At 66.4% G+C, this 113,684-nt stretch carries 113 protein-coding genes, 1 tRNA gene, 1 rRNA gene and 2 pseudogenes (1 of these 117 running past the window's edge); 39 read left to right on the top strand and 78 right to left on the bottom strand.

The window, feature by feature from the left end:
- On the top strand, nt 1–881 hold the 3' portion of the coding sequence (locus AU188_RS09890; RefSeq protein ID WP_059163553.1) for an acyl-CoA dehydrogenase family protein. 259 nt of this gene lie to the left of the window's left edge; the window shows 881 of its 1,140 coding nt (coding positions 260–1,140); the start codon falls outside the window, past its left edge; the stop codon is at nt 879–881.
- Nucleotides 882–895: 14 nt separating this feature from the next.
- Nucleotides 896–1,684 carry an acyl-CoA dehydrogenase family protein gene (locus tag AU188_RS09885; protein ID WP_059163811.1) on the top strand — a complete coding sequence of 263 codons (789 nt, stop codon included), beginning with the start codon at nt 896–898 and terminating at the stop codon, nt 1,682–1,684.
- Nucleotides 1,685–1,771: 87 nt separating this feature from the next.
- Here AU188_RS09885 and AU188_RS09880 read toward each other — a convergent pair whose 3' ends face one another.
- Complete coding sequence (locus AU188_RS09880) at nt 1,772–2,554, bottom strand: enoyl-CoA hydratase (RefSeq protein WP_059163552.1); 783 nt, start codon at nt 2,552–2,554, stop codon at nt 1,772–1,774.
- Nucleotides 2,555–2,566: 12 nt separating this feature from the next.
- Nucleotides 2,567–3,742: an acyl-CoA dehydrogenase family protein gene (locus tag AU188_RS09875; protein ID WP_059163551.1), complete on the bottom strand. Its 1,176-nt coding sequence runs from the start codon at nt 3,740–3,742 to the stop codon at nt 2,567–2,569.
- 122 nt (nt 3,743–3,864) lie between these two features.
- Here AU188_RS09875 and AU188_RS09870 point away from each other — a divergent pair, with 122 nt between their 5' ends.
- The 5 genes from AU188_RS09870 to AU188_RS09850 all read left to right on the top strand — a co-directional run bounded on the left by AU188_RS09870 (nt 3,865) and on the right by AU188_RS09850 (nt 9,489).
- Nucleotides 3,865–4,581, top strand: coding sequence for a TetR/AcrR family transcriptional regulator (locus AU188_RS09870; protein WP_059163550.1), 717 nt, complete (start codon nt 3,865–3,867; stop codon nt 4,579–4,581).
- A gap of 311 nt (nt 4,582–4,892) precedes the next feature.
- Nucleotides 4,893–6,020 carry a cytochrome P450 gene (locus tag AU188_RS09865; protein WP_156426640.1) on the top strand — a complete coding sequence of 376 codons (1,128 nt, stop codon included), beginning with the start codon at nt 4,893–4,895 and terminating at the stop codon, nt 6,018–6,020.
- Nucleotides 6,021–6,064: 44 nt separating this feature from the next.
- Nucleotides 6,065–6,901 carry a mycofactocin-coupled SDR family oxidoreductase gene (locus AU188_RS09860; RefSeq protein ID WP_059101992.1) on the top strand — a complete coding sequence of 279 codons (837 nt, stop codon included), beginning with the start codon at nt 6,065–6,067 and terminating at the stop codon, nt 6,899–6,901.
- A 7-nt stretch (nt 6,902–6,908) separates the two neighbouring features.
- Nucleotides 6,909–7,979, top strand: coding sequence for a phosphotransferase (locus AU188_RS09855; RefSeq protein WP_059163548.1), 1,071 nt, complete (start codon nt 6,909–6,911; stop codon nt 7,977–7,979).
- Nucleotides 7,980–8,052: 73 nt separating this feature from the next.
- Nucleotides 8,053–9,489, top strand: coding sequence for a WS/DGAT/MGAT family O-acyltransferase (locus tag AU188_RS09850; RefSeq protein WP_059163810.1), 1,437 nt, complete (start codon nt 8,053–8,055; stop codon nt 9,487–9,489).
- Here AU188_RS09850 and fadD12 read toward each other — a convergent pair.
- Both fadD12 and AU188_RS09840 read right to left on the bottom strand, forming a co-directional pair.
- Entirely contained in the window at nt 9,486–11,093 is a 1,608-nt protein-coding gene (gene fadD12 / locus AU188_RS09845) for an acyl-CoA ligase FadD12 (RefSeq protein ID WP_059163547.1), read from the bottom strand. The genes AU188_RS09850 and fadD12 overlap by 4 nt on opposite strands.
- 4 nt (nt 11,094–11,097) lie before the next feature.
- Complete coding sequence (locus AU188_RS09840; protein WP_059163546.1) at nt 11,098–11,904, bottom strand: lysophospholipid acyltransferase family protein; 807 nt, start codon at nt 11,902–11,904, stop codon at nt 11,098–11,100.
- A 92-nt stretch (nt 11,905–11,996) separates the two neighbouring features.
- Here AU188_RS09840 and AU188_RS09835 point away from each other — a divergent pair, with 92 nt between their 5' ends.
- Together AU188_RS09835 and AU188_RS09830 are read left to right on the top strand one after the other, a co-directional pair.
- Entirely contained in the window at nt 11,997–13,082 is a 1,086-nt protein-coding gene (locus AU188_RS09835) for an NAD-dependent epimerase/dehydratase family protein (RefSeq protein ID WP_059163545.1), read from the top strand.
- 18 nt (nt 13,083–13,100) lie between these two features.
- Complete coding sequence (locus AU188_RS09830) at nt 13,101–13,943, top strand: SDR family NAD(P)-dependent oxidoreductase (RefSeq protein ID WP_059163544.1); 843 nt, start codon at nt 13,101–13,103, stop codon at nt 13,941–13,943.
- A 10-nt stretch (nt 13,944–13,953) separates the two neighbouring features.
- Here AU188_RS09830 and AU188_RS09825 read toward each other — a convergent pair whose 3' ends face one another.
- From AU188_RS09825 to AU188_RS09735, 19 genes are all read right to left on the bottom strand, one after another.
- Nucleotides 13,954–14,763: an SDR family NAD(P)-dependent oxidoreductase gene (locus AU188_RS09825; RefSeq protein WP_059163543.1), complete on the bottom strand. Its 810-nt coding sequence runs from the start codon at nt 14,761–14,763 to the stop codon at nt 13,954–13,956.
- 122 nt (nt 14,764–14,885) lie between these two features.
- Complete coding sequence (locus AU188_RS09820; RefSeq protein WP_059163542.1) at nt 14,886–17,300, bottom strand: CaiB/BaiF CoA-transferase family protein; 2,415 nt, start codon at nt 17,298–17,300, stop codon at nt 14,886–14,888.
- A complete protein-coding gene (locus AU188_RS09815) occupies nt 17,300–18,241 on the bottom strand; it encodes an enoyl-CoA hydratase/isomerase family protein (protein WP_059163541.1) in 942 nt (313 codons plus the stop codon). The genes AU188_RS09820 and AU188_RS09815 overlap by 1 nt, the downstream gene beginning before the upstream one ends.
- A gap of 100 nt (nt 18,242–18,341) precedes the next feature.
- Entirely contained in the window at nt 18,342–19,484 is a 1,143-nt protein-coding gene (locus AU188_RS09810) for a M24 family metallopeptidase (RefSeq protein ID WP_059163540.1), read from the bottom strand.
- Entirely contained in the window at nt 19,484–20,659 is a 1,176-nt protein-coding gene (locus AU188_RS09805; RefSeq protein ID WP_502687604.1) for a M24 family metallopeptidase, read from the bottom strand. The genes AU188_RS09810 and AU188_RS09805 overlap by 1 nt, the downstream gene beginning before the upstream one ends.
- 68 nt (nt 20,660–20,727) lie before the next feature.
- Nucleotides 20,728–21,924, bottom strand: coding sequence for an amidohydrolase family protein (locus tag AU188_RS09800; RefSeq protein ID WP_059163539.1), 1,197 nt, complete (start codon nt 21,922–21,924; stop codon nt 20,728–20,730).
- Between the two features lie 38 nt (nt 21,925–21,962).
- The gene (locus AU188_RS09795; RefSeq protein WP_059163538.1) at nt 21,963–23,201 is read right to left on the bottom strand and encodes a cytochrome P450; all 1,239 of its coding nucleotides are present in this window, start codon (nt 23,199–23,201) and stop codon (nt 21,963–21,965) included.
- A gap of 11 nt (nt 23,202–23,212) precedes the next feature.
- Nucleotides 23,213–23,407 (bottom strand): ferredoxin, encoded by a 195-nt coding sequence (locus AU188_RS09790; RefSeq protein WP_059163537.1) that lies wholly within the window; start codon nt 23,405–23,407, stop codon nt 23,213–23,215.
- A 1-nt stretch (nt 23,408) separates the two neighbouring features.
- Nucleotides 23,409–24,119: a TetR/AcrR family transcriptional regulator gene (locus tag AU188_RS09785; RefSeq protein WP_082686565.1), complete on the bottom strand. Its 711-nt coding sequence runs from the start codon at nt 24,117–24,119 to the stop codon at nt 23,409–23,411.
- Nucleotides 24,116–24,925: an SDR family NAD(P)-dependent oxidoreductase gene (locus tag AU188_RS09780; protein ID WP_059163536.1), complete on the bottom strand. Its 810-nt coding sequence runs from the start codon at nt 24,923–24,925 to the stop codon at nt 24,116–24,118. Before AU188_RS09780 ends, AU188_RS09785 begins: the two co-directional genes overlap by 4 nt.
- Nucleotides 24,922–25,776, bottom strand: coding sequence for an alpha/beta fold hydrolase (locus tag AU188_RS09775; protein WP_059163535.1), 855 nt, complete (start codon nt 25,774–25,776; stop codon nt 24,922–24,924). The genes AU188_RS09780 and AU188_RS09775 overlap by 4 nt, the downstream gene beginning before the upstream one ends.
- Nucleotides 25,773–26,363 (bottom strand): NADPH-dependent FMN reductase, encoded by a 591-nt coding sequence (locus tag AU188_RS09770; RefSeq protein ID WP_059163534.1) that lies wholly within the window; start codon nt 26,361–26,363, stop codon nt 25,773–25,775. Before AU188_RS09770 ends, AU188_RS09775 begins: the two co-directional genes overlap by 4 nt.
- A 10-nt stretch (nt 26,364–26,373) precedes the next feature.
- Entirely contained in the window at nt 26,374–27,360 is a 987-nt protein-coding gene (locus AU188_RS09765) for a cyclase family protein (RefSeq protein WP_156426639.1), read from the bottom strand.
- A gap of 27 nt (nt 27,361–27,387) precedes the next feature.
- Nucleotides 27,388–28,206: a coniferyl-alcohol dehydrogenase gene (locus tag AU188_RS09760; protein ID WP_059163532.1), complete on the bottom strand. Its 819-nt coding sequence runs from the start codon at nt 28,204–28,206 to the stop codon at nt 27,388–27,390.
- 42 nt (nt 28,207–28,248) lie between these two features.
- Nucleotides 28,249–29,589 (bottom strand): LLM class flavin-dependent oxidoreductase, encoded by a 1,341-nt coding sequence (locus AU188_RS09755; RefSeq protein WP_059163531.1) that lies wholly within the window; start codon nt 29,587–29,589, stop codon nt 28,249–28,251.
- Nucleotides 29,586–31,355, bottom strand: coding sequence for an FAD-binding protein (locus AU188_RS09750; RefSeq protein WP_059163530.1), 1,770 nt, complete (start codon nt 31,353–31,355; stop codon nt 29,586–29,588). The genes AU188_RS09755 and AU188_RS09750 overlap by 4 nt, the downstream gene beginning before the upstream one ends.
- Nucleotides 31,348–32,292 carry a 3-carboxyethylcatechol 2,3-dioxygenase gene (locus AU188_RS09745; protein WP_082686590.1) on the bottom strand — a complete coding sequence of 315 codons (945 nt, stop codon included), beginning with the start codon at nt 32,290–32,292 and terminating at the stop codon, nt 31,348–31,350. Before AU188_RS09745 ends, AU188_RS09750 begins: the two co-directional genes overlap by 8 nt.
- Complete coding sequence (locus tag AU188_RS09740) at nt 32,216–33,895, bottom strand: bifunctional 3-(3-hydroxy-phenyl)propionate/3-hydroxycinnamic acid hydroxylase (protein ID WP_059163529.1); 1,680 nt, start codon at nt 33,893–33,895, stop codon at nt 32,216–32,218. Before AU188_RS09740 ends, AU188_RS09745 begins: the two co-directional genes overlap by 77 nt.
- Nucleotides 33,895–34,764 (bottom strand): alpha/beta fold hydrolase, encoded by an 870-nt coding sequence (locus tag AU188_RS09735; RefSeq protein ID WP_502687601.1) that lies wholly within the window; start codon nt 34,762–34,764, stop codon nt 33,895–33,897. The genes AU188_RS09740 and AU188_RS09735 overlap by 1 nt, the downstream gene beginning before the upstream one ends.
- Nucleotides 34,765–34,906: 142 nt before the next feature.
- On the opposite strand from AU188_RS09735, the gene AU188_RS09730 reads away from it, so the two are divergent.
- Nucleotides 34,907–35,632, top strand: coding sequence for an IclR family transcriptional regulator (locus tag AU188_RS09730; protein WP_059163527.1), 726 nt, complete (start codon nt 34,907–34,909; stop codon nt 35,630–35,632).
- Nucleotides 35,633–35,660: 28 nt separating this feature from the next.
- Nucleotides 35,661–37,265, top strand: a complete 1,605-nt coding sequence (locus tag AU188_RS09725) for an FAD-dependent oxidoreductase (RefSeq protein WP_059163806.1) — start codon at nt 35,661–35,663, stop codon at nt 37,263–37,265.
- 41 nt (nt 37,266–37,306) lie between these two features.
- Here the strand turns inward: AU188_RS09725 and AU188_RS09720 are convergent, their stop codons facing one another.
- Genes AU188_RS09720 through AU188_RS09705 form a run of 4 tightly spaced genes read right to left on the bottom strand, consistent with a single transcriptional unit; the run spans nt 37,307 to nt 39,741 of the window.
- The gene (locus tag AU188_RS09720) at nt 37,307–37,603 is read right to left on the bottom strand and encodes a cytochrome C oxidase subunit IV family protein (protein WP_059163526.1); all 297 of its coding nucleotides are present in this window, start codon (nt 37,601–37,603) and stop codon (nt 37,307–37,309) included.
- 4 nt (nt 37,604–37,607) lie between these two features.
- Nucleotides 37,608–38,204, bottom strand: coding sequence for a cytochrome c oxidase subunit 3 (locus AU188_RS09715; RefSeq protein ID WP_059163525.1), 597 nt, complete (start codon nt 38,202–38,204; stop codon nt 37,608–37,610).
- Nucleotides 38,201–39,040, bottom strand: coding sequence for a hypothetical protein (locus AU188_RS09710; protein WP_059163524.1), 840 nt, complete (start codon nt 39,038–39,040; stop codon nt 38,201–38,203). Before AU188_RS09710 ends, AU188_RS09715 begins: the two co-directional genes overlap by 4 nt.
- Nucleotides 39,037–39,741 carry a hypothetical protein gene (locus AU188_RS09705; RefSeq protein WP_059163523.1) on the bottom strand — a complete coding sequence of 235 codons (705 nt, stop codon included), beginning with the start codon at nt 39,739–39,741 and terminating at the stop codon, nt 39,037–39,039. Before AU188_RS09705 ends, AU188_RS09710 begins: the two co-directional genes overlap by 4 nt.
- Nucleotides 39,742–39,838: 97 nt before the next feature.
- Between AU188_RS09705 and AU188_RS09700 the strand changes: the two genes are divergently transcribed.
- A complete protein-coding gene (locus tag AU188_RS09700) occupies nt 39,839–40,420 on the top strand; it encodes a TetR/AcrR family transcriptional regulator (RefSeq protein WP_059163522.1) in 582 nt (193 codons plus the stop codon).
- A 29-nt stretch (nt 40,421–40,449) separates the two neighbouring features.
- On the opposite strand, the gene AU188_RS09695 is transcribed toward AU188_RS09700, so the two are convergent.
- Nucleotides 40,450–41,337 (bottom strand): ArgK/MeaB family GTPase, encoded by an 888-nt coding sequence (locus AU188_RS09695; protein ID WP_059163521.1) that lies wholly within the window; start codon nt 41,335–41,337, stop codon nt 40,450–40,452.
- A gap of 48 nt (nt 41,338–41,385) precedes the next feature.
- Nucleotides 41,386–42,531 (bottom strand): thiolase family protein, encoded by a 1,146-nt coding sequence (locus AU188_RS09690; RefSeq protein WP_059163520.1) that lies wholly within the window; start codon nt 42,529–42,531, stop codon nt 41,386–41,388.
- Nucleotides 42,532–42,607: 76 nt separating this feature from the next.
- Between AU188_RS09690 and AU188_RS09685 the strand changes: the two genes are divergently transcribed.
- Nucleotides 42,608–43,372, top strand: coding sequence for an SDR family NAD(P)-dependent oxidoreductase (locus AU188_RS09685; protein WP_059163519.1), 765 nt, complete (start codon nt 42,608–42,610; stop codon nt 43,370–43,372).
- The gene (locus AU188_RS09680) at nt 43,369–44,121 is read left to right on the top strand and encodes an SDR family NAD(P)-dependent oxidoreductase (protein WP_059163518.1); all 753 of its coding nucleotides are present in this window, start codon (nt 43,369–43,371) and stop codon (nt 44,119–44,121) included. Before AU188_RS09685 ends, AU188_RS09680 begins: the two co-directional genes overlap by 4 nt.
- 82 nt (nt 44,122–44,203) lie before the next feature.
- Here the strand turns inward: AU188_RS09680 and AU188_RS09675 are convergent, their stop codons facing one another.
- Genes AU188_RS09675 through AU188_RS09660 form a run of 4 tightly spaced genes read right to left on the bottom strand, consistent with a single transcriptional unit; the run spans nt 44,204 to nt 48,242 of the window.
- Nucleotides 44,204–44,971 (bottom strand): enoyl-CoA hydratase/isomerase family protein, encoded by a 768-nt coding sequence (locus AU188_RS09675; protein ID WP_059163517.1) that lies wholly within the window; start codon nt 44,969–44,971, stop codon nt 44,204–44,206.
- 1 nt (nt 44,972) lies between these two features.
- A complete protein-coding gene (locus AU188_RS09670; RefSeq protein ID WP_059163516.1) occupies nt 44,973–46,061 on the bottom strand; it encodes an acyl-CoA dehydrogenase family protein in 1,089 nt (362 codons plus the stop codon).
- Nucleotides 46,048–46,860, bottom strand: coding sequence for an acyl-CoA dehydrogenase family protein (locus AU188_RS09665; RefSeq protein WP_059163515.1), 813 nt, complete (start codon nt 46,858–46,860; stop codon nt 46,048–46,050). The genes AU188_RS09670 and AU188_RS09665 overlap by 14 nt, the downstream gene beginning before the upstream one ends.
- Nucleotides 46,845–48,242, bottom strand: a complete 1,398-nt coding sequence (locus AU188_RS09660) for a class I adenylate-forming enzyme family protein (RefSeq protein WP_059163514.1) — start codon at nt 48,240–48,242, stop codon at nt 46,845–46,847. Before AU188_RS09660 ends, AU188_RS09665 begins: the two co-directional genes overlap by 16 nt.
- A gap of 111 nt (nt 48,243–48,353) precedes the next feature.
- Between AU188_RS09660 and AU188_RS09655 the strand changes: the two genes are divergently transcribed.
- The gene (locus AU188_RS09655; protein ID WP_059163513.1) at nt 48,354–48,668 is read left to right on the top strand and encodes a 2Fe-2S iron-sulfur cluster-binding protein; all 315 of its coding nucleotides are present in this window, start codon (nt 48,354–48,356) and stop codon (nt 48,666–48,668) included.
- Nucleotides 48,669–48,757: 89 nt separating this feature from the next.
- Here the strand turns inward: AU188_RS09655 and AU188_RS09650 are convergent, their stop codons facing one another.
- Genes AU188_RS09650 through AU188_RS09635 form a run of 4 tightly spaced genes read right to left on the bottom strand, consistent with a single transcriptional unit; the run spans nt 48,758 to nt 52,801 of the window.
- Nucleotides 48,758–49,819, bottom strand: a complete 1,062-nt coding sequence (locus AU188_RS09650) for a CaiB/BaiF CoA transferase family protein (protein WP_059163512.1) — start codon at nt 49,817–49,819, stop codon at nt 48,758–48,760.
- Nucleotides 49,816–50,772 (bottom strand): LLM class F420-dependent oxidoreductase, encoded by a 957-nt coding sequence (locus AU188_RS09645; RefSeq protein WP_059163511.1) that lies wholly within the window; start codon nt 50,770–50,772, stop codon nt 49,816–49,818. Before AU188_RS09645 ends, AU188_RS09650 begins: the two co-directional genes overlap by 4 nt.
- A gap of 29 nt (nt 50,773–50,801) precedes the next feature.
- Nucleotides 50,802–51,224: a cobalamin B12-binding domain-containing protein gene (locus tag AU188_RS09640; RefSeq protein ID WP_059163510.1), complete on the bottom strand. Its 423-nt coding sequence runs from the start codon at nt 51,222–51,224 to the stop codon at nt 50,802–50,804.
- Nucleotides 51,224–52,801 carry a methylmalonyl-CoA mutase family protein gene (locus tag AU188_RS09635; protein WP_059163509.1) on the bottom strand — a complete coding sequence of 526 codons (1,578 nt, stop codon included), beginning with the start codon at nt 52,799–52,801 and terminating at the stop codon, nt 51,224–51,226. Before AU188_RS09635 ends, AU188_RS09640 begins: the two co-directional genes overlap by 1 nt.
- A 212-nt stretch (nt 52,802–53,013) precedes the next feature.
- On the opposite strand from AU188_RS09635, the gene AU188_RS09630 reads away from it, so the two are divergent.
- The 5 genes and pseudogenes from AU188_RS09630 to AU188_RS25735 all read left to right on the top strand — a co-directional run.
- Complete coding sequence (locus AU188_RS09630) at nt 53,014–53,838, top strand: SDR family oxidoreductase (RefSeq protein WP_059163508.1); 825 nt, start codon at nt 53,014–53,016, stop codon at nt 53,836–53,838.
- A complete protein-coding gene (locus AU188_RS09625; protein ID WP_059163507.1) occupies nt 53,835–55,337 on the top strand; it encodes a class I adenylate-forming enzyme family protein in 1,503 nt (500 codons plus the stop codon). Before AU188_RS09630 ends, AU188_RS09625 begins: the two co-directional genes overlap by 4 nt.
- Before the next feature lie 13 nt (nt 55,338–55,350).
- Nucleotides 55,351–55,653 carry a hypothetical protein gene (locus AU188_RS09620; RefSeq protein WP_059163506.1) on the top strand — a complete coding sequence of 101 codons (303 nt, stop codon included), beginning with the start codon at nt 55,351–55,353 and terminating at the stop codon, nt 55,651–55,653.
- 13 nt (nt 55,654–55,666) lie between these two features.
- Nucleotides 55,667–57,112: an adenylate/guanylate cyclase domain-containing protein gene (locus AU188_RS09615; RefSeq protein WP_059163505.1), complete on the top strand. Its 1,446-nt coding sequence runs from the start codon at nt 55,667–55,669 to the stop codon at nt 57,110–57,112.
- Nucleotides 57,113–57,353: 241 nt separating this feature from the next.
- A pseudogene (locus AU188_RS25735) lies at nt 57,354–57,814 on the top strand (MFS transporter); the annotation flags it as partial.
- Here the strand turns inward: AU188_RS25735 and AU188_RS09610 are convergent.
- From AU188_RS09610 to AU188_RS09550, 14 genes and pseudogenes are all read right to left on the bottom strand, one after another.
- Nucleotides 57,731–58,306: an isomerase gene (locus AU188_RS09610; protein WP_059163504.1), complete on the bottom strand. Its 576-nt coding sequence runs from the start codon at nt 58,304–58,306 to the stop codon at nt 57,731–57,733. The pseudogene AU188_RS25735 and the gene AU188_RS09610 overlap by 84 nt on opposite strands.
- On the bottom strand, nt 58,306–59,532 hold the full coding sequence (locus AU188_RS09605; RefSeq protein WP_059163805.1) for a cytochrome P450: 1,227 nt from the start codon (nt 59,530–59,532) through the stop codon (nt 58,306–58,308). The genes AU188_RS09610 and AU188_RS09605 overlap by 1 nt, the downstream gene beginning before the upstream one ends.
- Nucleotides 59,529–60,719, bottom strand: a complete 1,191-nt coding sequence (locus AU188_RS09600; protein ID WP_059163503.1) for a cytochrome P450 — start codon at nt 60,717–60,719, stop codon at nt 59,529–59,531. The genes AU188_RS09605 and AU188_RS09600 overlap by 4 nt, the downstream gene beginning before the upstream one ends.
- Nucleotides 60,719–61,135 (bottom strand): VOC family protein, encoded by a 417-nt coding sequence (locus AU188_RS09595; protein WP_059163502.1) that lies wholly within the window; start codon nt 61,133–61,135, stop codon nt 60,719–60,721. Before AU188_RS09595 ends, AU188_RS09600 begins: the two co-directional genes overlap by 1 nt.
- A pseudogene (locus tag AU188_RS09590) lies at nt 61,132–62,180 on the bottom strand (NAD(P)H-dependent amine dehydrogenase family protein). Before AU188_RS09590 ends, AU188_RS09595 begins: the two are co-directional and overlap by 4 nt.
- Before the next feature lie 13 nt (nt 62,181–62,193).
- Nucleotides 62,194–63,243 (bottom strand): NAD(P)H-dependent amine dehydrogenase family protein, encoded by a 1,050-nt coding sequence (locus AU188_RS09585; RefSeq protein WP_059163501.1) that lies wholly within the window; start codon nt 63,241–63,243, stop codon nt 62,194–62,196.
- Complete coding sequence (locus AU188_RS09580) at nt 63,240–64,457, bottom strand: cytochrome P450 (protein ID WP_059163500.1); 1,218 nt, start codon at nt 64,455–64,457, stop codon at nt 63,240–63,242. Before AU188_RS09580 ends, AU188_RS09585 begins: the two co-directional genes overlap by 4 nt.
- Nucleotides 64,454–64,894 carry a hypothetical protein gene (locus AU188_RS09575; RefSeq protein ID WP_059163499.1) on the bottom strand — a complete coding sequence of 147 codons (441 nt, stop codon included), beginning with the start codon at nt 64,892–64,894 and terminating at the stop codon, nt 64,454–64,456. The genes AU188_RS09580 and AU188_RS09575 overlap by 4 nt, the downstream gene beginning before the upstream one ends.
- A 21-nt stretch (nt 64,895–64,915) precedes the next feature.
- Nucleotides 64,916–65,638: a hypothetical protein gene (locus AU188_RS09570; RefSeq protein WP_059163498.1), complete on the bottom strand. Its 723-nt coding sequence runs from the start codon at nt 65,636–65,638 to the stop codon at nt 64,916–64,918.
- Nucleotides 65,635–65,763, bottom strand: a complete 129-nt coding sequence (locus AU188_RS25730; RefSeq protein WP_286137371.1) for a hypothetical protein — start codon at nt 65,761–65,763, stop codon at nt 65,635–65,637. The genes AU188_RS09570 and AU188_RS25730 overlap by 4 nt, the downstream gene beginning before the upstream one ends.
- 17 nt (nt 65,764–65,780) lie before the next feature.
- On the bottom strand, nt 65,781–66,572 hold the full coding sequence (locus AU188_RS09565; RefSeq protein WP_059163497.1) for a CbbQ/NirQ/NorQ/GpvN family protein: 792 nt from the start codon (nt 66,570–66,572) through the stop codon (nt 65,781–65,783).
- Entirely contained in the window at nt 66,569–68,098 is a 1,530-nt protein-coding gene (locus AU188_RS09560) for a nitric oxide reductase activation protein NorD (RefSeq protein ID WP_059163496.1), read from the bottom strand. The genes AU188_RS09565 and AU188_RS09560 overlap by 4 nt, the downstream gene beginning before the upstream one ends.
- Before the next feature lie 181 nt (nt 68,099–68,279).
- Entirely contained in the window at nt 68,280–68,927 is a 648-nt protein-coding gene (locus tag AU188_RS09555) for a hypothetical protein (RefSeq protein ID WP_156426638.1), read from the bottom strand.
- Nucleotides 68,928–69,035: 108 nt separating this feature from the next.
- Nucleotides 69,036–69,635: a TetR family transcriptional regulator gene (locus AU188_RS09550; RefSeq protein WP_059163494.1), complete on the bottom strand. Its 600-nt coding sequence runs from the start codon at nt 69,633–69,635 to the stop codon at nt 69,036–69,038.
- A gap of 73 nt (nt 69,636–69,708) precedes the next feature.
- Here AU188_RS09550 and AU188_RS09545 point away from each other — a divergent pair, with 73 nt between their 5' ends.
- From AU188_RS09545 to AU188_RS09535, 3 genes are all read left to right on the top strand, one after another.
- Nucleotides 69,709–70,497 (top strand): SDR family NAD(P)-dependent oxidoreductase, encoded by a 789-nt coding sequence (locus AU188_RS09545; RefSeq protein WP_059163804.1) that lies wholly within the window; start codon nt 69,709–69,711, stop codon nt 70,495–70,497.
- A gap of 17 nt (nt 70,498–70,514) precedes the next feature.
- Nucleotides 70,515–71,588: an NAD(P)H-dependent amine dehydrogenase family protein gene (locus AU188_RS09540; RefSeq protein WP_059163493.1), complete on the top strand. Its 1,074-nt coding sequence runs from the start codon at nt 70,515–70,517 to the stop codon at nt 71,586–71,588.
- Nucleotides 71,589–71,677: 89 nt separating this feature from the next.
- Nucleotides 71,678–73,879, top strand: a complete 2,202-nt coding sequence (locus AU188_RS09535; protein WP_286137370.1) for a molybdopterin-containing oxidoreductase family protein — start codon at nt 71,678–71,680, stop codon at nt 73,877–73,879.
- 27 nt (nt 73,880–73,906) lie between these two features.
- Here the strand turns inward: AU188_RS09535 and AU188_RS09530 are convergent, their stop codons facing one another.
- Nucleotides 73,907–75,169: an amidohydrolase family protein gene (locus tag AU188_RS09530; RefSeq protein WP_059163492.1), complete on the bottom strand. Its 1,263-nt coding sequence runs from the start codon at nt 75,167–75,169 to the stop codon at nt 73,907–73,909.
- Nucleotides 75,170–75,193: 24 nt separating this feature from the next.
- Between AU188_RS09530 and AU188_RS09525 the strand changes: the two genes are divergently transcribed.
- On the top strand, nt 75,194–76,045 hold the full coding sequence (locus AU188_RS09525; protein ID WP_059163491.1) for an AraC family transcriptional regulator: 852 nt from the start codon (nt 75,194–75,196) through the stop codon (nt 76,043–76,045).
- Between the two features lie 13 nt (nt 76,046–76,058).
- Here AU188_RS09525 and AU188_RS09520 read toward each other — a convergent pair whose 3' ends face one another.
- Nucleotides 76,059–76,688 (bottom strand): TetR/AcrR family transcriptional regulator, encoded by a 630-nt coding sequence (locus AU188_RS09520; RefSeq protein WP_059163490.1) that lies wholly within the window; start codon nt 76,686–76,688, stop codon nt 76,059–76,061.
- Nucleotides 76,689–76,819: 131 nt separating this feature from the next.
- Here AU188_RS09520 and AU188_RS09515 point away from each other — a divergent pair, with 131 nt between their 5' ends.
- The 3 genes from AU188_RS09515 to AU188_RS09505 all read left to right on the top strand — a co-directional run bounded on the left by AU188_RS09515 (nt 76,820) and on the right by AU188_RS09505 (nt 78,000).
- A complete protein-coding gene (locus tag AU188_RS09515; RefSeq protein WP_082684043.1) occupies nt 76,820–77,155 on the top strand; it encodes a WhiB family transcriptional regulator in 336 nt (111 codons plus the stop codon).
- 86 nt (nt 77,156–77,241) lie between these two features.
- Nucleotides 77,242–77,460, top strand: coding sequence for a hypothetical protein (locus tag AU188_RS09510; protein ID WP_059102053.1), 219 nt, complete (start codon nt 77,242–77,244; stop codon nt 77,458–77,460).
- Between the two features lie 45 nt (nt 77,461–77,505).
- Nucleotides 77,506–78,000 carry an SRPBCC family protein gene (locus tag AU188_RS09505; protein WP_059163489.1) on the top strand — a complete coding sequence of 165 codons (495 nt, stop codon included), beginning with the start codon at nt 77,506–77,508 and terminating at the stop codon, nt 77,998–78,000.
- Between the two features lie 73 nt (nt 78,001–78,073).
- On the opposite strand, the gene AU188_RS09500 is transcribed toward AU188_RS09505, so the two are convergent.
- Nucleotides 78,074–78,155: transfer RNA gene (locus AU188_RS09500), tRNA-Leu, on the bottom strand.
- Nucleotides 78,156–78,191: 36 nt separating this feature from the next.
- On the opposite strand from AU188_RS09500, the gene AU188_RS09495 reads away from it, so the two are divergent.
- Together AU188_RS09495 and AU188_RS09490 are read left to right on the top strand one after the other, a co-directional pair.
- Entirely contained in the window at nt 78,192–78,572 is a 381-nt protein-coding gene (locus AU188_RS09495; protein WP_082686564.1) for a hypothetical protein, read from the top strand.
- Nucleotides 78,569–78,901 (top strand): DUF3817 domain-containing protein, encoded by a 333-nt coding sequence (locus AU188_RS09490; protein ID WP_059102055.1) that lies wholly within the window; start codon nt 78,569–78,571, stop codon nt 78,899–78,901. The genes AU188_RS09495 and AU188_RS09490 overlap by 4 nt, the downstream gene beginning before the upstream one ends.
- Here the strand turns inward: AU188_RS09490 and AU188_RS09485 are convergent.
- From AU188_RS09485 to clpS, 12 genes are all read right to left on the bottom strand, one after another.
- Complete coding sequence (locus tag AU188_RS09485; RefSeq protein ID WP_286137369.1) at nt 78,879–80,339, bottom strand: MFS transporter; 1,461 nt, start codon at nt 80,337–80,339, stop codon at nt 78,879–78,881. The genes AU188_RS09490 and AU188_RS09485 overlap by 23 nt on opposite strands.
- Nucleotides 80,340–80,381: 42 nt before the next feature.
- Nucleotides 80,382–80,990: an RdgB/HAM1 family non-canonical purine NTP pyrophosphatase gene (gene rdgB / locus AU188_RS09480; RefSeq protein WP_059163486.1), complete on the bottom strand. Its 609-nt coding sequence runs from the start codon at nt 80,988–80,990 to the stop codon at nt 80,382–80,384.
- Nucleotides 80,987–81,769, bottom strand: a complete 783-nt coding sequence (rph, locus tag AU188_RS09475) for a ribonuclease PH (protein WP_059163485.1) — start codon at nt 81,767–81,769, stop codon at nt 80,987–80,989. Before rph ends, rdgB begins: the two co-directional genes overlap by 4 nt.
- Before the next feature lie 45 nt (nt 81,770–81,814).
- Nucleotides 81,815–82,591, bottom strand: coding sequence for a cyclic nucleotide-degrading phosphodiesterase (locus AU188_RS09470; protein WP_059102059.1), 777 nt, complete (start codon nt 82,589–82,591; stop codon nt 81,815–81,817).
- Nucleotides 82,592–82,659: 68 nt separating this feature from the next.
- The gene (gene murI / locus AU188_RS09465; RefSeq protein WP_059163484.1) at nt 82,660–83,493 is read right to left on the bottom strand and encodes a glutamate racemase; all 834 of its coding nucleotides are present in this window, start codon (nt 83,491–83,493) and stop codon (nt 82,660–82,662) included.
- Complete coding sequence (locus AU188_RS09460) at nt 83,490–84,176, bottom strand: rhomboid family intramembrane serine protease (RefSeq protein WP_059102060.1); 687 nt, start codon at nt 84,174–84,176, stop codon at nt 83,490–83,492. The genes murI and AU188_RS09460 overlap by 4 nt, the downstream gene beginning before the upstream one ends.
- A complete protein-coding gene (locus AU188_RS09455; protein WP_059163483.1) occupies nt 84,167–85,129 on the bottom strand; it encodes a cysteine synthase in 963 nt (320 codons plus the stop codon). The genes AU188_RS09460 and AU188_RS09455 overlap by 10 nt, the downstream gene beginning before the upstream one ends.
- Nucleotides 85,129–85,413, bottom strand: coding sequence for a MoaD/ThiS family protein (locus AU188_RS09450; RefSeq protein ID WP_059163482.1), 285 nt, complete (start codon nt 85,411–85,413; stop codon nt 85,129–85,131). The genes AU188_RS09455 and AU188_RS09450 overlap by 1 nt, the downstream gene beginning before the upstream one ends.
- Entirely contained in the window at nt 85,410–85,868 is a 459-nt protein-coding gene (locus tag AU188_RS09445) for a M67 family metallopeptidase (RefSeq protein ID WP_286137404.1), read from the bottom strand. Before AU188_RS09445 ends, AU188_RS09450 begins: the two co-directional genes overlap by 4 nt.
- 44 nt (nt 85,869–85,912) lie before the next feature.
- Nucleotides 85,913–86,932 carry a P1 family peptidase gene (locus tag AU188_RS09440; protein ID WP_059163480.1) on the bottom strand — a complete coding sequence of 340 codons (1,020 nt, stop codon included), beginning with the start codon at nt 86,930–86,932 and terminating at the stop codon, nt 85,913–85,915.
- Nucleotides 86,929–87,513 (bottom strand): oxidative stress transcriptional regulator AosR, encoded by a 585-nt coding sequence (gene aosR, locus AU188_RS09435; RefSeq protein ID WP_059163479.1) that lies wholly within the window; start codon nt 87,511–87,513, stop codon nt 86,929–86,931. The genes AU188_RS09440 and aosR overlap by 4 nt, the downstream gene beginning before the upstream one ends.
- Nucleotides 87,514–87,520: 7 nt before the next feature.
- On the bottom strand, nt 87,521–87,835 hold the full coding sequence (gene clpS / locus AU188_RS09430) for an ATP-dependent Clp protease adapter ClpS (protein WP_059102066.1): 315 nt from the start codon (nt 87,833–87,835) through the stop codon (nt 87,521–87,523).
- Between the two features lie 102 nt (nt 87,836–87,937).
- Here clpS and AU188_RS09425 point away from each other — a divergent pair, with 102 nt between their 5' ends.
- The 3 genes from AU188_RS09425 (at nt 87,938) to AU188_RS09415 (ending at nt 92,704) form a co-directional block, all read left to right on the top strand.
- Nucleotides 87,938–89,194 (top strand): nicotinate phosphoribosyltransferase, encoded by a 1,257-nt coding sequence (locus tag AU188_RS09425; RefSeq protein ID WP_286137403.1) that lies wholly within the window; start codon nt 87,938–87,940, stop codon nt 89,192–89,194.
- 18 nt (nt 89,195–89,212) lie between these two features.
- Complete coding sequence (locus tag AU188_RS09420; RefSeq protein ID WP_059163477.1) at nt 89,213–91,195, top strand: ATP-dependent DNA helicase; 1,983 nt, start codon at nt 89,213–89,215, stop codon at nt 91,193–91,195.
- 69 nt (nt 91,196–91,264) lie between these two features.
- Nucleotides 91,265–92,704: a neutral zinc metallopeptidase gene (locus tag AU188_RS09415; protein WP_059163476.1), complete on the top strand. Its 1,440-nt coding sequence runs from the start codon at nt 91,265–91,267 to the stop codon at nt 92,702–92,704.
- A 1-nt stretch (nt 92,705) separates the two neighbouring features.
- Here the strand turns inward: AU188_RS09415 and AU188_RS09410 are convergent, their stop codons facing one another.
- The 3 genes from AU188_RS09410 to AU188_RS09400 form a co-directional block, all read right to left on the bottom strand.
- Nucleotides 92,706–93,431 carry an MspA family porin gene (locus AU188_RS09410; RefSeq protein ID WP_286137368.1) on the bottom strand — a complete coding sequence of 242 codons (726 nt, stop codon included), beginning with the start codon at nt 93,429–93,431 and terminating at the stop codon, nt 92,706–92,708.
- Between the two features lie 117 nt (nt 93,432–93,548).
- Entirely contained in the window at nt 93,549–94,412 is an 864-nt protein-coding gene (locus AU188_RS09405; RefSeq protein WP_059163474.1) for a Vgb family protein, read from the bottom strand.
- On the bottom strand, nt 94,409–97,033 hold the full coding sequence (locus AU188_RS09400) for a glycosyltransferase family 1 protein (protein WP_059163473.1): 2,625 nt from the start codon (nt 97,031–97,033) through the stop codon (nt 94,409–94,411). Before AU188_RS09400 ends, AU188_RS09405 begins: the two co-directional genes overlap by 4 nt.
- Before the next feature lie 195 nt (nt 97,034–97,228).
- Between AU188_RS09400 and AU188_RS09395 the strand changes: the two genes are divergently transcribed.
- Together AU188_RS09395 and glgB are read left to right on the top strand one after the other, a co-directional pair.
- Nucleotides 97,229–99,316, top strand: coding sequence for an alpha-1,4-glucan--maltose-1-phosphate maltosyltransferase (locus AU188_RS09395; protein WP_059163472.1), 2,088 nt, complete (start codon nt 97,229–97,231; stop codon nt 99,314–99,316).
- Nucleotides 99,317–99,320: 4 nt separating this feature from the next.
- A complete protein-coding gene (gene glgB / locus AU188_RS09390) occupies nt 99,321–101,543 on the top strand; it encodes a 1,4-alpha-glucan branching protein GlgB (RefSeq protein WP_059163471.1) in 2,223 nt (740 codons plus the stop codon).
- Between the two features lie 76 nt (nt 101,544–101,619).
- Here the strand turns inward: glgB and AU188_RS09385 are convergent, their stop codons facing one another.
- From AU188_RS09385 to AU188_RS09375, 3 genes are read right to left on the bottom strand one after another with little or no spacing between them, the layout of a single operon-like run.
- Complete coding sequence (locus AU188_RS09385; RefSeq protein ID WP_172799449.1) at nt 101,620–102,513, bottom strand: tetratricopeptide repeat protein; 894 nt, start codon at nt 102,511–102,513, stop codon at nt 101,620–101,622.
- Nucleotides 102,514–102,526: 13 nt separating this feature from the next.
- The gene (locus AU188_RS09380; RefSeq protein WP_059163469.1) at nt 102,527–102,910 is read right to left on the bottom strand and encodes a DUF3817 domain-containing protein; all 384 of its coding nucleotides are present in this window, start codon (nt 102,908–102,910) and stop codon (nt 102,527–102,529) included.
- A gap of 44 nt (nt 102,911–102,954) precedes the next feature.
- A complete protein-coding gene (locus AU188_RS09375; protein WP_059163468.1) occupies nt 102,955–104,136 on the bottom strand; it encodes an acetyl-CoA C-acetyltransferase in 1,182 nt (393 codons plus the stop codon).
- An 83-nt stretch (nt 104,137–104,219) separates the two neighbouring features.
- On the opposite strand from AU188_RS09375, the gene mce reads away from it, so the two are divergent.
- Entirely contained in the window at nt 104,220–104,699 is a 480-nt protein-coding gene (gene mce, locus AU188_RS09370; RefSeq protein WP_059163467.1) for a methylmalonyl-CoA epimerase, read from the top strand.
- On the opposite strand, the gene AU188_RS09365 is transcribed toward mce, so the two are convergent.
- Nucleotides 104,696–104,980, bottom strand: a complete 285-nt coding sequence (locus tag AU188_RS09365) for an Rv1322 family protein (RefSeq protein WP_059163466.1) — start codon at nt 104,978–104,980, stop codon at nt 104,696–104,698. The two genes, mce and AU188_RS09365, sit on opposite strands and share 4 nt — an antisense overlap.
- Nucleotides 104,980–105,651 carry an endonuclease NucS gene (gene nucS, locus AU188_RS09360; RefSeq protein ID WP_059163465.1) on the bottom strand — a complete coding sequence of 224 codons (672 nt, stop codon included), beginning with the start codon at nt 105,649–105,651 and terminating at the stop codon, nt 104,980–104,982. Before nucS ends, AU188_RS09365 begins: the two co-directional genes overlap by 1 nt.
- Nucleotides 105,652–105,696: 45 nt before the next feature.
- Between nucS and AU188_RS09355 the strand changes: the two genes are divergently transcribed.
- On the top strand, nt 105,697–107,301 hold the full coding sequence (locus AU188_RS09355; RefSeq protein ID WP_059163464.1) for an adenylate/guanylate cyclase domain-containing protein: 1,605 nt from the start codon (nt 105,697–105,699) through the stop codon (nt 107,299–107,301).
- Here the strand turns inward: AU188_RS09355 and glsA are convergent.
- The gene (gene glsA, locus AU188_RS09350; RefSeq protein WP_059163463.1) at nt 107,290–108,576 is read right to left on the bottom strand and encodes a glutaminase A; all 1,287 of its coding nucleotides are present in this window, start codon (nt 108,574–108,576) and stop codon (nt 107,290–107,292) included. The two genes, AU188_RS09355 and glsA, sit on opposite strands and share 12 nt — an antisense overlap.
- Before the next feature lie 9 nt (nt 108,577–108,585).
- The gene (locus AU188_RS09345) at nt 108,586–110,022 is read right to left on the bottom strand and encodes a carotenoid oxygenase family protein (protein ID WP_059163462.1); all 1,437 of its coding nucleotides are present in this window, start codon (nt 110,020–110,022) and stop codon (nt 108,586–108,588) included.
- A 55-nt stretch (nt 110,023–110,077) separates the two neighbouring features.
- Between AU188_RS09345 and AU188_RS09340 the strand changes: the two genes are divergently transcribed.
- Entirely contained in the window at nt 110,078–110,746 is a 669-nt protein-coding gene (locus tag AU188_RS09340; RefSeq protein ID WP_502687600.1) for a TetR/AcrR family transcriptional regulator, read from the top strand.
- A 23-nt stretch (nt 110,747–110,769) separates the two neighbouring features.
- Here the strand turns inward: AU188_RS09340 and AU188_RS09335 are convergent, their stop codons facing one another.
- On the bottom strand, nt 110,770–111,255 hold the full coding sequence (locus AU188_RS09335; protein WP_059163460.1) for a hypothetical protein: 486 nt from the start codon (nt 111,253–111,255) through the stop codon (nt 110,770–110,772).
- Nucleotides 111,256–111,493: 238 nt separating this feature from the next.
- On the opposite strand from AU188_RS09335, the gene AU188_RS09330 reads away from it, so the two are divergent.
- A complete protein-coding gene (locus AU188_RS09330; protein ID WP_059163459.1) occupies nt 111,494–112,978 on the top strand; it encodes a DNA-3-methyladenine glycosylase 2 family protein in 1,485 nt (494 codons plus the stop codon).
- A complete protein-coding gene (locus AU188_RS09325) occupies nt 112,978–113,481 on the top strand; it encodes a methylated-DNA--[protein]-cysteine S-methyltransferase (protein WP_059163458.1) in 504 nt (167 codons plus the stop codon). The genes AU188_RS09330 and AU188_RS09325 overlap by 1 nt, the downstream gene beginning before the upstream one ends.
- Nucleotides 113,482–113,546: 65 nt before the next feature.
- On the opposite strand, the gene rrf is transcribed toward AU188_RS09325, so the two are convergent.
- A 5S ribosomal RNA gene (rrf, locus tag AU188_RS09320) occupies nt 113,547–113,661 on the bottom strand.
- Nucleotides 113,662–113,684: the final 23 nt, after the last annotated feature.

Raw genomic sequence — 113,684 nt, 5'->3', positions numbered from 1 at the left:
TTGACCATCCCGGGCCGCACTCGATGCTCGACGTGCTGACACCCACGATGATCGACTACGCCCGGCCCGAACTGGCCGCCGAGATGGTGCCGCGGCTGCTGTCGGGTCAGGAATCCTGGTGCCAGGGCTTCTCCGAACCCGGCGCGGGCAGTGATCTGGCCTCGCTGACGACTCGCGCTGTGCAGCAGGGTGACACCTGGGTCGTCAACGGGCAGAAGGTGTGGACGAGCTTCGCGCAGTACGCGACGCGCTGCATCCTGCTCACCCGTACCGGCGATGCGGATACCCCGAACCACGAGGCCATCACGGCGTTCTTCGTCGACCTGGACTCACCGGGGGTTTCGGTGCGTCCGCTGCGGACCATGCACGACGTCGACGAGTTCTGCGAGGTCTACTTCGACGACGTCGTCGTGCCCGCAGACCGCATGCTCGGCCGGCCCGGCGACGGCTGGAAGCTGGCCATGGACCTGCTGCCGTATGAGCGCTCGACCTGTTTCTGGCAGCGCATCGCCTATCTGTACTCGCGGTTCGATGCGCTCATCGACGAAGTCAAAGGGCTTGGCACGGCGTCGGACTCGGATCTGGGCGAGGCATATTTGGCGCTGCACACGCTGCGTTGCCGATCGCGCGCGACGCAGTACCGGCTGGCGGACGGTGACAAACTGGGCGCCGACACCTCGATCGACAAGGTGCTGTTGGCAACCGCCGAGCAACGGCTCTACGACACCGCCCGCGATCTGTTGCCGGGCAGGATCGAACTCGACGACGACGCATGGCGGACAGAGTATTTGTACTCGCGGGCCGCGAGCATCTACGGCGGAACCGCCGAAGTGCAGCGCAACATCATCGCCCGTCGCCTGCTCGATCTCGGTAAGGAGTGACCGTGGAGACCGGTATGGACGCCGAATCGCTGGCGATGCTCGAGGACACGCTGCGCAAGACGATGCTGTCGGCCTCCGGCGCAGAGCTCGACGCCGCGCTGGCCGAGCTCGGCTGGGCCGAGATGCTGTCGGACATGCCCGATCAGGCGATCCCGCTGGTGTTTCGGCTGCTTGGTGAAACCGGTTCGCACGCTTCGGTTCTCAACGATGTGCTGCTGGAGACAATCGGCGGCATGCCGGGCGGTACACCGCCGATGCCGTACGCCGGGGGCCGTTGGGTGGTGTGGGAACGCACGTCGAACGACGAACCCACACTGGGTGATCTGCCGCTGCGCCGGGTGCCCGACGGTGAGCTGATGCGGATGGGCGAGGCGCGACGGGCCGTCGGCTGGTGGCTGGTCGGCTCGGCCCGAGGGATGCTGGCCCTGGCCCGCCAGCACGCACTGGACCGGGTGCAGTTCGGCAAGCCCATTGCGTCCTTTCAAGCGGTCCGGCACCGGCTGGCCGAGACGCTGGTGGCGATCGAAGGCGCCGAGGTGACACTCGGTCTGCCCGGAACGGAAAGCGCTGACCTGACCGCGATGCTGGCCAAGGCGGCCGCGGGCAAGGCGGCGCTGACCGCGGCCAAGCACTGCCAGCAGGTGCTCGGCGGAATCGGCTTCACCGCCGAGCACGATTTGCATCGCCACATCAAGCGAGCTCTCGTGCTCGACGGATTGCTCGGCAGCTCACGGGAACTCACCCGAAAGGCCGGTGCCGGACTGCGGGCCCGCGGCTCGGCGCCCAGGCTTGCGCACCTGTAGCTCCCCTTCTGCGCGAGCGACCGTGTCTGTACGCCGACACGCCGGTCACCGCGTACATTTGGCGGTCGCTCGCGCCGATGAACCCACCTACTGGATGTTGGCTTTCATCTCGTCGAGGTTCACCAGCACCGGCCAACCGCCCACGCTCAGGGCATTGCCGTGGCCGGTCTGGTGGATGTCGAACACCGACTGGATGGCCGCGTAGAAACCCTGCACGTCCAACGTCTGGTTCACCGCGCGCTTGGCCTGCCGCAGCGCAAACGGGTTCATCTTCGCGATCTGCTCGGCCAGCGCCCTGGCTTCCGAGTCCAGCTGATCGCGCGGCACCACCTTGTTCACCATGCCGGTGCCGGCCACCTCGTCGGCCGTCATCGCCCGCCCGGTGAACAGGATCTCCTTGGCCTTGCGCGGACCGAGTTCCCAAGTGTGGCCGTGATATTCGACACCGCCGATACCCATGAGCACCACCGGGTCGGAGAACTGGGCGTCGTCGGCGGCGATGATCAGGTCGCACGGCCAGCACAACAGCAACCCGCCGGAGATGCAGCGGCCCTGGACCGCGGCGATCGACGGCTTGGGCACGTTGCGCCAGCGCAACGTGTACTCCAGGTAGCGCTTGGCCTCGTGCTGGATGATGAAATCCAGCGTGATCTTGTCCGGTACGGGCCCGCCGCCCCGCAGGTCGTGGCCTGCCGAGAAGTGTTTCCCGTTGGCCCGCAGCACGATCACCGAGACCTCGTTGTCCTCGGCCGCGCGGGTCCACGCGGCGTCGAGTTCGTCGAGCAGTTCCGGGTTCTGCGCATTGGCGGCCTCGGGCCGGTTCAACGTGATGGTCGCGATCCGGTCGGCGACCTCGTAGTCGATGTACATGTTGCAGTCCTTCTAGTTTCGCGGCAGGCCCAGCAGCCGCTGGGCGATGATGTTGCGTTGGATCTCCGACGTGCCGCCGGCGATCGTGCCGCCGAACGTCCGCACATAGCGTTCGAACCAGCCGCACCGGTACAGGTCGAGGTGATGAGCGCTGTACGGGCCGGAGAAGTTCGGCGCGGAAAGCGCTTCAACGCCCGCGGCGGCGAGCGCGTACTCCGTCGCCGCTTGCGACGCCTCTGAGCCGAGGAGTTTGAGCACCGATAGAGCGGGCACGTCTTCATCGCCGCGTGCAGCGCGGGCCAGAGCGACCGAGCCGAGCAGCCGCAACGCCTGGTTGTCCATCACCAGCCCGGCGTACCGGTCACGATCGAGCGTGGAGGACGGCCGGAAATCTTCGACGAGTTCCTGCAGGCGGTCGGCATAGCTGAGCCACAACATGTTTCGCTCATGACCCAGCGAACCGTTGGCTACCCGCCAGCCCTCGTTCAGCGGCCCGACCAGGTTCTCGACAGGCACCCGCACGTCGTTGAAGAAGACCTCATTGAAGTCCAGGTCGTCGACGTCGCACAGCGATGCGAACGGCCGCCGCACCACTCCGGTCAGGTTGGTCGGGATCAGCAGCACGCTGATGCCCTTGTGTTTGGCGGCTTTCGGATCGGTGCGGACAAAAGTCAGCAACACATCGGCGTCGTGTGCGCCCGACGTCCACACCTTCTGCCCGTTGACGACGAAGTGGTCACCGTCAAGGACGGCGCTGGTGCGCAGCGACGCAAGGTCGGAGCCCGCACCCGGTTCGCTCATCCCCAGCGACGCGGTGATCTCGGCGCGCAGGATCGGGACCGCCCAACGCTGTTGCTGCTCGGGGGTGCCGAACGAGATCAGCGACGCGGAGATGATGCCGACACCCTGCGGGTTGTACGTCAGATACACGCGGCGGCGGGCCAGTTCCTGTTGGTGGACGTACTGCTGCAGGATCGTGGCGTTGCGGCCGCCGAATTCCGGCGGATATCCCGGCAGCAGCCAGCCGTTGTCGAACATCAGCCGCTGCCAGTCCCGAGCCCAGGCCGGCACATCACTGCTGGACCGCGACCGCTCGACGGCAGCGGCGTCGGAGGGAAGATGCTCGTCGAGGAACGCGTTGAACTCGGCGCGGAACGCCTCGACATCAGCATCGAAGGTCAGCTGCACGAGACTCCCGCTGGATCAAATTTTTGGTAAGCCTACTGTTATCTCCAAAATGAGAATACTATTCTCATCGTGAGAAAGTTACAATCTCTGACACGTTGGCCGCGAGGGGGTCGAGGACCGCAATGGCAAGGCGTTCTCCGGTACAGTCAGTTCATGTTCTCCCCACTCGACCTGCGTCTGAGTCGCCGGTGACGAGCCCAAGCGAAGAGCCGGCCTGGAAGCAACGCGCGGTCGAGCGGTCGATCAAAACCGCCAAGCTCCGGGCCGCGCAGCGGGTGCAGCGCTTCCTGGATGCCGCCCAGGCGATCATCATCGAGAAGGGCAGCACGGACTTCACGGTGCAGGAGGTCGTCGACCGCTCGCGGCAGTCGCTGCGCAGTTTCTATCTGCAGTTCGACGGCAAGCACGAGCTGTTGCTGGCCCTCTTCGAGGACGCCCTGAGCCGGTCTGCCGACCAGATCCGCGCGGCCACCACCACCGAAGATGAGCCGATCGAGCGGCTCAAGGTCGCGGTGCAGTTGCTGTTCGAGTCGTCGCGGCCCGACCCCACCGCGAAGCGGCCGCTGTTCACCGACTTCGCACCCCGGCTTCTGCTGTCGCATCCGACCGAGGTGAAGGTCGCCCATGCGCCGCTGCTGGCACTGCTCACCGAATTGATGGAAGAGGCCGGCGAGGCCGGTCAACTCCGCGAGGGCATCAATCCCAAGCGGATGGCGGCGATGACCATGCAGACGGTGATGTTCGTGGCCCAGTCGAACGGCGCCGAAGACGGCACCACCAAGCCCATCACAGCCGACGAAGTGTGGGACTTCTGCTCCAACGGTTTCGCGGCCCGCTAGCCGAGAACTGCGTTCTCGCGTCTTGAGCGAGAATCGTGTTCTCTCCCGCGAAGCGCGTCGACGAGTTGGCGACCGCGGCCGCTTGAGAACCACGTTCTTCGTAATAAAGAGCGCAATTAGGCGAAGATGAATCCCTTGTTGACACCCTCGTGTGGCGAATGCCAGAGTTGTGAGACAAATACCTGCCCGATGTCTTACGCCACCCTGGTCCACCGAGAGGCGACCCCGTGACGATCAGTGCCCAGAATCCGACCGTCGACGCCGTGTACTTCGACCCGTACGACGTAGAACTGAACGCCGATCCCTACCCGATGTTCCGGCGGCTACGCGACGAGCAGCCGCTGTACTACAACGAGCAGCACGACTTCTACGCGGTCAGCCGCTTCGCGGACGTCAACAGGGCCCTGGTGGACTGGGAGACCTTCAGCTCTGCTCGCGGCGCCATCGTCGAGCTGATCAAAGCCAACCTCGAGATGCCGCGGGGCACAGTGATTTTCGAGGACCCGCCGATTCACGACATCCACCGCAAGCTGCTGGCCCGGATGTTCACCCCGCGCAAGGTCAACGCGCTCGAGCCAGTGATACGCGAGTACTGCGCACAGAGCCTGGACCCGTTGATCGGCGCCCAGCGATTCGACTTCGTCGCCGACCTGGGCGCGCAGATGCCGATGAAGGTGATCAGCGCACTGTTGGGCATCCCCGAAGACGACCAGGAGATGATCCGCGATCACGCCAACGCGCAATTACGCACGGAGGCAGGCCAACCCATGAAGGCCGGCACCGACTTCGCGGTCGGTGACCTGTTCGAGGCCTACATCGACTGGCGCGTCGAGCATCCCTCCGACGACATCATGACCGAGTTGCTCAATGCCGAGTTCGTCGACGAGACAGGCACCACCCGACGGCTGACCCGTCAGGAGTTGCTGACCTATCTCAATGTGGTTGCCGGCGCCGGCAACGAAACCACGACGCGACTGATCGGCTGGGCGGGCAAGGTGCTGGCCGAACACCCCGATCAGCGCCGCGACCTGGTCGAGAACCCGGCCCTGATCCCCCAGGCGATCGAGGAGATCTTGCGTTACGAGCCGCCCGCGCCGCATGTGGCCCGCTACGTCGCCCGCGACGTCGAATTCTACGGCCGGACGGTGCCGGAAGGCAGCGTGATGATGATGCTGATCGGCGCCGCAGTGCGCGATCACCGCCAGTTCCCGCCGGACGGCGACGTGTTCGACATCCACCGGGAACCCCGTCAGCACTTGGCATTCAGCGTGGGCACGCACTACTGCCTCGGCTCGGCCCTCGCCCGGCTCGAGGGACGCGTCGCCCTCGAGGAGATCCTCAAGCGCTTTCCCGAATGGGACGTCGACATGGCCAACGCGTCGCTGTCCCCGACCTCGACTGTCCGCGGCTGGGAGTCAATGCCGGCTCTCCTTCCGTGACCTTCTATGAATTTCTCTCCAGCAACTACGAATTGAGGTAACCAATGACTGGACGTGTCGAAGGCAAGGTCGCTTTCATCACCGGCGCCGCCCGTGGCCAGGGCCGCGCGCATGCCGTCCGCCTGGCGCAGGAGGGCGCCGACATCATCGCCGTCGACATCTGCAAGCAGATCGACAGCGTGCGGATCCCGCTGTCCACTCCGGAGGATCTGGCCGAAACCGCCGACCTGGTCAAGGGTTTGAACCGCCGCATCTACACCGCCGAGGTCGACGTCCGCGATTTCGACGCGCTCAAGGCCGCGGTCGACGCCGGTGTGGAGCAGATGGGCCGGCTCGACATCATCGTCGCCAACGCCGGCATCGGCAACGGCGGCGAGACGCTGGACAAGACCAGCGAGGGTGACTGGACCGACATGATCGACGTCAACCTGGCCGGCGTGTGGAAGACGGTCAAGGCCGGTGTTCCGCACATACTCGCGGGCGGCCGCGGCGGCTCGATCATCCTGACCAGTTCGGTCGGCGGCTTGAAGGCCTACCCGCACACCGGCCACTATGTCGCCGCCAAACATGGTGTGGTGGGCCTGATGCGGACGTTCGCCGTCGAGTTGGGCGCCCAGAACATCCGCGTCAACTCGGTGCACCCGACGAACGTCAACACCCCGCTGTTCATGAACGAACCGACGATGAAGCTGTTCCGGCCCGATCTGGAGAACCCGGGTCCGGACGACATGAAGGTCGTCGGCCAGCTGATGCATACGCTGCCGATCGGTTGGGTCGAGCCGGAGGACATCGCCAACGCCGTGCTGTTCCTCGCCTCCGACGAGAGCCGCTACATCACCGGTGTGACCCTGCCCGTCGACGGCGGCAGTTGCCTGAAGTAGCTCACGGATGACCGCAGCGGAGCTGTCCCTGCCGCGTAATTGGGACGAAATCACCCCCGGTTGGATGACTGTGGCACTCGCCGAGCACTTTCCGGGCGCCACCGTCGAACGTGTCACCGTCGCGTTGCGTGACGACGGCACCAACCGGCGGGCGCGGCTGGCGTTGACGTACTCGGCGGGTTCGGGGCCTGCGACGGTGTTCGCCAAGGCCGTCGACCCCGACCACGCCGAGCTCGTCGCGCTCACCAGCGGCCTCTTCCACGAACCGCGACTGTTCAGCTCGGGTGTGGCGCTGCCGCTCGACCATCCCACCGTCTACGCGGCGCTCATCGACGAGCCGAACTCGAATTTCCTGATGATCATGGAGGATGTCGTCGCCCGGGGTGCCGATCCGCGCGACTCGACCCGGCCGATGTCGGTCGAGCAGGTCACCAACGGAGTCCGCGGGCTGGCGCGGATGCACAGCCAGTTCTGGGGTGAGCGGCTGACCGCCAACCCCGCGCTGGAGTGGCTCGAGCCGTTCGTCGCGTTCGAAGGGCTCGAGTACGCCCCGTTGCACATCGCCCATGAGCGACTCGGGAATTCGGTATCCTCGGAGATTCTCGGATTGAGCGGCACCGAGCTGTTCGTCGACGTCTGGGCCCGCTACATCGGCACCCTGACGACCGCGCCTCAGACGCTGCTGCACGGTGATCCGCACATCGGCAACACCTACGTCCTACCCGGCGACGAGGTCGGGTTCCTGGACTGGCAGATGGCTCGGCGCGGCAACTGGTCGTTGGATCTCGGCTATTTCATGCAGGGCGCGTTGACGATCGAGGACCGCAGGCGGTGCGAGCGCGATCTGCTCGACGAGTACCGCACGGCGCTCGCCCTGCCCGCGGCCGAACTTCCGTCGGCCGAGGAGATTTGGCTACGCTACCGCGCGTCCGTCGCGCACGGGTTGGCCATCTGGTTGGCAACCCTGTCGGGTGGCGACGCGTGGCAGGACGCAGCCGTGTGCCTCGCGTTGGCGCAACGGTATTCGGCGGCTTTTCTCGACCTCGACACGCGAGCGGCACTGGCGGCGATCACTTAGCCGAAATCCCCCGATCTTGACGGTCCGGTGGTTCGATAGAGCCTTCGGGGCCAACGGTCCGCAGGGGGTGGGCGTGAAGCGACTCAACGGCATGGACGCCATGCTGCTCTACAGCGAGACACCCAACCTGCACACGCACACGTTGAAGGTGGCGATCGTCAACGCCGCGGACTTCGACGGCGAGTTCACGTTCGATCTGTTCCGGCGCACCATCGCCCGGAGGCTGCACTTGCTCGACCCGTTGCGCTACCGGCTCGTCGATATCCCGTGGAAGCTGCATCATCCGATGTGGCTCGAGGACTGCCCGGTCGACCTCGACTATCACCTGCGCCGCGTCGAGGTGCCGAGCCCGGGCGGCCGCCGCGAGCTCGACGAGGTGATCGGCCGGATCGCCAGCACGCCGCTCGACCGCACCCGCCCGCTGTGGGAGTTCCACTTCGCCGAGGGGATGGCTGACGACCGTTTCGCGCTCATCGGCAAGGTGCACCACACGCTGGCCGACGGGGTCGCGTCGGCGAATCTGCTTGCGCGGCTGATGGATCTGGCCGATGGGACGCAGGACGAGCGCGAAGGCTATGCGACATGCGATCCGCCGACAAAGGCGCAGTTGCTGCGGGAGGCCGGCCGCGACAACGCTCGCCATGTCGCGGCATTACCGCGCCTTCTCGTCGACGCGGGGCGGGGCGTCAGTCGCTTGCGGCGGCGGTTCCGGGGCCAGAGCGAGTCTCCCGATCTGGCCAAGATGTTCAAGACGCCGCCGACGTTCGTCAACCATGTGGTGTCGCCTGTCCGCACTTTCGCCACCGCCTCCGTGTCCCTCGCCGACGTAAAGGAGACGGCCAAACACCTCGGCGTGACGTTCAACGATCTTCTGCTGGCGATGGCGGCCGGTGGCTTGCGAGAACTGCTGCTGCGCTACGACGGGCGGGCCGACCGGCCGATCATGGCGTCGGTGCCGGTGTCCACCGACCGGTCGCCCGACCGGATCACCGGCAACGAAATCGGCGGGCTGTCGGTGTCGTTGCCCGTACACGTCGACGACCCGTTGGAACGCGTCCGCTTGACGTCCTTCGCGACCTCGCGGGCCAAAGAGGTCTACGAACTACTCGGCCCGACACTGCAGGCGCGGATGATGGACTACCTGCCGCCGCCGCTCGCGCCGGCGCTGTTCCGCTGGCAGGCCCGACGCGCATCGCACAATCCGCTGATGAACGTCGCGGTCTCCAGCGTCCCCGGGCCGCGAAGGCACGGTCATGTCGGGGGCGCGAAGGTGAGCGAAATCTATTCGGTCGGTGTGCTGTCGCCGGGCAGTGCGTTCAACATGACGGTGTGGAGCTACGTCGATCAGGTCGACATCTCGGTGCTCTCCGATGACCAGACCTTCGACGACGTCCATGAAGCCACCGACGCGATGATCCACGGGCTGGCCGAAATACGTGATGCCGCAGGGCTTCCGGCGCTGTCGACGGTCGATACGGCGATGGCGCCGGCCACCGCCACCACGACCTAGGTAACCAGATCGCGGAGATCGTTGCGCAGCACCTTGCCGGTGCTGCCCCGCGGTAGCTCGTCGAGGAGCGTGATCTGCCGCGGCACTTTGTAATTCGCCAGGTTCTCCCGCACGTGCTGCTTGAGGTCGTCCGGATTGGCGCTCGCACCCTCGCCGAGCACGACGAATGCCGCGAGGCGCTGGCCGTACTGCTCGTCGTCGACGCCCAGCACCACCGCCTCCTCGACGTCGGGATGCGCGGCCAGCGTCTTCTCGACCTCGATCGGATAGACGTTCTCGCCACCGGAGACGATCATCTCGTCGTCGCGCCCGACCACGAACAACCGGCCGGCGTCATCGAGGTAGCCCACGTCTCCGGATGCCATGAAGCCCTCGTGGAAGTCTTTGGTCTTGCCCGAGGTGTAACCGTCGAACAACGTGCCGCTGCGCACGAAGATCTGCCCGGTCTGCCCGGTGGGAAGCTCGGTGAACTCCGCGTCGAGGATGCGAATCTCGGTGCCGTCGGCGGGTGTTCCGGCCGTGTCGGGCGCGGCGCGCAGGTCGCTCGGCGTCGCGGTGGCGATCATTCCCGCTTCGGTCGCGTTGTAGTTGTTGTAGATGACGTCGCCGAACCGGTCCATGAACTTGATCACCACGTCGGGGCGCATCCGCGAACCCGATGCGGTGGCGAACCGAAGTGACTTGCCGCTGTAGCGGTTCAGCACTTCTTCGGGCAGATCCATGATCCGGTCGAACATCACCGGCACGACGACGAGGCCGGTCGCCCGGTACCGGTCGACCAGGTCCAGCGTCGCCTCCGGGTCGAACTTGCGGCGGGTGACGATGGTGCAGGCCAGCAGCGCGGCGAACAGCAGTTGAGAAAAGCCCCACGCGTGGAACATCGGCGCGACGATGACGGTCGCCTCCTCAGCGCGCCACGGTGTGCGGTCGAGCACCGCCTTGAGGTCGCCTGCGCCGCCGCTGCCTTCGCCGCGCTTGGCGCCCTTCGGCGTTCCGGTGGTGCCCGAGGTCAGCAGGATGATGTCGCTCTTGCGTTCGGCGGGAGCCGGTCGCTTGCCGAGATTGGCGTCGATGAGCCCGTCGAGCGTCCGCCCGTCGGTGGGCCCGTCGGTCCAGGCCAGGATCCGGACGGCAGCGGGCTTGTCGGCCATCGCCCGCTCGACGATCGCGGCGAACTCCTCGTCGTAGATGACGACGTCGGCGCCTTCGCGATCGACCACCTCGGCCAGCGCGGGACCCGCGAACGAGGTGTTGAGCAGCAGCACGTCGGCGCCCACCCGGTTCGACGCCACGAGCGACTCGATGAAGCCGCGGTGGTTGCGGCACATCACCGCAACGGTTTTCGGCGCACCGCCGGGCAGGTTCTGCAGCCCGGTGGCCACGGCGTCGCAGCGGTCGTCGATCTGCTTCCAGGTCAGCGTGCCGCGTTCGTCGACGAGGCCGGGGCGGTCCGGACACCGTTGTGCGGCCGCTGCGAAGCCGACCGTCGCGGTCATTCCGACCCGGCGCATTGCCGCACCCATTCGCAGGTATTTGTCGGGCCGCAGCGGCGCGATCAGGCCGGCCCGCCACAGCGTCCGAATGAGTCCCAGGTGGTCTGCCATGCGTTCAGCCAAGCACAGGAAAGCGGCGTTGGCGGGCAAGCTCGTCGAGCGCCTCCTGCATCACCGCGCGCACGTGAAGGTCGACCATCTCGACGTCCGGGTCTTCGCCGAACTCGGCTACGACGTCGATGGGTTCAAGGACACGCGTGACGATCTTGGCGGGCAGCGGCAGATTCGGCGGGAAGATCGCCGACAGACCGAACGGGAACCCGACCGACAGTGGCAAGATCTCCATCCGCGCCTTGGTGAGACCGAGACGGCGGGCTATCGAATCGCCACGGGCCAGGAACAATTGGGTTTCCTGACCGCCGATCGACACCATCGGCACGATCGGCACGCCACTCTCCACCGCGGTCCTGACGTAACCCGTTCGGCCGTTGAAGTCGATCACGTTCTCGGTGAACGTGGGCCGGTACGAATCGTAATCGCCACCTGGGAAGACCAGCACGATCGCGCCGTCGCGCAATGCTTTGGCGGCGTTCTCGCGGGTCGCCTCGATGACCCCGGCGCGGCGCAGCCAGTCGCCGATGTTGGCGATGAACACGCCGTAGTGGGCGAGCGTGTAGACCGGCCGGTCGAAGCCGAACTTCCTGTAGAACTCCGGCGTGAAGATCAACACATCGGGGGTGAACATCCCGCCGGAATGGTTGGACACCAGCAGGGCCCCGCCAGTCGACGGCAAGCGGTCGAGGTCGCGCACCTCCGCGCGGAAGTACCGCTTGATCAGGGGGCCGACTGTGTTGACGACACCCCGGGTGAACCCGGGATCCCACTTTGCGACCTCTGACTTGCCCACCCCGTTGCTACTCATCGCACACCTGTCATACCCGCGACGCCCCCGCTGTCCACCGGTTTTGCTACTCTCACAAAAAGAGAATGCCATATCCGCAGCTAGGAGTGTTAATGGCGGGAAGGGTACTGGTGACCGGCGGCTTCGGTCTGGTGGGTTCGGCGACCGTGCGCAGGTTGGCCGAACTCGGCCGCTCCGTGGTCGTGGCCGACCTGGACACTCCCGCCAACCGTAAAGCGCAGTCGACGCTACCCCGCGGCACCTCGGTTCGGTGGACCGACCTGACCGACGAGGATCAGGTGCAGCGCCTGATTGCCGACGTCGCCCCGGAGGTGGTCATTCACCTCGCCGCGGTGATCCCGCCGCCCATCTACAAGAACCCGAAACTCGCGCGACGCGTCAACGTCGACGCCACCGCGACGCTGGTGCGCATCGCCGAACAACAACCGACGCCACCACGCTTCATCCAGGCCTCGAGCAACGCGGTCTTCGGTGCGCGCAACCCGCACACCGCGCAGGCACCGCTGCGGGCCGACGACCCGATGCGCCCGTGCGACCTGTACAGCGGAACCAAGGCGGAGGCCGAAGCGATCGTCCGGTCCTCCACGCTGCCGTGGGTGGTGTTGCGACTCGGTGGTGTGCTGAGCACCGATCCGAAAGCGATGGCGTTGAGTTCGGACGCCTTGTATTTCGAGAGCCTCCTGCCCACCGACGGTCGGTTGCACAGCGTCGACGTCCGCGATGTCGCGTGGGCGTTCGCCGCTGCCACCACCGCCGATGTCCTCGGGGAGATCCTGCTGATCGCCGGCGACGACTCGCACCGGATCCGGCAGAGCGAAGTGGGCGTGGCGCTCGCGGCGGCGCGCGGTCTCACCGGTGTGCTTCCGCCCGGCAGGCCCGGCGACCCCAACCGCGACGACGCCTGGTTCGTCACCGACTGGATGGACACCACCCGCGCGCAGGAGGCCCTGCAGTTCCAGCACTATTCGTGGCCGGACATGCAGGCCGAGGCCGCGGCCAATGCGGGCTGGACCCGGCATCTGATGCGGTTGCTCACCCCGCTCGCACCGCTGCTGCGCGAAATCCTCAAACGTCGCGGCGCGTACTGGAAGGCGCCCGGACAGTACGCCGACCCCTGGGGAGCGATCCGCAACCGGTTGGGGGAGCCCGCGTGGGATCAACCCCGCGAGCTGTCCTGACCGCATAGGGTTCGCCGGGTGGACACTTTTAGCGGGCGCGCGGCGGTCATCACCGGCGGAGCGAGCGGCATCGGGTTCGCCACCGCAACCGAATTCGCCCGGCGCGGCGCCCGGATCATGCTCAGCGACATCGACTCGGCGGCGCTCGACCGTGCCGTCGCGGACCTACGCGCCGACGGCGTCGACGCGCGCGGCGTGGTGTGCGACGTACGAAAGCTCGACGACGTCAACCGGTTGGCCGATGAGGCCTTCGGCGTGTTCGGCGACGTGCATCTGTTGTTCAACAACGCCGGCATCGCCTACGCCGGACCCATCGCCGACACCAGCCACGATGACTGGCGCTTCGTCATCGACGTCGACCTGTGGGGCCCGATCCACGGCGTCGAGGCCTTTCTGCCGCGGCTGATCGCGCAGGACGCCGACAGCCACATCGCGTTCACGTCGTCGTTCGCCGGACTCATTCCGAACGTCGGTCTGGGGCCGTACTGCGTGGCCAAATACGGTGTCGTGGCGCTCGCCGAGACGTTGTCCCGCGAGATGCGCGGCAACGGCATCGGCGTGACGGTGCTGTGCCCGATGATCGTCGACACCAACCTGCTCGCCAACACCGAACGCGTCCGCAGCCAGGACTACGGCCCGCCCACCCCGTCGGACGCCGAGACCGTGCAGCAGTTGGCGTCGGACCCCAGCGACGACTCGGTGCTCGACGTCGACGAGGTGGCCCGGCTGACCGCCGACGCGATCCAGGCCAACCGGCTGTATGTGCTGCCGCACAGCGCGGCCCGCGGCTCGATACGGCGCCGGTTCGAGCGCATCGACCGCACCTTCGACGACCAGGCCGCCGACGGCTGGGCTCACTGAGCCGGTGGTTTCACTGTGCGGGACCGAGTGTCGGCCTGCCGGTCCGCGGATGGTGGTACCAGCCGCCCGCCGCCTGCGTGCCGCCGTCGACGTGGATCGTCTGCCCGGTGATGTAGCTGGCCATATCTGACGCGAGAAAGACTGCGGTGGAAGCGATTTCGTCGACGTGTCCCGGCCGGCCCATCGGGATGCCCGGAGCGGCATCGGGCCGAAGCGTGCCGCCCGAGATCTGCATCAGTCCCTCGGTCAGCGTGAGGTCGGGGGCGATCGCGTTGACGCGGATGCGGTGCGGCGCGAGTTCGAACGCCGCGGTCTGGGTGTAGTTGATCACGCCTGCCTTGGCGGCGGCGTAGGCGGCGTAACCCGGTGCGGCCCTGACACCTTCGATCGACGTCACGCTGATCACGCTGCCGGGCTGCCCACGGTCGACCAGGCGCCGCGCCACCCGCTGGGTGCACAGCAGCACATGACGCAGGTTGGCTTTGTACAGCGCATCCCAGCCGTTCTCCGTGGTGTCGAGCAGCGGGGAGAAGAACACGCCGCCGGCGTTGTTGACCAGGATGGACACCTCGCCGAGTTCGGAGACGGTGCGCTCGAGCGCAGCGTCGACCTGGCCGCTGTCCCGGACGTCGGTGACGATGCCCAGTGCGCCAAGGCTTTCGGCGGCCGCCGCGCAGGTCTCGGCGTCGCGCTCCCATATCGCCACCGACGCGCCGAACGCCGCCAACCCTGCGGCGACTCCCCTGCCGATGCCCGCGCCACCGCCCGTGACCACCGCAACGCGTCCAGTCAACATGATGTCTGAGGGGTTGATGGCCATCGGTCGAGGTTAGCGATTCGCTACGCGGCTAGCGCCGAGATTGCAGTGAGGGTCGTTCGCCGAGGGACAGCCGTGGCTGCAATCTCGGCCGTAGCACGACGTCACGGTCATCCATGCGGCCGTCACCCGGTCTTGGTGGTGCGGATCGTGAGCCCCTCCGGCGCGTTTCCGATGACCCCCTGTTGCTCGAGGTCGGTGATCTCATCATCGGAGAGCCCGAGCCCGGCCAGCACCTCGCGGTTGTGCTGTCCGAGCAGCGGTGCCGGGCCCCGGTGGAAGCCCTGCCGTACCGAGGAGATGCGCATGGGCAGCGTGCTGTGCCGGGCCGTGGGGTTGACGGGGTGGTCGACGTGCTCGTAGAAGCCGCGGTGCACCACCTGCGGTAGTTCGCCGACGCGGTGCGGTTGCATCACCTTGGCCACCGGTACTCCGGCCTCCCACAGTGTTTCGATGATCTGGTCACCGGTTCGGCTGGCGCACCACTGGCTCAAGTGGTCGTCGATCGCGTCGTGGCGCCGGCGACGGCCATCGACGGTGGCGAGTTCGTCGGTCGCCCAGGCCGGGTGGTCGAGCGCGGCGACCAGGGCGGCCCATTGTTCGTCGGTGGCCACCGCGATCGCCACCCAGTCGTCGGGTCGGCCGAACTCGTCGAGTTCGCCGGTGCGATACAGGTTCTGCGGCGCCGCGGTGGGTCCCCGGTTTCCCTGCCGCTGCAGCAGGTTGCCGTATGCCGAGTACTCGACGACCTGCTCGGCCGCGACGTTGAGTGCGGCGTCGACCATGGCCGCTTCGATCCGCACACCCTCGCCCGTTCGCCGCCGGTGCGCCAGCGCGAGCAGCAAGGCGTTGAGGCCGTGCACGCCGGCGTTCGGGTCGCCGACGGAATACGGTTCGACGGGATTCTGGTCGGGATGTCCGGTCAGCCAGGTCATTCCGGAGCAGTCCTCGATGACGTAGGCGAACGCGGGTTTGTCGCGCCACGGACCGTCGAGCCCGAAGCCCGGCATCCGCATCATGATCGCGTCGCGACGCAAGCGGTGCACGGCATCGAAGTCGAGGCCGATCCGGTCGAGCACCCGAGGTGTGTAGTTCTCGACGATGACGTCACAGGTCTTGACCAATTCGCGCAGCAGTTCCACGCCGCGGTCCGAGCGGATGTCGAGCGTGACGCTCTTCTTGTTGGTGTTCAAACCCGAAAAGATCGGCGAGCGCTCCCACCATTGCTCCTCGGTGGTCGGCACGCCGGCGATCAGCCGGGTGCCGTCGGGCCGCGCGGTGGACTCGACATGGATCACTTCGGCCCCCAGCAGCGCCAGCGCGTGTGTGCACGACGGCCCGGCCCAGAAGCTCGTCAAGTCGAGCACGCGCAGGCCGTCGAATCTAAATTGCGCCGGACTAGAATTCCGGGTTGTCTCACCGCAGGATTCACGACCCGGAACTCTGTTTCGGCGGTACTCCTCGGTGTGTTCGCCGAGACGCGGGGCCGGCCGCGGCGGGCGCAGCAGCGACGGGCTGGTGCGGTACGGCGCACCCGGCTGTGTGAAGCCGTCGCGCGGGTTGGTGACGAATGTGCCGCGGTCGACGAAGTGGTCGAACGAGGTGACGTTGGCGCCGTTTCCGACCGGTGCGTTCGGGATCCGGAACGCACTGGACAGGTCGATGATGTCCTCGACGCGGTTGTCGCGCACCCACTCGTAGATCTGCTCGGCGTGGATATTGGCCTGTTCGGTGATGGACAGGTCGGCCTGTTCGTCGATCCATTCGTCATGGCCGACCATGGCGCACAGGTCGAACCACTGTTGCGCGGTGCCGCAGCCCAACGCGACCAGGCCGTCGGCCGCCGACGCCACACCGGGGATCGTCAGGCGGCGACGGTCGCGGAACGGTCGCCCGAGCGCGTCATGAAAGGACACCGAATAGTAGGTCAGGCTGAGGATTTCGGCTTCCAGCATGGAGACGTCGACCAACCCGGCGGCGGTCGCCATGGTGCCCGCAGCCGCGAAGGCGCCGGTGAGCCACTCCCCGACCTGCCCCGCCACGAAAAGCGGCGCGCGGTCCTGCACCCCGCGGCCCAGCCCGATCACCCCGCCCGACCACGCCTGCACCGTGAACTCGGTGGCGGGCTTGTCGGCCCACGGCCCCTCGAGGCCGAAAGGGGTGATCGCGGTGACGGTCAGATCGCTGTACGCGTCTGCGATGGCGGCCGGCGCGAATTCGTCGAGCTCCGCGACCGTCGGTCCACGCGACCACACCACCGCGTCCGCACACCGCAGCAACCCACGAAGCAGCTCCACGTCGTCGGTGCTCTGAGGGTCGACGACGACGCTGCGCTTGGAGCAGGACAGGAAGCTGAACAGCGCGCCGTCGCTGCCGGGTTCGATCCGCGCACCCGAAGCCGACCAGGTCCGCAGCGGATCACCGGCCGGCGGCTCGACTTTGATCACCGTGGCGCCACCGTCCGCGAGCAGCTTCGTGCAGTAGCCGCCCGCGATCCCGCTCGACAGGTCGACGACGGTGTACTCGTCCAGCGCCGCCACTAATCCGCCTTCCTACGGTTCGACTTGCTCAACCGGAACTCGGGCGGGAACTTGTCGTCGTTGTCGTTGACGGCATCGGCGAGGCCGGCGTCGATCGCATCCCCCAGCATGAAGTCGTCGCCGTCGGGTCGCGCGAAGCCGCCCATCGACTCGAACATCGCCGACAACAGGCTGCCCAGATATTCGCCTTGGAACTGCTTGACCACCTCGAAGAACATCTTCTGCTGAAACACGCTGTCCACCGGCCGGTTTCGGGCGCAGGCGTGCGCGTACTTGGCCACCTCGGCCTCGAGCTGATCTCGCGGCACCACCTTGTTGAGGAAGTTGCAGCCGAACATCTCGTCGGCGGTGAACGGTCGACCGGTGAACACCATCTCCTGAAACGGCCGCAGCCCCATCGTCATCACCCACGTCCACATCCGCGGGCCCCACCCGAAGTATCGGAACGACGGATGACCGAACAGCGCGTCGTCGCTGGAGATCACCAGGTCCGCGTCGGCGCACTGGTAGAAGTGCCAGCCGTAGCAGTAGCCCTTCGCCTCGACAATGCTGATCTTCTTGAGCTCTTGCAGCGCCCGGTTGCCGGCGGCGACGTTGGCGTACCACTGGCCCATGGTCGCGCCGTGCCGGAACGACTCTTTCGGCGGATACGTGACATCCGGATCGTCGACACGCAACTCGGCCAACCGGGCCTCGTCGTCACCCGCCATGAAGTCCGGCAGATCGGCACCGCTGCCGAAGTCCTCTCCAACACCGCGAATCACGACGACCTTGACGTCGTCGTCGACCGTGGCGCCGCGCAACAGGTCGGCGTATCGCAGCCGAGCCGCCGACGTGGGTGCGTTCAAGTACTCCGGCCGGTTGAACGTGATCGTCGCGATCTTGGTCGACGGGTCCTTCGCGTAGAGAACGATGTCCTCAGGAGCGGGCGGGCCTGTCACAGTGGTCCTTTCACCGCGAGCGACCACAAAATGTCGCCGATTGACGGCGTGTCGTGTGCAGACACGGACGCTCGCGGGGAGAAGGAGAAGCAGTCATTGGTCAACCGATTCCGACGCCCGCACCACTCCAGAACGCGCTGGAGGTCAACACCTCGCCCCCGTCGGCGGTGATGTGCACGGCCTCGCGACCGAAGACCGCGCCGACACCCTGCTGCCAGACGTAGCCGGTGACCGCGAGCACCATGCCGGGCTCGAGCACCTCCTCGGCCGCCGTCGCCCGCAAGGCTGGGGTGACGACCGGTGAATCGAGACCGAGACCGAGGCCGTGGGCGACGGGCATGGCGGGCAGCGGCTCGCCAGCCGCCTCATACGCAGCGAGCAGGTCGCTGGCCGGATATCCCGGACGGCAGGCCGCTAGCAGCCTGTCCCACAACCTGTTCCACCGGTCGTAGAGTTCCGGCACCGCTGATCCGTCGACGTCACCGACCGGCCAGGTGCGACCGACCTCGCCGACATAACCGTCGGCCAATGCGCCCGCCGAGAATGCGACCAGGTCGCCGTTCTCGATGCGGCCGTCGCCGCGGGCGCGCCGCCACGGATGCTCCTTGCTGGTCGCCCACGCACCGTCCTGGGTGGCGGGCGTGGTGACGCCGCCGGCCGCCATCGCTTCCATCAGCGCCCCGGTCAACGCCTGCTCGGTGACACCGGGTGACAACTCCGCTCGGGCCGCCTCGAGCGCCGCCTCGGCCACTGCCAGCGCGCCGCGCAGCACCGCGATCTCCTCGGCCGTTTTGATCCGGCGGGCAGCCCGCAGCGCGGGTTCGGCGTCGACCAGTTCGGCGTTCGGGAATGCCATCGGCAGAAGTTGGGCGAATGTCGGTGTCAGCGAGTCGGTTCCGACTCGTTTGACGGTGGCAGCGCCGGGCAGCGCCTTGAGCACCTCGACAAGTGTCATGGGGTTCCACGCCAACCCGTAGAGGTGGTCGTGCGGGATCTCGTCGGGGATGCCCTCGTCCCAAGTGCTGTTGAGGTAAATCTCTCCGGTCGACCGCACGACCTCGCAGATCGGCCCGAAGGGACGGGTGCCCGCGACCCAGAGCTGCGGCGCACCGGTCACGTATCGGACGTTGGCCTGGCGGCCCAACACCAGAATGTCGATGTCGCGGTCCGCCATCTCGGCCAGCGCGCGTTCGCGGCGGCCCCTTCGCAGATCGGCTGCATCGGGGAGGATTTGGAGTGCCATCAGATCCCTCCGTAGGGTGCGTAGGGATAGTCCGTGATCGATTGGTAGCCGTCGTCGGTGATCACCACGATCTCCTCGCTTCGATAACCACCGGTACCGTCCTCCCACACCACCGGTTCCAGCACCAGCAGCATCCCGGTCGGAAACACGAAGTTGTCGTCGAACTCCTCGCCGAGATCGGTTCCGATCATCGGCATTTCAGCCGCATTGGTGCCGATTCCGTGGCCGAGGTAGAAGTGGGGCAGCCACGGCTTGTCGCCTCCGTTGGCGGCAATGGCCGCGCGAGCCAGGTCACCGGACGTCGCACCGGCTTTGGTGACCGCCAGCACCGCGGACAGGATCTCCCGCCACTTCTCGAACTGCGCCTGCTGGCGGTCCGACGGCTCCTCCCCGACCAGCCAGGTGCGGCCGAAGTCCGAGCAATAACCCGTGTAGGTGATGCTGACGTCGGTCCACAACACGTCCCCGCGTTCGAGTTCGCGTTCGGTGGTCAGCAGCGGCAGCGCGAGGTCACCGGTGGTGGTCCAGACAGACCCGCTGGTCTTGGTCGTCGGCATCACCTGCCAGATGGCCTCGAGCATGTTAGCCGTCGCCCCGAGTTCGAACGCCCGACGGACGAACGCCGCCGAAAGGTCGACCTGGCGAACCCCGGGCGCGAGCGCCTTCTGCACATCCACCATGGCTTCTTCGGTGATGCGGCAGGCGTTGCGGACGCACGAGACCTGGTCGGGCGTCTTGACCAACTTGGCGGGTCCCACGACTTGTGCGGCGTCCGACGGTGGACCGGAGGGGAACAGCCTGCTCGACGCGCGGCGCATCGCACCGGTCAACTCGTCGACCGCGACGGTGCCGCCGACGGGCACGAGGTCGGCCAGCACCTTCGCGAATTGAGCGACGCCCTCGTCGAATTCGAGGTACAGCGGGCCGTGCACGTGATCGGCCGGCACCTCGCACTGTGAGGCCGATCCCTCGCGCAGCGGCATGAACAGATGCGGGTGCGGGTCGTCGGCGAGCACGATCGCCACCGGCCGTTCGACGTGGGACAGCCCGGCGTCGAGCAGCGGCCAGCTGACACCCGTCGCGTATACGACGTTGCCGTTGCCGATGAGAACGAGTGCGTCGACGCCCTTTTCGGTCATCGAGTCGCGCAGCCGGGCCCCGCATTCGCGGTACATCCGGGCGCGGTCCGGCAGTTCGGGTATGTCGAAGGATGTGCTGAGCGACGCCGCCGCAGACACCACGGTCACGAGATCCCCAGGAAGTTCTTGATGTTGGTGCTGACGATCTTGGTGGCGTCTTCGGGTCCGACCGCGTCGACGACGGTTTTCAGCGATTTCTCCGAGTACCCGAACGTGGATTCGTTGTGCGGGTAGTCCGATGACCACATGACGTTGTCCACGCCGATCTTGTCGATTAGCTCCAACCCGAGCGGATCGACCATGAACGACGCGCTCATGTGGTTGTCCCAGTAGTGCCGGACGGGGTGTTCGAGTTGGTGGTTGAACATGTGCCGGTAGGAGGCGAACATATGCTCGGCGTCCTGAAGTGCCGTCGGCACCCAGGCGATACCGCCCTCGAACCACCCGATCTTGAGCTTCGGATGACGGTCGAGGATGCCGGAGAACACGTACTTGGCGAACTGTTCGCGGAACGAGTCGACGTTGACCATCATGCCGACCACCACGCTGTTGTGTTGGCACGGCGTCTTGGGCGGCGTCTCCCCGATGTGGTGGCTGACCGGCACACCGGCCTCCTCGATTTCGTCCCACACCGCGTCCATGTCGGTGCTGCCGTAGTCGTAGATGTTGCCCTCGTCGTCTTTGCCCGGGTTCAACGGCAGCAGGAACGTCCGCAGGCCCAGCGATTTCAGCTCCTCGAGCGTGCTGCGGGTGCCCTTGGGGTCCCACCAGTTGATCAGTCCGACGCCGAAGAAGTGGCCCTTGCTGCGCTCCTGCAGATCGGCGATGTGCTCGTTGTAGATCCGGAACACGCGCTCGCGCAAGGCCTTATCGGGGTAGTGGAACAGCGCAAGCACGGCGTTGGGAAAGGCCAACTCCTTGTCGATGCCGTCCTCTTTGAGCTCCCGGACACGGGCCTCGATGTTGTTGGACGCGGCGCCGGCCAGGTCGTCGTACTGCATCAGCACCCGGCCGAAATCGCCGCCGGTCCAGGCCTTGCCCTTCATGCCGACCATGTAGGCGCCGTCCTCGTACCAGATACGCGGCGCGGCGCCCTTGAGCTCCTCGGGGAAGCGTTCGTAGAAGATGTCGTCGGCGACCGAGATGTGGTTGTCGGCAGAGAAGATCTCGGTGCCCTCAGGAAATCCGGTTACGCCTTCCTCTATCGCGTGGCCCTTTCGGTGCTTGGGGGCACCGAACCCCTCGGGAGGATAAAGAGTGGTGCTCAGGGGGCGGGCGGGAGTCGTTGAATGTGCTGACATCGTTGACACTCCAATCGGGCTGTGAAAAAAGGGCCTGGCTACCAGGTCACCGGAAGCTCGTAGACGCCGTAGGCGAGGCGGTCGTGTTTGAACGGCACCTCGTCGATCGGGACGGCCAGGCGCAGTGTCGGGATGCGCCGCAGCAGGGTGCGGAACACGATCTGCAACTCGGCGCGGGCGAGCTGCTGCCCGACGCACTGATGCCTGCCGTAGCCGAAGCCCAGCTGCTGGCCGGCGTCGCGGCCGAGGTCGAGCTTTTCGGGTTCGGGGTAGGCGCCGGCATCCCAGTTCGCCGGGGCCAGGTCGAGGATGATGCCCTCACCCGCTCGGATGGTCTCGCCCGCGATCTCGATGTCCTCGACGGCCACGCGGCGCTGGCCGTTCTGGATGATCGACAGGTAGCGCATCAGCTCCTCGACGGCGTTGGCGATGAATTTCGGGTCGTCCGAATCCCGCAGCAGCGCAGCCTGGTCGGGGTTCTCCAGCAACGCCAGCACCCCGATGCCGATCATGTTCGCCGTGGTCTCGTGGCCCGCGATCAGCAGCCCGGTACCCAGCTGCGCGGCTTCCTTGACGCTGATCTCGCCGGCGTTGACGCGCTCGGCGAGGTCGGACACCGCGTCTTCGGACGGATTCTCCATCTTTGCCTTGACCAGATCGCTCAGGTATTTCGCCAGGCTCATCGCGCCCTTCTGGCCGTCCTCGGCGGAGGCGTAGCGGGCCAGGCCGACGTTGGCATGGTGCTGGAAGAACTCGTGGTCTTCGTAAGGCACGCCGAGCATCTCGCTGATCACCCGCGTGGGCACCGGCAGCGCCAGTCCGGTGACGATGTCGGCGGGTTGCGGGCCGGCGAGGATGTTGTCGATGCACTCGTCGGTCACCTGCTGGATGGCCGGTCGCAGACCCTCCACCCGTTTGAAGGTGAACGGCTTGGACAGCATCCGGCGGAACCGCGTGTGCTCCTCGGCATCGGAGGTGAACACCGAGCGCGGCCGCTTGTGCACGGTGGACAGCATGTGTTCATTCCAGTGCGGGAACCCTTCGCGGCGGTCGTCGACGCTCACCCGCGGATCGGCGAACAGTTCGCGCGCCACCGCGTGACCGGTGATCAGCCAGGGGGTGCTGCCGTCCCAGATCCGCACCCGCGACAGCGGTTTGGCCTCGCCCATCTTGAGCATCTGGGGCGGCGGCGCGAACGGGCAGCGGGCGTCGCGCTCCATCGGGTACTCGGGGATGTCCGCGGACACGTCTGGGGTTCCGGTCAAGGTGTCGGACATGGGTGTCTTTCTCACTCCTCGATGTGGATGGCGAGTGCGGGGCAGGCCGCGGCCGCCTTGCGGACGTTCTCGGCCTGGATGCCCGAGGGGCTGTCGTCGAGCAGGACCACGACGCCGTCGTCGTCGCGTTGGTCGAAGGTGTCGCTCGCGTTGAGCACGCATTGCCCGGAGGACACGCATTTGTCTTGGTCGACAGCGACTTTCATCTCAGGGCTGCTCCGTGATCGGCGCCCGCCACAACCCGACGATCGCGTCGATGAGCCCCGATGCCACCGAACTCCACGTGGATCTGGGCATGTCGGCGCCCTCGGCGAAGGCGCGTTCGAAGTCGGCGCAGGTGTGCATCATCAGGTTGCGCACCATGATGTTGCGCTCGACGACAACCGGCATGGGCAGGTCGGGCAGGCAGCGGGTGATGCCGTCGACGACCTGCAGCAGTGACGGTGAGGCCAGCGCGTCCTTGACGACGATCTTCTGGTAGGCGGGGTCGGCCAGCGCCTGCGCGGCGAACCGCGCGTACCACGTCGGGTTCCCGAGCTGATCCAGGTGTTCGGTGAGCGAGCAGACCATGCACGCAATCCAGTCGCGCAGTTCGGTCGAGTCCCCGATCCCGGCGACCATGCGGGTGAGCAACCGCTCGATCGAGACGCGGTGCTTCTGCTCGATCGCCCGCACCAGGTCCGACTTGGTGCCGAAGTGGTATCCCACCGCGGCGTTGTTGCCTTGGCCGGCGGCCTCGCTGACCTGGCGGTTCGATACCGCGTACACACCGTGTTCGGCGAACAGCCGCTCGGCGGCGGCCAGGATGGCTTCGCGGGTGATGCTGGCTCGCTCGGTGCGCACACTTCTGGCGGTGGTCACGGTCACAGTCAACCGCCGCCAGCCGGTTAAGTCAAGCGACTGATTTAAAGCGGTCATGGTTTTGGCTTGCGCACGATCACCTTGCCCGCGCTGGTACCGCCGTCGATCGGCAGCACCGTTCCGGTGACATACCGCGATCGGTCGGCGGCGAAGTAGAGGGCGGCCTCTGCGACGTCGTCGACGGTCCCTTCCCGCTTCAACGGCCGATCGTTGCGCATCTGCGCGCGGATCTTCTCCTCGAACTCCGCCAGTCGCTGAAGGTCCTCTCCCACCGCCGATTTGCGCACGATCGCGGTCCGGATGTTGCCGGGCGCGAGCGCGTTGACGCGAATCTCGTAGTGCGCCAGGTCGATCGCCGCCGACTTGGTGAACTGGATGACGGCCGCCTTGGATGCGCGGTACGTCATCACCCCACCACCGGCCTGGATGCCGCCGATTGATGTCAGGTTGATGATCGACCCGCCACCGTGTCGGGACATGTGCCGGGCGGCGTCACGGGTACCCGCCATCACCGCGAGCACGTTGATCGCCATCACTTGATGGAAGTCCGCGAGATCGTCGTCGAGGAACTTCGGGAACATCTTGCCCGACACGCCGGCGTTGTTGACCATCACATGCAGACCATCGAACTCCTCGACGGCCGTCGTGACCAATCGGGTGACCTGATCGACCTCTGCCACATCGGTTTCGATGAACCGGATCTGGTCCCCGAGATCCGCGACGAGTTGTGCACCTCCGTCGCGGTCGATGTCGCCGACGACCACCTTGGCGCCCTCGGCACAGAATCGTCGCACCAGGCCCTCGCCCAGTCCGGAGGCACCGCCGGTGACGACCGCAACCTTGCCTTCCAGTTCGCCGGTCATGTCGCCACCCCTTCGTGTATCTCGGCGAAGAAGCCGAGCAGCAGTTCGTTGACCGCGTCGGGTTGCTCGATCTGCGGACAGTGACCCGCGTTCTCGATCACCGCCGAACGGCCACCTGATATCTGGGCCGCTATCTCGGCCGCCCAGCCTTCCGGGAGCAGCTTGTCGCCGCCGCCCTCGACGACAAGCGTCGGCACGTCTATGCGCTCGTAGGCCCGCTCGCTCGACGGCAACGGCGGCGCGTCCAGGCCGGGACGCCGAAACCGCGCCGCGGCCAACGCTTCCCACGCGCCGGGCGCGATGCTGGCGTCGTAGCGCCTCCGCACGTATGCCTCGTCGGCAGGATAGGACGCGTCGTAGAAGAGCGCCTCGACGATCCGGCGCATCCCGGCGAGTGTCGCGTCGTAGTCGTAGAGGGCGGCCGAATGCTCGTTGCGCTGGATCTCACCGCCGCCGCAGATGGTCACCAGGCTGCGCGCCGGCAGCACCGGCGATTCAGAGGTGGCATCGACGAACAGGTTCACCGCACCCATCGAATTGCCCACAAAGTGCGCGGTTTCGACACCGACGACGTCACAGAACCGCGCGATGTGCCGGATCCGCATGCCCCGGCCGTCATTGAAGTCGACGACCTTCGCCGAGTCCCCGAAGCCGAGCATGTCGAGGGCCAGCACGCGGTAGCGCTCGGCCAGCGCGGCGATGTTGCGCTCCCAGCCGATTTCGGCGCCCGCCCCGAACTCACCGCCGTGCAGCAGCACCACCGGATCGCCTTGTCCCGCTTCGAGATAGCCCGTGACGAGCCCGTCGACCAGGACGGACTTGCGTTCCGCAGAACCGCCGGAAGTACTCATGCGGGCTCCCGGGCGGCGCTGGCGAAAGAGAGTAATTGGGTGGCGAGCAGGTCCAGCTGGTTACGGGTGGCGTCGTGCACCAACCGCCCGTCCACGTCCCAGATCCGGTCGGCGGAGTTGATCGCCACCCCGAGCGGGGTCGGCCATGCACGCAGCGCGTGACCGATCGAGCGCAACTGCCCGAGCGTGCCGACCGCCGCTTGCCAGCCGTAGGCACAACTGATGCACCCCCACGGCGTGTTGTCCAGGTATACGCGGGGGTCCTCGCGAAGGTCCTCGATGTAGTCGAGCGCGTTCTTGACCAACCCGGAGATCGCCCCGTGGTAGCCGGGCGAACCGACGACGACGGCATCGGCGTCACGCAGCGCACCGACCAATTCGAGGGCCTTTGGCGTGCGCTCGAGTTCGTGCGGGGCGTACATCGGCAGGTTGAGGTCTTCACCGGAGAACAGCCGCGTCCGCCCGCCCTGCTGTTCGACCGACGCCAAGCAGCAGCGCAACGCTCGCTCGGTCGACGAGTTGGCCCGCAGGGTGCCGCCGAGTCCGACGACGAACGGCAAGCTCCCGGTCGCGGTGTGTGCACTCATGTTTCACCTACTACTTGATCGCGATCGGACTGACGGGAGCGCCCACCGCGCCAACGACTTTCAGCGGCGGCGCGATCAGCTGGAACTCGTAGACGCCGTCGGCGGTGCAGTCGGCGGCCAGGCCGGTGAGGTCCCAGTACTCACCGAACATCAGGCCCATGTCACGCAGGCAGACCATGTGCATCGGCAGGAACGTGCCCTCGACTCCGTTGGCGGGGTCGGGATCCTCGACCATCAAGTTGTCGGCGGCGAGCGCCGCGACATCGTGGTCGTGCAACCAGGAGGCGCATGTCCAGTGCAGCCCGGAACCGGGTTCTGCGCCGTCGCCGGTGGACAGGAACCTGGTCCACCATCCGGTGTGTACGACGACGATGTCGCCGGGGGTGATCGTGACCCCTTGCGCCTTGGCGATGTCATCGAGTTCGCCTGGTGTGACCGGGTTTCCGGGCTCCAGGAATACCTCGGCTCCGCGATGCTTCACCACGTCGAGCAGAACCCCGCGGGAGGTGATTCCCTTGACGCCGACCTTGTCGATCCCGCAGTGGAAGGCGCCGAAGCTGGTCACGGAGTCCGCGGGAAAGCCGTTGTAGAGCTTGTCCTCGTAGTAGACGTGTGAAAGCGCGTCCCATTGCGTGGCCGCCTGCAACGGCATCACGATCATGTCGTCGTTGAAGCGGAACGGGTTGTCCACAAAGAACTCGCCGACCTGATGCGCCACCGAGTTCCGCAGCCACTGCGGACCGTACCGCGCCAGCGTGTTCGCGTCCCCGCCGTCGACCGTCATCACGTGGGTGGGGTTGGGCCGGAACTGAAACGCTCCCTGCGGACCGTTCGACCCGAAGTCTCCGCCCAGCGGAATCACCGTGCCCTTCTTGACCAGCGACGCCGCCTCGGCCACCTTCTCGGGCGTGATGAGGTTGAGGGTGCCGAGCTCGTCGTCCTCCCCCCAGCGGCCCCAGTTACGCACGTCGTCGGCGACGCGGCGGAAGTCGCTCATCGAAGAAGTCTCAGCCATTCTCGCCTCTCATCGTCGCTGCACCGATCCCGCGAGGTCCGTCTCCCCCATCGTGCCGCCGTCCACCCAGATCACCTGTCCGGTGAGGTAACTGGCTGCCCTGCTGTTCAAGAAGGTCAGGACACTGGCCTGTTCCTCGGGTACTGCGGCGCGGCCCAGCGGAGTGCGGAAGGAGTCGAGGAACCCCTGGCCGTACGCATTGCGCAACTGGTCGAGGATGGGTGTGTCGGTCACCCCCGGGGCGGTGCAGTTGATCCGGATCCCCTTGGCGCCCAACGCGGCGACGTGGGCCATGCCGTAGAGGATGATCGCCTCCTTGGACAACCGGTAACCGCCGCCGTCGGCCAGTGCCTCGGGATTGCGTTTACACCATTCGATTCCCGCGTCGACCGAATCCGTGTCGACCAGGCCGACGGTGACCGGCGCGTTCTCCCGGTAGGCCGAGGCAGCCAGCGATGACACGTTCGCGATCGCCGAACCGGGCGGCATTTTCGGTATCAGCGCCTCGGTGAACCGCCGGGTGCCGAGGAAGTTGACCGCCACGACGCGCAGCGGATCTTTGATTCCCGACGACACCCCGGCGACGTTGAACAGCGCATCGACCCGGTCCCCGATCTCCTCGACCGCCCGGTCGACCGACGCCGCATCCGACAGGTCCAGTCCGATGAACTCGCCGACGGCCTCGGCGGGCGGTTTGATGTCGAGTCCGATCACCTCGGCGCCGAGATCGGCGACCTGCCGGGCGACGTGGGCACCGATACCCGACGCGCATCCGGTGACGACGACGCGGCGCCCGTCATAGCGCCACAGTTCGTCAGTACGGCTCATGTCGCGTCGATGGTGTCTATTTGCTGCCCCTCGCGTCGCCGTTCACGGCGTGCTCCTCACGTCCGCGTCCGGGTTGCGGCTGGTCCAGCCTTCTCCTGACTTGAGTTTCGCTGCAGCCGCCTCGATGCCGGCGTTCATCTCGTCCATCGCCAGGGAGACTTCGTTGGCCGTGTAGTTCTGGCGGCCGGTGGGCAGGCCGCCGAATGCGTAGCTCTCGTCGAAGAGGGGCGCTTGCGATGCCGGCCGGCGCGCCTCCACCTTCTCAATGATCGGCTCGAGACGCTTGGCCTTCTCCGCCCGGGCCTTCTCGTCGCGCTCGATGAACTCGGGCAGCACCTCTTTGCCCACCAGCTCGATGGATTCCATCGTCTCGTCGTGGCGGCGGGGCGTCAGCAGCAGGATCAGCTCGTCGACGCCGCTTTCCTCATAGCCGCGCAGGAAGTTTCGCACGGTCTCGGGACTGCCGATCGGCCCGCGGTCGGGTCCGTAGACGATGCTCGGGTCCTTCTCGATCTCCTCGAGGTGGCGCTTCCATACTCCGGTCCGGCCCGGGGTGTGCATGCCGGTCATGTAGTAGTGCATGATGCCGAACGCGAAGAAGCCGCCGCCCTTGCCGAGCCGTTCGATGGCCTGTTCGTCGGTGGGCGCCACCATCATCGACAGGTCCCCGCCGATCGCCAGGATGTTCGGGTTCATCTGGGGCGTGACGGGGGCGCCGTTCTCCTCGAACTCCTTGTAGTAGCCGTTCACCCGCTCGGTCAGCGGACCGGGTCCGGTGTAGGCGAAACTCAATGCGCCGAGGCCTTTTTGCGCAGCCATGGCGACCGAGGCCGGCCGCGTACAGGCCACCCACACGGGCGGGTGCGGCTTCTGCAGCGGTTTGGGCACGACGTTGCGTGGCGGCATCTCGATGTGCTGTCCCTTGAACCCGCTGAACGGCTCCTCGGTCATGCAGCGGATCGAAACCTCCAGCGCCTCTTCCCACATCGCGCGCTTGTCGGCAGGGTCGACGCCGAAGCCCCCCAGTTCGCCGACCGACGACGACTCGCCGGTGCCGAACTCCACGCGGCCGTTGGAGATCAGGTCGAGTGTCGAGATTCGCTCGGCGACGCGGGCGGGGTGATTGACCACCGGTGGCAGGTGCATGATGCCGAATCCGAGGCGGATGTTCTCGGTCCGTTGGCTGGCCGCGGACAGGAAGATCTCCGGTGCGGTGGAGTGGCAGTACTCCTCGAGGAAGTGGTGCTCGGTCAGCCACACCGTCGAGAAACCAGCCTTGTCCGCCAGCTCGACCTCATCGAGACCGTCCTGGAAAAGCTTGTGCTCGTCGTCTTCGCTCCACGGCCGAGGCAGCGGGAATTCGTAGAACAGCGAGATCTTCATTTGGTTACCTTCCGATGTGTATCGAGTGTCGAATCGGTACTGGGGCCGGCCGGGGCGTCGGAGTCGGACAGCTGCTCGGCGATGTGCTTGGCCGCGACATAGCCGAAGGTCATGGCGGGGCCAATGGTCGCACCGGCACCCGCATAGCTGCGGCCCATCACCGCAGCCGACGTATTGCCGACTGCGTAAAGGTGTTTGACGGTACTATCGTCGGCGCGTAGCACCCTGGCGTGCTCGTCGGTGCGCAGCCCGCCGGAGGTGCCGAGGTCGCCGAGGATGATCTGGAACGCGTAGTACGGCGGCTTGCCCAGCGGCTGCAGATTCGGGTTCGCCAGCGTCGGGTCGCCGTAGTAGTTGTCATAGGCGGAGTCGCCGCGGTTGAAGTCGTCGTCGTGGCCGTTGCGCGCCAGTTCGTTGAACCGCTCGGCGGTCTGGCGGAGTTGCGCCGGCGGGACACCGATCTTGCTCGCGAGCTCCTCGAAGCTGCCGCCCTCCTGCACGACACCGGACTCCAGCCACGCCTTGGGTACCTTGCGGCCGGTGGGCACGGGCGCGAACGGCACCTTGGGAATCGGGAGGTGCCCGGCGACCACATAGCGGTGGAACGACCGGATGTCGGTGATCAACCAGCACGGAATGTGCGTGACCCCGCCGTTCTGTCCTTCGATCATCGCGTGGGCGAAGTCCATGTAGGGCGCAGCCTCGTTGATGAACCGCTTGCCCTCGCCGTTGACGACGAACTGCGACGGCATCATGCGTTCGTTGAGCATGAACTGCAACCGGCCGTCCGGCCAGCAGATCGCCGGGAACCACCACGCCTCGTCGAGCAGATCGGTTGAGCCGCCCACCTTCTCCCCGGCCCGGATCGCATCACCCATCGCGGCCGGATTGCCGAAGCTCCAGTCCTTTTCCAGCACCGGCAGATGCTGTCGGCGCCATTCCATGTCGTGGTCGAACCCGCCCGCGGCCAGGATCACGCCGTGGCGGGCCCCGATGCGCTGCTGATGTCCGTCACGCTCGACCACCGCGCCGGTCACGGTCCCGTCCACGTCGGTGATCAATTCGATCATCGGACAGTCGAGCCACAGCGGGATGTCCTGCTGCCGCAGCGCCAGCCGCATCCGGGCCGCCAGCGACTGGCCGATGGCCGCCATCCGGTCGCCGAACACCCGCGCCCGAAACATCCGCCAGATCAACTTGACCAGCACGGCTTTGCCCCGCCAGTTCTGGCGGACTTGATAGAACAGCCGAAGATCCTTTGGCGCGAACCAGATTCCCTTCGGCGCCATCGCGAGCGGCTGCAGCAGGTGCTGCTCCTCGTCACCCAGCTTGCGCAGGTCGATGGCGGGCACGTTGATCGTGCTGCCCTGCTCGGAGCCGCCCGGCAGTTCCGGGTAGTAGTCGGCATAGCCGGGCTTCCAGACGAATTCGAACCACGGGCTGAGCTTTTCCAGGAACTCCATCATCTCCGGCGCGGTGTCGACGTACTGGCGCAGCCGCGCGTCGCTGACCAGCCCGCCGGTGATCCGGCGTAGGTACTCGACGACACCGTCGCGGTCCGGGACGTAACCCGCCTTGCGCTGCGCCGGTGCGCCGGGCACCCAGATGCCGCCGCCGGACAACGCGGTGGAGCCACCGAAGTGCGCCGCCTTCTCGACCACAAGCGTGTCGAGGCCGAACGCGTCGGCGGTCAGTGCCGCGGTCATCCCCCCGCCGCCGGAGCCGACGACGAGGACGTCGACGACGTGGTCGAAGTGCTCAGACATCCAGTACCGCCGTCCTGATTGCGAATCCGGCGATCAACTCCGGCGCCGCCCGGTAGAACCGCTGCTCGGTCCGGTACCGGCCGTGCGCGGCGAGTGCGGCGAACGCCGCGATCCACGTGCGGATTTCGTGCGCTGAATGGCCCGCCTCTCGCTCGATCCAGTCGTTCGACCAGCCGTCCACCTCGGCGAGTCGGTTGGCGTCGACCAACTCGAGAAACGCGGCGTCCCACTCGGGATTCAGCGGCTGCAACGGGCTGTCCCCGTGTGCGAACGCCTTGGCGGCGTCCATCACCGCGACCTGCCGGGCCTGCCGCTGCTCCGGTGTCATCGGCGTCCCGTGCACGATCCGTTCGAGTGCCGCGGCCGGGGCGGTGGCCAGCGTCGGCACCGGCGGATCGTGGGACAGCCCGCCGGATCCGAGGAGGAGCACTCGCTTGTCGAGGGCCGTAAGGAAGGTGCCGATCGCGGTGCCGAGCGCACGAACGCGGCGCACCGGCCCGAGTGGGGTGGCCACCGAGTTGATGAAGACGGGGATCATCGGACGCGCCGTTGCATCCCCGAACAGGTTCTGCAGCGGCTGGACCGTTCCGTGGTCGACGTCCATGCTGGCCGAGATCGCGACATCGATACCCGACTCGAGAACCGCTCGGGCGCAATCGGTCGCGAGGTCCGCGGGCACAGTCAGTGCACCGGCATGGGTGCCGTAGTCACCGACACCCTGAGCCGCCGTCCCGATGCAGAACGGCGGCATCGTCCGGTAGAAGAACCCGTTGTAGTGGTCCGGGGAGAAGACGACGACGAGTTCGGGGTCGTAATCGCAGACAAACCGGCGGGCCTCGGTCAGCGCGGATTCGATGTCGTCAAGGAGTCCCCGTGACGGTCCCGGAAGGTTCAGTAGCGGGCTGTGCGACATGCAGCACAGGGCCAGTGTGCCCATGAGAACCAGAGCCTCCTTCCTGGGTCAGGCAAAAGACGTCGAAGATCGACTCGCTGACTTCGGCGGCGCGCTGGGCGATACAGGCGCCGGCGATACAGCGGTCGGGGCGCAGAAACAGCACGGAGTCGGTGTAGATGTCGAACCACGATTTCAAGGCGCCGGTCTTGTCGCCGACGACCGTCACATCGGCGTCGTCGTGCCCCGGCCAGTGCAGCTGCGTCATCGGCCGCGCCTCGATGAATGTCGCGCCGAGCGCCTTCCACCTGTTGAAAGCCTTGTCGCCGAGGATCGCCCGCAGATTGTTGCTCCAGCACAGCACGGCGAAGCCGGGCCCCAGCACATCATCGAGCAGCACGTTCTGCTCGGCGCGCGTGTCGACACGAGGCTGGATGAACAGTGTGCCGGTGGGTGAATTGTCCTCGCCGGCATGGACTACCGCGCCTTCTCGGTAGCGGGGCATCGGCTTGAACCGCATCTCGAGGATGTAGCGCTTAAGTGTGGGCACGACCGACGCGGCATGGATGACGCGGTCGCGCAGGGCGGCGACCCGCCGATTCGTCGGCGAGATGACCCGGCCCACCAGCGTTGAGAGGTCGATCATCGCCCTGGCGTGCTTGCGGCGCTCGACGTCGTAGGTGTCCAACAGGGCGTCGTCGGCCTGCCCGGTCACTACCGCGGCGAGTTTCCAACCGAGGTTGGCCGCATCCCGGATGCCGCTGTTGTATCCCTGCCCCTGCCACACCGGCATCAGGTGGGCGGCGTCGCCGGCCAACAGCAGCCGGCCCTTGCGGAAGGAACTCGCGATGCGCGAATGATGCGTGTACACCCGGTGCCGGATCATATGGACCTGTTCCGGATGCGGGACCCGCTGCGCCAGCATCTTTTTGACGAACGCCGGATCATCGGCCTGTTCGTCGGTCTCCTCGGGGTGGATCATGAACTCGAAGCGGCGGATGCCGTGGGCGATCGAGATCGACACATAGGGCCGCACCGGATCCGCGCCGACTTCGCTGTTCGGATGGCCCAGCGGGTCGTTGGCGACGTCGATCACCAGCCAACGCGTCGACGACGTGGTGCCGTCGAACGAGACGCCCATCAAGCGCCGGGTCGCGCTGCGGCCCCCGTCGCAACCGACCACGTACCGAGCCGTGACGGGCGCCTGTCCGCCGGCGAACCGAACCACCACTGCGTCGTCGGTCTCGACACACGACTCCATGCGGTGCCCGAAGCGGACCTCGACATGGTCGAAACGGTCCAGGCCGCCGTACAACTCGGCGTCGACCATCGGTTGTACGAAGCCGTTGCGTTTGGGCCAACCGAACCGGGCATCCGGTGGCGCCATCTCGGCCAGCAGCCGCCGCTTGGCATCGAAGAACCGCAGGATCTGGTTGGGCACGGTGTGCGGCAGCACCTGCTCGACAAGTCCGATGGACTGGAATGTGCGCAGCGCCTCATCGTCGAGACCGACGCCGCGCGGGTAGTCGACCAGCGTATCGCGCTCCTCGACGACCAGCGTCGAAACACCATGCAGCCCAAGTATGTTGGCCAGCGTGAGGCCGGACGGGCCCGCGCCGACGATGAGGACATCCACTCGCTCCGCCATCACTTCCCCAACAGGAAGTCGAGGTGTAGGCGATTGAACGTCTTCGGGTCCTCGTACTGGGGCCAGTGACCGCAGCCCGGCATCACCTCGAAGCGGGCACCAGGGATCATGGAGGCGATCCGCCGGCCCTCTGCGACGTCTGCGGTGGGATCGTCACTGGTCCACACCACCAATGTCGGCGCGGTGATGGACCCGTACTCGTCCGGTCCCAGGAGATTGCGCTCACGGATCTCCGGATCCTGCAGCGCCATGATGTCGCGCATCGCCGACACGAAACCCGGTTGCCGGTACACCCGCTGGCGGCTCGCCACAATGTCGTCGTAATCCTTTGACTTGTCGGCCATCAACCATTTGATGCGCGCCTGGACGGTTTCCCAGGCCGGGTCCTCGGCAGCGGCCATCGACAAGGTGATGATCCGCTTCATCACCTCGGGATCGGCTTGCGAACCACCGGCGGTGTTGAGCACCAACCGATCCAGTCGCTCGGGATGGTCGACCGCCGCCCGGGCAGCGACCCAACCGCCGAGCGACTCGCCGCTGATATGGGCGCGCTGCGCCCCGACCGCGTCGAGGAACGCGATCAGATGGTCCACGTAGTGACGGACTTCCAGCGGATGACCGGGTTTGTCGGTGTAGCCGTGGCCGAGCATGTCGATGGACCAGACGGAGAAGTGTTCGGCGTGCGCTTCGAGGTTGCGCACATAGGCCTCGGCGTGCCCACCGGAGCCGTGCAGGAAAACGAGCACCGGCTTGTCGGTCTCACCGGCGTGCAGATAGCGGGTGCGGACTCCGCCGACATCGAGGTAGCCCTGCGAGAACGGGACGCCCTGAAGATCGCTCCAGACGCTCTCGAACTCGGCTTCGGACACGCTCACCCCCTCTTGACTGTGAGAATCGAATTCTCGTATTTTGTAAGCACTCTGCTCATTTATCGCACATCTACGTGCACTATAGTCAGAGCATCACTCTCGCGACTGGCCAATGTCAAGGGAGGTGGAGGAAGGGGGTGTCATGCCGTCTCAGGGTCGGGCCCGGCAGGGGACGGAGCCGATCCGCGCTGCGCCCAACGGCGCGCCCGGGTCTCAGACATTGGCCAGGGGCCTGGCCGCACTGCAGCTGGTCGCCGGCTCGCGCACCGGGCTCACCGCTGCGCAGGTCGCCGACGACATCGGCGTGCACCGGACCATCGCCTACCGGCTGTTGACGACGCTGTCTCAGTTCCGGTTGGTGGCCAAGGGTGAGGACGGCCGCTACCGCTCGGCCGCTGCGCTGGCGGTGCTCGGGGCGTCGTTCGACAACAACGTCCGGCAGCTGAGCTTGGCCACCCTACGGGCGCTGGCCGACGAACTCGCAAGCACGGTGTCGCTTCTCGTCGCCGAAGGTGATCAGCAGGTCGCGATCGCGGTCATCGTGCCGACGAACGTCTTTTACCAACTGTCGTTTCATGAAGGCAGCCGCTACCCGCTGGACCGAGGTGCCGCCGGAATAGCGCTGCTGGCCAGCATGCCGCCGCGCCCAGGAGAGCGCGATTTGGTTCCGCTGACCCGCGAGCGGGGTTGGGTGATCACCCACGGTGAGGTCGAGCCGAACACCTATGGCCTCGCAGTGCCCGTGCGCAGGCAGCCACCGGCGCCGCCGACTTGCATCAACCTCATCTCGCACCGTGAGGACGTCGTGATGGAAGGCAGGGACGCGGTCATCAAGGCGGCCAACGAATTAGCTGCGATCCTCAGCTAGAGGGTCAGTGAGCCGGAAGGAGCAGCACATGACCGATTGGGACCACGACGTCGACGTGGTCGTCCTCGGCAGCGGCGGAGCCGGCCTGACCTCGGCGCTCACCGCGGCGGCCAACGGCGCTTCGGTGGAGATCTACGAAAAGGCCGCGACCGTGGGCGGCACGACGGCCGTGTCGGGCGGCATCATCTGGATTCCCGCGCACGACCGAGCCGCCAATGGCGAACTGACCGTCGAGGCCGCGATGGCCTATCTGCGTGCGCAGTCACTGGGCTACATGGATGACGACCTCGTCGAGACTTTCGTGCGCACGGGACCCGAGATGCTCGACTTCGTTGAGGCGCAAAGCGATTTGCGATTCGAGGTCGCCGAGGGGTTCCCGGACTACAAGCCCGAGCTGCCCGGCGGGCGGCCGACGGGCGGGCGCTCGCTCAACGCCAAGCCGTTCGACCTGGGCAGGCTCGGCGAGTGGCGCGACCGCATCACATCGTTCCCGGCGGACTTCAGCAATGTCGGCATCGACGCGGAGACCCGCGCCCGCATCCACGCCTCGGTGGACGACGAATCCGGTGACTACTGCGTCGCGGGCACCGCCCTGATCGCCGGGTTGCTGAAGGGCCTGTTGGACCTCGGCGTCGCGCCTCGAACCAGCGCGCGAGCCGTCGAGTTGCTCGCCGACCCGCTGGGCATCACAGGGGTGCGAATCTCACAGGACGGCAACGACTTCAACGTTCGCGCCCGTCGCGGCGTCGTCCTCGGTACCGGCGGGTTCGAGTGGGACCGCAAGCTGGTCGAGGCATATCTGCGGGGGCCGATGCGCGGGCCGGTCTCGCCGCCCAACAACACCGGCGACGGCCTGCGGATGGCGATGGCGCACGGCGCCGACCTGGCCAACATGGGCGAAGCCTGGTGGGTACCGATCGTTCAACTGCCGGGCGACACGTTTCAGGGTCAGCCGCGCAGCCGCAGCGTGCGACTGGAACGCACACGTCCGCGCAGCATCATCGTCAACCGGGCAGGCAAGCGGTTCCTCAACGAGGCCGGTGAGTACAACTCGATGGCGGGGCCGTTCCACTATCTCGACCCGCGGCACGGCTACGCCAACGATCCGGCGTGGATCGTGTTCGACTCGCTGCATCTGAAGAAGTACGGCTTCCTCGGCATCGAACCCGATGGCCCGGCGCCGGACTGGTTTTCGCCGTCTAAGGATCTGGCCGAACTGGGCGAGAAGACCGGCATCGACCCGGACGGCCTGGCCCGCACGCTGGCTTCCTGGAACGACGGCGTCGGGCGGGAGACCGATCCCGACTTCGGCCGCGGTTCGAGCGCCTACGACGGCTACTGGGGCGACGACAAGGCGCCGACTGCGGCCGCTCGGACTCTCGGCCCCATCGACACGCCGCCGTACTATGCCGTTCCGGTGTCGATCGGTGCGATGGGGACCAAGGGCGGACCCCGCACCGACTCAGACGGCCGGGTGCTGCATGTCAACGGCTCGGCGATCCCAGGGCTGTTCGCCGCCGGCAACGCGATGGCGGGCGCCACCGGCAAGGCGTATGGCGGCGCCGGTGGAACTCTCGGCCCGGCAATGGTGTTCGGCTACCGCGCGGGACTGGCCGTCTGCGCCCGGTCCTAGCACGAGCAGGGCCGACGACGAAGTCAGGGGACCGCAAAGCCCTAGCCGGCTACCGCCGAGCCGACGAAATAGCTGCCCAGTAGGCACGCTGCGACGAGCACAACCCAGCTGTCGGTGAGGCGGCACAGCCATACGGGGGCGTGGCGCACCTCCATGAACTCACGAAAGATGATGCGCACCTTGATGAGTGCGATTGCGATCGCACTGACAGTGACGACCGTGCTGGCCTTCAGCGTGCCGTTCTGATCGACCGCCTCATCCATCCAGACGTACACCAGCGTCAACAACGTGAGGATCGACCAGGCGATCAGCAGCCTCCTGCTAAATATGTTGCTCACTCGGTCACCTCACGACGTAAAGCATTGCGAAGATCATCACCCACAGGAAATCCACTGTGTGCCAATAGGTGGCACCAGTTTCAACGAGCTGCTGGGATCGCCGGGCGGGACTGCGCAACTGATAGATGACCACACCCAACACGATGAAGCCGATCAACACATGGATGCAGTGCAGTGATGTCAGGAAGTAGTAGTGCTGGAAGAACTCGTCGCTGGTGAATGTGTTACCCATGCGGATCTCCTGGACCCACTCCAGCACCTTGGAGATCACGAACACCGCGCCGAAGCCGACGGTCACCAACGCGAACGTCATCGCCGACCGGTACGCACCCTCCCGTGACGCGCGCACGCATCGGGCGATCGCCCACGAACTCGACAGCAACACAATGGTGTTGAAGACCCCGATTCGAAGATCCAGATCGGCTTGCGAATGCAGGAAAAGGTCTTCGTTTTGAGTGCGCAGGGCCAGATAGACGGAGAAGTATCCGGTGAACAGAAGCGCTTCGAACAGCACGAACAGCCACATGTCCGGCTGCCCTGGCACTGACCGTTTCGGCGTGTCCACGAGCTGTTGTCGCTTGGTGCCAGTGAGATTGGTCATCGAACCGCCTCCATTGAAGCCGAGCGATCGGCTTCACCTTCGCCCGGAAGATCAGGCAGCTGGCCAGTGCCGAAATCCTCTCGTTCGATCATCTTCCGCAGCAGCATGATGAATGCGGCCGTGTAAGTGACGAACACGACCATGTTGATCCACCACGCGATCGCACCGTTCCATGCGAACGCCCCGCGTTGAAAGATCCACGCCGGTGCGACGACGACTTCGGTCAGCGCGTTACACAGCCCCAGATACGCGAACCACTTCGGGAACACGCCGTTCTTGTCGAGCAAGATCGCCACCAGCCACACCACCGAACCGACCAGGAAAACGCCCATGGTTCCGCTGAACGACAAGAACGCGAAATCGTAGAGCCAGTAGATCAGTTCGGGATCGCGGTCCGGCCGCAGAGCCGCGACGGTCATCGCGATGGCCATCACCAGCATGCCGGGGAGCGCGCTCAACGAATACATGACCAGGTACGAATATCCGAAGACGCGACTCACCGACATCCTTCGCATCGAGTACGCGAGAAGGGCGTTCATCGGCGCGCACATGCCCGAGATGAGGAAGACGATGCCGAATCCGGTGAGGATGCCGTGGTGGCGGTCGTCGAACCACTGTACGACCAACGCCGTCTCCCAGTCCGGGCTCGGCGGCGGCTGCACACGGGTGACGAGGAAGAACAACACACCGTATAGTTGGTAGAAGACGACCATCACCCACCACGCGAACCACAACTCGCGCTTGGGATGGTTTCGAAAGTTCCAGACGAAACGGCCCAGCCGTGAACCGTTGGTCGGCTCCGGCACAGTCGCCGCTTGCCCTGCCGAAGTACTCATGCGGTGACCGCAGTTTCGGCCCGCTGGCGCCGGATGGTCTGGGTGAGAACAACTCCCATGACGACGATCCATACCGCGATCGCGACGTTCTTGACCCAGAACGACAAGAAACCGTCCCACGCGATCGGTCCGGTGAGCGTCACCGCGCCGAACGCTGCCGGCGCCAGAGCGACCGCGATGAGCAGATTGAAGTGCGCGACCCACGGTCGAAACACCGGTTGGTCCTGGCGATCCCAGTAGATCGCCAGCGCCAGCACCAGGCACTGAGCGATGAGGTAAGGAACCAGCACCGTGAAGGTGACCCAGGCGAGGTCGTTGAGCAACAGGGTGAGTTCCGGGGCGCGTTCGGGGCGGAACGAGCCGAGCAGCCAGAACATGTTGGCGATGAGGAAAAGCGTCGGCGGTCCGCCCGCGCAGGCGATCAGGCAGTAGGACAGGATCGGCGTGCGGTGCGCCATTCGGCGTACCTGCATCGCCAACAGGATGACGGTGGGGATCAACCCGACGCCGAACCAGTTGAACAAGATCATGCTGTACCGGATCCGTGCGGTTTCGTCGCGGTAGAAGCCCGCAACCTCCTCCGCGGACATGGTCGGCGACATGGGGTGAACGAAGCCGGGAAACAGGAAAAACGCTGACACCCAAATGATCCCGATCACGGGCAACGCCCACAACATGATCAACTCGCCATCAGTTCTCATCGTCGAACCCTCTTCGCATAACGTTGGTAGCCGATCGGCAACTTGCACGGTAGCCGATCGGCAACTTGACGGTCAATGCTCGTCTACGCTCGTCGCTGTGACCACTCGAGAACGCCACACGTTCGGCGCAATCACGAGAACCGCGGCTCAGACCCGTGTCCTGGACGCGGCGTTGAAACTGATCGCCGAGCACGGCGTCAGCGGAACCTCGCTGCAGATGATCGCCGACGAATTGGGTGTGACCAAGGCCGCGGTGTACCGCCAGTTCAAGACGAAGGATGAGATGGTCATCGCCATCACCGAGCGGGAGATGAGCCGGCTCGAGGATGCACTCGAAGCCGCCGAAGCCGAGGGGCACGGTCCGCGAGCGCGCGAGGTATTGCTCGATCGGATGATCGACCAGGCCATCACCCGGCGCGGTGTGGTCAGCGTATTGCAGTTCGATCCCGTGATCATCCGGCTGCAGGCCGAGTATGAACCGTTCCAGCGGTTCATCGAACGTCTCTACGCGGCCCTGCTCGGGACCGAGGCCGGGGTGGAGGCGCGGTTACACGCGGCGATTCTGTCGAGCGCGATCAGTGTTGCGGTGATGCATCCCCTGGTCGCCGATGTCGACGGCGAAACACTGCGTAGGCATCTGAAGGAAATGACGCGTCGATTGCTCGGGCTTGCCGACTAGACGCGGACGGACTCGACCATGTCGAGTGCTCAGCGCTCCGCCCGCGCGGAGAACAACCGCTCGGCTGCGCTGTAGGCGTCGTCGCTGCCGGCGGCGACCCCGGCCGCCAGCCGGTCCAGCTCGGGATGGGTGCGCAGCAGGGTCTGCGCCAGGGACAGGATCTGCGACCGGGCCCGCGCGGCGCGGCGTTCCGGGCTGTCGCTGCGGACATGGGCTTCGATGGCTTCCACCAGCTCGCCGACCCCTTCGCCTTGCGCGGCAATGAGTTTCAGGATCGGTGCCGCGGTCTCCGCGCGCAGGTCGCGCACTGTCTGGTCGGCGCCGTCGCGGTCGGCCTTGTTGATCACGACGATGTCGGCGACCTCGAGCAGACCCGCTTTGGCGGCCTGCACGGCGTCGCCGGCGCCGGGATTGAGGATGACGACGGTCGGGTCGGCGACCGCCGCGATCTCGATCTCGGACTGCCCGACCCCGACGGTCTCCAGCACCACCAGCCCGTAGGACAGCGCGACGAGCACGCGGATCGCCGCGGGAACCGCCGCGGCGAGCCCACCGAGATGTCCACGCGCCGCCACGGAGCGGATCAGCACGTCGGGATCGTTGATATGGGCGGCCATCCGGATACGGTCACCGAGCAGCGCTCCGCCGCTATAGGGCGACGACGGGTCGACCGCCAGCACCGCGACCCGCTCGCCGCGCTCACGATATGCCCCGACCAGGGCGCCGACAGTCGTCGACTTCCCCGCCCCCGGCGGCCCTGTCACACCGACGACACGGGGCGTGAGAACCGGCCCGAGCGCGTCCAGAACCTCGCTGCGCCGCGGACTTTCGACAAGGCTCAGCAGCCGGCCGGCCGCCCGCGCCGAACCGTTGCGCGCCGCGTCGAGGAGTTCCGCAACATTGTCTGAGCTGGTCATCGATTCCGCAGTCTACGGATGGCGGTCCCGACATCGCCGCTGGGCGGCTCAGCCGACCTCGATGACCGTGGCCGATCCCATCCCGCCACCGGCACACATCGCGGCCACGCCGATACCGCCTCCGCGCCTTCGGAGTTCGTGCACCAGCGTGACGAGCATCCGAGCGCCGGTGGCCGCGACCGGATGGCCCAGTGAGCACCCACTCCCACTCACGTTGACGCGGCCCGGGTCGATGTCGAGAAGCTTAATCGTCGCCACGCACATCGAGGCGAACGCTTCGTTGATTTCGAACAGGTCGACGTCGGCAAGTGAGAGCCGTGCCCGATTGAGCGCCTTCGGAATCGCCTCGACGGGAGCCAGACCGGTCGACGCGGGGTCCACGCCCACCGAAGCCCACGACCGGATGGTCGCCAGCGCGGGCAACCCGAGGCGGTCACTGGCGATACCGAGGATCGCGGCACCGTCGTTGGCGCCGCACGCATTTCCGGCGGTGATCGAGAATCCCTCGATTTCGGGATGCAGCGGTTTGAGGGCCGACAACTTCTCGATGGTGGTGTCTCGGCGCGGATGCTCGTCGACCTCGAACGGCCCGTGCGGCGTGTCGATCGGCACGATCTCGTGCTTGAAGCGGCCTTCGTCGATGGCCTGGACCGCCTTGCGGTGCGACCCCAGCGCCCACTCATCCATCTCCTCGCGTGAGATCCCGGCCTTGACGGCTGCGTTCCAGCCGACGGTGATCGACATGTCCATGTTCGGGGCGTCGGGCCGGTCGGGATGCGTGGGCGGGAACCAGTCGACCAGTTCGGCATCCTTGTCGCTGCCGGCGCGGCGCTTGAACCGCGGCGACGTCGACGCGGAGTTCACGCCGCCCGCGAGGATCAACTGGTCCATGCCGGCGCGAATGCTCGCCGCCGCGCCCTGCACAGCTGCCTGTCCCGCGGCGCAATGCCGGTTCATGGCGAGACCGGGCACCGAGGTCAGACCCGCGGTGAGCGCCGCATGCCGTGCGACAACTCCGCCGCCGTAGAGGCCCTCGCCGAGCACCACGTCGTCGACCGGATGCGAGTCCAAATCGCCGACCGCCGCTCCGATGACATGTTCGGCCAACTGGTAGGCGTCGGTGTCGCGCAGCGACCCCTTCATCGCGGTGCCGATGGGGCTGCGGAGCGCAGAAACGATCACGGCTTCAGGCATAGGTGTCTCCGTCTCGACCGGTATGAGAATGCTATTCTCTCAGGCTGAGAGTGCCAGTTGCAAGAAGGGGAACCATATGCAAATCGCAGGTAGCTCGGCGATCGTCGTGGGCGGCGCCGGTGGCCTCGGCGAGGCGACGGTCCGGCGCCTGCACGGTGCGGGGGCCAAGGTCGTCGTCGCGGACATGGCCGACGACAAGGGCAAGAAGCTCGAGAGCGAACTCGGTGTGCGCTACGTCCGCACCGACGCGACGTCCGAGGATTCGGTCAATGCGGCGATCGCCGAGGCCGCGTCGTTGGCGCCCCTGCGGATTTCGGTGGATACCCACGGCGGCCCGGCGAGCGGGGGCCGGCTCATCGGCAAGGACGGTTCACCGCTGGACCTCGACGGCTTCAAGACGACCATCGAGTTCTACCTGACCGCGGTGTTCAACGTGATGAGGCTGTCGGCCGCGGAGATCGCGAAGACGGAGCCGCTCGACGAGGGCGCCCGCGGCGTCATCATCAACACCGCTTCGATCGCCGGCGTGGAGGGCCAGATCGGCCAGCTCCCCTATTCGGCCGCCAAGGGTGGCGTGCTCGGTATGACGCTCGTGGCCGCACGCGATCTGTCCCCGCTCGGCATCCGCGTGGTCACCATCGCGCCGGGCACCATCAACACCCCGGCCTACGGCAAGGCGGCCGACCAGCTCGAGCAATACTGGGGCCCGCAGGTGCCGTTCCCCAAACGGATGGGCCGGTCGACGGAATACGCGCAACTGGCGCAGAGCATCGTCGAGAACGACTACCTCAACGGTGAGATCATTCGCCTGGACGGGGCGCTGCGGTTTCCACCGAAATGACTTCGGCCGGTTCGCTCGACGGCCGCGTCGCGTTCGTCGCCGGGGCCAGCCGCGGTATCGGCGCAACGGTCGCGGCGGCACTGGCTCGTGAGGGGGCGGCGGTGGCGGTCGCCGCTCGTTCCGAACACGAGGGCAAGATTCCGGGCACCATTCATTCCGTCGCCGACCGGATCGTGTCCTCGGGTGGCCGCGCATTGGCGGTACCGTGCGACGTCACCAGCGAGGAGTCCGTCGAAACTGCCGTCGCTGCAACGGTTTCGGAGTTCGGTGGTATCGATGTTCTGATCGCCAACGCGGGCGTGCTGTGGCTGGATCCCATCGAGTCGACGCCGCTCAAGCGCTGGCAGCTCTGCCTCAACGTCAACCTGACCGGCGTGTTCCTCGTGACCAAGGTCGTGATTCCGCATGTGCGTGCCCGCGGCGGCGGCTCGTTGATCGCGATCACCACGACCGGTGTCGAGATGGTCGACCACGGCGCCAACGCCTACTGGGTGTCGAAGGCGGCCGTCGAGCGAATGTATCTCGGCCTGGCGTCTGATCTGCGGAACGACAACATCGCCGTGAACTGCTTGAGCCCGTCGCGAGTCGTGCTCACCGAGGGTTGGCAGGCCGGCGGCGCAGGCATGGAGATCCCACCGGAGATGGTCGAACCACCCGAGGCGATGGCGAACGCCGCAGTGCGCTTGGCCCAGCAGAACGGCACCGGCGTCACGGGCACCATCCAACGCTCCGAATCGCTGACGTTCTGATCCCCGCGAGCGACCGCGTAATGCACGCAGACAGCGGCGTGTCGGCGTACGGACACGGTCACTCGCGGTGCTTGGTGCCGGGTTACTTCTTCTTGGCGTTCAGGCGCGTGACGATCTCGCGGAAGTCGTCGGTCTCGAAGGACTGGTGCTCAGCCGTGTTGGCGTAGTCCAGCACCGCCAGCACAGAACGCTCGAGGTGGATGTTCAACAGCCGTTTGGTGCTTTCGACGGCCTGGCGCGGCAACTCTATGATCTTCTTCGCGCAGGCGATCGCTTCACTGAGCGGGTCTTCCACGACGTGATTGGCCAGGCCCAGCTCGGCGGCGCGCTGCGCCGAGATCCGGGTTCCGGTGAGCGCGAACTCCTTGGCGTGCAACAGGCTCATCTGCAGCGGCCACACCAGCGGCCCGCCGTCGGCGGCGACGAGTCCGACCTGCACATGAGGATCGGCGAGGTAGGCATCGGGTTTGATGTAGACGATGTCCGACAGCGCGACCAGGCTGCAGCCCAGCCCGACGGCCGGACCGTTGACGGCCGCCACCACCGGGATCCGGCAGCGCGCCATTCCCAGCACGATTTCGCGGCCATGCAGAATCGTCTTCGCGCGCAGATCTGCGTCCTGCCGCAATTCCTCCAGGTAGCCGAAGTCGCCGCCGGCCGAAAACGCCCGTCCCGCACCGGTGATCACCGCGGCGCGGGCCTCGCGATCCTCGGCCAACCGCGACCACACCCACGCCAGACCGCAGTGCAGGTCGTCATTGACGGAGTTCAACGAGTCCGGTCGGTTCAGCGTGATGATGCGCAAGGCGCCGTCGGCCTGAACGTCGATCTCCGGTGGCAGGTCGTACAACTTAGACTCCTAATCCGAGAATTCGCGACGCGATGATGTTCTTCTGGATCTGCGAGGTACCGCCCATGACACTCTGCGCGCGGCTGTACATGTAAGCGCCGAACAGTTCGCCGTCGCTGGTGCCGACGGTCGCGAGCGCGGCGTGTCCGACGGACTGCTCAACCCACGTCATCAACAGTTTGTCCAGTGACCCCTGCGGCCCGTGCGTGATGCCGTCGAGTTGTTCGGACAGCCTCCTGCGCACGTGCAGCCGCAGCATCTCGGTCTGCACCCACGCCCAGGCCAACTCCTCCGGAGCCGAACCCTCAACACGTGAAGCCAACTGGCGCACCAGCTTTCCGTACCGGGCCGAGAAACCGAGGGTCGAGGGCTCCCGCTCATGGCTGACGACGGTCATCGCGAGCTTCCAGCCCTCGCCCGGCGCACCGACCATGTTCTCGGCCGGCACCCGTGCGCCGTCGAACAGAACCTGGCCGAATTCCTTGGTGACACCGCTGATCATCTTCAGCGGGCGCTGCTCGATGCCGGGTTGATGCATCGGCACGATGAACGCCGAGATGCCTCTGTGTTTGGGCACATCTTTGTCCGTGCGGGCGAGCAACAGACACCAGTCGGCGACGTCGGAGTAGCTGGTCCAGATCTTGTGGCCGTGAATGACGTACTCGTCCCCTTCGCGCACCGCGGTCGTGGTGAGCGATGCGAGGTCCGATCCCGCCCCGGGTTCGGAGAAGCCCTGGCACCACCGCTCGGTGCCGTTGATCATCCCGGGCAGGAACCGTTGCCGCAGTTCCTCGCTGCCGTGGTGCGACAATCCGACCACGAGATAGCCCAGGCTGGGCCGCGCCGGCGCACCGGCTTTGGCGATCTCCTCGTCGACGATCACGTCGTAGACGGGCGGCAGCTCCTGGCCACCATATTGTTTCGGCCACGACGTGCCGAAGAACCCGGCCTCGTAGAGCGCCTGGTGCCAGGCGCCCTGGGCGGCCCAGTACTCGTCGCCCGAGGTCGGGAACTTGCCCTTCCGTTCGGTCAGCCAGCCGCGCAGCCGATCGCGGAACGCGGCTTCCTCCGGCGAATCACGAAAGTCCAATGGTCAGCTCCTCCAGCTTCACGGGCCACGTCTCGGAGGCGGCGAGCACCCGGCGCAGGTACACGTGCGCCAGGCACTCCCACGTGTTGCCGATGCCGCCGTGCACCTGGATCGAGGTCTCACAGACGGTCAGAGCGGATCGCGCACAGTAGATCTTGGCCACCCGCGCCGCCTCGATCGCTTCGAACGCCGGCAGTTCGTCCACCGCCCAGGCGGCGTGCCGCGACACGCTCACCGCGCCCTCGATCAGCGCCAAGCTCTCGGCCAGCAGGTGCCCGACGGCCTGATACGACCCGATTGTCGCGCCGTACTGCTCGCGCACTTTGGCGTAGTCGACCGCGAGTGCGTGCGCGCCACGAGCCGACCCGACGAGGTCGGCGCATGTGGCCGTCAGCGCCAACGCATACCAACGCTGAGCATCCTCTGCCGAAAGGTCACCGAGTTCAGCCGGCGACTCCACAACCCGGGCAAGGCTGTTGGTCAGGTCGACGGACTCGGACTGAGCGCCGGGCGCGACGTCACGCCCACAGCGCGCCCGTAGGTCATCGGCGAGCACCGGCCCGATGAACGGCACGTCGACCAGGCCGCGCGCGAACTCCTCGGCCACGATCGCCACTTCCACACCCGAGGCACCATCGGAACGCAGCGTACGGAAACCCGTGGCGTCAACCGCCTTTTCGAGCCTGGCGACACGGCTCGCGTCGTCGAGGTCGGCGACCGAGCCAGGGCCCAGGTCGTCGGCCAGACTGGCTGCGGCCTCCCGCAACTGCTGTTGTTCACTCGTCAGACGGACGTCCACAGACGCTCCTTCAACACTCGACGCAGAACCTTCCCCGATGGCAGCCGCGGGATCTCGGGCACGACGACCACCCGGCTCGGTCGCTTGTACGACGCCAACCGCTCGCCCACGAAAGTCACCAGCTCACCCGGCTCCACGGCGGTGTTCGTCTTCACCGCGGCGACAACCGCCTCACCGTTGACCACATCGGGCACTCCGAAAACCGCGCAGTCGTCGACCGCCGGGTGCCCGTGCAACACCGCTTCGATCTCCGCGGGCGCGACTTGAAAACCACGCACCTTGATCATTTCCTTCGACCGGTCGGTGATTCGCAGCCGGCCGTCGCCGTCGAGTAACCCGACATCGCCCGTGCGATACCACCCGTCGTCGAATGCTTCTGGTGTCGCCGACTCCGGCAGGTAACCCGCCATCACCGATTCCGAACGCACCTGGATCTCGCCGACCTCGCCCGCACCCAGGACCGCCCCGCTGTCCAGTGAGACGGCCCGCACGAGCACGCCGGGAACGGGCCGGCCCACGGTGTCCAGATGCCTGCCGTCGATGTCGTTGCACGAGATGACCGGAAGTTCGCTCGCACCGTATGCCGTCGCCCACATCACGCCGGTTCTGCGGGTGACCGTCTCGGCGACACTTTCGGCGACCGGGGTCGCGCACCACATGATGTACCGCAGCGATGACAGGTCATAGGACTCAAGACCCGGATGGCCGGCGAGCGCCAAAGCAATTGGGGCCACTGCCATCTCGATCGTGATCCCGTCGCGCTCGATATGTCGCAGCATGAGCTCGATGTCGAACCGCCGATGCAACCGGATCCAGGTGCCCGTCTCGAGCGCCATCACGATGTTGAGCAGTCCCAGGATGTGCGACGGCGGCGTCATGATTTGCATGCGGTCCGACGAGGACAGCTGCAGCGCGTCTCGCCAGTGCCGCACCGCGACGGCGAACGAAGCGTGCGTGTGACGCACGGCCTTCGGCATACCCGTGGTACCGGAACTGAACACGAACAGGGCGTCGGCGTCCGGTGCCGGTGCGTCGAACTCCCGTCGAGCCGGCTCGATCGGCTCGTCCAGCGAAAGCATCGGCATGAGCTCGGCGAGCACACCCTGGTTCCCCACGGCATGCACCGGCCGGGTGAGCGCGAGTGCGTGCTCTGTCTCGGTGCGCTTCCAGGCGGGGCTCAACAGGACCGCGGATGCCCCCAGTTGCCAGACCGCGCGCAGCGCGACGACGAACTCGGGACGGTTGGACGACATCAATGCGACCCGGTCCCCGGCGCGCACACCGCGGCGTTGCAGAGTGTCGGCCATGCCGCCGGTCAGCGCATCGAGTTCGGACAGCGTGTACTCACGCTGCTCGAAGGCGAGCGCGATCGCCTCACTCACACCCTGTCCTCACTAGCGTCTCCGGCGTGCACAACCTGGTTGAGAATAGCGTATCATTTAACGAGAATGATATTCTCATCCAGCCAGAATCGACGTGCCAGGAGAGGTTTGATGACGGCGGATCCGATGCCTGACCATCCCGCGCAGGGCGGCGGACAGGTGACGATCGTGCTCGACCGCAAAAAGGTGTCGGTGCCGCGGGTCGCCAACGAGACGCTTCTCGAGAGCGCCCGACGTGCCGGGTTGTCACCGCCGTTCTCTTGCGAAGCCGGCAACTGCGGCACCTGTATGGGCAAGCTCGTCGAGGGGCGAGCGACGATGCGCGTCAACGATGCTCTCGAAGACGATGAGGTCGAGGAGGGATACATCCTCACCTGCCAGGCGGTTCCGGAAACCGACACGATCAGCGTCACCTACGACGACTAGCTCGCTTCGCACAGGCCCGATCACAATGTCAGTCTGAGAGCGTCGCCGTGCATATATAGCCGCGACGGTGCTCTCAGCGCGACATTGCGTCAGCAACGAAAAGCCGGACCGGGCGCGCCGTGCTCGTCGACGCGTGGCGCGGGCCGGTATTCCGGTTGATAGCCGGCGATCTGGATGGGACTGCGCACCAAGCGGAATTCGCCGGCGGTGACGATCACTTCCGGTGTCTGCTCCAACGCCTCCGGCAGCGTGCGCACCGCGGCGACGGGAATACCGAGCGGCCGAAGCCGCGACTCCCAGGATGCTGCCGTGTCGGCGGCCAGCGCGGTCGCGACCACGGTGAGCACCTCGTCGCGTTCGGCGGCCCTTTCCGCCATCGTCTCGAAGCCCTCGATGCCCGCTTCGGCCGAGAACGCCCGCCAGAAGGCATCATGGGTGATGAACAGCGCCAAATAACCGTCCGCGGTTGCGAACAGTTGCGCCGGAACGTAATACGAGTGCGCCCCATACGGATAGCGCAGTGGCGCAGCACCATCGTTGAGGTAGGCCGAGGCACGATAGTTCAACTGCGAGAGCATCACGTCGCGCAGAGACACGTCGACCTGACCACCGCGGCCGGACACGATCTGGGCCAGCAACCCCAACGCCGCGGCCAACCCGGTCGAGTTGTCCGCGGACGAATACCCCGGCAAGGTGGGCGGCCCGTCGGGATGGCCCGTCATCGCGGCGACACCGGTCGCGGCCTGGATCACGTAGTCGAACGCGGGGTCGTCGCCGCCGTCGAGCCCGAAGCCGGTCATTGCCACACAGACGATGCGTTCGTTGAACTGCCGGAGCGATTCGTATGTCAGGCCGAGCTTCTTGATCGCCGACGGCTTCATGTTCACCAGCAGCGCATGGGATTCCGCGACGAGTTCGGCCAGGTGCCGACGACCGTCATCCGAGCGCAGATCGAGCACGACGCTCTTCTTGTTGCGGTTGAGGCTGGCGAAGTAGCTGTCGCCGACCTGACGCGAGATCTCGCCGCCGGGCGGTTCGATCTTGATGACCTCCGCCCCCAGGTCGGCCAGCAGCATGGTTGCGTACGGGCCGGCCAGCATGACGCCGACCTCGATGATCCGGATGCCCGCCAGCGGACCCGAGTCGGTCACCGTACCGCCTTGGCAAGTTCGGCGATCACCTCGCGCGTGCGGTATTTCGACGCGATCAGTTCGTCGCGGTTCTCGCCGATCGGCAGCAGGCGCACGGAAAGATCAGTGACGCCCGCATCGGCAAACTGCCTGAAGCGGGCCAGGATTGACTCCTCGTCCCCGGCCGCACACAGATCGCCGACATCGCGCGCATCCCCGCGATCGAGGAGGCGCTGATAGTTCGGCGACGTCTCGGCCTCGGCGAGGATGCGATTCGCCCGTTCCTTCGCCGTCTCGATCTCCGAGTTCGCGCACAGGCACACCGGAATTCCCGCGACGATGCGCGGCGCGGGCCGACCGGCTTCCGCGGCGGCCTTGTTGATCTTGGGCGCGATGTGCTCACCGATCGCCTTCTCGTCGGCCATCCACAGCACGGTGCCGTCGGCGCGCTCCCCGGCGATCTGCAGCATGACCGGACCCAGCGCGGCCACCAGGACCGGCAGCGGGCTCTGCGCGCCCAACACCGTCGGATTGTGCACCGAAAAGGTGTCGTTCTCGACATCGACATCGCCGGGCCCGGCGAGCGCCGTGTTGAGCACCTCGAGGTAGTCGCGGGTGTACGCGGCCGGCTTCTCGTAGGGGATGCCAAGCATGTCTCGAACGATCCAGTGGTGCGACGGCCCGACCCCGAGCGCGAGCCGTCCACGGGCCATCGCGTGCACCGACAGTGCCTGGCGCGCGAGCGCGATCGGGTGCTGCGCCTGCAGCGGGACCACCGCGGTGCCCAGCTCGATCTTCGACGTGTGCGCCGCCATCAGCGCAACCATCGTCAGGCAGTCGAAGTCGTTGGGCACCTGCGGCATCCATGCCGTGTCCATGCCCGCGGATTCGGCCCATTCGATATCGGAGACCAGCTTGTCGACCTTGCGGGCCATGTCGCCGCGCTCGGCCCCGATCATCACGCCAAGCCGCATGTCAGTTCTTCCTCCGAGAGTTCAGCAAGTCACTGTGCGCTGACCGTCAATTTGCGCACCTCATCGACCAGCGTGTCGAGCGGTGTGCCGGTCGGAAACACCGCCGCGGCTCCGGCGTCCAGCAGCTTCTGGACATCGCTCTGCGGAATCGTGCCGCCCACGACGACCGCGATATCGCCGGCGTCGGCCGCGCGCAAGGCTTCCACGGTGCGCGTGGTGAGCGCAACGTGCGCGCCCGACAGGATCGAAAGGCCCACCAGCGCAACATCTTCCTGCAACGCGATCGACACGATGTCCTCGATGCGTTGCCGGATACCCGTGTAGATCACTTCGAACCCGGCGTCGCGCAGCGTGCGTGCGACGATCTTGGCGCCCCGGTCATGACCGTCGAGGCCGGGTTTGGCGACCAACACGCGGGCCGGACGGGTCTGAGCGGGAGCGGAGTCGGCCATCAGAACACCACCGGCTGCTGGAATTCGCCCCAGACGGCTTTGAGCGTCGAAACCATCTCACCCACAGTGCAGTACGTGTTGGCGCAGTCGATGAGTTTGTGCATCAGGTTGTCGTCACCTTCGGCGGCGCGAGCCAGGGCCGCCAACGACTCCTTGACCGCCGCGGCGTCGCGCTCGGCCTTGACTTTGGACAGCCGCTTGAGCTGCATATCGCGGCCCTCGGCGTCGAGTTCGTATGTCGCGATCTCCGGCGGCGGTTCATCGGAGACGAACTTGTTGACTCCCACGACCGGTCGCTCACCGGACTCGATCTCCTGGTGGATCTTGAAGGCCTCGTCGGCGATCAGACCCTGCAGATAGCCGTCCTCGATGGCGGCGACCATCCCGCCGTGCCGCTCCAAGTCGTGCATGATCTCGATGATCTTCTCTTCGGTCGCGTCGGTGAGCGCCTCGACGAAGTACGAGCCGCCGAGCGGGTCGGCAACCTTGGTCACGCCGGTCTCGTAGGCGAGGATCTGCTGGGTCCGCAGCGCCAGCGTCGCAGACACCTCGCTCGGCAGCGCGAACGGCTCATCCCACGCCGCGGTGAACATCGACTGCACGCCGCCGAGCACCGCGGCCATCGCCTCGTAGGCGACCCGGACGAGGTTGTTCTGGGCCTGCGGCGCATACAGCGACGCGCCGCCCGCCACACAGCCGAAGCGGAACATCGACGCCTTGTCGGTGCTGGCGCCGTAGCGTTCCCGCACGATCGTCGCCCAGCGGCGACGCCCAGCCCGATACTTGGCGATCTCCTCGAAGAAGTCGCCGTGGGTGTAGAAGAAGAAGGAGATCTGCGGGGCGAACTGATCGATGGTCATGCGGCCGCGCTCGACGACGGTGTCGCAATAGGTGACGCCGTCGGCCAGGGTGAACGCCATCTCCTGAACGGCATTCGCGCCGGCATCGCGGAAGTGCGCACCGGCGACGGAGATCGCGTTGAACCTGGGCACCTCGGCCGCGCAGAACTCGATCGTGTCGGCGATCAGCCGCAGCGACGGTTCCGGCGGCCAGATCCAGGTGCCGCGTGAGGCGTACTCCTTGAGGATGTCGTTCTGGATGGTGCCGGTCAGCTTCGCTCGCGGCACCCCCTTCTTCTCTGCCGCGGCGACATAGAACGCCAGCAGGATCGCGGCGGTGCCGTTGATGGTGAAGCTGGTGCTGATCTTGTCCAGCGGGATGCCGTCGAACAGGATCTCGGCGTCGGCGAGCGTGTCGACCGCGACGCCGACGCGACCGACCTCCTCGCCGTACTCGGGGTCGTCGGAGTCGTAGCCGCACTGCGTGGGCAGATCCAATGCCACCGACAATCCGGTCCCGCCCTGGTCGAGCAGGTAACGATAGCGGCGGTTCGATTCCTCGGCCGTCCCGAATCCCGAATACTGACGAAACGTCCAGGTCTTACCGCGGTACCCGGTCGCGAAGTTGCCGCGGGTGAACGGATAGGTGCCCGGCGGTGGCGGTTCGGTCGCCCGCTCCGACGGCCCGTAGACCGGCTCGAGCGGAATCCCCGACGGGGTCTGTACTGGCTCGCTCATCACTGGATAACGTACTTGCAAAAAATGAGAATGCCAATACCGCTCGCCGCAAACGCGCACCGAGGAAGCGGTGCGGTACTGACTCGAGAGCTCGCGAAGACGCGGTACACAGCGATTATGGCACTTGCGTAAAATGAGAACGTCAATACCGTTGCCCGGCGGTTGTCAGCTAGCATCGTGGGACGACGCAGGTCGCCTGGCTAAGGAGGTCCATGTCCGCCCTCACTGACCGCACGCTGGTCGTCTCCGGCGGCAGCCGCGGCATAGGTCTGGCGATCGCGCTCGCCGCGGCCGCCCGCGGCGCCAACGTCGTGCTGCTGGCCAAGACGGCCGAACCGCACCCCAAGCTGCCGGGCACCGTGCACACCGCCGTCGCGGAGGTCGAGGCCGCCGGAGGCAAGGGCGTGGCGGTGGTGGGCGACGTGCGCAAGGAAGAAGACGTGCAGCGCGCGGTCGACGCGGCCGTCGAACACTTCGGCGGTGTGGACATCGTGGTCAACAACGCCAGCGCCATCGCCACCGAACCGACCGAGCAGTTGGCGGTCAAGAAGTTCGACCTGATGATGGACATCAACGTACGCGGTACGTTCCTGCTCACCAAGGCCGCGCTGCCCTACCTACGCAAGAGCCCCGACGCGCACGTGATCACGCTGGCACCGCCGCTGAACATGAACCCGCACTGGCTGGGCGCGCACCCGTCCTACACGCTGTCCAAGTACGGGATGACCCTGCTTTCGCTGGGATGGGCGCAAGAGTACGCGGATGCGGGCATCGGATTCAGCTGCCTTTGGCCGCAGACCTACATCGCCACCGCCGCGGTCGCCAACGCGCCCGACTTCCAGGCGATGATCGACAGGTCCCGCGATCCGCAGATCATGGGCGACGCGGCGGCGGTGATCCTGTCCCGCCCCGCGTCCGACGTCAACGGCAAATGCTTCATCGACTCCGAACTGCTGAGGCAATCCGGCGTGACGGACCTGTCTCGCTACGGCGGTGGCAACGACCCGATCCTTGATATCTTCGTCGACAAGTCATGAGCATCTCACTGCTGCTCGAGATGGCCTCCTCGAGCAATCCGGACCGGACCGCCGTGGTGTCCGGCGAAATGCGGCTGACCGCAGCAGAATTGAGCGCGCTCGCGGACGGCGGGGCGGGCGTCATCGCCGCTTCGGGCGCGTCCCACGTCGCCTACGTGGGGACTGGCGGCGTCATGCTGCCGCTGCTGTTGTTCGCCTCGGCCAGGGCCGGCGTGCCGGTCACCCCGCTGAACTACCGGCTCAGCGCCGACGGACTGCGTGAGCTGATCGACCGGCTGCCGGCCCCGCTGATCGTGGCCGACACCGAGTACTGCGACGTCGTCGCCGGAGCGGGCAAGGAAGTGATCGGGTCCGAGGAGTTCGTCGCGAGCGCCCGCACCGCCGAACCGGTAGCCGAGTTCGCCGACCCCGAGGACGTCGGCGTCGTGCTGTTCACCTCGGGCACCACGTCACGGCCCAAAGCCGTTGAGCTGACCCACAACAACCTGACCAGCTACATCACCGGCACCGTGGAGTTCGACTCCGCGGCACCCGAGGATGCCGCGCTGATCTGCGTACCGCCGTACCACATCGCCGGTGTCGGTGCCGCGTTGTCCAACCTCTACGCGGGCCGGAAGATGGTGTACCTGCGCCAGTTCGACCCGCATGAGTGGGTGCGCCTGGTGCGCACAGAGGGTGTCACGACGGCCACCGTGGTGCCGACCATGTTGGACCGGATCGTCACGGTTCTCGAGACGGAATCGGTCGACTTGCCCACGCTGCGGAATCTCGCCTATGGCGGATCCAAGGTGGCGTTGCCTCTGGTGCGCAAGGCGCTCGAACTGCTTCCCGACGTCGGTTTCGTCAACGCATACGGGCTCACCGAAACCAGTTCGACCATTGCGGTGCTCGGCCCCGACGACCACCGCGCGGCGCTGGCCTCATCCGACGATGCGGTGCTGCGACGGCTGGGTTCGGTGGGCCAACCCGTGCCCGGCATCGAAGTGCAGATCCGCAACGCCGACGGCGCGGTACTCGGCCGCGGCGAAACCGGTGAACTGTTCGTCCGCGGCGACCAGGTGTCCGGCCGCTACGCCGAGATCGGATCGGTGCTCGATGCCGACGGGTGGTTCCCCACCAAGGACATCGCGATGCTCGACGACGCCGGCTACCTCTTCATCGGCGGCCGTTCCGACGACACGATCATCCGCGGGGGCGAGAACATCGCGCCGGCCGAGATCGAGGATGTGCTCGTCGAGCATCCCGCGGTTCGCGATTGCGCTGTCGTGGGGCCGGAGGATCCGCAGTGGGGTCAGATCATCGTCGCGGTGGTGGTCCCGGCCGACACTCCGGACGGCCCGGCCACACCGGACGCCGACGAGTTGCGCGAGCACGTCCGACGCCAGCTGCGCGGATCGCGGACCCCCGACCGAGTGGTCTTCCGCGACGAGTTGCCGACCAACGCGACCGGCAAAGTGCTCCGTCGGGAACTGATCGCCGAGTTGACAGCCACCAAATAACAAGGAGCTCAACATGTTCAAGAACGGCACACGACTGCAGAGCCAGGTGTGTGACACCCAGGTGATCGTGGTGCGCAGCGCCGAGAGTCTGGACGATCTGCGCGCCGGCGGTGCACCGATGGTGCCGATCGACGCTCAGAAGTCAGCCGACCTCACGATCGACCCGGACTTCGCCGACGGGAACGCGATGGGCAAGCGCTACGTCGACGACACCGGCGCGGAGGTCCTCGTGACCAAGGCCGGTGCGGGCACGTTGAGTATCGGCAGCACTCCCCTGTCGCTCAAAGAAGCCAAGCCGCTACCCGCCAGCGACTGATACTTTCAGCGATGTGAGGCAACGGGGCCTGCTCGTTCGATACGCAGCGGGCTTGGCGTTCGCCTATGTCCTGACGGTCGGGGAAGTCATCGCGATCGTCATGTCGATGACCGGCTGGACGGGGTTGACCACCGAAACCGCCCTCGTGTCGGCGGCGTTGATCGTTGTGGGTACCGCGATCGTGACCGTCGGCGGCGTGCTCATCATCCGGCCCTCGCTGCAATGGCTCGGGTCCCGCGAGCCCACCGACGCCGAACGCCAGGAAACGCTCAAAATCCTTCGCCGCCAGGCGGCGCTCACGGTCACACCGTGGGCGCTCACGGGGGCGGTGCTGATCTTCTGGGACCTCGACGCGGGAGCCGAGGCACAGGCGGTCGTCGGCTCGGCCATACTCTTCGGCACGATCGCGACGGTGTCCACCGGCTTCCTGTTCACATTGCGCCCGCTGCGGCCGGTCTTGGCCGGCGTCACAACGGATTTCACCCGGCTCACCGCGCCAGGAGTGCGTGCCCGGCTGTTGCTCATGTGGACCACATGTACCGCGCTGCCGGGACTGGCGATCGCGGTGCTGCTCATCATGCGTGCACGCGGTTGGATCATCGACAGGGGCGCCCCTATCGAGTTGGCCCTTCTCGTGCTGGCGCTCGTCGCCGTGGTTCTCGGCTTTCGGGCCATGATCCTGGTGTCGATGTCGATCTCCGACCCCGTCCACGAGGTCATCGACGGCATGGCGAAGGTGGAACGCGGGCAAATCGACGCCCGAGTCGAGGTGTACGAGTGGTCGGAGATCGGGCTCCTGCAGAGGGGTTTCAACAGCATGGTCGCCGGCCTGCGCGAACGCGACCGCCTCCGTGACCTTTTCGGCCGCCATGTCGGAGAAGAGGTGGTGCGCCGCGCGGTCGAGGAGAACGAGTCGCTCTCGGGTGACGAACGCGATGTCGCGGTCCTGTTCATCGATCTTGTCGGGTCGACTCGCCTGGCCGCGTCGCACGAACCCCACGAGGTCGCCGAACTGCTCAACGACTTCTTTCGCATCGTCGTGGCCGCCGTGGACGACAAACACGGTCTGGTCAACAAGTTCCAAGGCGACGCGGCGCTCGCCGTGTTCGGCGCGCCGCTGCGCACCGACGATCCGGCGACCGCGGCGCTGGCGACCGCCCGGATGCTCATCACCGAGTTGCGACGCCTGCGCCTCGACTTCGGCCTCGGGGTCTCGGCCGGCCCGGTGTTCGCCGGCAACATCGGCGCGGAGAACCGGTACGAGTACACCGTCGTCGGAGACGCGGTCAACGAGGCGGCGCGGTTGGCCGATCGGGCCAAGGAATTCGACGTACGGGTGCTGTGCTCAGGTGCCGCGCTCGAGCGCGCCAACGAGGCGGAGCGACGCTGCTGGACGGCGCGCGGCTCGGAAACCCTAAGGGGCCGCTCCGCGCCGACGGAGATCTGGTCACCGCGCTGACCGGTGACTTCGGTGTAGTCGGTCGCGCTCGCTGCAACCGCGTGCACCGAAATCACGCGTGGCACACTCTTTTCATGTCGACGGTCTCATCGGGGTGCCGCCGATGCGGGTGGCATTTGGCCAGCTTCATCGGAACGGCCGTCGAGTTCTACTACTTCCTCATGTACGCAACGGCAGCGGCGCTGGTGTTTCCGAAGCTGTTCTTTCCCGACGTGTCGCCGGCGACCGAACTGCTGCTGGGAAGCAGATACTCCTGGTCGCCGGCGCACATCTGCCCCAAGGGGTGTTCGCCTACATCTGTGTGGCCTATCTGGTGTCGTATGCGACGACGGTCGCCGAGATCGACCGCACCCAGGCGCTGTTCGGGGTGGCCGTTGCGGCGGTGGTCGGCGTCGCCATGGCGCCGACGGCCGGCGTGACCGGGTCGCTGTTCAGCCTGGCGTTTGATCCCGACGTGCGCTACAGCGGCGTGTCGATCGGTTACACGCTGTCGCAGGTGGTGGGTTCGGCGTTCGCGCCGACGATCGCCACCGCCCTGTACGCGGCGACGAACACCAGCACTCGATCGTGGCGTATCTGGTTGTGGTGTCGGCGATCTCGGCGGTCGCGGCGTACTTCCTACCGGGTTCGTGGCCGCGTTCGCCGACGGACCAGTCTGACGAACTCGACGATCGAGCGGCGGACCGATTCGAACTCCAGTGACACCAGCAGGGTGTCGACCATCGCGAACGGCAGGGTCGTGACGACCGCGCCGCGGCCGTACTCGATGTGCCAGGACCCCGGATGGATGCTCAGTCCCCGGGCGTGACCCTTCTCCGTACACGTGTGCTCGCCGGGCAACAGCGTGATCGCCGCGGTGTTGTCGGACTCGAGGTCGAAAAAGTCGATGCGGCCCGCCAGCAAGAACTTGTGGATCTGCACCCGCTTATAACGACCCGAAAAGCCTTGAGTACCCGTCGGAGTGCCGAAGATGACAATGTACTCGCGTGGGCTGAAGTAGAGGAAGCGGACTTTGCCGAGTATTCCGCCCGCCCTGCTGCCCACCCAGCGACCCGGTTCGGGATCGATAAGTTCGGGATATTCGTCGGCGAGCAGTTCGATGGCACGCGTGATGAGTTCGCCACCCTCGACCGGCAGCCCGACCACCTGCTGCGCGACCTTGTGCAGGACCGCTGGGTCGATCTTGTACACCATCAGCCGAACTCTATCGGCAAGCTGGTCGGTCCACTCATCCCGAGCAGCGGGCGCCACGGCGCCGGACCGGTGAGTCGTGGGTTCGGCATGCGCGCCGCAAGAATCTTCAGCGCCTCGGCCAGTTCGCGCCGCGCGAGGTTGGCGCCGAGGCAGTAGTGCGCACCGCCCCCGAAGGTGAGTATGGGCGGTGGATCACCACGGGTGATGTCGAAGCGTGTCGGATCGTCGTAGATGGCGGGATCGCGGTTGGCCGCAAATGTGTTGACGAGGATGAAGGCGCCTGCGGGAATCGTGCACTCGCCGATGGTGACGTCCTCGCCCGCGCTACGAAGCGTGCTGCACATCGACGGCGAATGCCGCATCGTCTCCTCGACGGCGTTCATCGCGAGCTCGGGTCGGTCCCGCAGCAGCGCCAACTGCTCCGGGTGATCGCACAGCACCTGCATGGAAGCGCCCAATTGGGTTCGGGTGGTATCTGTTCCGGCCAGCAGGATACTGAAGGCGAGCATGCGTACCTCGGCCGCGTCGAGCCGGTCTCCGTCATGCTCGGCGCGGATCAGCTCGGAGAGCAGATCGTGCGTCAACTCGGCGCGTCGGTGGGCGATCATGTCGTCGATGTACTCGTCGAATGCGTCCCAGGCCCGCAGGACGGCCGGTTCCTCGGCGGCGAGGTCGATGTCGAAGCTGACGACCTTGAAGATGTCTTCAGCCCACTTGGAGAACAACTGCCAGTCCTCCGCCGGCGCGCCGAGCAGCGCACAGATGACCGGGATCGGGTAGGGGCGGGCGATCGCTTCCACGAACTCACACCGGCCATCGGCCTCGACGGCGTCGATGAGTTCGTTGATGACCGCGTGGATGGTGGTGTCCATGCGCGCGGTCGCGCGGGGTGTGAAGGCCCTGGAAACGAGACTGCGCAGTCGCCGGTGCTCGGCGCCCTCCATGCACAGGATGCTGCGCGTCACCCGGTCCCACAGCTCTCCCGATGTCACCCCGTGCGCGGTGAGATGGATGCCTGGTGGGATGCCAAATCGCGGATCCCCCAGAATCGCCCGGGCCAGCTCGTAGGACAGCACTTCCGGCCCGATCGGACCCAGCGCGATAGGCGCCACCTCCTGTGCGGCCCGAAACTGCGGGTAGATCTCCTGCGGCGTCGCGGTGATGTCGTAGGTCAGCGTCGGCAGATCCGCGTCGAAGACACTGGGTTTGGCTGTGTCGATGCTCACGTCACCCCTTCCGCGCTGCAGCGCTTGCGGATCCGGAGGGGCAATGCCGTCAGCGTGCAGGTTGCCGAAGGCCATGTGATCTCCGGGGTGTGGCCGGGCGCCACGTCGAACTCCGGTATTCGCGCGAGCCATTCGGTGACGACGAGCTTCAGTTCCATCCGGGCCAGGTGTGAGCCCAGGCAGCGGTGTGGGCCACCGCCGAATCCCCAGTGTTTGTGCAGCTTTCCGTCGAGCACGAAGTCGTCGGTCGACGTTGCGTCGTTGCCGTCGCGGTTGACGGCGCCGACGCACAACCGCACCTGCGCACCGGCTGGCAAGGTGACACCCGCGACGGTCACCGGCCGTGTCGTGACCCGCCCGACGATGGGCGCCGCCGGTTCCAGCCTGATCATCTCCTCGACGAAAACCGCGATTCCGTCCGGGTTTCCCCGCAGCGCGCGACGCAGGTCGGGGCGCCGCGCCAACTCCAGCAGGGTGGTGCCGATGGTCGAGGTAACGGTGTCGAGGCCGGCGAGGACGAAAACCAGCGACAGCCCGGTCGCTTCGGCGTCGGTCAGCGGCTCATCGCCGTGAAGAAGCTGCGAGAGGATGCCCTCCTGCGCCTGACGTCGCTGGCGGTCGACGGCCTCGGTGAGATAGGTGTACAACTCCACGGCCGGAGTCAGATCGACGCTTTCGGGGTCCGTGGTCAGGCTGAATGCGATGATCGCGTCCTTCCATGCGATGAGACGCTCCCTGTCTTCGAGCGGCAGGCCGAACAGCGTGAGGAACACCTGCGATGGGTACGGCGTCGCCAGGTCGGCCATCACCTCGCATTCGTCGCGCTCGGCGATGCCGTCGATGATCTCGACCGCCTGCGCCTGCAGCGACGGCAGCAGCAAACTGAGGGTCTGCGGGCTGAAGAACGGGTGCAGGATTCTGCGGTACCGCGTGTGGTCGGGCGGGTCGAATCCCAGCGGCACCAGCGGCACCGGGCTGATCATGTCGTCGTAGCCGATCCTGGACGAGAAGGTGCCCGGATCTCGAAGTGCGGCAAGGACATCCTCTCGTCGCGTCAGGTAGTACCACCCGTCGCCCTGCAGCACCGGGCCGAGTCCGCGGAGTTTGGCCCAGCCCGCGCCGCGGTCGCGCGACATCGGCAGGTCCTCGTAGCGAACGTGCGGCAGGTTCGCCAGTGGTGCGGTCATCAGACGTTCGTCGCCAGAAAAGTCAGCGGCAGGCCGAAGACCGATAACTCGACCTCGTCGAGGTACGAGCCCTCACCCGAAAAGCTCTGCCGGAAGCGCGTCGTCGACCCGTACCGCTCGGTCAGGGATTCGGCGGCCGACGCCTGCGGCACGCGTAGCACCACCGTGTAGACGCCGTCGCCGTTGCGGTCGAGGAAGTCGGTCACCGAGGTCGCCACCTGGGCGGTTGAACCGGGAATGGGACTGATCAACTCCAGTCCTCCCGCCCAGTCGAGTTGCACGGCCACGCCGAGTTCGGTCAGTTCGGCGCCGTCGAAGCAGAAGCCCAGTTCGGTGAACATCTGCGCAACCGTGGCCCGGCGTTCCTGAGCCACCGCGAAGACGACGTGGTGCAGTCGGGAGCGTGCCTCTGTCATTTGCGTACCAGGCCACGCGGTTTGATCAATCCGAGGTCGAGGTGGGTGAGCCACCCCGGTTCCGCGTCGCACACGTCGGGGATCGCGTTGATCGCACCCATCGCGGTCCAGGTGTAACCCGGGTGCGTCATCGATCCGTCGGGTTGCTCGACGCCCTGCAGGATGAGTTCGGTCGGCGGATCTCCCTCGATGGCGATCCGGTATCGCGTCTTGCCCAGCTCCCACGCCGGCTCGAGCTTGTCCGATGTGGTGGTGGTGTAGATCGCGTGGAAGACGATGAACGGCCGGCCGTCGACCCATGCTGTCCATTCGTGCTGCTGCGCGGCAACGGTGTCGCGGGGAATCGCACCCAGTTCGTGCACGATGTCCTCGGTGGCCAGGGCGGCTTTAACGTCCGCGGCGGTCACGTTGTCGATCGTGACACCGAGACCGTCGGCGATCATGTACATCGACTGCGCGAAGAACGGCACGCCGAGCCCGAGAATCGTTGGCTCGGTGAGGAACGCGTCTCTGTTTTTGCCGAAGCCCAGCCAGTCGATGTGATCGAGAGGTGCGTCGGCGAGGACGTTGACCACCTCCTCGACCACGATCCTGTCGATTCGGCTCGCCACTCTGGCCAGCGTGAGGGGCATGATGTCACCGGCATAGCCGGGGTGGATACCGCCCGCGTGGAACGAGGTACCGCCGTCGCGGCAGGCCGCGCGGATCTTCTCGCCGTCGGCGGCGAAATCTGGTGACGGGTAGAAGAAGCCGCTTGTGGTGACGACGTTCGCAGGAGTCGGCACACGGTTTCGGTGTCCATGATCACGGGTGTGTAGAACACGCAGTCGGCGTCCATGGCGATGACGGCTTCGACGTCGTCGGTGGCGGGCACGCCGATCGGCGCGATGCCCGCGATCTCGCCGGCGTCCTTACCGACTTTCTCGGGGTTATGCACGAGCACGCCGACCAGGTCGTACACCGGGTTGTCGGCGAAATGCCGGACGCCGACCTGCCCGACATCGCCCGTCATCCACTGGATCACACGGTAGGTCCGGTCGGGCATCATCTGCTCTCCTTCAGAGTGCGAGCACGCCGCGTGGCAGCAGCAGCGGCAGGTCGTTGTATGTCGCGATACCGGGATCGGCGGCGACGACGGCCGGGATCGCGGTGATCGCCGGCATGGCGGTGATGGTGAGGCCGAGCATGATGAAGTCGTCGAGGGTTTCGGCATTGAAGTCCGGCGGCGGTTCGAAACTCAACGTGCTCTTTATCGTCGGCCTGCCCTCGACGGTGACGGTGTAACCGAACGTCGTCGACCACGTCGGTTGCAGCGACTGTCCTTTCGTCCATACGCCACGGACCTCGATGATGTCCCGACCGGCGACGTAGCCCTTCCACCGGACGTCGATGCCCGCGACGCAGCCGGCAGCTATCGTCCAGTCGCCGGGGAGTTCGAGATCCTCGGTGGTCTGGGCATACTCGACCTCGCACCGCACGTCGTCGAGTTCGGCACCGAGCGCGTCGGCGACCAGCAGCACGGCCTCGCGGAAGATGCCCGACCCCTTCGCGGTGATCGCCGGCAGGTCGGGGTCGTCGACGGGATGGCCGAATCCCATCGGAATCTCGGTGGCGGGCGAGTTGTAGATGCTGGTGTCGAAGGACTCGAGGATCGAGATCCGGTCGACGCGATCGGAGAGGCCGGCTGTCACCACCGCGAACAGTTGGATGAATCCCGGGTTGATGCCGCTGCCGAAGATCGTGGCGCCACCACGGTCACAGGCCTCGCGGATGCGGTCACGGCGCTCCCCCAGTTGGTGGCCGGTGATGAACTCCGACGTGGTCACCACGTTGACGCCTGCGGCCAGGATGCGCACCACCTCGTCGACGTCGGCGAACATCGGGTTGTACACCACGCAGTCCGGTTTCAGCGCCAGCAGCGCGTCGACGTCGTCCGTCGCCGTCACCCCCAGCGGTCCGATGCCGCAGAGGGCACCGACGTCCTTGCCGACCTTGTCCGGCGACCAGGCGTAACATCCGACGAGCTCCAGATCGGTGTTGGCCGCGATCGCATGCACAGACTTCTTGCCGACGTTGCCCGTCGTCCACTGCACGACGCGATAAGTCACGAGCGCCGCTCCTTCGGGCTGAATACCACTGGAATGCTGCGGTACCCGCGGGTGACGGAGTTGCCGTGGAAAACCGGATCGGCGTTGGGCGCCAACCGGTAGTCGGGCATCCGCGACAGCACTTGCTCGAGAGCGACGCTGAACTCCAGCCGAGCGAGATTCGAACCCAGGCAGCGGTGTACGCCCGCGCCGAATCCGAGGTGCCGGTTCGCTTGTCGATCGAGGATGCAGCGGTCGGGATCTGGGAACTGCTGCGGGTCGCGATTGGCCGAAGCGTAGTTGACGATCACCGATTCGCCCGGACAGAAGGTATGGCCGCTGATCTCGACGTCGTCGACGACGGTGCGAGGGATCCCATGGATCGACCCCGCGTACCGGATGAACTCCTCGACGGCTCTCGGCAGTAGCTCCGGTTCATCGATGAGCCGGCCACGGTCATCGGGATGCGTTGCGAGGTAGTGCAGCGCGAACGACATCGCGCTCGAGGTGGTCTCGAGACCGGCCTGCACCAACAACATCGCGTTGGCGACTGCATCTTGGAACGGCAGCTTCTCACCGTCGATCTCAGCCGAAAGAAGGACGCCGATCATGTCGTCCCGCGGCGGCTGTGCGGTGCGGGCGGTCATCGCACGGTGAAGATGCTGATACAACCCCGCGTTGGCGGCCATACGGGCTTCCTCGGTGCCGCCGCTGAGCGCAGCGTCGGTCAGTTCGACGCACAGCGGGACATCGTCGACCGCCATTCCGAGGACGTACTTGAAGAAGACGGTTCCGGGCTGACGCCATGCGACCTCGGCGAGGTCACCGACGCCGTCTTCGATGAACGCGTCGATCAATCGGTCGGTCTCGGCTCGGATCTGCGGTCGCAGCGCCTTCATCCGCGCCGGTGAGAAGTAGGGATTGAGAACCTTGCGGAACTTCTGTTGCCGCGGAGGATCCATGACGACGAGCAGTTCGCCGGGGAGTCGTTCGGCGTCCTTGGGGACCGGGTTGCTCGAAAAGTGTTGCCAGTCCTGCAAGATGCGGTGGCACTCCGCGTACCGCGTCGCCACCCACGCGCCGCCGGGGGTAGCGGACAGGAACGGTGTGTCGGTGTGGGCGAACGGCGCGTTGCGCCGCATCACCGAGTAGACGTCGTACAGGAAGTCGTTGTCGCCGAAGTCCTCGTGGCGAAGGTTCCAGTTTCGTGCGTGTTCCTCGAGCGACTTGGTCACGGAGACGCTGCGCCTCGTTGTTGTTCTGCTGCCTGCCTCGCCTCTCTTTCCTGATGGATGCGGACCAGTTCGCGGAAGCCGATCCTGTCGTATTTCGGCACCGGTTGAATGCCCCATTCGTCTTGAGCGGTGTCCTTGCCTTCAGCACCCTCGGGAGGACCCAGGGGCGGGTAAGGAACCTTGCACTCCAAGGTGTCGTCGGAATAGCGGACTTTGAGAAGTTCGCTGCAGATCTCGGTGAGGGTCAGTGTGGGATAGCCGTAATACACCGCCATGAAGGGCAGCGTGAACGCCCCCTCGATCACCAGCGCGACCAGACACACCAGTACCGCACGTTTGATGTAGCGGTGCATCCGCGCGTAGTACGGCGTGGTGCCCGGTGGCAGATCGTCCTTTTGTTCTTCGGTTGATTCCGATGCAGGCGAAGAGGTTGTCATGGCTCGGCTCCTTGAACCCGTTCAGTCGGAGAAGATTTCGCGGTTGACCGTGTGCAGATACGGAATGGCTAGGAATGGCGTGATGTAGAAGATGTCGTACAGCCACCAGCCGATGACCGGGAAGACGACCCCGGCGTAACGCACATCGGCGTACATCGTCATGTTGAACACATACAGGCACCAGATGAGCACCCCCATCCAGCAGGTGATGATCATCCACTGGTGGCCCCAGCGCTTCATCTGCAGGAAGCCGATCGCGGCGGCGCACCGCATCGCGAAGACCGTCAGGATCATCCCGAACACCATGGACTTCTCGCCCGGCCCGGCGGCGCCGCCCACCCACGCTTCGTTGTAGTGCCAGAAGTAGCCGGCGTCGAACATCGCACCCCAGCCGACCATCAGCACGCGGTTGATCAACGTGTGGTTGGCCACCAGGTCCAGCGCCCAGCCGAGGCTGTTGAGCATGCCGTCGATCAGCACGAGATAGCCGATCAGGGTGACGATCATCGGCCGCATCGACAGCCCGGCGCGGGCCGCCTGGCGCTGTAGCCACACCCCGCGCAGAAAGATCGGCAATCCGAAGATGCCCGGGGCCCACATGCCCATCAGCCCGGCGCCGACGATCATCCACTTGTCCGCCCGGCGTTGCGCGAGGCGGGATTCTTCGTCGTGTCCCTCGAGGCTGATCGACCCGTCGAGCGGAACCGGCGCTTTGGACCGACGGTTCAGGAGCGGCAGGTTCACAATTCCCACCACCCCCGGGCGAAGGACATGTAGAGCTGAATCCCGAACATCGTGGCCAGATACCCGTAGATGACGATCTGCAGAATGATGAGCGCCTTCTTGCGCTTCCGCTCTTTCTGATCCATGGTGTCGGACTCCCTTCCTAACCGGAGGTGCTCGGAGCTTCGGTGGCCAGGCTGGCCACGGCGACTTCCCGCAAGCCGTCGGTGATGGCGCCGTCGGTGGACAGCGGCGCCAGGATGCAAGCCTCAGCGGCCTCCAATTCGGTTGCGCCGGCGACGATCAGCTGCGCAGCGGTCACCAGCACGCGGGTGGAGGGTGGTTCGAAGTGGAACGCCTCGTCGGCGGTGCGGATCGCGGTGGCGCATTGCACGAGCCGGGTCGCAGTCGCAAGCTCGACACCCGCTTCGGCGACGATCACGTCGGCTTCCCGGTCTGGCGCCAGGTATCGCATGGGCAGCGTCACAAAGCGCTGCCGGAAGGACGGCTTGAGGTCTTTCAGCGAGCTGCGATAGGCGGGGTTGTACGAGCACACCAGCATGAAGGTGTCCGGTGCCTGGACCACCTCACCGGCCCGGTCCAGATACAGCGCGCGCCGGTGGTCGGTCAACGAGTGCAGGATGGCCAACGAGTCGTGGCGCGCCTCCACCACCTCGTCGAGATAGCAGATGGCACCGGCCTTCACGGCCCGGGTGAGCGGTCCATCGGTCCAGACCACATCGCCGCCGGTGACCATGAACCTGCCGACCAGATCGGAACTCGTCAGGTCATCATGGCAGCTGATCGTCACGACCGGCCGCTGAAGCAGGACGCCCATGTGCTCGACGAGGCGGGTCTTACCGCAGCCCGTCGGCCCGGTGAGCATCACCGGCAGGCGCTGCTGATACGCCTGCTCGAACAGTTGCACCTCGTTGGCGTTCGCGTAATAGTTCATGCGGCCACCAACTCGCGATGGACGTGGGCAAGCACTCGCGGAAGCTCCTCGACTCGTCGGATTCGTTGTGAGCGGCGAGGTCCGAAGACCTCCGGCAGAGGGTCCACGCGGGTCGGCCCGACTCCGACGTAATAGATGCTCACGCCTGCCTCGTTGGCTTCCTCCACCGCATGCGCGGCGTCGGCCCAGGCGTAGCGGCCCTCATACCCCTCGTCGGAGATCAATCCGTCGCCGATGACGATGAGCAGGCGACGCTCGGAGGGTTGCGCCAGCAGCCGGGAGGTCAGGTGGCGCAACGGCGCACCGAGCCGGGTGTATCCGCCCGTGGACAGCCCGAGACGGCCGGGCGGCACGAACCTTCGGTCCTCGAAGTCCTTGAGGCAGTTGACCTCGACGCGGTGCCGCGTGTTGCCGGTGAACACGAAGATGCCATGGCGCTCGCGAGCGAGTGTCATCGCACGCGATAGCGCGTCTGCGCAGGCCAATTCGAGCTTGAATATCCGGCCGCCGTGGACACCCAACGACGAGCTGCCGTCCAGCAGCAGGGCGGTGGTCACGTCCCGGTTGCTCGGCAGCAGCTCGCGGAAGATCCGCGGCTCGATCGCCTCGCCGGTCGTCAGGTCGATGTAATGCTCGACGTACTGGGCGACGTCCAGATCGGAGCCGTCCTCCAGCCGGTTCTTCATCGTGCGGTGCGTGTGTTCCTCGAACCACTTCCGCAGCTCGGCCGACGCCGATTCCGGCTCCCGGGTGCGCGATGCGTGGACCTTCTCGAGGACCGCGACGTGGTCGCGCATGAAACTCTCGGTCCACGCGTTCCACTCGGGATAGGGGATGCCCGGCCGGTGGTCGGGAGTGATGTCGAGATCGTTGTCCTGCGGCCGGCTCGGCGGAGGCAGATTGGGGTTGCGGATGCCGCCGTCCCCTCCGAGGGGGATGGAATAGGGCCGCGGCAGCCGCTTCTGCGATGTGGTCCACGGCATCCTGCCGAGTGTGCGCCGCAGCTTGTCCGAGATGCCTTGCGGAGCCGTGTATGCCAGCGGAAGACGCCCCAATAGCGGATGGACATTCAACGGCTGTCCGGTGCGCGCCAAACCGATCGCGTGGTTGAGCATCGCCATCGCGTCGAGGTCGCCGTCGAGCACGTCGATATCACCGAGCACTCGCTGGATCTCCGGCACCAGGCCGGGCCAGCGTTCGTAAACCCAGCCCAGGGCGACGCGTGCCTCGACGACCGTCACCGCGCGCAGTTCACGTGCCGACAGTTCGTTGAGCCGGTATTCGACAAGCCGGTCCTTTGACGGTGAGCATTGCAGTGCGACACCGCATGTCAGCGTTCTACGGGTCCAGTCACTGCCGATCGGATATGGCACATGTACGAAGTCCAATGCCACGCTCAAGCTGAATGCGCGGTGTTCACCCGTCACGAGGCGAACGCCCTCGCGCCGTTGGCCGCTCAAGGCAACGGCGGTCACCGCGCAACTGCGCTCCACCGCCATCGCGTGCGCATCGGAAAGTTCAGCCATCGATTCTCCGGCAGCTCAAAAGGTTCCGATGTTGGAGAACATCCAGTACCAGAACCAGATGATCAGGCCGGTACCGCCCCAGGCGGCGACGTAACGAAGTATCTCCCAGATCCAGTCCACCAGTGCGGCCTCCTTATGGGCGCGTTATCCCGTGAATACTGACTTAAGTCACTGAGTGTAGTCAATCAGAGAAGATCTCGCGGTTCACCGAGTGCAGGTAGGGAATCGCCAGGAACGGCGTGATGTAGAAGATGTCGTACAGCCACCAACCGACGACGGGGAATATCGTGCCCGCATAGCGCACGTCGGCGTACATCGTCATGTTGAACACATACAGACACCAGATGAGCACCCCCATCCAGCAAGTGACGATCATCCACTGATGGCCCCACCTTTTCATCTGCAGGAAGCCGATCCCGGCGGCGATCCGCATCGTGAAGACGGTGAGGATCATGCCGACCTCCATCGCCTTCTCCCCCGGGCCGGAAGCGCCGCCCAGCCACAGCTCGTTGTAGTGCCAGAAGTAGCCGGCGTCGAACATCGCTCCCCAGCCGTTCAACAGGATTCGCGCCAGAATGGTGTGGTTGGCCACGAGGTCGAGTGCCCAACCCACGGTGTTGATCGCGGCGTCGATGATGACCAGATAGCCGATGAGCGTGACGATCATCGGGCGCACCGACAGCCCTTCGCGCTGAGCTTTGCGCAGCAGCCAAACGCCTCGCAGGAAGAGTGGAAGGCCGAAGACGCCGAGCGCCGCGGTTCCGATGAGGAGGCTGCCACAGATGAGCCACTTGTCGGCCTGGCGCTGCGCCAGCCGCGAGCGCTCCATGTGCTCGTCCAGACCGCTGCCGGTGGCGGGAATTGTCCGCAGAGTCAAGGCATCCTCCTGGGAATCAGCTCCTTGAGCATTGCAGGAAGACTGACCTCAGTCAATGAGTTAGCGCGCCTCGATACCGCGAAGGGTCCTCGCGACGTAGTCCTCGAGCATCGTTCCCTGCGTCGGCCAGTTGTGTGTGGTCGTCAACAAGGCATAGAGGCCGAGCAGGAAAAACACTGCGCTGTTCATCGGATTGACGTCCGCGGCGACCTCGCCGCGCTGCTGCGCACGCCCGATCTCGTCAGCGACCCGGACGATGACCGGATGCTCGGTGCTCTCATCGACAGGTCGGGTCTGCGAGAAGTGCAATGCGAGGAAGTCCCTGAACAACAGCGAACCAAGGCGGCGCTCCAGGCCGAGGACGAGGCGCACGGCCTCGCCCAGAATGGCTTCGAGATCACGTGTCGCATCGACGTAGCGACCCAGCTGTTTGGCGATGCGCTCCTCCTCGCGGCGCTCCAGCTCGAGCAGCACGTGTTCCTTGGTCGGGAAGTGAAAGAAGAAGGTGCCGTGGGCAACCCCCGCTGCGGCCACGATGGCGCCGACGTCGGCCGCCGCGATGCCCGACCGCTTGAACTCGGCAATCGCCGCGCCCATCAGCCGCTCGCGTGTCTGCAGGCGCTTGGCCTCGCGTGCCGAGGGTTTGTCCACCACCGCCATGAACTGACGATAGCAACACTGGCAAGGTATTGACATGTGTGATTGACTGCAGTCAATTTCAGGAGGGGTGCCGATGGCGTTGGAACAGTTCAACCTCGACGGTCAGGTGGCGATCGTCACCGGCGCGGGCAAAGGTGTCGGCCAGGGGATCGCGAGGGTCCTCGCGGAGGCGGGTGCCACCGTAGTCGGCACCGCGCGAACCGAATCCGACATCGTGGCAACGATCAAAGGAATCGAAGACGCCGGCGGCAAGGGCCTGGCGCTTGTTGCCGACGCGATGAGCCGGCCCGACGGAGAGCGCGTCGTCAGCACCACGATCGAGCGCTTCGGCAGAATCGACATGCTGGTGAACAACGTCGGTGGCTCGACCTACGCCCGTTTCCTCGACATCACCGACGACGACTTCCGGCTCACCTTCGACTGGTGCGTCACCTCGGCGTTCATCATGAGCCAACTCGCCGCGCCTCACATGCTCGAAGCGGGCCACGGTTCGATCGTCAACATCTCCTCCGGCTCCGCGCGTTTCGGTATCCGCGCCTTGACCGCCTACTGCACCGCCAAGGGCGCGTTGGAGGCGCTCACGCGCGCCATGGCGCAGGAACTCGCGCCGAAGGTCCGGGTCAATGCGATCGCGCTCGGCTCTTTCGCCACCGACGGTCTGCAAGGCAGTCTGGACATGATGCCCGGCTCACTGGAGAAGATGTTGGAAGCGACCCCGCTGCACCGCCTCGGCAGCGTCGAGGATCTCGGGCGGCTCTGCGTCTACCTGGCGACCCGCGACTGCTACGCGACCAACGCGATCTTTCACGTCGACGGCGGCATCGATTCGAACAACTCACCGCTGCCGATCCCCGACTACTGATCGAGAACGGACCCGAAATGCGCAGAGTAGTCCAGTTTTCCACCGGCAACGTCGGCCAACACTCGCTCCGCACGCTCATCGGGCGGCCCGATCTGGAACTCGTCGGCGTGCATGCCGCCAATCCGGACAAGATCGGCAGGGATGCAGCCGAACTGTGCGGGCTGAGTGAGCCCACCGGTGTCGTCGCCACTGATGACATCGACGCGCTCATCGCGTTGAAGCCGGACTGCGTCGTCTACACCGCGCTGGGTGAGACGCGGCCGATGGAAGCCATCGCGCAGATGTCGAAGTTTCTCGCCGCAGGGGTCAATGTCGTCGGCACGTCGATGGTGTGGTTGGTGACACCCAAGCAGGCCGACGACTGGCTGCGCGTCCCCCTGGAAGAGGCCTGTGCCGAAGGCAACTCGTCGCTCTATGTCAACGGCATCGACCCCGGCTACTCGGGAGACACCGCGGTGTTCGCCGCGCTGAGCCTGGTCAGCCGTGCCGAGTCGATCACCGTGCAGGAGGTCTTCGATTACGGCAACTATGATGACTACGAATACACCGGTACAGCAATGGGTTTCGGCACTACTCCCGACGACGAGCTGCCGATGGCGTTTCAGCCCGGCGTCATCACGGCGATGTTCGGTGGACTGGTGCGCAACCTCGCCGATCATCTCGGCTCCGGGCTCGATGAGGTCCGCCAGCGTTATGAGCCGTGGTACACCGACCAGCGCATCGAATGCAAGATGATGACCGTCGAGCCCGGACAGTTGGCCGGCGTGCGATTCGCCGCCGAAGGGGTGCGCGGCGGCGACGTCATCATCACCGTGGAGCACACCACCCGGCTCACCCCCGCGGCGGCGCCGGACTGGGAGTATCCGCCCGACGGCCACTCCGGTGTGCACAAGGTGATCGTCGAGGGCGAGCCGCGCGTCGAGATGAGCACGCTGTTGTCGCATCCGGTGCTCGACGTCACCGAAGCGGGGTGCCTGTCCACCGCCGCCCGTGTCGTCAACACGATCGACTGGGTGTGCCGCGCCCCGTCGGGGTTGATCTCGGCGGAGGAGATCCCTGCGGCCGAGCTCATCCGCGGTTTGATGTGGTGAGCGGATTGCCCAGTCGACCACAGGCTGCACCTTCTGACGGTTGATCCAATCGCCTGCGAAGCGCTGAGCGGTCGCTTAGCATCCGGCACGTGGTGCAAACGACGACGCAGCCGGGTATCTGCCGGATTTGCTCTGCGCATTGTGGAGTGCTGGCTACGGTGACCGACGGCCGTTTGACGAAGGTCACCGGCGATCCCGACAACCCGATGTTCGGCGGATACAGCTGCATCAAGGGCCGGGCGCTGCCCGACATCCACAACAATCCGCAGCGCCTCCTGCACAGCCAGAAGCGCCACCCTGACGGCTCGTACTCCGCTGTCGCCGCCGAGCAGGCGATGGATGAAATCGCCGCGCGCTTACAGGATTTGATCGCCACGCACGGACCACGCTCGGTAGCGATGTATCTGGGGACGAACGGGCTGCCCTATCCTGCCTCTGCCTTGATGGGAAATGCGTTCATCAGAGCGATCGGTTCGCCGATGTTCTTCACGGCCAACACGATCGATCAGCCAGGCAAGCAGATTGCCCTCGCCGCCCACGGACACTGGCTCGGCGGAGACATCAATTTTCACGAGGCGGACAGCTGGATGCTGATAGGGACCAATCCGCTGGTCTCCAAGGCGATCGGCGTCCCGGGCCAGAATCCGGCCAAGGGCCTCAAGACCGCCGTTGACCGAGGCATGAAGCTCATCGTGATCGATCCCCGGCGGTCTCAGACCGCGGCACGAGCCGCCGTCCACATTCAGCCTCGGCCGGGAGAGGATGTCACGATCGTCGCCGGGATGATCAACCTGATCATCAACGAAAGGCTGTATGACGCACCGTTCATCGCCGAGAACGTCGACGGCTTCGAGGCGTTGGCGACAGCGGTTTCGGGCTACACTCCTGCCTACGTCGCCGAGCGCGCAGATATTCCGCAGGAGCAATTCGTCGAGACCGCACGACTTTTCGCGACATTCGGCGACCGCCCCGGCATGGTCAACGCAGGCACGGGTGCGAACTTCGCGCTACACGGCAGCCTGCTCGAGTACCTCTGCCTCTGCCTGACCACCATCTGCGGGCGGTGGCAGCGTGCGGGTGAGCGGGTCACCCGCCCCAACGCGTTGATGCCTGCCTTCACCGCGAAGGCGCAAGCGCATCCGCCGTACGACGGTTGGGGATACGGCGAACGGCTGCGAGTACGCGGGCTCACCGACACCGTTGCCGGAATGCCGACCGCGGCACTGGCCGACGAGATCCTGCTCGAAGGCGAAGGGCAGGTGAAAGCCCTCATCTGCATCGGCGGCAATCCGATGGCGGCGTGGCCCGATCAGCGCAAGACGCTACGCGCGCTCGAGAGCCTCGATCTTCTCGTCACCCTCGACACCGAGATGTCCTTGACCTCCCGGCTCGCCGACTACGTCATCGCTCCGATGATGCAGATGGAAACGCCGGCGATGACGATGGGCAGCGAACTCATCAAGTACTACACCAGCGGAACCGGAATTCCCGCCGCTTACGCGCAATACGCGCCACGTCTGATCGATCCGCCTCCCGGTTCCGACCTCATCGAGGAATGGCGGTTCTTCCTCGGCCTGGCCAAGCGGATGGACCTCGAATTGTGGTTCGTGAACTTCTTCGGTGGCGGCGGCGGCAAATTCATGGAGTCACCGCCCGTCGTTCTGCAGATGAACGGTGAGACCGACCTGAGCACAGAGGAACTGTTCGAGCAGATGTGCGCGACGTCCCGGATTCCGTTCGACGAAGTCCGCCGGCATCCGCACGGAAAGATCTTCGACGTCGACGCGGTTGTTGAGCCCCGCGATCCCGACTGCACGGCCAGACTCGATGTCGCCAACTCGCACATGCTGGCTGAGCTTACGGACATGTTGGACGACGACTTCGTCACTGCGCGTAGCGATCCCGCGTACCCATTTCGGTTGATCCCTCGGCGTCACCAGAACTTCATGAACTCGTCCGGCACCAACCTCGCATCGTTGCACCGCGGCAAACCGTACAACCCCGCCTACATGCACACTGCCAGCATCGCTGAGCTCGGCTTGCAGTCAGGGGACGCGGTCCGAGTCACCTCTCCACATGACAGCGTCTGCGCCGTAATCGAAGCCGATGACACCCTGCGTCACGACGTCATCGCCATGCACCACGCATTCGGGGGCCTACCGAGCGAAGACGACGAGTTCCGCGAACGCGGCACCAACGTCGGCCGCCTGGTCCCGACCGACATCGAATACGACCGGATCACCGGCCTGCCGCGGCAGGGCAACATCCCGGTCAGCGTCACCGCGCTGTAGCAATCAGCACGCCGGCCGAGCCGGCAATCAGGCTTTGGCGAGTTGCTTCTGCTCGTGGAGCCGAGCCCATTCCTTGCGCGGGCGAATGGACACGTCGACGTCGGATGCCTTGGCGCGCAACGCTCCTGAGGTGGCCTGCTCACGCGGCGTCAGCTTGAACGGATCCCAGTCGAAGAACCGGCACGAGTTCTGCCAAGTGATCTTGTTGATGTCGGTGTCGTCCGCGCCGGCGGCAGTGAGCTCGGCCATCACCTGCTCGGGCGCGTCGGGCCAGAAGCAGTCCGAGTGCGGATAGTCGCACTCCCACGCGATGATGTCGATGCCGATCTCGTGGCGCAGCTTCAGCGACGTCTTGTCGGTGACGTAGCAGGCCAGCGAGTGCTCGCGGAACACGTCGCTGGGCAGCTTGTCGCCGAAGTCGCGGCGCAGCCACTTCTGGTTCGTGTAGTGCCGGTCGCTGCGGTCGAGGTAGAACGGGATCCACCCGATACCGCCTTCGGAGAACGCGAATTTCAGGTCGGGGTAGTTGCGCATCGCCGGACCCCACAGCAGATCCTGGGCGCACATCGCCGACACCTGGGTGGCCAGGATGATCAGGTTGTCGATGGGAGCGTTGGGCGCCATGCTGATCGCGCCGAAGCCGGTGCCGATGTGCAGGCACATCACCACGTTCTCCTCCGACAGCGTCCGGAACACCGGACCCCAGTACTCGTCGTCGTGGTAGCTCGGAAGTCCTTCCAGGTGAGGCAGTTCCGGCATGGTTACCGCGCGACAGCCCTTCGCGGCGACGCGTCGGATCTCGTCGCACATCGCCTCCGGGTTCCAGGTCGGCATGATCGCGATCGGGATGAACCGGTCCGGATATGAGCCCGCCCACTCGTCGATGTGCCAGTCGTTGTAGGCCGACACCATCACCAATGTCGTTTCCTCGCGGTGCATGTTGAGGTGCCGCGCGGAGAAGCCGGTGAACGTCGGGAAGCACATCGAGGCGAGGATGCCGTTGCGGTTCATATCGCGCACCCGTTCGTGGACGTCGTAAACGCCGGGACGCATCTCGGCGAACCCGGCTGGGTCACGACCCCACTCCTCGGCCGGCCAGGAGACCACCGCGTTCAAGCCGCTGACGCCCTGCGGCCGCCCCTGATACATCCACTGGTCGACGCCCTTGTCGTCGGTGACCACGATCGGCGCCTCGTCCTTGTACTTGGCCGGGACGTGCCGCAGGAACATGTCGGGCGGTTCCACCACGTGGTCGTCGATGCTCACCAGGATCAGGTCGTCGATGTCCATACCCCAGTAGTACCGTCTTGCGGTGTGACCGTCTCCGCGCTATCGGACAGAGATTTGGCCCAAACGGCCAAGCTCGACGCGGCACACCCTCGGCGCGTCATCGACCTGCGGCGAGGTGGTCGCGCTTTGGGCGGCAGCTACCTCTATGAGGGCGATGCCCTGATCACCGGCTGGCACTCACACGACGTCCACCAGATCGAGTACGCGATCGGCGGTGTGGTCGAGGTCGAGACGGATTCGGCACATTACCTGCTGCCGCCGCAGCAGGCGGCGTGGATTCCGGTCGGCCTCGAACATCAGGCCACGATGAACCCCGACGTCCGGACCGTCGCGGTCATGTTTGATCCCGAGTTGATTCCGCAAGCGGGCGACCGGGCGCGCATCCTCGGCGTCTCACCGTTGATCCGGGAGATGATGATCTACGCGCTGCGCTGGCCGATCGACCGCCCCGACGGTGATGAGGTGTCCGACGCGTTCTTCCGCACCCTGGCCAACCTGGTCTCCGAGGCCCTCGACCACGAGGCGCCGCTGAGTCTGCCGAGTTCCGAGCACCCGATCGTCACCGCCGCGATGGCGTACACGAAAGGACACCTCGACGACGTGAGCGCCCAGGAGGTGAGCCGGGCGGTCTCGGTGTCGGAGCGCACGCTGCGGCGACTGTTTCAGGATTCGATCGGATTGTCCTGGCGCACATATCTTTTACACGCACGGATGCTCAAGGCCATGGCGCTGCTGGCCGCGCCGGGGCAATCGGTACAGGAAGCCTCGTCGGCGGTGGGCTTTGACAGCCTCAGCTCGTTCACCCGGGCCTTCACCCAGTTCTGCGGAGAGACGCCGACGAGCTACCGGAAGCGGGTCGGCGGCACTCCGCTCTGATCGGGCCGACGCGTCACGGGTCGTGACGCATCTGGCCGTCACGCAGTAGTGCATTCACCGCGTCCTGCCATCGCTGCAGTTGCGACGGGTTGTCGAACGGCTCCGGGAGGTGACGTTCGATATGGCCGCGCAGGATCCACGTGCCGAGGGCCAGCACCAGCGGGTTCAGCGTGCCCCATGTCGGGTCGAGGTCCGGTCGCGTCAACCCGAGATCCCGACGCGCTTGCCAGCGTTCGGCACCGATGGCCGCCAGCGAGTCGAACAGCTGCTCGCCGAGCGGGCTGCCGTCGGTGAGCGCTCGTCCGACGTAGGCCATCACATCCGGTTCGTCGGTCACCAGTGACGTCACCCTGTTTCCGATGTCGGTGATGGTGTCGATAGGTGGCTCTGGAATGGGCTTCGCGATCACCGTCTCGATGACCGCGACCACATGGTCATCGACGGCCTTGATCAGGTTCGCCTTCGTCGCGAAGTGGTGTTGCACCAGGCCGAGCGAGACGCCCGCTTCGGCGGCCACCAGGCGCAGCGACGTGGCCGCCGCGCCCCGGGCCGCGAAGCACTTGAGCGCCGCCTCCCGGATCCGCTCGATGCTCGAACGTCGATCGTCGCCGGGCGCATGGTGTCGCGCTCGAGTGGATGCCATCAATGCCTGCAGGTCGGGTTGTTCACCTCCTCAAGGTATCCAATACGTCTGTATCGTAGGCAACCGATACGCGTGTATTGTCGGCGTCCGCGGACGATGAACCCTTGTCTTGACTGGGAGGAGAGACGCGAATGGCAGTCAACGAGCGACCGACCCCGCAGACGACGCGTCCTGGCTCCATCGATCTTGTATCGCGGGCCGTTTCGACGCCGCAGGAGACGCCGTTCGGCGCGTGCATCCAGGATCCGGACCGGTGGGCCGTCGTCGCCGATGAAGGCGCCAAGGAACTGTGCCGGGCATGCCCGCGCCGCTGGCTCTGCGCGCAGGAGGCGTGCCAGACACCGGGGGCGGTCGGAGTGTGGGCCGGGATCTTCATCCCGGACGAGGGCCGCGCGCGCCAGTTCGCGCTGCGGCAACTTCGATCGCTGGCCGAACGCAACGGGTTCACCGTCCGAAAAGTAGGCTGAGCCGGAACTTCGGGTCGGCGGGTTTCACTACCGTCAACAACGGGCAACCTCTGCGCACCATATTCCGTGAGCCCGTAGGAGACCTGATGCGCGAGCGCGCCATCGCACCCGCCGACGACCCGACCGCCGAAGCGATCGCCACCACGGGCCTCTTCCTCATCATCACGGCGGTGATCGCCGTCGCGGTGTCCCTGGCCAGTTGGGGCGCGGCCGACGCGGCGATGGCCGCAGCGGCCGGGGCCATCGCCACTCTGAGCTTCGCCGCCAGCCTGGTTTGTTTCGCAATCCAGAGCAGAGACGGCTGAGCTGGCCCTCGTCTGCGACGGCGTCCGCTGCGATGATGGCGAGCTATGACGCGCTGGTACCCGCTCGCAGCCGCCGACGCCGATTTCCTGGTGTCGGCCCCGCACGTCTTCCGTTACGAGAAGCGGTTCGCGGCGCCCCCCGAGCGGGTGTGGGAATCGATGGTGTCGGACGAGTCTCTGGCGGCTTGGGGGCCATCGGTCAAAAGCGTCACCTGGACCTCGCCGCGTCCGTTCGGCATCGGTACCACCCGTGAAGCAGTGCCTGCGGGCGGGGCCACCCTTCGCGAGCGCTACTTCCAGTGGGAAGACGGCCACCGGAAATCGTTCTACGTCTACGAGTCGACGTTGCCGCTCTTCAAGCGCTTCGCCGAGGATTACATCGTCGACGCCGACGGTGACAGCACGCTTTTCACGTGGGTGGTCGCAGTCGAACCGAAGAGGGCATTGGCTCTGCCGGTCAAAGTGCTTGCGCCGCTATTGAAGGCCGGGCTCGGGCGCATCCCCGCCGACGGGCAGAAGTACTTCGCCGCCAAGGCGTGACCGCGATTTCTGCACGAGGGCTGTGGATATCGGCAGATCACGACCCTGGTGTAGAAATCGGCGGGGGATTGAGTGCGCGAGGGGGGACTCGAACCCCCACGTCCAAAGGACAATGGCACCTAAAACCATCGCGTCTTCCGTTCCGCCACTCGCGCGTAAGCGCCCCAAGGGTATCGCGGTACCGTTGGAAGGTGTCCACTACACGGCGTAGGAGGCCGGCGTTCATCGCCCTGGTGATCGTCGGCGCCGCCGGATGCCTGGCGTTGGCGTGGTGGCAGTGGACCCGCTTCGAGTCGGCATCGGGCAGCTTCCAGAACCTCGGCTACGCCCTGCAGTGGCCGTTGTTCGCCGGTTTCGTCGTGTATGCGTACTACAAGTTCGTGCGCTACGAGGAGGCGCCGCCCGAACCGACGAAGCGCGACACGATCACCGAGATCCCCGAGGATCTGCTCCCGCAAAAGCCCTCAACAACAACACAATTCGACGAAGACGTCGACGACCCCGCACTACGCGAGTACAACGCCTACCTGGCCGAGCTCGCGAGAAAAGACAAGGAACACCCGGCCACATGACCGAACCACCGATCACCTCTGCCGACAACATCCGCAAGGCGCTGCTTGGCTACCGAGTGCTGGCCTGGACGACGGGCATCTGGCTCATCGCGCTCTGCTACGAGATGGTGATGAAGTACGTCTACCACGTCGAGGGCCTGAACTGGATCGCGGTCGTCCACGGCTGGGTGTACTTCGTCTACCTGCTGTTCACCGCCAACCTCGCGGTCAAGGTGCGGTGGCCGATCGGCAAGACCATCGGCGTGCTGCTGGCCGGCACCATCCCGCTGGTCGGCATCATCGTCGAGCAGGTGCAGACCAAGGAGATCAAGGACCGTTACGGTCTGTAGCCAGCGCCAGCTCGTGTGCGGGCTCGTCGGCCTCGTCCGCCTTGGGGATGGCCAACGCGGTGATCGCGGCGACGACGGCCGCGGCCGCTGCGATCAGCAGCGCTATTCGCAGGCCGGCCAGTGACGGCACCTGCTGCCCGGCCACCGTGGTGGTCATCACCACCAACACCGCACCGATCACCGCGCTGGAGATCGACGTGCCGAGGGAACGCGCCAGCGCATTGATGCCGTTGGCGGCCGCGGTCTCCGATACCGGGACCGCGGCGTTGATCAGCGCGGGCAGCGACGAGAACGCAAAACCGACGCCGACGCTCACCAGCACGTTGAACAGGCACAGCTGCCAGGCGCTGTTCATCAGCAACAGGCCCGAAAGGTAGCCGGCGGCAACGACCGCCGAGCCGACGAACAATGTGAACCGCGGCCCGTGCACTCCGGCGATCCGCGCCGCCACCGGCGACGACAGCATCATCGCCAGCCCACCGGGCGCCATCCACAACCCGGTTTGCAGCATCGACTGGCCGAGCCCGTAGCCCGTCCCGGCGGGTAGTTCGAGGATCTGCGGCGCGATCAACGACATCGCAAACAGCGAGAACCCGACCGCGATCGACGCCAGATTCGTCGTCAACGCCGGCCGCTTCAGCGTGGTGCGCAAATCCACGATCGGCGCGGCAGTCCGGAACTGCCACCACCCGAACAACCCGAAGATCACCACCGACGCCGCGAACATCCCCACGGTGACGGCACTCGTCCAGCCCCAACTCCCGCCCTTGGAAATCCCGAGCAGCAGCGTCACCAGCCCGCCCGCCAGACCGACCGCCCCCAGCGCGTCGAAGCGGTCGGCCGAGGCCGCGGGAATGCGCGGCACCAGGGCGGCGAACGACAGGCCGGAAACCGCACCAAGCGCGGCGGCGAACCAGAACAACGCACGCCAGTCGAACCGATCGGCGATGATCGCCGACAACGGAAGCCCAAGCGCGCCACCGACACCCAGCGATGCGCTCATCAAGCCCATCGCCGTGCCGACCCGATGAGCCGGCACCGACGCCCGAAGCACGCTGATGCCCAACGGGATGATCGGCATGCCGAAGCCCTGCAGTCCGCGGCCGATGATGACCGGGATCAGGGCTGTCGTCGTCGCGGCGATCAATGATCCCGCGGTGAGCACGACGGCGCAGATGATCAGGATCGGTTTGGGGCCGTACATGTCGCCGAGCCTGCCGAACATCGGCGTCGCGACGGCCGCCGTGAGCAGCGTCGCGGTGATCACCCACGACGCATTGGACGTGCTGGTGTTCAACAGCGTGGGAAGTTCGGGAATGAGCGGGATGACGAGCGTCTGCATCAGCGACACACTGATGCCCGCCGCCGCCAGCACCACCACGACGATGGCCGGGTGTCGCGTCCTACCGACTGCGGGCTGGGCGGAGGAGCGACGCACCCCGGGGATGCTACAGATTAGTTCGGCTATACAAAATTGGCGTCACGTGCGAGCGGCCAACTCGCGCAAGACGGGCAACAGCAAGGCCAGTGCGCGGCCCCGGTGCGATGCCGCATCCTTCTCCACCGGGCTGAGTTCGGCGGCGGTGCGCGACGACCCTTCCGGTAGGAACACCGGGTCGTAGCCGAACCCGCCCTCCCCCCGAGGCTCGCGAACGATGCTGCCCGGCCACTCGCCCCGCACCACCGTCTCGCCGGCAGCAGACACCAGCGCACATGCCGAGACGAACGCGGCGCCGCGCCGCTCGTCGGGTACGTCCGCGAGCTGCGCCAAGAGCAGAGAGGTGTTGGCCGCATCCTGACCGTGCCGGCCCGACCATCGCGCCGACAACACCCCCGGCATCCCGTTGAGCGCGTCGACCTGCAGTCCGGAGTCGTCGGCGACCGTCGCCAACCCGGTGGCGCGATAGGCGTCGCGGGCCTTGGCCACCGCGTTGTCCTCGAACGTCGCACCGGTCTCGGGCGCCTCGTCGAACGCGGGCACGTCATCGAGCGACAGCAACGTCAGGCCCGACACCCCCGCCACCTCGAGCACCCGACGCAACTCGGCCAGCTTCTTGGGGTTGCGGCTGGCCACCAACAGCTCGGTCAGCTTCCGAACGCCTTCTTCGTCGGTTCTTTCGGCTCCGGCAGCGCTCCGGGATAGGGCAGCTCCAACGCCTCACGCTGAATCTCGAAGATCTTCTCGCACGCGGCCATCGCGGCGTCGAGCATCTTGTCCAGTGTGGAGCGCGGGAACGTAGCACCTTCCCCGGTGCCCTGGATCTCGACCAGAGTCCCGGTGTCGGTGGCGACGACGTTCATGTCGACCTCGGCGCGCGAGTCCTCGGAGTAGGGCAGGTCGACGCGGATGCGACCGTCGACGACGCCGACGCTGACCGCGGCGATCGCGCACGACAGCGGCCGCGGGTCGGAGAGCTTGCCTGCCGCCGACAGGTAGGTGACCGCGTCGGCCAGCGCCACGTAGGCGCCGGTGATGGCCGCCGTTCGGGTGCCGCCGTCGGCCTGCAGCACGTCGCAGTCGATCGCGATGGTGTTCTCCCCCAGCGCACCGAGGTCGATGCACGCCCGCAACGAGCGGCCGACCAACCGGCTGATCTCCTGGGTGCGGCCGCCGATCCGGCCCTTGACCGACTCGCGGTCGGAGCGGTCATGCGTGGCTGCCGGCAGCATCGCGTATTCCGCCGTCAGCCAGCCCTGCCCGGAGCCCTTGCGCCAGCGCGGCACTCCCTCGGTGACGCTCGCGGTGCACATGACGCGCGTCTGGCCGAATTCGACGAGCACCGAACCGGCGGGATGCGTGGTGAACCCACGGGTGATACGAACCGGCCTCAGCTCGTCGTCAAGCCGGCCGTCTTCTCTTCGGGACACCAGCCAACCCTATCGGCTAAGTGTGACTCCATCGCCGGAGTACCGCTACGCCGCGCGCACCACGTCGAAGGTCTCGTTGCACACCACCGCGTGCACCGGACCATCGAACTCGCCCTTGGCCTCGCTGATGACGTCCTCCCGCGATGTCCACGGCGGAATGTGCGTCAGCAGCAGTTCGCCGACGCCCGCTGCGGCCGCGGCCCGGCCCGCCTCGGTGCCCGACAGGTGCAGTCGGGGCGGCCGGTCCGGCGAGTGCGTCCACGACGCCTCGCACAGGAACACGTCGGCGCCCCGGGCGAGATCGATCAACGCGTCGCAGTAGCCGGTGTCTCCGCTGTACACCAGCGTGGCGCCGTCCGGGTCGGTGATACGCATGCCGTAGGACTCGGTCGGATGGCAAACAAGCTTCGGCGTCACGTTCAGCGAGCCGATGGTGACTGCCTCATCGTCGACCCAGTGGCGGATCTCGAAGACGTCGGAGAAGTCGTCGACCTCCCCGCCTTCGGGCGACGACGCCGCGCCGAGCCGGGCCCACGTGTTGGCCGGGCCGTACATGATGCCGCGCTGCTGCGCCGGCGACGGGTGATAGCGCCGCCACACGAACAGCCCGGGTAGATCGAGGCAGTGGTCGGCGTGCAGGTGCGACAACAGCACGTGGACGTCGTTCGGGTCGGCGTGGCGCTGCAGCGCGCCGAGCACACCACCGCCGAAATCGAGGACCAATGGCGGCGTATCGGGAGCCGACACGAGGTATCCGGACGCTGGCGAATCAGGCCCGACGACACTGCCGGAGCAACCGAGAACGGTGATTCGCACGCTCACTAGCTTGCCATGCCCGGTATCCCCACGACGAAAACATGGCCGGTTTGAGCCGTCTTTCTTGCTGAAAATCACTTCCGGGAACCGACGTGACGTTGAACAGGTCGAACGCCGTCGAGCGTCGGGCCCAGGAACCGCGCGGCCAGTGTGGTGAACGCCTCGGGATCGCCGGTCGCCTCGAAAATCCGTTGCGCGGGTGAACTGTCGTGCGCCCGCAGCAAATCCAGCTCGGTGAGCACCCTGAGCAAGTCCTTGGCGGTCTCCTCGGCGCTGGACACCAAGGTGACGTTCTCGCCCATCGCCAGCTGGATCAACCCCGACAGCATCGGATAGTGGGTGCAGCCCAGCACGAGCGTGTCGACCTCGGCGCGCTGCAGCGGTTCCAGGTAGCCCTCGGCCAGCCCCAGCACCTGCCGTCCGCTGGTCACGCCGCGCTCGACGAAGTCGACGAACCGGGGGCAGGCGACACCGATCACCTCGGTGTCGCGCGCCGCGGCGAACGCGTCCTGATAAGTGCCCGACGCGATCGTCGCCGCGGTGCCGATGACGCCGATCCGCCCGTTGCGGGTGGTCGCGACGGCGCGGCGCACGGCGGGCAGGATCACCTCGACGACGGGTACCGGCGCGTAGCGTTCGCGGGCGTCGCGCAGGCACGCCGACGACGCCGTGTTGCATGCGATGACGAGCGCCTTGACCCCGCGCGAAACCAGGTCGTCGCCGATCGCCAGGGCATGTGCGCGGATCTGCGGGATGGTCAGCGGTCCGTACGGCCCGTTCTCGGTGTCGCCCACGTAGACGATGTTCTCGTCGGGCAATTGGTCGATGATCGCGCGGGCGACCGTGAGCCCGCCGACGCCGGAATCGAAGACGCCGACGGGTGCCTCCGCGGACGTAGCCGAGTTCACGTCGTCAGGTACGGGTTCGACGCCGCGCTCCTGCGTCGTTCGCGTGCTTTGCGTTCCGGTCCGGACAACAGATACGCCGCGACGACGCCCGCCACCGCCCCGCTCAGGTGACCCTGCCACGACACCCCCGGCGTGCCGGGTAGCACACCGAGCAGCACGCTGCCGTAGACCAGCAGCACGATCACGCCGACAACGATCTCCCACGCCTTACGGGTGAAGAACCCGAACACGATCAAAAACGCCAGCCAGCCGAAGATCAGGCCGGAGGCGCCGATGTGGTTGGCCTCGCACCGCACTCCGACGTAGGGACAGTGCGCACCGACGTTGCCGATCAACCAGGTGCCGAGGCCCCCGAGGATCCACACGATGGCCGTGGCGAAGATGAACCGTGACATGCCCGCCAGCGTCATCAGGAAACCGAGCACCAGCGCCGGAACGGTGTTGGCGATCAGGTGATCCCAGTTCGAGTGCAGCAGCGGCGCGAACAGGATGCCCAGCAGCCCGTCGCTCTCCAGCGGCCGGATCCCGTTGTCGTCCAAGCGGTGATCGGACAGCGAGTCGAACAACTCGATGACCCACAGCAGCACGACGAAGCTGAGCACGGTCAGGCCGCCGACCATCCACGCGGGCCGCTTTTTCGGCTGCGACGGCGTGGCCGGGTATCCCGGACCGCTCAAGCCCATAGCTGACCTTCCAACGCGTCTTCGGCGTCATCCAGGCTACCGGCGTATGCACCGGTCGACAGATACTTCCACCCCGCGTCGGCGACGACGAACGCGATGTCGGCCTGCTCTTTCGCCTCGACCGCCTTGGCCGCCATGCCCAGCGCGGCGTGCAGCACCGCACCGGTGGAGATGCCTGCGAAGATCCCTTCCACCTGGACCAGATCGCGGGTGCGCCGAATCGCGTCGTATGAGCCGACGGAATACCGCGTCGTCAGCACGTCCGGGTCGTACAGCTCGGGGATGAACCCCTCGTCGATGTTGCGCAGCGCGTAGACGCCCTCGCCGTACCGCGGTTCAGCGGCGACGATCTTCACGTCCGGCTTGTGCTCGCGCAGATATCGACCGGTGCCCATGAGGGTGCCGGTGGTGCCGAGGCCCGCGACGAAGTGGGTGATCTCGGGCAGGTCGGCGAGCAACTCCGGTCCGGTGCCCTCGTAGTGCGACAGCGAGTTGGCCTCGTTGCCGTACTGGTAGAGCATCACCCACGAAGGGTTCTGCTGCGCAAGCTCTTTCGCCTGAGCGACCGCGGTGTTCGAGCCACCTTCGGCGGGCGAGTAGATGATCCGCGCGCCGTACAGTTCGAGTAGCTGGCGGCGTTCGATCGACGTGTTCTCCGGCATCACGCAGATCAATTGATAGCCCTTGAGCAACGCGGCCATCGCGAGCGAGATGCCGGTGTTACCGCTCGTCGGCTCCAGGATCGTCGCGCCGGGCTGCAGCAGACCCTGCCGTTCGGCCTCCTCGATCATCCGCAACGCCGGGCGGTCCTTGATGGAGCCGGTGGGATTGCGGTCCTCGAGCTTGGCCCACAACCGCACATGCGGCTCGTCGTCCCAGCGCGGCGAGACTCGACGCAGGCCCACCAACGGCGTGTTGCCCAACGCTTCGAGCAGCGAGTCGTAACGCGCCATCAGACGCCCACTGACCCTCCTGCCACCGCGGGCAAGATCGTCACCGAGTCGCCATCGGCGATCGCGGTGTCCAGCCCGCCGGAGAACCGCACGTCCTCGTCGTTGACGTAGACGTTGACGAACCGGTTCAGCTTGCCGTTGTCCATGAGTCGTTCCGAGATGCCGGAGTAGTTGGCCTCCAGATCACCGATCACCGCGGCCAAGGTGTCACCGTTCGCGGTGACGCGCTTCTCGCCGCCGGTGTGGGTGCGCAGGATGGTCGGGATCGACACGTTCACAGTCATGGTTGCTCCTCGTAATGCTCGACGATTTTGACGGGTTCCTCGGTGACGACGCCGTCGACGATGCGGTAGCTCCGCACCTCGTGTTCCTCGGGGTCGCGGGTCGACACCAGCACGTAATGGGCATCCGGTTCGGACGCATACGCGATGTCGGTGCGGCTGGGGTACGCCTCGGTGGCGGTGTGCGAGTGGTAGATGATGATGGGAGCGTCCCCTGCCTCCTCTAAGGCCCGCCACACCTTCAGCTGTTCACCGGAGTCGAACCGGTAGAACGTCGGCGAACGCTCGGCATTGACCATCGCGATGAAGCGCTCCGGACGGTCCGAGCCCTCCGGCCCGGCGATAACGCCGCAGGCCTCGTCGGGATGGTCGGCCCGGGCGTGGGCGACCATGGCGTCGACCAAGTCGGCCCGAATCACCAGCACAGCTACCCCTTTCTGCCCGAAACTGTATTCCAGCAGCGAAATATCGAGTAAACGCCTGCTGGAATGCGGTTTCGCGATTACTCGAACGCTCCGGGCAACAGGTCCCGGTACGTGGGTATTCCGGCCACCGAGTCTGCGGCCAGCACCCCGACCATCACCGCGCGGGCCAGACAATCCGCGGCGGCGGCCCCGACCCGCGTGATCAGCGGGACCTCCGGCGACATCGACGCCGGCGTCGTCGGGTCGGGCGGGACCTCCACGGCGCCCGTGGCCAGCGCGAACACCGTGTCGCCGTCCAGTGGGGTGTGGCACGGCCGGATGGTGCGCGCCAACCCGTCATGCGCGGCGACGGCGACCCGGCGACAACCCGCGGGGCTCAGCACGGCGTCGGTGGCGACCACGGCGATGGTGGTGTTGAGCGGGCTGTACTCGACATGCCGGTCGGCGTAGGCGGCGATCTGGTCGGCGGGCGGCGGCACCAAGCCGAACTCCTCGATCTGGTAGGCCAGCCACGGCAGGCCCGTCGCCGGATCGACCGCGTCGCCCGCGGCATTGACCACCACCAACGCCCCGACCGTCGCGCCGCAGTCGAGCGTCATCGAGGACGTGCCCACGCCGCCCTTGAGGACACCCACCCGCGCGCCCGTGCCCGCACCCACGGTGCCGATCGCCACCTCGGCCCCGGCGCTCTCGGCCGCGGCGTAACCGAACTCCGCGGTCGGCCGGCACTGCCAGCCTCCGACCGGCAGGTCGTAGACCACCGCCGCCGGAACGATCGGCACGACGCCGCCCTCCAGCGCGACACCGCGGCCCTGCTCCTCGAGCCAGTGCATCACCCCGTCGGCGGCGGCCAAGCCGTACGCGCTGCCGCCGGACAACACCACGGCGTCGACGTGCTGCACGGAGTTGATCGGGTCGAGCAGGTCGGTCTCGCGGGTGCCGGGCGCCCCGCCCCTGCCGTCGACGGCGCCGACCGTCCCCGGCGGCGTCAGCACGACGGTGGTGCCGCTGGCCCAGCCTGAACCCAGCGTCACATCGGGGTCGAGTCGATGGTGCTGGCCCACCCGGATACCGGCGACGTCGGTGATCGAGCTCATCGGGACTTACCCATCAGCCCGAGCACCAGGTACTCCTGCAGCACGGTGAGCCATTGGTAGACGTCGAGGTGCCCGGCCATCGGGTGGTCGTGCGGCAGGTCGTCGGGCCCGTCCGGCGAGATGCCCAGCATGGTGCCCAGCGCCAGCCGCATGTCGTTGACCGCGGCGGCCCAGGCGTGGGCGTCGTCCTCGGACAACTCGAACTTGCCGCCCTCGGGCGGCATGGTGTCCAGAAGTGTCTGCGCGGCTTGGCGTTTCGCGTCGATGATGGCCGGCTCGTGCAGGCTGCGCAGCGCGCTGTTGAGACTCTCGGCCGCGCTGGAGCCGGCCGGGTGCTCGCTCTGCTGCCGGTAGAAGTCCGGCAGCAGCCGCTTCATCGTTTCGTCGTCGGGCGGTGTCGAGTTGCCGGTGCGCATACCGGTGATCGCCTCGAGTTCGTCTGCGGGCGCGGATGATTCGCGTTCATCGAGCATGCCCACCAGCGAGGTGGCGAGGCTGCGCAACAGTGCGGCCTCGTGCGGCGCCACCGCCGACCGGAAGCGCGCGCCGTCGGCGGTCTCCACCCGCTTCCACTTACGCACGTGTCTGTCAGCGGTCCTGCTGCATGGTCGCCCACAACCCGGCGGCGTGGAGCTTGGACACGTCGACCTCCATCGACTCGCGACTGCCCGCCGAAACCACCGCCTTGCCCTCGTTGTGCACCTGCAGCATCAGCTTGGTCGCATGCGGCTCGGGGTAGCCGAACAGCTTCTGGAAGACATAAGTCACGTACGTCATCAGGTTCACCGGGTCGTCCCACACGATGGTCACCCACGGGGTGTCGGTGGCCGCGTCTTCCTCTGCGACGGACTTGACGTCCCGCTCCTTGCGAGTTTTCGGTCGAGCCTTCGCCGGCGTAACCATGTGGTTCAGGATAGCCAACGCAGAACTGTCGCTTCGAGCTACTACGGTGGCGGTGTGACCGCCGCATCCCCGGCCCTGCTCACCGACAAATACGAGCTGACGATGCTCGCGGCCGCGCTGCGTGACGGCACCGCACACCGGCGAACCAGCTTCGAACTCTTCGCGCGCCGCCTCCCCGAAGGGCGTCGCTACGGCGTGGTCGCCGGCACCGCCCGATTCGTGGATGCTTTGGCGCACTTCAGATTCGACGACGCGACGCTGTCTGCACTCGACTTCCTCGACTCACAGACGCTCAGCTATCTCGCCGACTACCGCTTCCGCGGTGATGTCGACGGATACGCCGAAGGCGAGCTGTACTTCCCGGGTTCGCCGGTGCTCTCGGTGCACGGCACCTTCGGCGAATGTGTCGTACTGGAGACCCTGGCATTGTCGATCTTCAACCACGACACCGCGATCGCGTCGGCCGCGGCCCGCATGGTCAGCGCGGCCCAGGGCCGACCGCTGATCGAGATGGGTTCACGGCGCACACACGAACGGGCGGCCGTCGCCGCCGCCCGCGCCGCGTACCTGGCCGGCTTCGCCGGGTCGTCGAACCTGCAGGCGCAGCTCGATTACGGGGTCCCGGCGCTGGGCACCAGCGCGCACGCCTTCACGCTGCTGCACACCACCCACGATGGTCCCGACGAGCGGGCCGCGTTCCGGGCGCAGGTCGACGCGCTTGGCGTGGGCACCACGTTGCTGGTCGACACCTACGACATCACCGCGGGGGTGGCGACGGCCGTCGAGGTCGCCGGTCCCGGACTCGGGGCGGTGCGCATCGACTCCGGCGACCTCGGGGTGCTCGCACGCCAGGTCCGCGCCCAGCTCGACAGCCTCGGCGCCACCGGAACCCAGATCGTGGTGTCCGGCGACCTCGACGAGTTCGCGATCGCCTCGCTGCGCGCCGAACCGGTCGACACCTACGGCGTGGGCACTTCGCTCGTCACCGGCTCCGGCGCCCCGACCGCCGGCATGGTCTACAAGCTGGCCGAGGTGGATGGCATCCCGGTGGAAAAGCGCAGCAGCCACAAGCAGTCTCACGGGGGACGCAAGCAGGCGCTGCGGCTTGCCAAGCCGACCGGCACGATCGTCGAGGAGGTCGTGTACCCCCACGGCCGCGCGCCCTCGGACCACGACGGCCTCACTGCGCGGGCGTTGACGGTTCCGCTGATCCAACGCGGTGAACCGGTCGACGAGCTGTCGTTCGACGCAGCCCGTCAGCGGGTCGCCGACGGCCTGACGAGCCTGCCGTGGGACGGGCTGAAGCTCTCCCGCGGCGAGCCGGCGATCCCGACCCGGTTGATCCCTCCCGGCGCGTAAGGAGCAGCCACGTCGGACATCACCGAACTCCTGGCCACGGCGGTCACCGCGCTGGGCGGTCGCGAGCGCGCCGGCCAGATCGAGATGACCCGGGCCGTTGCGCGCGCGTTCGACACCGGTGAGCATCTCGCGGTGCAGGCCGGCACGGGCACCGGCAAGTCGCTGGCCTACCTGGTTCCTGCGATCGCGCGCGCCGTCGAGACCGACGAACCCGTCGTGGTGTCCACGGCCACCATCGCGCTGCAACGCCAACTCGTCGACCGTGACCTGCCGCGACTGGCCGAGTCGCTGACCGGCGCACTGCCCCGCACACCCGAATTCGCGCTGTTGAAGGGTCGCGGAAACTATCTGTGCCTCAACAAGATTCACAACGGAGCCGCGGAATCGGAGGAGCGCCCGCAGGAGGAGTTGTTCGAACCCGTCGCGGCCAGCGCGCTGGGTCGCGACGTGCAGCGGCTCATCGCCTGGTCGTCGGAAACCGACACCGGTGACCGCGACGAGTTGGCCCCGGGTGTGCCGGATCGGTCCTGGTCGCAGGTCAGCGTGTCGGCGCGCGAGTGCATCGGCGTGGCACGGTGCCCGTTCGGAACCGACTGCTTCGCGGAGAAGGCGCGCGAGAAGGCAGGCAGCGCTGATGTCGTCGTCACCAACCACGCACTGCTGGCGATCGACGCGATCTCCGATGCCGCGGTGCTGCCCGAACACCACCTGCTGGTCGTCGACGAGGCGCACGAGTTGGTCGACCGGGTGACCTCGGTGGCCACCGGCGAGTTGTCGGCCACGTCGCTCGGCGCCGCCCACCGCCGCGCCGCGCGCCTGGTCGACGAGGAACTGGCACACCGGTTGGAGGCCGCGACCGCGACGCTGTCGTCGGCGATCCACGACACCGAGCCGGGCCGCATCGATGTGCTCGACGACGAATTGGCGACCTATCTGACCGCGGTCCGCGACGCCGCGCACCGGGTCCGGTCGGCGATCGACACCGCGCCGAGTGATCCCAAGGCGGCGTCCGCGCGCGCTGAGGCCGTCACCGCGTTGACGGATATCGGCGACACCGCCTCGCGCATCCTCGACTCGTTCATGCCCGCCATCGCAGACCGCACGGATGTGGTGTGGATCGAGCGCGAAGAGACGCGCGGGACGGTGCGCACGATCCTTCGGGTGGCTCCGCTGGCAGTGTCAGGGTTGTTGCGCACCAGGCTGTTTGAACATTCGACGACGGTGCTGACGTCGGCGACGCTGACCATCGGCGGCACATTCGACGCGATGGCGGCCGCATGGGGGTTGAAAGGTGAGGACGCCGCGTGTTCGACGTCGCCGCCAGAGCGGCTTCGATGGCGGGGCATCGACGTCGGGTCCCCGTTCGAGCACGCGAAGTCGGGCATCCTCTACGTCGCTGCGCATCTGCCGCCGCCCGGGCGCGACGGCACCGGATCGGCCGAGCAACTCGACGAGATCGCGACGCTGATCACCGCCGCCGGTGGCCGCACGCTCGGCTTGTTCTCCTCGATGCGGGCGGCCAAAGCCGCCGCCGAGATCATGCGCGAACGCCTGGACACCCCGGTGCTGTGCCAGGGCGAGGACACCACGTCGGCATTGGTCAAACGGTTCGCCGACGATCCCGAAAGCTCGTTGTTCGGCACACTGTCGCTGTGGCAGGGCGTCGACGTGCCCGGCCCATCGCTGTCGCTGGTGCTGATCGACCGGATTCCGTTCCCGCGTCCCGATGACCCACTGCTCACCGCGCGGCAGCGGGCGGTGGCCGCACGCGGCGGCAACGGCTTCATGGCCGTCGCCGCCAGCCACGCGGCGCTGCTGCTGGCGCAGGGCGCGGGCAGGTTGCTGCGCACAGTCGACGACCGCGGCGTCGTCGCCGTGCTGGACTCCCGAATGGCCACTGCCCGCTACGGCGGCTACCTGCGTGCGTCGCTGCCGCCGTTCTGGGCCACCACCGACTCCATCCGCGTGCGCCAGGCGCTCGAACGTCTCCGCACCCATTGATTGTTTTCTATCCTGGCAACGGTTCAGTGCGCGCCGCGTGGCCGCCAGTCGACCCGAAAGGCGGCGTCCATGAGTCGACGACACCGGATCGCCGTCGCGATCGCGGTGGGCGCGGCAGCGCTGGCGACCGCGTGCACCAGCACGCTGCAGGGCCAACCGGTCTCGGTGTTCGCCGATCCGTTCCGCGTCGCCGGGATGCCGGCGACGGACGGCCCCACCGGTCTGCGGCCCGACGCGCAGGATCCCGTGCGTGAGGTGCGCGGCACCGACGGAAGCGATATCGACGAACTGGCCCGCCAAGCGATCAGTGACATCGAAGAGTTCTGGGAAGGTGCTTACGGCGCCGCCTTCGACGGCAGGTTCGAACCGGTCGACCAGGTGTACTCCTGGGACGCCAACGGATTCGACGAGACCGGGTTCTGCGACACCGACACCTACGGGTTGGTCAATGCCGGCTTCTGCCAGACCGACAACACGATCGGCTGGGACCGCGGTGAGCTCTTGCCGGGCCTGCGACAGGCGTACGGCGACATGGGCGTCACGATGGTGCTCGCTCATGAGTACGGCCACTCGGTGCAGAAGCAGGCGGGGCTGGTCGGCGAGGACACCCCGACGCTGGTCTCCGAACAGCAAGCCGACTGCCTGGCCGGCGCGTACATGCGCTGGGTCGCCGAGGACGACTCGACGCGCTTCACACTGTCGACCGGCGACGGGCTCAACAACGTGCTGGCGGCCGTCGTCGCGTTTCGCGATCCGCTGTTGAGCGAGAACGACCCGGAAGCGGGCGTCGACGAACACGGCTCGGCGTTCGAACGTGTTTCGGCCTTCCAGTTCGGATTCACCGACGGCGCGGCGGCCTGCGCGGCCATCGACATGCGCGAGATCGGCCAGCGCCGAGGCGATCTGCCGGTGCTGCTGGACGAGAACGAAACCGGCGAATGGGCCGTGTCCGAGGAGTCGGTGCGCGCGGTCGTCGACGCGATGGACATCCTGTTCGAACCCGCCGCACCGCCCCAGCTGACCTTCGAGCCCGCGAAGTGCCCGGACGCGCGGCCCAGCCCGCCGGTGTCCTACTGTCCCGCCACGAACACCATCGCAGTCGATCTCGGTGAGCTGGCGCAGATCGGCGCTCCGCCCGACGTCGAGGATCCGATTGGCCTGGCCACCGGCGACAACACCGCCTATTCGGTGCTGGTGTCGCGCTACATGCAGGCGATCCAGAACGAGCACGGCGGCGTCGGACTGGACGACGCCGAGGCAGCGCTGCGCACGGCGTGCCTGACCGGCGTCGCCACCACCAAGCTGTCGAAGAGCGTGCAGACCCCCGACGGCAACACCGTGGCGCTGACCGCGGGCGACGTCGACGAAGCGGTGTCGGGCATCCTCGTCAACGGCTTGGTGGCCAGTGACGTCAACGGCGAGTCGGTGCCGTCGGGCTTCTCCCGCATCGACGCGTTCCGTGTCGGGGTGCTCGGCGACACCGAGCGCTGCTTCAAGCGATTCGACTAGATCAGATTTTCTTGGTCACGCCGTACCAGGCGACGATCGCCTCCGACTGCTCCGTCGAGTGGGTGAGGTACGCATAGGAGCGGATGAACGACTCTCCGACGCAGCCGTCGATCTTGACCCGGAAGCCGCTCACCATCACCCACGGCTCGGCGCCGGTGAACTTCTTCTTCGTCACCGGGACCACGTTGACCAGGCCCGGTTTGAGGCCGACGGTGATACCGCCGCCGACATTGCCGCCCAGGCTAGGCAGAATTCCGAAGTCCTCTCCCCCTCCGACGATGGTGAGTCCCAGGAGCCCGATGGACGGGTTGATGCCTGCGGTGCCGGTCAGCGAGACACCGTTCGAGGTGCTCATGTCGATGCCACAGCCGATTTCGTAGCCGACCTCGAGGGTGCCCTCCGGCTCCTCGCCGCCCCCGGGCCCACTCAGCCGTCCCTTGTAAGTGCCGCCGACGACGTATTCACGGGACGACAGTGCAGTCGTCAGCGGAGGGATCGGCGCCTGGGTCTCCTTCTCGGCGCTCATCTCCAGACGCCAGCCATCGGGGGCTTCCGTCACCGCCGGCGGTGTCGACTCGACCGCACCTTCCACCGGCGGGGGCGCGGCCTCGGCGGCGACGGGTTCGACTTCCGGATCGGCCGCGGCCATCGCAGCACCCAAATTGCTCAACACCCCCACGATGGCGATCACTGTGATGCCGCTTCGTAGCACAGTCCCAACCGTCACTGCCGGCCCTCCCGATCGTTAGGAACGCTTCGGAACCTACCGCGAGGACTGCCGGCTGCGGACGGATGCCCGCAGAATCGTTCCGGCGGACTCGGGCAGCGAGATGCCAGGGACGTATCAGGAGGGCATCCGCAATACGTAACCCGCTTCCAGGGCGACCCAGACGGAGCCGTTGGCGTCGACCGCGAGCCCGTGCGGTTCACTGCCCGGCGGAAGGTCGATGATGACGATTTCACCGTCGCCGCTGACCCGGGCGAGTTGGCTCGACCCCCACAGCGTCACCCACACCCCGTCGTCGGGATCGGCGAGCACGGCGTGCGGCTTGCCGGGCAGCGCGAGCTCCTGGATGGCATCGTTGAGCGGGATGCGTCCCAGCCGCTCGGCGAGGATCTCGGTGAACCACACCGCGTCGTCGTGTGTTGCGGCGATCCCGACCGGACCCGATGCGGCCGTGGGAGTTTCGCGCACCGTGAGTTCGCCGGACAGCGTCATGCGGCCGACCGCGCTCGCCTGATTCAGCGTGAACCACAGCGCGTTGTCGGGTCCGGTGACGATCATCGACGGCGCACCGCCGACCGGATGCCCGGGGTAGATCTCGCCGCCCACCGAGAGCCGGCCGATCTCACCGGAGGTCAAGGCGGTGAACCACAGCAGACCGTCGGGGCCGGCCGTGATGCCGTAGGGGCCGCTGCCCTCGGCAAGTTCGAATGCAGTCACCTCTCCGGCCGTGGTGATGCGACCGATGCGGTCGTCGCCGTAGCGGGTGAACCACATCGCGCCGTCGGGGCCCGCGGCGATTATCGACGGCCGACACCCCGGCGCAACGGGATAGACGGTGACGTCACCGGCATCGGTCACCCGCGCGATCGCGCCGGCGCGCACCAGCGTCACCCACAACGCCCCGTCCGGGCCCGCCGCGAGCCCGTAGGGTCCGCCGTCGAGGGCGACCTTGAGCGGGTTCGATCGTTTTCCGGCCGTCACGCGAGAGTGACGAGACCGAGCTCGTTGTCGCCGGCCAGCAGCGGGTGGTGCGGCAACACCCGGACGGTGTAACCCACGGGACCGGCGACAGGCAACGGGGCCGACGCGGAGAACACCTCGTTGCCGCCGTCGGCGGTTCCGGTGTGCACCATCGGCACGGTCACCGGATCGACGAGCTGGTCGCCGGCGTCGACGCGGCCGAGGACAGCCTGCACCACGACCTCGTCGGGCCGCAGTCCCGCCAGATGGACCTTGGCGGTCAGCGTGAGCTCCGAGCCCAACAGTGGCGTGTCGGGCAAGCCGTAGCTGTCGACGTCGGTGATCTGGATCTTCGGCCACGACTCCTGCGCGCGCAGCCGGAAGGCGGCCAGCTCCCGCGCGGCGCCGAACGGCTCACCGTCCGCACCGGGCTCGACGGTTCTGCGCAGCGACTCGGCCGCGGGCGCGTAATACTCCTCGGTGTAGTCGCGGACCATCCGCGATGCCAGCAGCTTCGGCCCGAGCACGATCAGCGTGTGCCGCACCATCTCCACCCACCGGGTGGGGATGCCGCGCTCGTCACGGTCGTAGAACTTCGGCGCCACCGAGGTTTCGAGCAGGTCGTAGAGTGCGGCCGCCTCGAGATCGTCGCGCCGGTTCTCGTCGGCGAGACCGTCGGCGGTCGGGATCTCCCAGCCGTTCTCGCCGTCGTACCACTCGTCCCACCACCCATCGCGGATCGACAGGTTCAGACCGCCGTTGAGTGCACTCTTCATGCCGGACGTGCCGCAGGCCTCCAGCGGTCGCAGCGGGTTGTTCAGCCACACATCGCAGCCCCAGTACAGCTGGCGTGCCATCGACATGTCGTAGTCGGGCAAGAATGCGATCCGGTGCCGTACCTCCGGCCGGTCGGCGAACTTCACCACCTGCTGGATCAGCGCCTTGCCGCCGTCGTCGGCGGGATGGGACTTGCCGGCGACGATCAGCTGAACCGGCCGCTCCTCGTCGAGCAGCAGTCGCTCCAACCGCTCGGGGTCACGCAGCATCAGCGTCAGCCGCTTGTAGGTCGGGACCCGCCGGGCGAACCCGATCGTCAGCACGCCAGGGTCGAATGCGTTTGCGATCCAACCCAATTCGGCTTCCGCCGCCCCACGTTCCAGAAAGGAGCGGCGTAGCCTCGCGCGCACGTCCTGGACGAGTTGCTCACGCAGCTGCGACCGGATCCACCACAGATGACCGGTGTCGACCTGCTGCAGCCGCTCCCACACCGCGGGTTCTCGCGCGCGGCTCAGATCCTCGCTGTCGAGCAGCTCGTTGGCGAGTTCCAGCCATTGCGGCGCCGCCCATGTCGGCGCGTGCACACCGTTCGTGATCGAGCCGATCGGCACCTCGTCGGGGTCGAAGCCGGGCCACAGTTCGTTGAACATGTGCCGGCTGACGTTGCCATGTAACAGCGACACACCGTTGGCGCGCTGGGCCAGCCGCAGCCCCATGTGCGCCATGTTGAACTTGTCCGGGTCGTCCTCTTCGCCGAAGGCGATGATGCGGTCGAGCGGGACACCGGGCAGCAGCCGTGACATCGCGCCCGACGGTCCATCGGAAGACCCGCCGAAGTAGCGGCGGACCATCTCCACCGGGAACCGGTCGATGCCCGCGGGCACCGGAGTGTGCGTGGTGAACACCGTCGACGAGCGCACCACCGTCAGCGCGGTGTCGAAGTCGAGCCCGGCGTCGATGAGTTCACGGATGCGCTCGACACCGAGGAAGCCCGCGTGCCCCTCGTTCATGTGGAACACCTCCGGCGAGGGCCTACCCTCCAACTCGATGAACGCCCGGATCGCCCGGACCCCGCCGATGCCGGCGAGGATCTCCTGCTTGATCCGGTGCTCCTGGTCGCCGCCGTAGAGGCGGTCGGTCACGCCGCGCAGGTCGTGGTCGTTCTCCGGGACGTCGGAATCCAACAGCAGCAAGGGAATTCGGCCCACCTGTGCGATCCATACCCGGGCCCGCAGTTGGTTGTCATGGCGGTTCTCGCTCGGCATCGCCACAGAGAGCAGGACCGGCCGGCCGTCCCGGTCGGTGAGCAGCCGAAGTGGTAGGCCCTGCGGATCCAGGGCCGGGTAGCTCTCGTGCTGCCAGCCGTCGGCGGTCAGCGACTGCCGGAAATAACCCGACCGGTACAGCAGCCCGACGGCGATCAGCGGTAGGCCCAGATCGGATGCCGCCTTGAGGTGGTCGCCCGCGAGGATGCCGAGGCCGCCCGAGTAGTTCGGTAGCGACTCGGCCACCCCGAACTCCATCGAGAAGTACGCGATGCCGTTGGGCAGTTGCGCACCGTCTTCGATCTCCTGCTGGTACCACAGCGGCCGGCTCAGGTAGTCGTCGAGATCGGCGGCCAACTCGTCGAGGCGGTTCAGGAACGCCTCGTCGACCGCCAGTTCGTCCAGCCGCCCGGGGTTGATCTGACCCAGCAGGCCCACCGGATCGCAGCCCACCTGCTTCCACAGCTCGGGATCCATCGACTCGAACAGATCCTGCGTCGGCCGATCCCAGGACCAGCGCAGGTTGATCGAAAGCCGTCCCAGCGCGGCCAGCCGGTCGGGCAGATGTGCGCGGACGGTGAACCTTCTCAGCGCTTTCATCGGGCTATCACGCGACACAACCTTACTGACAATCCGGCGTCCCGCAGGCCTGGCGTTCGGACTGCTTGGTCGGCTTTGGGTTGGGCTGCGCACTAGCGTGGGTATAGGGCGCGACGAGGCTTATTGAAGTTGACTGTGAGTTGACCAGACGACACAGCGGCCCCATCGGGCCGCGTGGGTGTGAGGAGTTGGTAGGTGGCCGGTCGTATCGAGATCGATGACGTCCAGCCTGTTGTCTCCGGTGGACGCTATCCGGCCAAGGCGGTCGTCGGCGAGATCGTTCCGATCGCTGCGACGGTCTGGCGAGAAGGCCACGACGCGGTCGCGGCCACACTGGTGGTGCGCTACCACGGCTCCGCATACCCTCAGTTCGCCGACGACCCTCCCGGGCTGGCCCAGTCCGCCGAGGCTGTGCCCATCGAGACGGTCCTCGGCGCCACACCGCGCAAGCGGCCCAAGCACCTGCCGATGGCAGCGGGCAGAACGCCCGACGTATTCCACGGTGCGTTCACCCCCGACTGCACCGGGCTGTGGACCTTCCGGGTCGACGGCTGGGGTGATCCGGTGGCCACCTGGCGCAAGAACGTGACCGCCAAGCTCGATGCGGGTCAAAGCGAGTCGGAACTGTCCAACGACCTGCTGATCGGCGCCCGGCTGCTGGAACGCGCCTCGACCGGGGTGCCGCGTCAGCACCGCTATCCGCTCATCGAGGCGGCGGCGCGACTGCGTCAACCCGGCGACCCGTTCAGCCGCGCCGGCGCAGCGCTGGCACCGGAGGTCACCACGCTGCTGGACGAGTATCCGTTGCGCGAGTTGCTCACCCGCGGCGAGCAGTACGGGATCTGGGTGGACCGCCCGGAAGCACGGTTCAGCGCGTGGTACGAGTTCTTTCCCCGCTCCACTGGCGGCTGGGACCGCAAGGGCAACCCGATCCACGGCACCTTTGCGACCGCCACCAAGGCGCTGCCCCGCATCGCCCGGATGGGCTTCGACGTGGTCTACCTGCCGCCGATCCACCCGATCGGGAAGGTGCACCGCAAGGGCCGCAACAACAGCGTGACCGCCGCGCCCAACGACGTCGGCTCACCGTGGGCGATCGGCAGCGACGAGGGTGGTCACGACGCTGTCCATCCGGAGCTGGGCACCATCGACGACTTCGACGACTTCGTCGCCGCGGCTCGCGACGAAGGCATGGAGGTGGCGCTCGACCTCGCGCTGCAATGCGCCCCCGACCACCCGTGGGCCAAGGCCCATCCGGAGTGGTTCACGGTGCTGCCCGACGGCACCATCGCCTATGCGGAGAACCCGCCCAAGAAGTACCAGGACATCTATCCGCTGAACTTCGACAACGACCCGGCCGGCCTCTATGAGGAGGTGCTGCGGGTGGTTCGGCACTGGATCTCGCACGGCGTCAAGGTTTTCCGGGTGGACAACCCGCACACCAAGCCGCCGAACTTCTGGGCCTGGCTGATCGCAAAGGTGAAGAACGAGCACCCGGACGTGGTGTTCCTCTCCGAGGCGTTCACCCGCCCGGCGCGCCTGTACGGGTTGGCGAAACTCGGCTTCACGCAGTCGTATTCGTACTTCACCTGGCGCACGGCGAAGTGGGAGATCGTCGAGTTCGGCGAGCAGATCGCCGAACACGCCGACTATGCGTGCCCAAACCTGTTCGTGAACACGCCCGACATCCTGCACGAGAGCCTCCAGCACGGCGGTCCCGGCATGTTCGCGATCCGCGCGGTGTTGGCATCGACGATGAGTTCGGCGTGGGGCGTGTACTCGGGCTATGAACTCTACGAACACCGCCCGGTACGAGAGGGCAGCGAGGAGTACCTCAACTCCGAGAAGTATGAACTTCGCCCCCGCGACTTCGACGCCGCACTGGCCGACGGCGAATCACTGGAACCGTTCATCGCTCGGCTCAACGAGATTCGCAAGCTGCATCCTGCGCTGCACCAGTTGCGCACCATCACGTTCCATCACGTCGACAACGACGCGCTGGTGGCCTACAGCAAGTTCGATCCGGCGACCGGAGACCAGGTGTTGGTGGTGGTCACCCTCAATCCGTTCGGCCCCGAGGAGGCCACACTGTGGCTAGACATGCCGGCGCTCGGGATGGAGCCCTACGACCGGTTCTGGGTGCGCGATGAGATCACCGGCGACGAATATCAATGGGGGCAGGCGAATTACGTGCGCCTCGACCCGGTACGTGCGGTGGCGCACATCTTGAACATGCCGCAGGTGCCCGGCGACCAACGACTCAACCTACTGCGTAGGGAGTGACGACATGACGCAGACCAAACAGGCGAGCAGCCCGCATCTGCGGCCGCACACCGCCGACCTGAACCGGCTGCTTGCCGGTGAACACCACGACCCGCACGCGGTGCTGGGGGCCCATGAGTACGACGACCACACCGTGATCCGGGCCTATCGCCCGCATGCGGTGGAGGTGGTGGCGCTCGTCGGTGGCGAGAGATATGTGTTCCAGCACATCGAATCCGGGTTGTTCGCGGTGGCGCTGCCGTTCACCGGGCTGGCCGACTACCGGCTCGAGGTGCACTACCCCGGCAGCAACGGCTCGACCCAAGTGCACACGGTGGCCGACGCGTACCGCTTTTTGCCCACGCTCGGGGAGATGGATCTGCACCTGTTCGCCGAGGGCCGCCACGAGCGGCTGTGGGAGATCCTCGGCGCGCATCCCCGCCGCTACACCACGCCCGACGGCGTCGTCGAAGGTGTCTCGTTCGCGGTGTGGGCGCCGAACGCCAAGGGCGTCACCCTGATCGGCGAGTTCAACCACTGGGACGGCAACGAAGCCCAGCTGCGGGCGCTCGGCTCGACCGGTGTGTGGGAGGTGTTCTGGCCGGGTTTCCAGATCGGCGGGCTGTACAAATTCCGCATCCACGGTGCCGACGGGTCGGTCAGCGACCGCGCCGACCCAATGGCCTTCGCCACCGAGGTCCCGCCCAAGACGGCGTCGAAGGTGACCCTGAGCGAATACACCTGGCAGGACCAGGACTGGATGGCCAAGCGCGCCAACCAGAACCCGGTGTTCGAGCCGATGAGCACCCTCGAAGTGCATCTGATGTCGTGGCGGCCCGGCCTGAACTATCGAGATCTCGCTGCGCAGCTCACCCAGTACGTCGTCGAGAAGGGGTTCACCCACGTCGAATTGATGCCGGTCGCCGAGCATCCCTTCGGCGGTTCCTGGGGCTACCAGGTCACGTCGTATTACGCGCCGACGTCGCGGCTGGGTACGCCCGACGAGTTCCGCCACCTGGTCGACACGCTGCACCAGGCCGGCATCGGCGTGATCATGGACTGGGTGCCGGCCCACTTCCCCAAGGACGCCTGGGCCCTCGGCCGCTTCGACGGCACCGCCCTCTACGAGCACTCCGATCCGCGGCGCGGCGAGCAGTTGGACTGGGGCACCTACGTATTCGACTTCGGTCGCAACGAGGTACGCAACTTTCTGGTGGCCAACGCGCTGTACTGGTTGCAGGAATTCCACATCGACGGGCTGCGGGTCGACGCGGTCGCCTCGATGCTCTACCTGGACTACTCGCGGCCGGAGGGCGGGTGGACACCGAACATATACGGCGGCCGCGAGAACCTCGAAGCCGTGCAGTTCCTTCAGGAGATGAACGCGACCGTACACAAGGCCGCGCCCGGCATCGTGACGATCGCCGAGGAGTCCACCTCATGGCCCGGCGTCACCAGGCCGACGAACCTTGGCGGCCTGGGGTTTTCGATGAAGTGGAACATGGGCTGGATGAACGACACCCTGGAGTTCATCAAGCGCGATCCGATCCACCGCAGCTACCACCATCACGAGATCACGTTCTCGATGCTCTATGCGTTCAGCGAGAACTACGTGCTGCCGATCAGCCACGACGAGGTGGTGCACGGCAAGGGCACGCTGTGGGGCCGGATGCCGGGGAACGACCACAACAAGGCGGCCGGGTTGCGCAGCCTGTTGGCCTATCAGTGGGCGCATCCGGGCAAGCAGTTGTTGTTCATGGGCCAGGAGTTCGGCCAGCGCGCCGAATGGTCCGAGGAACGGGGTGTGGACTGGTACCAACTCGATGAGAACGGGTTCTCGACCGGCATCCAGCGCATGGTGCACGACATCAACGGCATCTACCGCAGCCGGCGGGCCCTGTGGTCGCAGGACACCCGCCCGGAGGGGTACTCCTGGATCGACGCCAACGACTCGGCCAACAACGTGCTGAGCTTCCTGCGCTACGGCGACGACGGCTCCGTGCTGGCGTGTGTGTTCAACTTCGCGGGCACCGAGCACACCCGCTATCGGCTCGGCCTGCCGCACGCCGGCATCTGGCGCGAAGTGCTCAACACCGACGCCGACATCTACAGCGGGTCGGGCATCGGCAACTACGGCGCCGTTGAAGCAACCGACGAGCCGTGGCACGGCCGGCCCGCGTCGGCCGTCATGGTGCTACCCCCGCTGGCCGCCCTGTGGTTTGAATACGAACCCGGGGCGCAATCCTGACGCCGAAACTGCTCACAGATCGAAGGAGTCTGCGCCGAAATCGCGATCTCCCCGCAGTCTCGGCGCACGCCGCGAGTCAGTACAGCGCGTTGGCCAGCTTGCGGCGGCCTTCGATGACCTCGGGATCGGAAGGATCGAACAGGTCGAACAACTCGATCAACCGCGTGCGCACCTTGGTGCGGTCGTCGCCGGAGGTCCGCTTGACCAGGCCGATGAGCCGATCGAAGGCGGCTGCGACGTTCTGCTGCAGCATTTCGACGTCGGCGGCGGCGAACGCCGCTTCGATGTCGTCGGGTGCCGCGTCGGCGGCGGTGATCACACCGGGGTCCCGGGAAGTCGCGCGTTGCAGGAAGTCGATCTGACGCACGGCGCCCTTGGCTTCGGCGTGATTGGGATTGCCGTCCAGAATCGCCTGGTACGCCGCGCGAGCGGCGTCGAAGTCACCGGCGTCCAGATACGCCCGGGCTTGCGCGACTGCGGGATCGACCTCCTCGGCTACATCCGCCTCGCCGGTGCCGGGCAGCTTGCCCGCGACGGCGTTCAACAGCGAGTCGATCCACCGGCGCAGCTGTTCGGGCGGCTGCATGCCCTGGAAGCTGGACAGCGGTTGTCCGGCGGCCAGCGCCACCACCGTCGGGATCGCCTGCACGCCGAACATCTGCGCCACTCTCGGTACGACGTCGACGTTGACCGTCGCCAGCGACCACTTGCCACCGTCGGCGGTGGCCAGTTCGGCAAGCGCATCACCCAGTTGGACACTGGCATCGCTACGCGGTGACCAAAGCAGTACGACGACGGGAACCTGGCTGGACCGGACCAGCACCTCGTCTTCGAGATTGGTTTCGGTGATCTCCACTCCACCGGCCGGAGCCGACGAGCCACCGTCGTTCGTCGAGGGCCGCTGTTTGAGAGCGGACAGGTCAACCGCACCGGCCATGGAGGCCGCGATGGAAGGGCGTGGACGACTCACGCGATCAAGTTTGTCACGTCGTTTCCGGGATCGACCGCCCCGGTTGCGACATGCTCGCGACAGCGGGCACGACGCCCATCCGACCGGTGCGATCCGCCCAGATGACGAAGATCACACTCGCCAGCGGCAGGATGCTCGCCAGTATCGCCAGCAACCACGTGCCGGGCGCCCACTTGAGGGTGATCCCGGCCAGCAGGCCCACCGCGACGAAGCCGACGAAGATCAGCCCGTGCGCCATGCCGAACACCTGCACGCCGACCTCGGTGCGCGGCGTGCCGAGGTACTTGAAGTACATCCCGGTCAGCAGACCAACCCAGCTCAACGCCTCCAGCAAGGCGACGAGTCGGAACCATCCGGCAACGGACCGCAGATCAAAAGCGCCAGTCATGGCCGCCATTGTGCACGAAAACCGGAATGTTTACTACACGCCGTCGTAGAGGGCTACGGCGCGCGAAGGATCAGCGCGTCGCCCTGACCGCCCGCGCCGCACAGCGCGGCCACGGCGTAGCCGGACCCACGGCGGGCCAGTTCGAGGGCGGCGTGCAGCGTGATCCGGGCGCCCGACATGCCGATCGGGTGCCCGATCGCGATCGCCCCGCCGTTGACGTTGACCTTCTCCGGATCGACCCCCAGCTCCTTCATCGAGGCCAGCGCGACCGCGGAGAACGCCTCGTTGATCTCGATTACGTCCAGCTGGTCGAGCGAAATCCCCTCGCGGGCAACGGCTTTCCTGATGGCATTGGCCGGCTGCGACTGCAGGGTGGAGTCCGGGCCGGCGACCACGCCGTGGGCGCCGATCTCCGCCAGCCAGCTCAGCCCCAGTTCCTCGGCCTTGGCCTTGTTCATCACGACGACCGCGCAGGCGCCATCGGAGATCTGCGACGCCGACCCGGCGGTGATGGTGCCGTCCTTGCGGAATGCCGGTTTGAGACCGGAAAGCGATTCGGCGGTGGTGTTGGCGCGGATGCCTTCGTCTTCGTTGAACTCCAGCGGGTCGCCCTTGCGCTGCGGGATGTGCACCGGCACCACCTCGTCGGCGTAGACGCCGTCTTTCCAGGCCGCGGCGGCCTTCTGGTGCGACCGGGCGGCGAACTCGTCCTGTTCGGCACGGCTGAACTGATCGACCTCGTTGCGCTGCTCGGTGAGCGCACCCATCGGCTGGTCGGTGAACACGTCGTGCAGGCCGTCGTAAGCCATGTGGTCGAGCACGGTGACATCGCCGTACTTGTAGCCCGACCGGCTGTTCATCAACAGGTGCGGGGCCTGGGTCATCGACTCCTGGCCGCCGGCCACGACGACGTCGAACTCACCGGCACGAATCAGTTGGTCGGCGAGAGCGATGGCGTCGATTCCCGACAGGCACATCTTGTTGATGGTCAGTGCGGGGACGTCCCAGCCGATTCCGGCGGCCACCGCGGCCTGCCTGGCGGGCATCTGCCCGGCGCCGGCCGTGAGGACCTGGCCCATGATCACGTATTCGACGGCCGAAGCGGGCACGTGGGCCTTCTCCAGGGCGCCCTTGATCGCGACGGCCCCGAGATCGCTGCCCGAAAAGTCCTTCAGCGAGCCCATCAGCTTGCCGACCGGGGTGCGCGCTCCAGCAACGATCACCGATGTCGTCATTTACTACCTCCGGAAACTGGGTATATCGATATGTGGTCCATGACACATTCCGCAAACATCTGTCTCAAGGTTACCGTTACGTTATGACCACTGAACACGTAGACGCACGTCCGGCGCTCGCGAGCGCACTCGTGACGGCGATCGATCACGTGGGGATCGCGGTGCCGGATCTGGACGCCGCAATCAGGTGGTACCACGACCGGCTCGGGATGATCGTCCTGCACGAGGAGGTCAACGAGGATCAAGGCGTGCGCGAGGCCATGCTCTCGGTGCGTGGCGCTCCGGTCGGCAGCGCGCAGGTCCAGCTGATGGCCCCGCTGGACGAGACCTCGACGATCGCGAAGTTCATCGACAAGCGCGGTCCCGGTCTTCAGCAGTTGGCCTACCGCACAAGTGACATCGACGCGCTCAGCGAGCGTCTTCGCGACGAGGGCGTGAGGCTGCTGTACGACGCGCCGCGGCGCGGCACCGCGAACTCGCGGATCAACTTCGTCCACCCGAAGGACTCCGGCGGGGTCCTCATCGAGCTCGTAGAGCCCGCTGCCGACGGGCACGACCACTAAGACCACTTGCGGGTCGGGCCACGCGTGGCCCGGTGCGTCCAGCACGCCGTGTGCCAGTGCCTGCGGTCGTCGACGGCCCGCTCCCCCATGTCGGCCGGGAACACCACCAAATGTGCTGTCCCAGGGCGGATCTCGTGGTCGCAGCCGGGACAGCGGTATGTCTTGACGGCGCGCGCCGCCGCGATCGGCCGGACCTCGTACTCGTAGCCGTCCGGTCCGGTTTCCACGCGCCGCGGCGCGGGCAGGGGCGGCGGACGCTGCGGGCGGCGCTTGCGACCCATCAGAACAGCCGGAACTCGTCGCTGTCCATGCCGCGCATCTTGTCGTAGTCCAGCGTCACACAACGGATGCCGCGGTCGGTGGCCAGCGTGCGGGCCTGCGGCTTGATCTGCTGGGCCGCGAAGACGCCCGTCACTGGGGCCAGCAGGCTGTCGCGGTTGAGCAGCTCGAGGTAGCGGGTGAGCTGCTCGACGCCGTCGATCTCGCCGCGGCGCTTGATCTCCACGGCGACCGACCCGCCGTTCCCGTCGCGACACAGCAGGTCCACGGGGCCGATCGCGGTCATGTACTCGCGTCGCACCAGCGTGTACCCCGCGCCCAGCAGCTCGACATGCTCGGCCAACAACTCCTGAAGATGCGCTTCGACACCGTCCTTCACCAGACCCGGATCGACGCCGAGTTCGTGGCTGGAGTCGTGTTCGATGTCCTCGACGGTGATCCGCAGCTGTTCACCGGCCTTGTTCTCGACCACCCAGACGGGGACGGGCCCGGTGTTGTCCTCGATGAGCCGGCACGGCGGACTCATCCAGTTCAACGGCTTGTAGGCGCGGTCGTCGGCGTGGACGCTCACCGAACCGTCCGCCTTGACCAGCAGCAGTCGCCGCGCCGACGGCAGATGTGCGGTCAGGCGTCCGACATAGTCGACAGTGCATTGGGCGATCACGAGACGCACCCGACCACCTTAGGTGCCGGTTCGGCGAATTAGGCTCTAGCCACAATGACCGCCAAGAAGAGCGTCCCTCAGCGACTCGGTCTTGTCCTCGAGAAGGTGACGCGGCAGAGCGGGCGGCTACCGGATACCCCCGAATACGGCTCGTTCCTGCTCGGCAAGCCGTCGGAGAACCAGACCCGCCGACGCATCCGCATCCAGATCATCCTCACGTTCCTCATCCTGTTCACCAACCTGCTCGGCATCGCCGTGTCATTGCTGCTGAACACGGTTGCCATTCCGGTGCCGAGCGTCTTCACCGACGCGCCGGCGTGGTTGACCTGGGGCGTCGTCCCCGCCTACATGTTGGTCGCCCTGATGGTGGGCACCTGGTGGATCACCTCTCGCACCGTGAATTCGCTCCGATGGGCCATCGCCGACCGCGCCCCCACCCGGGCCGACCAGCACAACGTCTTCCTCGCTCCGTGGCATGTGGCGAAGAGGCTGCTCCTGCTGTGGGGCCTCGGCACGGCACTACTGACGTTGTTGTATGGGCTGCAGGACTCCGCGTTCATCCCGCGCTTCCTGCTCGCAGTCGGCTTTCCCGGCATCGTCGTGGCCACCGCCTGCTACCTCATCACCGAGTTCGCCCTGCGGCCGGTCGCCGCCCAGGCGCTGGAGGCGGGCCGTCCGCCACGCCGGTTGGCACACGGAGTCATGGGCCGGACCATGACCGTCTGGTTGCTCAGCTCCGGCGTGCCGGTGCTGGGCATCCTTCTTCTCGCGGTGTTCGCGCTGGCGCTGCAGAATCTCACCGCAACCCAGTTCGCGGTCGCCGTGATGATCATCGCGGTGGTGGCACTGGCCTTCGGATTGATCCTGATGTTGCTGTTGTCATGGCTGACGGCCACCCCGGTGCGCGTGGTGCGCTCCGCACTACAGCGCGTGGAGCAGGGCGACCTGAACTGCAACCTGGTGGTGTTCGACGGCACCGAGCTCGGCGAGTTGCAGCGGGGGTTCAACTCGATGGTCGACGGGCTCAAGGAACGCGAGCGCGTACGCGATCTGTTCGGCCGCCATGTCGGCCGCGACGTTGCCGCGGCCGCGGAGAAAGAGCGTCTGGAACTCGGTGGCGCGGAACGCCATGTCGCGGTGATCTTCGTCGACATCATCGGCTCGACGCAGCTGGTGACCGCCCGCCGCGCGACCGAGGTCGTCGACCTGCTGAACCGGTTCTTCGCGGTGATCGTCGAGGAGGTCGACCGTCACCACGGCTTCGTCAACAAGTTCGAGGGCGACGGGGCGCTGGCCGTGTTCGGTGCGCCACTGCCCCTGGCGAATCCGGAGGACTCCGCGCTGGCCGCCGGTCGGGCGATCGCGCGCCGGATCCATGAGGAGGTGCCCGAATGCGACGCGGGCATCGGGGTGGCGGCCGGCGAGGCGGTCGCGGGCAACGTCGGGGCCAAGGAACGGTTCGAGTACACCGTGATCGGTGAGCCCGTCAACGAAGCCGCGCGGCTGTGCGAACTGGCCAAGGAAACGCCCGGGCACCTGCTCGCCTCCTCCGATGCGGTCACCGGCGCGAGCGAAAGCGAGCGCGCCCGTTGGACACTCGGCGACGAGGTGACGTTGCGCGGACACGACGAGCCGACCAGGCTGGCGTCACCCGCCTGATCGCGTTCGCTGAAAACTCTCCGCGGCGCGCAACGCCCCGTCGAGGGTGCCGAACACCCTCGCTTGCGCGGCATCAGTCGCGGCCAATGTGCCGTCGGGATCAACGATGTAACCCTCTTTGCCTGCGGCAGTGAGCGACTCGTGCATGCCGGCGAGCATCCGGCGGGCGGCATCGTTGACATCGTCGACCCTCGACAGCTCGAGGACGGCCACATCGAAACCGTCGCACTCCTCGTCAACGGTGCGCAGCACCTGTTCGGCGCCGGCGAACAGGAGGTCACCGTGCAGTTCGTAGATCCGGACACCTGCGGCGGCGTCGTACGCGTCCCGGATCGTCGAGCGGGCTTCGCGGGTGACCGAAAGGAAGTGCAATCCGAGGCCGGCCGACAGATCGCGGCACACCTTCACACCCCGCACGCTGTTGCCCTTGTCGTCTAGAAGCGGTGAGTAGACCCCGATTCCGAGTTGAGCGGGCAGCACGGCCGCGATGCCGCCGCCGACGCCGCTCTTGGCCGGCATGCCGACGGCGCTGACCCAGTCCCCCGCCGCGTCATACATTCCGCAGGTGACCATCACGCTCAGCGTCCGCTGGACCACTGCCGCGGCGGCCACTCGCCGTCCCCACACCGGGTCGATGCCGCCGCGCGCGAGCGTGGCGGCCATCTGGGCCAGATCGGTGGTCGTCACCTTGATCGAGCATTGACGGAAGTAGACGTCGAGGATCTCGTCTGGATCACCGTCGAGCACGCCGAAACTCTGCAACATGTAAGCGATCGCGCGATTGCGGCTTCCGGTCGCCTTCTCAGACGGATAGATGTCGTCGTCGACCGTCAGGTCGCGACCCGCACACGCCGAATAGAACTCGCGGATCTGGTTGAACCGCTCATCGGCGGAGGCGCCGGGCACCAGCGAGACGGCCGCGATGGCGCCGGCATTGATCATCGGGTTCTTCGGCGCCTTGGTGGTTTCGTCGACGCTGATCTCATTGAACGCTTCGCCGGAGGGTTCCACGCCGATCTTGGCGTCGACCGCATCGAAGCCGAGGCGGTCGAGTGCGAGCGCGTAGGTGAACGGCTTGGACACCGACTGGATGGTGAATTCGAGTGCGGTATCGCCGGATTCGTAGACATAGCCGTCAGCCAGTGACAGCGACAACCCGAATCCGTTGGGGTCGACCCGAGTCAGTTCGGGTATGTAATCGGCCAGTGCCCCGCCAGTGTCGTCGACGTGCCCCGCGAGGATCTGGTCCAGGTAACGCTGCACCAGTTCGGCCATGGACCGATCCTAGGACGATGACACCCAGTTGCCGTGGAAGCCGGCGGGCACGCGGTGCGGAAGCTTGATGCTGGCGACGTCCTGCAACGTTCGCGCGTCGAGAAGCGCGAGCTCACTGCGGTCGGTCCGGCGGTCGTAGACGAAGCCCATCAACACACCGTCGTCCTCGGCGGCGGTCGATGAGGATGCCTCAAAGACGAACTCGCCGAGCACCTTGTGATCGCCAAAGGATCGTGAAAGCGTGTCGCCGCCGACGAAGTCATGCTTGAGCAGGGTGTCGCTGCCGTCGCCGTCGCCGACGGTCGGCGCGTACCCGTAGCGGTGACGCTTGCCCACCCGGCGTTCGTCGACGCGCGGGAACTCCTGGCCGCGGTCGTCGATGCGAGATTCGCGGACTTTGCCGTCGGCGAGATCGACCGTCCAGCGGTCGAGTGTCGGCGGGCCTTCATCTGGCCCAAGGTGGTTGGTGTCGAACATCTTCGGATGCCGCACGACGTCGAGCACGATCGTGCCGCCATCGTCGTAGGCATTCATCGGGTGGAACACGTAGCAGGGCTCGACCTCGAACCAGCGCATGTCCGCGTTGCCGCCGTCGCGCGGCATCACGCCGACCCGCGCAGGATATTTCGGGTTCCAGGAGTACGGGAACCGACGGTCGGATGCCTTACCCCGCGGTTGCCGAGCACTGATCGGGTCCGGGATTCGCACCCGGCCGATCAAGGCCGACAACACAAGTCGGGAGACCAACCGCAGACCGCGCGGCACCGTCATCTCTACCGCCATGCGTGCGTCGAAGGTGACCGGCAGGTCGTAGAACACGACGTGGTTCTGCGTCAGCGAGAAATCGTGCATCATCGGGCTGCCCGCGACCTCGATATCGACCGTGCGTCGAGCGCGGCCGTCCGCGCCGATCACCGAGTACTGCACCGTGTTGCCGCGATACATGCTGTACGAAACAGCGTGCAGCTCACCGGTGTCGGGGTCACGCTTGGGATGGGCGGTGTATCCACCCGTCAGAGTCCCGTCGAAGTCACACACCCCGACGGTGTCCAGCTCGTCGGTGAGTTCGATGTTGGCGACACCGGATTCGATCAGGGCCAGCGTCCTGCCGGCGTGTGCGATGACATTGGTGTTGGCGCCGATTCCCGAGATGGGGTATCGACCGGGTGGTGCCTGCTCCCCCAGTGCCTTCGCGGTCTGCGGACCGCGGACCCAGCGGTTGCGGTACCACTCCGCCTTGCCATCGCGGATCCGGATGCCGTGCACCATGCCGTCTCCGATGAACCAGTGGTACAGCTCCGGATCCAGCTCCCCGACCGGATTCGGCCCGTTTCGCAGATAGCGCCCGTCCAGGTGCTCGGGGATGGTGCCGGTGACCTCGAGGTCGGTCAGCGTGTGCTCTTCGCGGAGGGGCGCGAAAGCGCCTTCGAGATAGCGGTTCGTCATCACAGGCTCCCATAACGGTGTTATGACACCACATGTATAACACCGTTATGGCAACATGGCAAGGGTGAGCGACAGTGCCCCGAAGCAATTGGTCGAGGCCGGGATCCGAATTCTCGAGCGGGACGGCCTGGGGGCGCTCAGCGCGCGCAAATTGGCCGCCGAAACCGGGACGTCGACGATGGCGGTGTACACGCACTTCGGCGGCATGACGGGCCTGATCGACTCGATCGCCAGCGAGACGTTCGCGCGCTTCACCCAGGCGCTGACGGAGTCGCCGGTGACCGAGGATCCGGTCGCCGACTTCCTCGTGATGGGTGCGCGGTACCGCGAGTTCGCGTTGGAGAACCCGCAGCGCTATCAGATGATGTTCGGCACCTCCGCACAGTCACTGAGCCGTCATCACGCCGACCTGACCGTGACCGGCAGCTCAACCGATCGCGCCGAGTTCGCGGTGTCGTTCGAGGCGTTGTTGACTGCCGTGCGAAGGATGGTCGACGCGGGGCGCATCCGCGATGACGGCGTCGCCGTGATGGCAGGGCGGATGTGGAGCATCGTCCACGGCGCGGTCATGTTGGAGATGGCCGGATTTTTCGGACACGAAGGGCACGGGCTGACCCAGATTCTCGGGCCGCTGACCGTGGACGCGCTGGTCGGGATGGGCGACGAGCGGGTCAAGGCGATGGAGTCGCTGACCGCAGCGACGACGGTGCTGTTCGGCTCGTAGGAGCGAACGAGTCATCGTTTCGCTCAGCTCTCGGTGTGCCCCTCTTCGGCAGGCAGGGGCGGGGGCAAGGGCTTTGTCGGCTTCGGCGTCGAGGCCGGCGGCGCCGACGGTGTGTCATCCGCCTGTCCCTCGTGGACGTCGACCATCGGCTCCTCCCGGATCACCCGGGTGCCCGCGCTGATCGTCAACGAGTCCTCCGAGACGAAATAGGTGATTCCGTTGTTCTCAGCGGTGAACTCATCGCCCGTCTGCGAAGCGGGCACGATCAACTGTGCGCCATCGCGGACTCGCACGCCGCGGTATTCGTACTCTCCGTCGGGCGACTTGCAGATGGCGACGCGCGACGACCCTGTGCTGCCGAAGATCACCGCCTCGTTGGGCGGGGCGCACCGAGCGGTGGAGTCGACATAGCCCTGAGCATCCGCCGTTGGCGCGGCAATGGCCGGCGGCGCCAGAAGCAACGACGCCGCCGCTGCGGCGCCGACGATGAACAGTGTGCGAGTCAACATCGACTCCTACGACACCACAGCGGTTGTCGACGTGCCCGTCCAAATGCCGGGGAACGCTCGAATCGTTAGCCGCCCGAAACCAATGCGTGAGATTTTCGGCGATATTGCGTTACGTCCACCGCGGCGAGCAACCACCGCCTCACCGCCAGCGCTCCCACACAAGCTCGGCCTTCTGACCGCCACGACCATGTCGGTTTTCCGCCAGTGTTGTCAGTGGGAACGTGTAATTGTGAGAGGCGTGCACGACGATTTCGAACGCTGCTACCGGGCCGTCCAGTCCAAAGACGACCGGTTCGACGGCTGGTTCGTCACCGCCGTGCTGACCACGAAGATCTACTGCAGACCGAGCTGCCCGGTCCGGCCGCCGTACGCACGCAACATGCGGTTCTATCCGACCGCGGCGGCCGCCCAGAAGGCAGGCTTCCGGGCCTGTAAGCGGTGCCGCCCAGACGCGTCACCGGGCTCGCCGGAGTGGAATGTCCGCGGCGACGTCGTCGCCAGGGCCATGCGACTGATCGCCGATGGCACCGTCGACCGTGAAGGCGTCACCGGACTGGCCACCCGGCTGGGCTACACCACCCGCCAACTCGAGCGGCTTCTGCAGGCCGAAGTCGGGGCGAATCCGCTGGCGCTCGCGCGCGCTCAGCGTTCACAGACCGCGCGCGTGCTCATCGAGACCACCGAACTGCCGTTCGGCGACGTTGCTTTCGCAGCAGGATTTTCCAGCATCCGGCAATTCAACGACACCGTACGAGCGGTATGCGACCTCACCCCGACGGCGTTGCGCCAGCGTGCGCGTGCCCGGTTCGGCCGCAACGAGGGCGGAACCGGAGCGCTGTCGTTGCGGTTGCCAGTGCGCACGCCTTTCGCTTATGAGGGACTGTTCGGACACCTGGCGGCCAGCGCCGTGCCGGGCGTCGAGGAAGTGCGCGACGGCGCCTACCGCCGAACGCTGCGCCTACCCAACGGCAACGGAATCGTCTCGCTCACACCGCAACCCGATCATGTGCAATGCCGGGTGGTCCTCGATGACTTTCGCGACCTGGCCACCGCGATCGCCAGATGCCGACGGCTGCTTGATCTCGACGCGGATCCCGAGGCGGTTGTCGACGCATTCGGTACCGACCCGGAACTCAGCGTGCTCGTCAGCAAGGCGCCCGGTCAGCGAATTCCGCGAACAGTCGACGAACAAGAACTCGCCGTGCGGGTCGTGCTGGGTCAACAGGTATCGATCAAGGCGGCCCGGACACATGCCTGGCGAATTGTCTCGGCTTATGGGCAGCAAATCACGGACACGAACGGCGGTCTGACACATGCCTTTCCGCCGATCGAGCATCTCGCCGACATTGATCCCGCCCATCTCGCCTTCCCGAAGTCACGGCAACGCTCGCTCATTGCGCTGATCCGAGCATTGGCGGACGGGGACGTCGTCCTCGATGCGGGCTGCGACTGGAACCGGGCGCGGGAGCAGTTGTTGGCGCTGCCCGGCATCGGCCCGTGGACCGCCGAGGTGATAGCCATGCGTGGGCTCGGTGACCCCGACGCCTTTCCGGCCACGGACCTCGGCGTGCAGCTGGCCGCAAGGCAGGCGGGACTGCCCGCTGAGCCTCGCCCACTCACCGAGCGCAGCGCGAGGTGGCGACCATGGCGTTCGTACGCCACCCAGCACCTGTGGTCCGCGCTCGATCATGCCGTCAACGACTGGCCACCGAAGGAGACGTGATGGAAGCCTTGAAATTTCGCACGATGGACAGCCCGGTCGGTCAACTGACCCTGGCAGGTAGGGACGGCCGGCTGATGCACCTGCGAATGGTGGACCAGACATATGAACCCAGCCGCGACGGCTGGACTGCGGACGAGGACGCGTTCCCCGACGCGGTGGAACAACTCGAGGCGTACTTCGCCGGCGAGCGCACCGAGTTCGAATTGGACCTCGATCTTGTCGGCACCGACTTCCAGCGGCGAGTCTGGGCCGCATTGCTGACGATTCCCTACGGCGAGACTCGTTCTTACGGCGAGATCGCCAGGCAGATCGGCTCTCCGGGCGCCTTCCGCGCGGTCGGCTTGGCCAACGGCCACAACCCGATCGGCATCATTGTGCCGTGCCATCGAGTGATCGGGTCCAACGGAAGTCTCACGGGCTATGGCGGCGGACTCGACAGGAAGCGGGCACTGCTCGCGATGGAGAAAAATCGGGTCGCGCCGGCGTTGACGTTGTTTGATTGAAGCGGAGCGGCGCTACAAATGCCTATGGCCCCCAATCGAATTGGGGGCCATAGGGCTTAATTTGTGTTCGGCGGTGTCCTACTTTTCCGCCCGGGTTGGGCAGTATCATTGGCGCTGGCAGGCTTAGCTTCCGGGTTCGGGATGGGTCCGGGCGTTTCCCTGCCGCTATTGACCGCCGTAACTCTATTCACTTTTTTGAGTGT

The sequence above is a fragment of the Mycobacterium sp. IS-3022 genome (assembly GCF_001500065.1).
Lineage (GTDB): Bacteria > Actinomycetota > Actinomycetes > Mycobacteriales > Mycobacteriaceae > Mycobacterium.
The sequence above is the reverse complement of the archived record's forward strand: the minus strand, read 5'-3'. Positions and strand labels throughout refer to the sequence as shown.

Coding starts and splice junctions, on each gene's coding strand:
- AU188_RS09885 (WP_059163811.1), top strand. CDS start 896: ATGGACGCCGAATCGCTGGCGATGCTCGAGGACACGCTGCGCAAGACG.
- AU188_RS09880 (WP_059163552.1), bottom strand. CDS start 2,554: ATGTACATCGACTACGAGGTCGCCGACCGGATCGCGACCATCACGTTG.
- AU188_RS09870 (WP_059163550.1), top strand. CDS start 3,865: ATGGCAAGGCGTTCTCCGGTACAGTCAGTTCATGTTCTCCCCACTCGA.
- AU188_RS09865 (WP_156426640.1), top strand. CDS start 4,893: ATGTTCCGGCGGCTACGCGACGAGCAGCCGCTGTACTACAACGAGCAG.
- AU188_RS09860 (WP_059101992.1), top strand. CDS start 6,065: ATGACTGGACGTGTCGAAGGCAAGGTCGCTTTCATCACCGGCGCCGCC.
- AU188_RS09855 (WP_059163548.1), top strand. CDS start 6,909: ATGACCGCAGCGGAGCTGTCCCTGCCGCGTAATTGGGACGAAATCACC.
- fadD12 (WP_059163547.1), bottom strand. CDS start 11,093: ATGGCAGACCACCTGGGACTCATTCGGACGCTGTGGCGGGCCGGCCTG.
- AU188_RS09840 (WP_059163546.1), bottom strand. CDS start 11,904: ATGAGTAGCAACGGGGTGGGCAAGTCAGAGGTCGCAAAGTGGGATCCC.
- AU188_RS09835 (WP_059163545.1), top strand. CDS start 11,997: ATGGCGGGAAGGGTACTGGTGACCGGCGGCTTCGGTCTGGTGGGTTCG.
- AU188_RS09825 (WP_059163543.1), bottom strand. CDS start 14,763: ATGGCCATCAACCCCTCAGACATCATGTTGACTGGACGCGTTGCGGTG.
- AU188_RS09810 (WP_059163540.1), bottom strand. CDS start 19,484: ATGGCACTCCAAATCCTCCCCGATGCAGCCGATCTGCGAAGGGGCCGC.
- AU188_RS09805 (WP_502687604.1), bottom strand. CDS start 20,659: ATGTACCGCGAATGCGGGGCCCGGCTGCGCGACTCGATGACCGAAAAG.
- AU188_RS09800 (WP_059163539.1), bottom strand. CDS start 21,924: ATGTCAGCACATTCAACGACTCCCGCCCGCCCCCTGAGCACCACTCTT.
- AU188_RS09795 (WP_059163538.1), bottom strand. CDS start 23,201: ATGTCCGACACCTTGACCGGAACCCCAGACGTGTCCGCGGACATCCCC.
- AU188_RS09790 (WP_059163537.1), bottom strand. CDS start 23,407: ATGAAAGTCGCTGTCGACCAAGACAAATGCGTGTCCTCCGGGCAATGC.
- AU188_RS09785 (WP_082686565.1), bottom strand. CDS start 24,119: ATGACCGCTTTAAATCAGTCGCTTGACTTAACCGGCTGGCGGCGGTTG.
- AU188_RS09780 (WP_059163536.1), bottom strand. CDS start 24,925: ATGACCGGCGAACTGGAAGGCAAGGTTGCGGTCGTCACCGGCGGTGCC.
- AU188_RS09775 (WP_059163535.1), bottom strand. CDS start 25,776: ATGAGTACTTCCGGCGGTTCTGCGGAACGCAAGTCCGTCCTGGTCGAC.
- AU188_RS09770 (WP_059163534.1), bottom strand. CDS start 26,363: ATGAGTGCACACACCGCGACCGGGAGCTTGCCGTTCGTCGTCGGACTC.
- AU188_RS09765 (WP_156426639.1), bottom strand. CDS start 27,360: ATGAGCGACTTCCGCCGCGTCGCCGACGACGTGCGTAACTGGGGCCGC.
- AU188_RS09760 (WP_059163532.1), bottom strand. CDS start 28,206: ATGAGCCGTACTGACGAACTGTGGCGCTATGACGGGCGCCGCGTCGTC.
- AU188_RS09755 (WP_059163531.1), bottom strand. CDS start 29,589: ATGAAGATCTCGCTGTTCTACGAATTCCCGCTGCCTCGGCCGTGGAGC.
- AU188_RS09750 (WP_059163530.1), bottom strand. CDS start 31,355: ATGTCTGAGCACTTCGACCACGTCGTCGACGTCCTCGTCGTCGGCTCC.
- AU188_RS09745 (WP_082686590.1), bottom strand. CDS start 32,292: ATGGGCACACTGGCCCTGTGCTGCATGTCGCACAGCCCGCTACTGAAC.
- AU188_RS09740 (WP_059163529.1), bottom strand. CDS start 33,895: ATGGCGGAGCGAGTGGATGTCCTCATCGTCGGCGCGGGCCCGTCCGGC.
- AU188_RS09730 (WP_059163527.1), top strand. CDS start 34,907: ATGCCGTCTCAGGGTCGGGCCCGGCAGGGGACGGAGCCGATCCGCGCT.
- AU188_RS09725 (WP_059163806.1), top strand. CDS start 35,661: ATGACCGATTGGGACCACGACGTCGACGTGGTCGTCCTCGGCAGCGGC.
- AU188_RS09715 (WP_059163525.1), bottom strand. CDS start 38,204: ATGACCAATCTCACTGGCACCAAGCGACAACAGCTCGTGGACACGCCG.
- AU188_RS09710 (WP_059163524.1), bottom strand. CDS start 39,040: ATGAGTACTTCGGCAGGGCAAGCGGCGACTGTGCCGGAGCCGACCAAC.
- AU188_RS09705 (WP_059163523.1), bottom strand. CDS start 39,741: ATGAGAACTGATGGCGAGTTGATCATGTTGTGGGCGTTGCCCGTGATC.
- AU188_RS09695 (WP_059163521.1), bottom strand. CDS start 41,337: ATGACCAGCTCAGACAATGTTGCGGAACTCCTCGACGCGGCGCGCAAC.
- AU188_RS09690 (WP_059163520.1), bottom strand. CDS start 42,531: ATGCCTGAAGCCGTGATCGTTTCTGCGCTCCGCAGCCCCATCGGCACC.
- AU188_RS09685 (WP_059163519.1), top strand. CDS start 42,608: ATGCAAATCGCAGGTAGCTCGGCGATCGTCGTGGGCGGCGCCGGTGGC.
- AU188_RS09680 (WP_059163518.1), top strand. CDS start 43,369: ATGACTTCGGCCGGTTCGCTCGACGGCCGCGTCGCGTTCGTCGCCGGG.
- AU188_RS09655 (WP_059163513.1), top strand. CDS start 48,354: ATGACGGCGGATCCGATGCCTGACCATCCCGCGCAGGGCGGCGGACAG.
- AU188_RS09645 (WP_059163511.1), bottom strand. CDS start 50,772: ATGCGGCTTGGCGTGATGATCGGGGCCGAGCGCGGCGACATGGCCCGC.
- AU188_RS09640 (WP_059163510.1), bottom strand. CDS start 51,224: ATGGCCGACTCCGCTCCCGCTCAGACCCGTCCGGCCCGCGTGTTGGTC.
- AU188_RS09635 (WP_059163509.1), bottom strand. CDS start 52,801: ATGAGCGAGCCAGTACAGACCCCGTCGGGGATTCCGCTCGAGCCGGTC.
- AU188_RS09630 (WP_059163508.1), top strand. CDS start 53,014: ATGTCCGCCCTCACTGACCGCACGCTGGTCGTCTCCGGCGGCAGCCGC.
- AU188_RS09625 (WP_059163507.1), top strand. CDS start 53,835: ATGAGCATCTCACTGCTGCTCGAGATGGCCTCCTCGAGCAATCCGGAC.
- AU188_RS09620 (WP_059163506.1), top strand. CDS start 55,351: ATGTTCAAGAACGGCACACGACTGCAGAGCCAGGTGTGTGACACCCAG.
- AU188_RS09610 (WP_059163504.1), bottom strand. CDS start 58,306: ATGGTGTACAAGATCGACCCAGCGGTCCTGCACAAGGTCGCGCAGCAG.
- AU188_RS09600 (WP_059163503.1), bottom strand. CDS start 60,719: ATGACCGCACCACTGGCGAACCTGCCGCACGTTCGCTACGAGGACCTG.
- AU188_RS09595 (WP_059163502.1), bottom strand. CDS start 61,135: ATGACAGAGGCACGCTCCCGACTGCACCACGTCGTCTTCGCGGTGGCT.
- AU188_RS09575 (WP_059163499.1), bottom strand. CDS start 64,894: ATGACAACCTCTTCGCCTGCATCGGAATCAACCGAAGAACAAAAGGAC.
- AU188_RS25730 (WP_286137371.1), bottom strand. CDS start 65,763: ATGGATCAGAAAGAGCGGAAGCGCAAGAAGGCGCTCATCATTCTGCAG.
- AU188_RS09565 (WP_059163497.1), bottom strand. CDS start 66,572: ATGAACTATTACGCGAACGCCAACGAGGTGCAACTGTTCGAGCAGGCG.
- AU188_RS09560 (WP_059163496.1), bottom strand. CDS start 68,098: ATGGCTGAACTTTCCGATGCGCACGCGATGGCGGTGGAGCGCAGTTGC.
- AU188_RS09555 (WP_156426638.1), bottom strand. CDS start 68,927: ATGGAGCGCTCGCGGCTGGCGCAGCGCCAGGCCGACAAGTGGCTCATC.
- AU188_RS09550 (WP_059163494.1), bottom strand. CDS start 69,635: ATGGCGGTGGTGGACAAACCCTCGGCACGCGAGGCCAAGCGCCTGCAG.
- AU188_RS09545 (WP_059163804.1), top strand. CDS start 69,709: ATGGCGTTGGAACAGTTCAACCTCGACGGTCAGGTGGCGATCGTCACC.
- AU188_RS09540 (WP_059163493.1), top strand. CDS start 70,515: ATGCGCAGAGTAGTCCAGTTTTCCACCGGCAACGTCGGCCAACACTCG.
- AU188_RS09530 (WP_059163492.1), bottom strand. CDS start 75,169: ATGGACATCGACGACCTGATCCTGGTGAGCATCGACGACCACGTGGTG.
- AU188_RS09520 (WP_059163490.1), bottom strand. CDS start 76,688: ATGGCATCCACTCGAGCGCGACACCATGCGCCCGGCGACGATCGACGT.
- AU188_RS09515 (WP_082684043.1), top strand. CDS start 76,820: ATGGCAGTCAACGAGCGACCGACCCCGCAGACGACGCGTCCTGGCTCC.
- AU188_RS09510 (WP_059102053.1), top strand. CDS start 77,242: ATGCGCGAGCGCGCCATCGCACCCGCCGACGACCCGACCGCCGAAGCG.
- AU188_RS09505 (WP_059163489.1), top strand. CDS start 77,506: ATGACGCGCTGGTACCCGCTCGCAGCCGCCGACGCCGATTTCCTGGTG.
- AU188_RS09490 (WP_059102055.1), top strand. CDS start 78,569: ATGACCGAACCACCGATCACCTCTGCCGACAACATCCGCAAGGCGCTG.
- AU188_RS09460 (WP_059102060.1), bottom strand. CDS start 84,176: ATGGGCTTGAGCGGTCCGGGATACCCGGCCACGCCGTCGCAGCCGAAA.
- AU188_RS09455 (WP_059163483.1), bottom strand. CDS start 85,129: ATGGCGCGTTACGACTCGCTGCTCGAAGCGTTGGGCAACACGCCGTTG.
- AU188_RS09450 (WP_059163482.1), bottom strand. CDS start 85,413: ATGACTGTGAACGTGTCGATCCCGACCATCCTGCGCACCCACACCGGC.
- AU188_RS09440 (WP_059163480.1), bottom strand. CDS start 86,932: ATGAGCTCGATCACCGACGTCGCCGGTATCCGGGTGGGCCAGCACCAT.
- clpS (WP_059102066.1), bottom strand. CDS start 87,835: ATGGTTACGCCGGCGAAGGCTCGACCGAAAACTCGCAAGGAGCGGGAC.
- AU188_RS09425 (WP_286137403.1), top strand. CDS start 87,938: ATGCTCGCGGCCGCGCTGCGTGACGGCACCGCACACCGGCGAACCAGC.
- AU188_RS09415 (WP_059163476.1), top strand. CDS start 91,265: ATGAGTCGACGACACCGGATCGCCGTCGCGATCGCGGTGGGCGCGGCA.
- AU188_RS09400 (WP_059163473.1), bottom strand. CDS start 97,033: ATGAAAGCGCTGAGAAGGTTCACCGTCCGCGCACATCTGCCCGACCGG.
- glgB (WP_059163471.1), top strand. CDS start 99,321: ATGACGCAGACCAAACAGGCGAGCAGCCCGCATCTGCGGCCGCACACC.
- AU188_RS09380 (WP_059163469.1), bottom strand. CDS start 102,910: ATGGCGGCCATGACTGGCGCTTTTGATCTGCGGTCCGTTGCCGGATGG.
- AU188_RS09375 (WP_059163468.1), bottom strand. CDS start 104,136: ATGACGACATCGGTGATCGTTGCTGGAGCGCGCACCCCGGTCGGCAAG.
- mce (WP_059163467.1), top strand. CDS start 104,220: ATGACCACTGAACACGTAGACGCACGTCCGGCGCTCGCGAGCGCACTC.
- AU188_RS09365 (WP_059163466.1), bottom strand. CDS start 104,980: ATGGGTCGCAAGCGCCGCCCGCAGCGTCCGCCGCCCCTGCCCGCGCCG.
- AU188_RS09355 (WP_059163464.1), top strand. CDS start 105,697: ATGACCGCCAAGAAGAGCGTCCCTCAGCGACTCGGTCTTGTCCTCGAG.
- glsA (WP_059163463.1), bottom strand. CDS start 108,576: ATGGCCGAACTGGTGCAGCGTTACCTGGACCAGATCCTCGCGGGGCAC.
- AU188_RS09345 (WP_059163462.1), bottom strand. CDS start 110,022: ATGACGAACCGCTATCTCGAAGGCGCTTTCGCGCCCCTCCGCGAAGAG.
- AU188_RS09340 (WP_502687600.1), top strand. CDS start 110,078: ATGGCAAGGGTGAGCGACAGTGCCCCGAAGCAATTGGTCGAGGCCGGG.
- AU188_RS09335 (WP_059163460.1), bottom strand. CDS start 111,255: ATGTTGACTCGCACACTGTTCATCGTCGGCGCCGCAGCGGCGGCGTCG.
- AU188_RS09325 (WP_059163458.1), top strand. CDS start 112,978: ATGGAAGCCTTGAAATTTCGCACGATGGACAGCCCGGTCGGTCAACTG.